The organism is Streptomyces lacrimifluminis, from assembly GCF_014646095.1.
Lineage (GTDB): Bacteria > Actinomycetota > Actinomycetes > Streptomycetales > Streptomycetaceae > Streptomyces > Streptomyces lacrimifluminis.
Window position 1 is genome coordinate 115688 of record NZ_BMMU01000016.1, and the last position, 83216, is coordinate 198903.

Sequence of the window (83216 nt, forward strand, 5' to 3'; positions counted from 1 at the left end):
GGGCCCACTCCATGAGATCTGGGGCGGACCGGCGGGCTAGAGGTACGGCCCGCCCGTACGTCCACCTGTGCGCGGGTCGTCGTCGCCCTCGTGGCCGCCGACACCCGGCGGCAGCGCGCGGCGCATCTGCTCCAGCTGGGCCCGCGCGGCCATCTGCTGGGCGAACAGGGCGGTCTGGATGCCGTGGAAGAGGCCCTCCAGCCAGCCCACCAACTGGGCCTGCGCGATCCGCAGTTCGGCGTCGCTGGGAATCGCCTCGTCCGTGAACGGCAGGGACAGGCGCTCCAGCTCGTCGACCAGCTCCGGCGCGAGACCGTCCTCCAGCTCCTTCACCGAGCTGGCGTGGATCTCCTTGAGCCGGACCCGGCTCGCCTCGTCGAGAGGGGCCGCGCGCACCTCCTCCAGCAGCTGCTTGATCATGCTGCCGATCCTCATGACCTTGGCGGGCTGCTCCACCATGTCCGTCACCGGAATCTCTCGGGAGTCGTCGTCACCGCCGCCGCCGAGAGCCATCCCGTCCTGGCCAACGACCAGGATCTGGGGGTTCTCCGGCGACCTTTCGTTCCTCGGCATCTCCATGCCGTCATTCTCTCGCACCAGGTGGCGGCCCCGGCCGGTGGGTCCGGCCCGGCTCTCCCCGTCCGGGATGCCGGACGGGCGGGCGCGTGTGAGGCTGGTCACGTCGAACCCCGGTGACGGGTGAGGCCGACCGGCGACTCCGCAGCGGGAGGAGGCCACCGACATGACTCCAAGGCTCCACACCCTGCGTACCTGCGGCATCCTGCTGGCCCTGGCGGCCCCGACGCTCGCCGCTTCCCCCCTCGGCACGACATCGCCGTACGACGGCATCTCGTACGTCGCCCGGCCCGCCCCCGACGCCTCCCGGGCCGGGAGCCCGGCGGGCGAGGGGCGGGAACGTCCCGGACGGCGGGAGTCCGCGCCGCCCGACGAGGCGGCGTCCGAGGAGGCGGCGTCCGAGGAGGCTGTACCCGCCCCCGTGCCCACCTCCGTGCCGGACGGGCCGCGGGACACCGACGCCCTGTCCGACACGATCTCCGGGCCGGTCCTGCGGATACTGCCGCTGGGCAGCGGACTGGTCCTGATCGGCAGCGGCCTCGGCCTCGCCCTCCTGGCGCTGCGACTGCGCGTACGCAGGACGTGACCGGCGGGGACGCCTCGCTACGGGACCACCAGCAGCACCTTTCCCACGTGCCCGCTCTCCTCCACGACCCGGTGGGCCGCCGCCGCGTCGCTCATCGGGAACTCGCTGTCGACGACCGGCCGGACATGACCGGCGGCGAGCAGCGGCCAGACGTGTTCGCGTACGGCGGCCACGATCGCCGTCTTCTCGGTGAGCGGGCGGGCACGCAGCGAGGTCGCGCTGATCGCGGCCCGCTTGGTGAGGAGCGCGCCGATGTTCAGCTCGGCCTTGACGCCGCCCTGCATGCCGATGATCGCGAGCCGTCCGTTGACGGCGAGGGCGCGGACGTTGCGGTCCAGGTACTTGGCGCCCATGTTGTCGAGGATGACGTCGGCGCCGGCGCCGTCGGTGGCCTGCTTCAGCTCCTCGACGAAGTCCTGCTCGCGGTAGTTGACGAGGATGTCGGCGCCCAGCTCGGCGCACCGGTCGAGCTTCTCCTTCGTCCCGGCCGTCACGGCGACCCTGGCGCCGACGGCCTTGGCGAGTTGGACGGCCATGGTGCCGATGCCGCTGGAGCCGCCGTGCACGAGCAGGGTCTCGCCGGGGCGGAGGTGGGAGATCATGAAGACGTTCGACCAGACCGTGCAGGCCACCTCGGGCAGCGCCGCTGCCGACCTCAGGTCGATGCCCTCGGGCACGGGCAGCAGCTGCCCGGCCGGAACGGCCACCTTCTGGGCGTAACCGCCGCCCGCGAGCAGCGCGCACACCTCGTCGCCGACGGACCAGCCGGACACTCCGGGCCCGATGCCGGCGATCCGGCCGGAGCACTCGAGGCCGGGGTACGGGGAGGCGCCGGGCGGCGGGTTGTAGAAGCCCTGGCGTTGCAGGAGGTCGGCACGGTTGACGGCGCCGGCCACCACCTCGACCAGTACCTCGCCCTCGCCGGGCACGGGATCGGGGACCTCGGCCCACACCAGTGCCTCGGGCCCTCCGGGTTCGGGAATCGTGATCGCATGCATGAGGGGACGCTACTCCCCGTTCCGGAGAAAACGAGGTGCGGTCCGGGCCCGGCAGAGAGACCGTGTACAGACGTGCGGCCCCCGAGCGATGAGTTTCCGGCCGGCCGCCGGTCTACCTCTGCGTCACCCCGTACACGCAAGGACTCCGGAAGGACCCGAACATGAGCCCACAGGCAGCCAGAGCGGGCAGGGCGGCCGAGGCGCCCGACCTCGCGATCGAGACCGCGGGGCTGGTGAAGACGTTCGGCGAGACCCGGGCCGTCGACGGCGTCGACCTCGCCGTACCCACCGGCACGGTCTACGGAGTGCTCGGGCCGAACGGCGCCGGCAAGACGACCACCGTGAAGATGCTGGCCACCCTGCTCAGGCCCGACGGCGGCGAGGCGCAGGTCTTCGGCCACGACGTGGTGCGCGAGGCCGACACGGTACGCGGCAGGGTGAGCCTCACCGGCCAGTACGCGTCCGTGGACGAGGACCTCACCGGCACCGAGAACCTGGTGCTGCTCGGCCGGCTCCTCGGCCACCACAAACGGACCGCCCGCGAGCGCGCCGCCCAGCTTCTGGAGGCCTTCGGGCTCGCCGACGCGGCGGGCAAACAGGTCAAGCACTACTCGGGCGGTATGCGGCGTCGTATCGACATCGCCGCGTCCATCCTCAACACCCCCGACCTGCTCTTCCTCGACGAGCCGACGACCGGCCTCGACCCGCGCAGCCGCAACCAGGTGTGGGACATCGTGCGCGCGGTGGTCGCCCAGGGCACGACCGTGCTGCTGACCACGCAGTACCTGGACGAGGCCGACCAGCTGGCGTCCCGGATCGCCGTCATCGACAGGGGCAAGGTGATCGCGGAGGGCACGAAGGGCGAGCTGAAGGCGTCCGTCGGCGCCGGGTCCGTCCATCTGCGGCTGCGTGATCCGGCCCAGCGGCCACAGGCGGAGGAGGTGCTGCGGCTGGCCCTCGACGCGACCGTGCAGCGCGAGCCCGACCCCGTGGCGCTGACGGCCCGCGTCGGATCGTCGACCGGCGACAACGCGGCCGAACAGGCGGCCCGCGCGCTCGCCGAGCTGGCCCGCCTCGGCATCACCGTCGACAACTTCTCCCTGGGCCAGCCCAGCCTGGACGAGGTGTTCCTCGCCCTCACCGGACACGACACACAAGCCGACTCCACGGCCGACACCACCGAAGGCGAGGCGGCGGCATGAGCACCGCGACCACCACCACCGAGAAGGAACTCGCCCCCGTCAGCGCCGAATCACTCGCCGCGCTGCTCATCACCAAGGACCGGCCGCCGCGCCCCAGCGCTCTCTCGGCGTCCCTCACCTTCGGCTGGCGCGCGATCCTCAAGATCAAGCACGTCCCGGAGCAGCTCTTCGACGTCACCGCGTTCCCGATCATGATGGTGCTGATGTACACGTACCTGTTCGGGGGCGCGCTGGCGGGCTCCCCGAGCGAGTACATCCAGTTCCTGCTGCCGGGCATCCTGGTGATGTCGGTCGTGATGATCACGATGTACACGGGCGTCTCGGTCAACACGGACATCGAGAAGGGTGTCTTCGACCGCTTCCGTACGCTGCCGATCTGGCGGCCTGCGGTGATGGTCGGCTATCTCCTCGGCGACGCCCTGCGCTACACCATGGCGTCCGTGGTCATGCTGACGGTCGGCATCATTCTGGGCTACCGCCCCGACGGCGGAGTGGTGGGCGTGGCCGCCGGGATCGCCCTCCTCCTGGTCTTCTCCTTCGCCTTCTCGTGGATCTGGACGATGTTCGGACTGCTGTTGCGGACGGAGAAGTCGGTGATGGGCGTCAGCATGATGGTGATCTTCCCGCTGACCTTCCTGTCGAACGTCTTCGTCGACCCGAGCACCATGCCCGGCTGGCTCCAGGCCTTCGTCAACAACAGCCCGATCACCCATGTGTCGTCGGCGGTACGGGAGCTGATGGCCGGCGAGTGGCCGACCGCCGAGATCGCCTGGTCACTGGGGTGGGCGGGCCTGCTGGTGCTGGTCTTCGGCCCGGTGACGATGCGGCTCTACAACCGCAAGTAGTCCCGGAACAGGGGTCAGTTGTCGCGGATCGGGCGGGCGTCGGGCGCCACATGTGCGCCCGGCGTCGCCCGCACGATGGTGATGAGCCGGTCGGCCACCTGAAGGTTCCCGATGGACGGATCGTCGTAACCCAGCACACGATGCCCTCGTACGACGCTCACGACCAGGTCGTCCGTCTCGCGCGGGCCCTTGCCCACCTCGGCCTTTATGACCGGCCGTTCGATGATGTCGAGCCCACTGCCCTGCTGGATCAGGTCCTCCATGACCATGCCGGCGGCAGGGCTGAGCACGGACAGCCCGAGCAGGCGGCCGGCCGCGCTCGCACTCGTGATGACGGCATCGGCGCCGGACTGCTTGAGCAGCGGCGCGTTCTCCTCCTCGCGCACGGCGGCCACGATCTTGGCGGTGCGGTTGAGCTGCCGGGCCGTCAGGGTGACGAGGACGGCCGTGTCGTCCCGCTGGGTGGCGATGATGATCTGCCGCGCCTTCTGCAGCTCGGCCCGCAGCAGCACGTCGCTGCGCGTGGCGTCGCCGACCACTCCGGCGTACCCCTCTGCGGTGGCCGCGTCCACGGCCTTGGCGCTGGGGTCGACGACCACGACCTGTTCCTTCTTCAGCCCGGTGACACAGACGGTCTGCACGGCCGACCGCCCCTTGGTCCCGAACCCGATGACAACGGTGTGGTCTCGCAAGGCCGCCCTCCAGCGGTTCTGCCGCCACTCCTCACGGGTGCGCTCCGTGAGGACTTCGAGAGTCGTGCCGACCAGGATGATCAGGAAGAGCACGCGCAGCGGTGTGATGACGAAGATGTTGGTGAACCGGGCGGCGTCGCTGACGGGCGCGATGTCGCCGTACCCGGTGGTGGAGAGGGTGACAGTGGCGTAGTAGAAGGAGTCGAGAAGGTCGACGGAACCGTCGGAGTTGTCGTTGTAGCCGTCGTGGTCGACATAGACGATGAGGGCGGTCCCGACCAGCACCAGCAGCGCCATGGCGACGCGCTTGGCGACCTGACGGAACGGCCGTTCCACCACGGTCCGGGGAAGCTTCACCCGATGGGTCACCAGATGTTCGTCCGCTTGGCGGGCGATGGCGTCATGACCCGGCAGTTTCACGTGAAACATCCTCCAATGTCACCGGGGTGGCCGCCGCTGCGATCCGAATGTTTCACGTGAAACACTCCCCGGCTTCGGTGGCCGCAGCCCAGGGCAGGTCGAGCAGCTCCAGTTCCTGACCGGCTCGCGCACCGCCCGGAGGTACGACCGCGAGGGCCTCGGCCGCCGCGATGCCGCGCAGCATGGCCGGCCCGTTGTAGTGCAGCGGCACGGCCCGGTCGCCGCGCACGACGACGGGGACGAGCCGGGTGTCGTGCGGGTGCCCGTGCACCTCGTCCTTGAGGGGCAGCGTGTACGACTCCGGCGCCGCCCGTCCCGCGAGGGTCCGCAGCAGGGGCTCGGCAAGGGTGAGCAGCCCGGAGACGGCCGCCAGCGGGTTGCCGGGCAGCCCGACGAGGTGCTGGTTCTCCTTCAGCCGGGCCAGCAGCATGGGGTGGCCGGGGCGCACCTGGACGCCGTGCACGAGCAGTTCGGCGTCGAGGCGGCGCAGCGTGGGGTGGACGTGGTCGACGGGTCCGGCGGCGGTGCCTCCGGTGGTGACGACGATCTCGGCGGGGGAGTTTTTCAGCGCCTCGTAGAGCGCGTCGGCGTCGTCCCCGAGCCTGCGTACAGCGATGACGTCGGCGCCGAGCGAGCGCAGCCAGGGCGGCAGCATCGGGCCGAGCGCATCCCGGATCAGACCGTCGTGCGGCAGCCCTTCGGTGAGCAGCTCGTCGCCCAGGACAAGGACTTCGGCCCGGGGCCGGGGGATCGCAGCGAGGGTGTCGTACCCGGCGGCTGCCGCGAGCCCGAGCACGGCCGGGGTGACGAAGGTGCCGGCCGGCAGCAGTTGGTCGCCGGAGCGGCACTCCTGGCCGCGCGGACGGATGTCCTGGCCGTGGCTCATCTCCCGGATCGGGTGCAGCCGGCCCTTGTCGTCCGTGCGGCCGTGCTCGCCGCGCAGTACGGCGGTCGTGTCGTACGGGATGCGGGCGCCCGTCGCGATCCGCACCGCGTCGCCGTCGGTGAGCGGCTCGGGCTGCGCGTGCCCGGCGAGGACACCGGCCTCGCGCACGTCCCAGGGGCCGGGGCCGGCCACCGCCCAGCCGTCCATCGCGGACGTGTCGAAGGAGGGGAGGTCGGTCAGCGCCGTGAGCGGGGCGGCGAGGACCAGGCCGAGGGCGCCGTCCAGAGGGACGGACACGGGGGGCGAGGCAGTACGGGGGACCCGGCGGGCGGCGCGCTCGGCGATGACGCGGGCCTGGGGCCACGGGGTGGCACGGGGGCGTTCGGGGGCGGGCGCAGGGGTGGGGCCCGGGCGGGTGCCGGGGCTGTCGTTGTCGGCGTCCACGTCGTAGACGCCCTCCCCGCCGGGGGCCGGTACCGCCGAGCCCGCAGAGGTCGGCCCGAGGCCCTGCCCGCCGCGGCCCGTGCCGCTGCCGTTGCCATTGCCTTCGTTCACGAGGGCGAGCGCCTCCTCGGCGCCGAGGTCGTCCAGGTCGCTGCGGGCGGTCATCCGGCGTCCGGACGGCTGTCGGTGGCCTTGCCGCCCGTACCGTCGGCGGTCGCCGCCTCGTCGGCCCAGCGCAGGGCGAGGGCGACCGCCTTGCGGGTGGCCTCGGCGACCGCCTCCGGGCCGCCCCCGGCACGGCCCGCCGCGTACCCGACGAGGAACGTCGTCAGGGGGGCGGCCGGCCTGGCCACCGAGTGCGCGGCGTCGCGGGCGAGGTCCAGGAGGAGGTCGGTGTCGACGTCCAGGTCGATGCCCAGTTCGTCCTTGGCTGCGGAAATCCATTCGTCCAACACGTGCCCATGCTCCCTGATGCGTGCTCTGGCGGCGGCGATGTCGTCCCAGGTGTCGCAGTCGAAGGACGCGACGGGGTCGGACACACGGGTGAGTTCGAGCGCGGCGGTCAGCCGGCGCAGCGGCAGGCCGGTGAGGCCGCCGTGTTCGAGAGCGAGGGCGTCCAGCTCCCGGCGCAGCGCGGACGCCCGGTACGCGGCCACGAGCGGCTGGTCCCGGCCACCGGTGTCGGTGAGGAGCGCGCCCTCGGCGCCGCTCGTCCGCAGGGTGTCGAGGAGCCGTCGTACCGTCGCCGGTCCGAGGAACGGAAGATCGGCGGAGAGTACGACGACGTGCTCGGCGCCGGTGTGCCGCAGGCCCGCGTCGAGCGCGGCGACGGGTCCCCCGCCCGGCGGGTCCTCGTGGGCCCAGGTGACGGGCCGTGCGGTGGGCCGGGAGCCTGCCACGGCCACGGTGGTGCCGGCGTCGGCGCAGGCGGCGAGCACCCGGTCGAGCAGCGCGCGCCCGCCCACCCGCACGGCGGGTTTGTCGGCGCCGCCGAGCCGCCGGGCGGCCCCGCCCGCGAGCACCACGGCGTCATAGCCGTCGGCGCCGGGGGGCCCTGAGGGCTGGGGCTCGTAGGCGGTCACCCTCCGAGTATGCGGGCCGCCGCCGATCACAGGGAACGTGCGCGCGCCACCCTGGTCACAGCGTGCGCAGCAGCACCGCCGGCTGTTCGACGCAGTCCGCCACATAACGCAGGAAACCGCCCGCCGTACCGCCGTCGCACACCCGGTGGTCGAAGGTGAACGACAGCTGGACGACCTGGCGCACGGCCAGTTCACCCTCGTGCACCCACGGCTTGGGGACGATCCGGCCGACGCCGAGCATGGCCGCCTCCGGGTGGTTGAGGATCGGTGTGGATCCGTCGACGCCGAACACGCCGTAGTTGTTCAACGTGAAGGTCCCGCCGGTGAGTTCGGCGGGCGTGAGGGTGCCGGTCCGGGCCGCCTCGGTCAGCCGCGCGATCTCCGCGCTCAGCGCCTCGGCGTTCCTGGTGTGCGCGTCCCGTACGACGGGGACGACGAGCCCGCGTTCGGTCTGTGCGGCGAAGCCGAGGTGGACGCGGTCGAGCCGGACGATCTCCCTGGCCTCCAGGTCGACCGTGGAGTTCAGCTCGGGGTACCGGGCGAGAGCGGCGGCGCAGATACGGGCGAAGAGGGCGAGGAGGGAGATCTTCGGGCCACCGCCCCCGTTCATCAGCACGCGCGTGTGCATCAGTTCCGTCGCGTCGGCGTCCACCCAGCAGGTCGCGTCCGGGATCTCGCGTCGGCTGCGGGAGAGCTTGTCGGCGACGGCACCGCGGATGCCCTTGAGGGGGACGCGCGTGCCCTCGGCCGGGGCGGCGGTGGCGGGCGCGGCAGACTCCGGAGCCGCGGTCGGGGCCGGGGGCCCGGGTCGCGTGGCACCGGCGCGCAGAGCGAGCTCGACGTCGGCGCGCAGGATCAGTCCGTCGGGCCCGGAGCCCGCCAACTCCCGCAGATCCAGGCCGTTCTCCCGGGCGAGCCTGCGCACGAGCGGCGAGATGACCGGTACGGGGCCGTCGACGCGGGCCGGGGTGGGGGCGGGGGCCTGGACGCCGCCCGTGCCCTTGAGAGCTTTCGGAGCGGCGGGAGCCGCCTGTTCCCGCCGTACCCTCCGTCGCCGGGCGGGCGCCTCCGACGTGCCGTATCCCACGAGCACGTTCCCGGAGCCCTCGGCCGCGTCACCGGCGGGGTCGGGGTGGGCCGGTGTCCCGACGGCCACCGTCACCAGGGGAGACCCGACGGGGAGTTCGGTGCCCTCCTCGCCGAAGCGGGCGGTGACGACACCGCCGTAGGGACACGGCACGTCGACCATCGCCTTGGCCGTCTCGACCTCGACCACCGGCTGGTCGACGGCGACGACCTCGCCGACCTCGACCAGCCAGCGCACGATCAACGCCTCGGTGAGCCCCTCGCCGAGGTCGGGGAGCCTGAACTCCAGTACCTGTGCCATCAGCGTTCCGCCTCCCACTGCAGCCGTCCCACGGCGTCCAGCACACGGTCGACACCGGGCAGGTGGTGCCGCTCCAGCATCGGCGGCGGATACGGGATGTCGAACCCGGCGACGCGCAGGACCGGCGCCTCCAGATGGTGGAAGCAGCGTTCCATGACACGGGCCGCGATCTCCCCGCCGGGGCCGCCGAAACCGCCCGACTCGTGCACGACGAGGGCCCGCCCGGTCCGCCGTACCGAGGCGCACACCGTCTCGTCGTCGAACGGGACCAGGGAACGCAGGTCGACGACCTCCAGGTCCCAGCCCTCCGCCTCCGCCGCCTCCAGGCAGACGGGCAGCGACGGCCCGTACGTGATGAGCGTGGCGCTGCGGCCCGGGCGCCGTACCACCGCGCGTCCGATCGGTTCAACGGCCGACGGCTCGTCCGGGTTCCAGGAGTCCTTCGACCAGTACAGGCGCTTGGGCTCCAGGAAGACCACCGGGTCGTCGGAGGCGATGGCGGCCCGCAACAGGCCGTACGCGTCGGCGACCGTGGCGGGTGTGACGACGTGGAGTCCCGGGGTCGCCATGTAGTACGCCTCGGAGGAGTCGCTGTGGTGTTCGACGCCGCCGATACCGCCCCCGTAGGGCACCCGGACGGTGATCGGCAGGGGCATGGCCCCGCGCGTGCGGTTGCGCATCCGGGAGACGTGCGAGATCAGCTGCTCGAACGCGGGATAGGCGAACGCGTCGAACTGCATCTCCACGACCGGGCGCAGCCCGTACATGGCCATGCCGACGGCCGCCCCGAGGATGCCCGCCTCGGCCAGCGGGGTGTCCGTGCAGCGGTCCTCGCCGAACTCCTTGGCGAGCCCGTCGGTGACCCGGAAGACCCCGCCGAGGGTGCCGACGTCCTCACCCATGACGTGCACGGTGGGGTCGGCGGCCATGGCGTCGCGCATCGCGCGCGTGAGGGCCTGCGCCATGGTGGCGGGCTTGAGGGCGACGGTGGTCATCAGTGCGTCCCCTCCGCCTCGGCCTCGAGCTCGGCCCGCAACTGGGCCCGCTGCTCGCGCAGTTGGGGGGTGGGCTCGGCGTACACCTGGGCGAACAGGTCCATCGGGTCGAGCTCCGGGTCCTGGTTCATACGGGCACGCAGGTCGGCGGCGAGCGTCTCGGCGTCCTCGCGCGCGGCCCTGATGCCGTCCTCGTCGAGCAGCCCGCGCGCGGTGAGCTCCTTCTCCAGGAGGTCGATCGGGTCGTGCTCGCGCCAGGCGGTGACCTCGGCGTCGGTGCGGTAGCGCTTGTCGTCGTCGGCGTTGGTGTGCGCCTCCACGCGGTAGGTCACCGCCTCGACGAGCGTGGGACCACCGCCCGCGCGCGCGTGGCGTACGGCTTCGCTCAGCACGTCGTACATGGCGACCGCGTCGTTGCCGTCGACCAGGCGGCCCGGCATCCCGTAGCCGACGGCCTTGTGGGCCAGCGACGGGGCGGCGGTCTGCTTGGCGAGGGGCACGGAGATCGCGAAGCCGTTGTTCTGGACCAGGAAGACGACCGGCGCCTGCCACACGGCGGCGAAGTTCAGCGCCTCGTGGAAGTCGCCCTCGCTGGTGCCGCCGTCGCCGACCATGGCCAGCGCGACCACGTCGTCGCCCTTGAGGCGGGCGGCGTGCGCGAGCCCCACGGCGTGCGGCAGCTGCGTCGCGAGCGGGGTGCACAGGGGCGCCACCCGGTGCTCACGCGGGTTGTACCCGGTGTGCCAGTCGCCGCGCAGCAGCGTCAGTGCCTGTACGGGGTCCACGCCGCGGGCGACCACGGCGAGCGTGTCCCGGTAGCTGGGGAAGAGCCAGTCGCGGTCCTCCAGGACGAGCGCGGCGGCCACCTCGCAGGCCTCCTGGCCGACGCTGGAGGGGTACACGGCGAGCCGGCCCTGCTTGGTGAGCGCGGTGGCCTGCGCGTTGTACCTGCGCCCGCGCACCAGCTGCGCGTACAGCCGGCGCAGCAGCCCGGGGTCCGCCTGCGCCGCCGCCTCGGTGCCGAGGACGCGGTACGGAGCCGCGTCGGGCAGCAGCGGCGCGGGGTCGGTACGGGGTTGCCAGGCGGGCGGCGGCGTGGGCCGGTATGCGCCCCGCTGCTCCATGACCGTCATGACGGCACCTCCTCGTGGGAGACGGCTCCGGGCGCGCCACGGATGTGACTCGCCTCACCTACCGATTGTTCGGTCGCCGGCGCATTTTGGCTACAGGCACCGCCAGGCTGTGGACAAACGGTTCTCCACAGCCTGAGATGGACGCAGTACGTCCATGGCAGGGAGGCGGGGGGACATGGCACCTGAACAAATGGCCGAACGGGCGGAAGGCGGCACCCCGCCGCCCCCTCGTCCGCTGGACGCCATTGATCAGGCCATCCTGCAGATGCTCCAGGCGGACGGCCGCGCCTCGATCCGTTCCGTGGCCGAACGTGTGCACGTTTCGCGGGCCAACGCCTACGCGCGCATCAACCGACTCATCGAGGACGGCGTGATCCGCGGCTTCGGCGCCCGCGTGGACCACGAACGCGCCGGACAGGGCACCTCGGCGTACATCACCCTGAAGATCGTCCAGAACTCCTGGCGCACGGTCCGCGAGCAGTTGAGGCAGCTGCCGGGCGCCGACCACATCGCCCTGGTGGGAGGTGACTTCGACGTGCTCCTGCTGGTCCACACCCCCGACAACAAGGCGCTGCGGGAGCTGGTCCTGATGCGTCTCCAGGCGATCCCGGAGGTGCTCAGCACGCGCACCCTGCTGGTGTTCGAGGAGGAGGACCTGGGTCCGGAGGCCTGAGCCACCGTTCCTTGGCCTGAGCGGGAGGGCGCGCGCTCAGTCCCAGCGCCCCGAAGGGTCTTGGGCGAGCCGGTCCCCGGCGGGCACGGATCCGGGGACCGGCTCGACACACGCCCTGTTCACGGTCCGGGCCGGAGGCCGCCCTTGAACGCAGCAGCCCTGCGTGAACTGGCGTGGCCGGCGTCCCGGTCGCACGGCCTGTCGGCCCGACCGGGCCGGGACGCAGCAAGCCCGCAAACGGACGAGCACCCGATCGAGCCGATTCGGCCCGTGCGCACTCGCTGTCGAGCGGCTGCCGATCCCCGGAGTCACCCCCGGGTCGTCCACGCCGGGGCGCTCACTCCGGGTTGCGCAGCCCTCCGAAGACCAGCCGCACCACCGCGTCGGAGACCTCACGCTCGCCCATGCCGCGTCCGTCCGGCCGGTACCACTCCACGACCGAGTTGATCATCCCGAAGACGAGCCGCGTCGCGAGCCGTACCTCCACGTCACCGCGGATGTCCCCCTCGGCGGCTGCCGCCTTGAGCAGGTCGGCGACCCGGTGGTCGAAGTCGCGGCGCCGCTCCAGGGCCCGGCGCTCGGTGTCGGTGTTGCCGCGCACCCGCAGCAGCAGCGTCACGTACGGAAGCTCGGCGATGAGCACCTCGACCATGCGCCGTACGACGTACTCCAGGCGCCCGGCGGCGGGCCCCACGCGCGCGTGCTCCTCGTCGAGGATCCCGAAGAGGCCGTCCAGCGCCCGGCTGACGGCCAGGCGCAGCAGCTCCTCCTTGCCGGTGACGTGGTGGTAGATCGACGACTTGGAGATGCCCGCGGCCCTGGAGAGGTGCTCCATGGAGGTGCCGTCGTAGCCGCGCTCGTTGAACACCTGGACGGCGACCTGGAGCAGCGTCGTCGGGGTGTACGTGTCGCGCTTGGCGGTGGTCATGGGGTGCCCTCCCGCTTGTCGGTGGCGTACGCGTGGCGGTAGAGCGCGAGGGACGGCGCGTACCGTCCGCTCGGGTCGCGCTGGTGGAGTTCGTCGAGGATCTCGTGCGCCCAGCTCCGGCCGAGCCTGCGGCTCCACTCGAAGGGCCCGAGCGGGTAGTTGACGCCGAGGCGCATCGCCGTGTCGACGTCCTCCTCGGTGGCGACGCCCTTGGCGACGGCGTCGTGCGCGAGGTCGACGATCCGGGCCACCGTACGGGCGACGATCATGCCGGGGGTGTCCCCGAGGACGCTGACGTCCTTGCCGAGCGCCTGGAAGAGGCCGACGGCCTCGGAGAGGGTCTGCGGCTGGGTGTCCTGGGAGGCGGACAGGGCGATGCGGGTGGCCCGCCGGTAGTCGAGGGCGAGGTCGAAGTAGACGACGTCACGGAACTCGACGCTGGTCTGTCCGTCGGCGAGGACCAGCTGTCCGCCGCTGGGCAGCACCAGCCGGGTGCCGTGGTCCTCCTCGTCCTCACGGACGGGAACGCCCGCCTCGCGGATCAGCGCGAGGAGGTCGGACGCGGGGCCCAGGTCACCCTCGGCGACGACGTAGGCGGGCGCCTGGGCCTTCTCCGCGGTGTGCGGTTCGGCGCGCTCGGCGTCGTCCCCGTAGTCGTACCAGCCCTGCCCGGTCTTGCGGCCGAGCCGGCCCGACTCGACGAGCCGCCGCTGGGCCAGCGAGGGCGTGAAGCGCACGTCCTGGAAGAAGGCCTGCCACACGGAGTGGGTGACGGCCTCGTTGACGTCCTGCCCGATCAGGTCGGTCAGCTCGAACGCGCCCATCCGGAACCCGCCGCACTCGCGCAGCACCGCGTCGATGGTGGCGGGGTCGGCGGACTGGGCCTCGTACGCGGCGAAGGCCTCCGCGTAGAAGGGCCGGGCGAGGCGGTTGACGATGAAGCCGGGGGTGTCGGCGCAGGCGACCGGGGTCTTGCCCCAGGCGCGGGCCATCTCGTACGCGCGCGTGGCCGACGTGACGTCGGTGGCGAACCCGGAGACGACCTCCACGAGGGGCAGCAGCGGCGCCGGGTTGAAGAAGTGCAGCCCCACGAAGCGCCCCGGGTTGCGCAGGACGCCACCGATGGCGGTGACGGACAGGGAGGAGGTGTTGGTGGCGAGCAGACAGTCCTCGTCGACCACGTCCTCCAGGTCGCGCAGCAGCTGCTGCTTCACGTCGAGCTGTTCGAGGACGGCCTCGACGACGAGGGAGCAGTCGGCGAGTTCGGCGAGGCTCCCTGCGGCGTGCAGCCGGCCCCGGGCGGCGTCCCGGTCGGCCGGCGTCATCCGGTCCTTCTCGACGAGCCGGTCGAGCCGCGCGCCGATCGCGTCGGCGGCGTCCTGGGCCCGCCCTGGCGCGGCATCGAACAGCCGTACGTGATGACCGGCGACCAGCGCGACCTGGGCGATGCCCTGTCCCATGGTGCCGGTGCCGACGACGGCCACGGGGCTGCTGAGGTCGAGTGCAGTCATGTGCGCGATCCTCCCGCACGGCGTTGTCCACAGATGCGGCGGACCCCCTTGTCCCGACCGATCGTTCGGTTACTCTAACTCTGTCGTGCCTTTTCTGCCCAGGTCATGTCCCCGTTCATGCACCGGGTCACGCCCCAGGTCATGAGCTCAACGAAGTGCTCTTGAGACGAGGAGTTGGTCCCTGATGGCCGCCGAACTCACCGCGCACCAGCTGATCGCCCAGCACCGGCCCACCCTCGACCAGGCGCTGGAAGCGATCCGCACACGCGCGTACTGGTCCCCGCACCCCGAACACCCCAAGGCGTACGGGGAGGACGGCAGCCTGGACCTGGCCGCGGGCAGGGCCGCCTTCGACGCCGTCCTGAACACCCGCCTCGACCTCGGCCAGCCCGGCACCGACGACTGGGTGGGCGGCGAGGTGTCCCCGTACGGCGTCGAGCTGGGCGTCACCTACCCGCACGCGGACGTCGACGTGCTGCTGCCCGCCATGAAGGCCGGCCTGCGCGCCTGGCGCGACGCGGGCGCGGAGGTCCGCGCGATGGTCTGCCTGGAGATCCTCAAGCGGATCAGCGGCCGGACGCACGAGTTCGCGCACGCGGTCATGCACACCAGCGGCCAGGCCTTCATGATGGCGTTCCAGGCGGGCGGCCCGCACGCCCAGGACCGCGGCCTGGAAGCGGTGGCGTACGCGTACGCGGAGCAGGTGCGCACCCCCGGCACCGCGGAGTGGAGCAAGCCCCAGGGCAAGCGCGACCCGCTGGCCCTCACGAAGGAGTTCACGCCGGTCCCGCGCGGTATCGCGCTCCTCATCGGCTGCAACACCTTCCCGACGTGGAACGGCTACCCGGGCCTGTTCGCGTCCCTCGCCACGGGCAACGCGGTCGTCGTGAAGCCCCACCCGCGCGCGGTACTGCCGCTCGCGCTGACGGTCGGTATCGCGCGCGAGGTCCTGGCGGAGACCGGTTTCGACCCGAACCTGGTGGCGCTGGCGGCCGAGCGCCCGGGCGAGGGCATCGCGAAGACCCTGGCGACCCGCCCGGAGATCCGGATCATCGACTACACGGGATCGACGTCGTTCGGCGACTGGCTGGAGGCCAACGCCCGCCAGGCGCAGGTCTACACGGAGAAGGCCGGCGTCAACACGGTGATCGTGGAGTCGACCGACAACTACCAGGGCATGCTGTCGAACCTCGCCTTCGCCCTCTCCCTGTACAGCGGCCAGATGTGCACCACCCCGCAGAACCTCCTGATCCCCCGCGACGGCATCCGTACGGAGGAGGGCCACAAGTCCTACGACGACGTCGTCACCGGCCTCGCAGCGGCCGTCGGCGGCCTCCTGGGCGACGACGCGCGCGCGAACGGGCTGCTGGGCGCGATCGTCAACCCCGATGTGAAGGCACGGCTGGAGGCGGCGGCCGGGCTCGGCGAGGTCGCCCTGGCCTCGCGGGAGGTCGTGAACCCCGACTTCCCGGACGCGGTGGTCCGTACGCCCGTCATCGTGAAGCTCGACGGCACGCGGAAATACTGGGACGGGGCGGACTCCGAGGCCGCCTACATGAGCGAGTGCTTCGGTCCGGTCTCCTTCGCCGTCGCGGTCGACTCGGCGGCGGACGCGGTGGAACTGCTGCGACGGACGATCCGGGACAAGGGCGCGATGACGGTCGGCGCGTACACGACCGACCCGGAGGTCGAACAGGCCGTCCAGGAGGCCTGCCTGGAGGAGTGCGCCCAGCTGTCGCTGAACCTGACCGGCGGGGTGTACGTCAACCAGACGGCCGCCTTCTCCGACTTCCACGGCTCGGGCGGCAACCCGGCGGCGAACGCGGCACTGTGCGACGGGGCGTTCGTGGCGAACCGCTTCCGGGTGGTGGAGGTGCGCCGCCAGGCCTAGGCACGGCCAGGCCCAGGCCCAGGCACCTCAGGCCTAGAAGGCCCGCCCGCCGGTGACGCTCCAGTGGTACAGCGTCATGGCCACGCTGGTCGCGAGGTTGTAGCTGGAGACCTGGGGGCGCATCGGGAGGGACACCAGGTGGTCGCCGCGCGCGCGTAGGTCGGGCGACAGCCCGCTGCGCTCGGAGCCGAAGGCGAGTACGGCGTCGTCCGGGATCTTCAGCGCCCGGATGTCGTCGCCCTCCGGATCGAGCGCGAACACCGGCCCGGACGGCAGCTCGGCCACCGCGAGGCGCTCCACGGCGGTCGCGAAGTGCAGCCCCGCCCCAGCGCGTACGACGGTGGGGTGCCAGGGGTCCAGGGTCCCGGTCATGACGACCCCGGTCACCCCGAAGCCGGCGGCGAGCCGGATCACCGCCCCGGCGTTGCCGAGGTTGCGCGGGTTGTCGAGGACGACGACGGGCGCGGTCCGGGGCGTACGCGCGAGCGCCTCCAGATTGGCCTCGCGGGAGGGCCGTACGGCCAGGGCAGCCACCGCGGTGGGGTGCGGGCGCGGCACGAGGGACGTGTACGTCGTGGCCGGGACCTCGGTCAGGAGGGCGTCCAGGGTGTCCCGTACGTCCGGAGCGAGTGCGGCGGCGAGATCCAGGGTCTTCCGGCGGTCGGTCGTCACGGCGACCGGGATCCGCGCGCCGAAGCGGACGGCGTGCTTGAGGGCGTGGAAGCCGTCGAGCAGGACGGAATCGCATGCGAGCCGCTGCCAGTCGCTCACCGCGTCGATTGCCGGGCCTGTCGCTGCGTCCGTCATGCCGTGAAGCCTACGTGCGGGGATTCCGCCGCCTTGTCCGCCGGGTCGCCGCCCGTCTCGCGGGCGCGCTCGTCCGGCCCGGTACCGCCGTTTCTCCGCAGGCGGGCGAGAAGGCGCGCACACACGCGCGTGGCCCGGTCGCCGAGGCGGCGCAGGAAGGAGGTCGGCAGGAACACGGCGTCCGCGGCGATCATCGCGAGGGAGAAGAAGGGCAGTCCGAGGACGACGGCGATCACGGCGTGCTCGGTCATCATCACGGCCAGCAGGATGTTCTTGACCCGCCGGTTGAAGAGCGTGAAGGGGAAGGCGACCTGCACGGCCACCGTCCCGTACGTCACCAGCAGCACCATCGTGCCGCTCGACGACATCAGGTCGGAGAGCGCGGGCCAGGGGGAGAAGTAGTCGAGGTGGAGCGGGTAGTGGACGGCGGTGCCGTCCTGCCAGCGTGAGCCCTGGATCTTGTACCAGCCGGCCGTCGCGTAGATCAGACAGGCCTCGGCCATGATCACGAAGAGGGCCGCGTTGTGCACGAGGTTGCCGACGATGTCGAGGAGCGTCCGCGCCTCGCCGCCCTGCCCACGCCGGGCCACGACCCACCCCACGCCCTGTGCCAGCCACATGCCCCAGAGGATCACCGGGACCAGCGGGTCGCCGTCGAGCTTGCCGGCCGCGATACCGCCCAGGAGGAGCACCCCGAGGACGCCCCAGAGCACGGGACCCACACGGTCGGGGGCGGGGTCGTCGTCGGGGTCCACGCGGGCGCGTGCCTTTCGGGCGCGCCGGGCGTCCAGGGACCACACCTGGCCGCAGCGCGTGAACACCAGGTAGAGGGACATCAGGTGCAGGACGTTGTCGCCGCCGTCGCCCATGAAGATGCTGCGGTTCTGGAGCGAGAGCACACCGACCATGAAGAGCACGGACAGGGTGCGGGTCCGCCAGCCGAGCAGGAGAAGGAGGCTGGCGAGCACCGCGAGCACATAGACGAGCTCGAACCAGAGCTGGCTGCCGGACCACATCAGGACCGTGAAGGCACCGTTGTCCGCGATGAGCTGTTGGGCGAGATCCCAGCTCCAGGGGCCGTCGGGGCCGTACAGCTCCTGCCGGTGCGGGAACTCGCGCAGCAGGAACAGCAGCCAGGTCGCGGAGAACCCGATGCGCACGACGGCGGTCTGGTAGGGGCCCAGGGCGGTCTCGGTGACGCGGCCGATGCCACGGGAGACCGACCGGGAGAGCGAACGGGAGGCCGCGGGAACCAGGCGGGTCATGAGCCCTCCCCCTTCGTCGCGCCGGCCGCGCCTGTCGCCTCGGCCGCCTCGTCGTCGGGGACGGGCCACCAGGACAGTACGCGGTACGTGGGCGTCTCGGACACCTGCTCCTGGCTCCACTCGGGCGGCCGGACGTTCGTACTGCGGGAGCGGACCTGGACGCGGTCGATCGTGCCGTCGGGTCCTGCCGCGCCCTCGCGGTCGAGCCGCATGAGGACGATGCGGCGCAGGTACTGCTCGGCGAGGGCACCGCGCAGGCCCGAGGGACGGTTCTCGGCGTCGTGCGAGGCGAGGAGGAAGTCCCAGGCCCGGCGCAGCTCGTTCTGCTGGGTGTGGCTGGGCATCGGATTGCCGTCGATGGCCTCGCCGTCCTGCGCGGAGAGGTCGTACCAGCCGGTCGTCCGGGCGCCGCCGTCCGCGGTACGGACATCGGCGCGGACCTCGACGGCGACGTTCTGCTGCAGCGGGTTGGGGGCGAAGAGCTTCCAGTTCTGTTCGAACTCCGGGTAGATCCAGTCGTCGATCGTCCGGGTGTGCTCCTTGGTGGCCGTGTTCGAGGGCGCGACGTGCAGAAAGACCATGCCGAGGTGGAAGCACGCGGCGACGCCGACGACCGCGACAGCGAGGGCGGCGCCCAGCTGGTAGGGGAGGGAGAGGGCGGCCAGTGCCGACCGGGGAGCCTCCTCGGGATCGGGAGTGCCCGCGGACTCGCCGGGCTCGTCGCGCCCGTGCCCGGCGTCCGGGCCTGCCTCGTACGCGTCCATTCCGCCCCGTCTCCCGATACCCGCTCCCGTCGCGCCTGCGGCGCGCGCACGGGCACGGTACTCAAGGTCACCCACACAGCACAGCCCCCCTTCGCACACCTGCACGACCACTGAGCGGCGACCGGGAGGCCGGACCCGGGGGTTGTCCACAGCCGTTGACACCCTATGGCCCACCGCCGGACCATCGACTCGACAAACCGAACGATCGGTCGCCATCACACACCCTCCGACCCTGCCCGTTCCCTTCTTCTAGAACCTGTTCTATCTTGACGCCCCGTCAGATCACCCGCCCCGGGCCGAGAGGACAGCACCATGGACTTCAGGTTCAGTGAGGAGCAGCAGGCGGCGGTCGAGGCGGCCCGGGCGGTGTTCGGCGGGGTCGCACCGGACTCAGTGCCCAGTCCGTCGCTCGTCCCGGGTGCCGTCGCGGACGACTTCGACCGGGCCCTGTGGGAGAGGCTCGCCGGCGCGGACCTGCTGAGCCTGCTGCTCGACGAGGAGTACGGCGGGGCCGGCCTCGACGCCATCGCCCTGTGCCTCGTGCTGCGCGAGTCCGCGAAGGTACTGGCCAGGGTGCCCCTGCTGGAGAGCTGCGCCGCCGCCGCGGCCGTACAGGCGTACGGGGGCGGGGAGTTGCGGGGCGAGGTCTTGCACCGGGCCGGGGCGGGCGAACTCGTGCTCACCGTCGCCGCGCACGGCCGCACCGGCCACGACCCCGCCGAACTCGCCGTGACCGCGCGCCGGGACGGCGACCTCTGGGTCCTCGACGGAGTCCAGACGGCGATCCCCTGGGCGCACAACGCCGACTTCGTCCTCGTCCCCGCGCGCACGAACGCCGACCGGACCGTCCTCGCCCTCGTCCCCCGCGTCCACGAAGGCGTCCCGCTCGACGGCGCCGCCCTCGCCGAGCAGATATCCACCGCCGGAGAGCGGCTCGGCGAACTGCGCCTGGAATCCGTGCGGCTGCCGGACCGCTACGTCCTCGAAACCGACGGCGCCTGGCCGTGGCTGCGCGATCTGCTGACCGTCGGGACCTGCGCCCTGGCGCTCGGACTGGGTACGGCGGTGCTGAGCATGACCAGCGACTACACCGGCAAGCGGGAGCAGTTCGGGCACCCGCTGGCCACCTTCCAGGCCGTCGCCGTGCAGGCCGCCGACCGGTACATCGACCTGCGCGCGATGGAGGCCACGCTGTGGCAGGCGGCATGGCGGATCGGCACGAGGGCGGGCGGTGCGCTGCCCGTCTCCGGAGATGTCGCCGTCGCCAAGATCTGGGCCTCGGAAGGGGTACGCAGGGTCGTGCAGACCGCACAGCACCTGCACGGCGGTTTCGGCGCCGACACCGACTACCCGCTGCACCGGTACCACGCCTGGGCGAAGTACCTGGAGCTGTCGCTCGGCCCCGCGGCGGCCCACGAGGAGGCCCTGGGCGACCTGCTCGCGGCACACCAACTGGGCTGAAGCAGGCAGGGGGGCCGGCACGCGACCGGCGTTCAGGCGACGAAGCCCGGCGCACCCTCGTCGGTGACGACCGGGCGGCCCGCCGCCTCCCACACCTGCATGCCGCCGTCGACGTTCACGGCGTCGATGCCCTGCTGGACCAGGTAGTTCGTCACCTGAGCCGACCGGCCACCGGAGCGGCAGATCACATTGACCCGGCCGTCCTGCGGTACCGCCTCGGTCAGCTCTCCGTAGCGGGAGACGAATTCGCTCATCGGGATGTGCAACGCCCCCTCGGCGTGCCCCGCCCGCCACTCCTCGTCCTCACGGACGTCCAGCAGGAAGTCGCCGTCCTTGAGGTCCGTGACCTCGACCGTGGGCACACCAGATCCAAAACGCATGCCCCGACGATACCCAGGTCACCGCCCGAGCAGTTCCGCCAGTTCCGCCTCGCGCTGCGCGACCTGGGCCAGGAGCTGTTCGGCGATCTCCTCCAGGAGACGGTCGGGGTCGTCCGGCGCGAGCTTCAGCATCGCTCCGATCGCGCCCTCCTCCAGCTCACTGGCGACCAGCGTGAGCAGTTCCTTGCGCTGGGAGAGCCATTCGAGGCGGGCGTAGAGCTCCTCGCTGTGGCTCGGCCGCCACTCGGCGGGCACCGGGCCGGCCGCCCACTCCTCGGCCAGCTCCCGCAGCAGCGGCTCGTCGCCCCGCCCGTAGGCGGAGTTGACCCGGGAGATGAACTCGTCGCGCCGCGCCCGCTCCTCCTCGTCCTGCGCCAGGTCCGGGTGGGCCTTGCGGACCAGTTCGCGGTAGAGCTTGCGGGCCTCGTCGCTCGGGCGGACCCGCTGCGGAGGCCGTACCGGCTGCTCGGTGAGCATCGCCGCCGCCTCCGGGAACAGACCCTCCGAGTCCATCCAGCCGTGGAACAGCTCCTCGACACCGGGCATCGGCATGACCCGCGCCCGTGCCTCGCGCGCCGCCCGCAGGTCCTCGGGATCGCCGGTGCGCGCGGCCTTCGCCTCGGCGATCTCGGCGTCCAGTTCGTCGAGACGGGCGTACATCGGGCCGAGCTTCTGGTGGTGCAGCCGGGAGAAGTTCTCGACCTCGATACGGAAGGTCTCGACCGCGATCTCGTACTCGATGAGCGCCTGCTCGGCGACCCGCACGGCCCGCTCCAGCCGCTCCTCGGGCCGAGGCCCCTCCGCCGCGCCCCCGGCACTGCCGGCCGCGCCGGACGGCGCCTGCGCGTCAGGGCGCTCCCGCGGCCCGTCGGCTTCGGGCACGGACAAGGACTGATCAGCTTCCGGGGTCGTCACCCGCCCAAGCGTAGGCCACGGCCCGTCCGCCCATCGAGGGTCACCGGAGAGAGCCCCGAAGTGACCCCCGAACCGACCCCACAGCCCTCACACGCCCGTCTCCGCGTCGATCCTCCCCGCCCGCACCGCCGCCACCAGATCCGCGTGGTCCGCCTCCGTCCGGTCGGCGTAGGCCATGGCGAACGTCGCCACCGCCTCGTCCAGCTCGTCGCTCTTGCCGCAGTAGGCGGCGATCAGACGCGGGTCGGCGCTGTGTGCGTGGGCGCGGGCCAGGAGGGCGCCCGTCATCCGGCCGTAGTCGTCGATCTGGTCGGTGGACAGGGCGGACGGGTCGACGCTGCCCTTGCGGTTGCGGAACTGCCGTACCTGGAACGGCAGCCCGTCGACCGTGGTCCAGCCGAGGAGGCTGTCGCTGACGACCTGCATGCGCTTCTGCCCGAGCACCACCCGGCGCCCCTCGTGCACCGAACCGGCCGCCTCCACCGGATCGAAACCGGCGGTGGCCAGATGCGGTACCAGCGCCGAAGGGCGGGCCTCCTTCACCTGGAGGACGAGACACTCGCCCTTGTGGTCGAGGAGCAGCACGACGTACGACCGCGCGCCCACACTGCCCGTGCCGACGATGCGGAACGCCACGTCGTGCACGGCGTGGCGGGCCAGCAGCGGAAGGCGGTCCTCCGGCAGCGTGTGCACGTACTCCTCCAGGGACGCCGCCACCACCTCGGCCTCCTCGTCCGGCACCCCCCACAGCACCGGCGGGGCGTCCACGAAGCGCCGCCCGCCGTCCTCGGTGACCGCCGTCGACCTGGCCGCGAAGCGCCCGCTGGTGTTGCCCCGCGCCTTCTCGGAGACCCGCTCCAGCGTGCCGGCCAGGTCCTGGGCGTCCGCGTGGGAGACGAGTTCCTCGTCCGCGATCGCGTTCCACGCGTCCAGCACCGAGAGCTTCGCGAGCAGCCGCATCGTACGGCGGTACGCGCCGACCGCGCCGTGCGCCGCCTTGCGGCAGATGTCCTCGTCCCCGCCCACCTCCCGGCCCGCGAGCACCAGCGAGGCCGCGAGCCGCTTGAGGTCCCACTCCCAGGGGCCGTGGACCGTCTCGTCGAAGTCGTTCAGATCCATCACCAGGCCGCCGCGCGCGTCCCCGTACAGACCGAAGTTGCCCGCGTGGGCGTCGCCGCAGATCTGGGCGCGGATCCTGGTCATCGGGGTACGGGCGAGGTCGTACGCCATCAGGCCCGCCGAACCGCGCAGGAAGGCGAACGGGGTGGCGGCCATCCTGCCCACCCTTATCGGGGTCAGCTCGGGGATGCGCCCGCGGTTGGACTCCCTGACCGCCGTCTCCGCGTCCGGCCGGGAGCCGTCCGCGCCGGTGTCGAGGGAGGCGTGCGCACCGCGCGGAACCTGCCGCCGCAGCGCCTTCCCCTCTTCCTTGGGGGAACCCTCCGCCTGCCACTGGGCGAACCCCGGCACCCGGGGAAGCTTGCGCGCCCGACTCCGCGCCCCTGTGGTCCCCGCCGACTCCGTACCGACCTCGGTCATCGCGACCGCCTCCCCCGCTCCACGCACCGCCGCCAACATCAACTGGCGACGACCGTACAGCCGCACACCGCATCAGGTCAGACCCTGTGGACAAGTCGGGCAGCCAGTGGGGCGCACTTCATAGTGAGAGAGACCTCACATCTGCACGACGCACGAGACACGACGCACAAGGACAGGAGGACAAGAGAACAACGCGAAACGGCCCTCACCGTGATCACGATGAGGGCCGTTCACCTGTTCTTGTGGGGCACCGACGGAACTCGTATGGCGGACGCCCGGGCGGACCGTGCGGTGTTCCACCGGGGCCGCCTCGTCTGCCGCACCCGGCACGAGCGGGTCTTCCCCGCAGGTCTGCCCGGTGCGCACGGCGCCGGGTGATTACCGGCCCCCGGCCTCGCTATCAGGCCGAGGGGGACCGGTCCGCGTCCTCGGTCGCGGGCGCGGACGCCTCCGGCGTACGACCGAGCTCCCGCGCCTCCTCCAGTGTGCGGGCCCGCCGCAGGGGGGAAACGGTCAGCCAGAACGAGACGACGAGGTAGGAGAACCCCACGACCCAGAGGGCCGTACCGGGGGACAGGGCGTCGGCCAGGGCACCGCCGACGATGGCGCCCAAGGGCAGCGTGCCCAGGGCGACCAGTCGGTAACTTGCGGTCACCGCACCGATCTGGTGCTCCGGCGGAATGGCCTGCCGCAGGCTCACGGCGAACACGTTGAACAGCGCCACACCAAAGCCGTTCAGCATCATGGCGACCGACGCGAGCACGGCGACGTACACGCCGACATGGTTGACGACCGGAACGAGCAGCAGGCCGAGCGCGGCCAGCACCGCCCCCAGGGCCAGCACGCCGCCGACGGCCCACCGTTTGGTGAGCCGGTTGGCGCACAGCGAACCGATCAGGGCGCCCACGCTGCCGACACCGATGATCACGCCCACGGTGGTGCCGCTCATGCCGAGCCCGCGGACGGCGAACACCAGGAAGATGGTGAGAAAGGCCTTCTCGTGCAGGTTCGACAGACCGGCCTGGACGCACAGGTCCCGGATCGGGCGTAGTGACCAGGTGTAGCGGAGCCCGGAACCGATCGCCTTCAGCGCTGACTCACGAGGTTGTTCGGGGGCCTTGACGCCCCGCAGCAGCAGACCGCTGACGACGGCACCCGCGGAGCACGCGGCGGCCACCGTCAGCGCCGACGACAACCCCAGCCTGCCGACGAGGAAGCCGGCCGCGGACGGTCCGGCGAGGGTGCTGACCGAGTACGTCGCCTGATGCAGACCGTTGGCCGCGGCGATGGAGTCCAGCGGCAGGATCCTGGGCAGCGTGGCCTGGTAGGCGACCTCGTAGAAGACGGTGGCGACACCGATGACGGCGGCGGCGCCGACAAGTTGGCCGAAGGTCAGCCCGTCGGCCGCCTGGAAGGCGCCCAGCGCAGCCAGCGCCGCGCCCTGCGCGAGGCTGGCAGTGACGAGGGTGCGGCGCGGCGGATACCGGTCGACCATGACACCGGCGATCAGCGAGAGCACCACGACAGGGACGAACTGCACGGCCGAGACGAGGCCCACGCCCGTGCCGTCGGTGTGCAGATAGGTGACCGCGATCAGGGGTAGGAGAAAACTGGTCAACTGTCCGCCGAAATGCGCCGAGGTTTCCCCCAGCCAGATGTTGCGGAAGTCCTTGTTCTCCGCAACAAGGATTCGGGTATCCCTGTCGAATATGGCCACTCCAACCCCCGGTCAAACCCTCTGTGAAAAAATCATTGCAACGCTAGCATGGGGCACTCCCGTCCGCTACCGTGAGGGGCGATGCCGCTTTTGCAGCCTATTTTCGGTAACAGGAGTCGAGGGATGTACGACCATTCTGGACTTACCCCCGAGGAAGTCGACCTGCTCCCCCGCGAAGAAGATGTCCGGATTTATTCGGAGCGCGGCTGGTATTTGTCCGAGAAGCTGCTCACTGACGATGAAGTGGACGCTCTGACGGATGCCAGCGAGCTCTATTACACAGGCCAGCGCGGCCGTGAGCTTCCCATGCGGCCAGACAGACTGGCCGACTGGACGCCTGCGGACGGTGACGTCCAGCGCAACAACGACTACATCCACTACCAGGACGAAATCATTGGGAAGATCCTGCGGAAACCCATCCTCGGGGCAGTCGCGGCCCGTTTGGCGCAGACGCATGAAATACGTGTCTTCCAGGCAACGCTGATCTACAAGCCGCCGGTCGCCCACGAGAAGTCCAACATTGTCTCCTGGCATTTCGACAAGTATTTCTGGCCGACTTGTTCGTCGGACCAGATGCTGACCGCTTTCATTCCGTTCCACGACTGCACTGAGGAGTCGGGCACGATCACCATGGTGAACGGAAGCCATCGCTGGCGGCATCGGCACGGCGCCGCACGGCCCGTCGGGGATCCGCAGGACGTGCGGCGCGAGTATCTCCTGAACGGTGACGCGGAGCGGAACGACGCCTTGGTGGAGAAGGTTCCGGTGCACATTCCCAAGGGGCACATGACCTTCCACCACTGCCACCTCTACCACGGCAGCGGCCCCAACCGCAGTCCCCGGCCCCGCCGGGCCATCTCGTTCCACCTCCAGGACGGGACGAACACCTACCGCGACCACACCCTGTCGGACAGCCGGCAGGAGCCCTACAAGCACGACTCCCTGGTCCGCAGAACCCCCGCCGGCCAACCGGACTATTCCGACCCGGAGTTCTGCCCGGTGCTGTGGCCCGTCCACACGCCCGAAGGCGAGGCATCCGTCACAGGGGAGTGACACGGTTCAAGTCCCACTCGTCGTCGCTCATGCCGCCGCCCGCCTCCTCCCGTACCGCGTCGGCGAGTGCCTGGTCCGCCACCGCGTCGCGCCGCAGCCCGGCGCCCGCGGTGGCCGGCAGCGGGACGACGGCCGCCCACAACGGGTGCAGTGAAGCCCCGCGGTGCACCTTCGCCTTCAGAGCGGAGGGCCCGAGATGGAGCGCGGTCATGCCGTGGCGTTCCATGCGGTGCAGCGGTTCGTAGTACACGACGTTGAAGTACTCGTACGCGTTCCGCGTCCGCGTGTAGTCGAAGCCGGCCACCCGGGCGTAGCAGGTGTCCCGCCAGTCGAAGCTCAGGTTGGCACCGACCAGGCGCCCCTCCTCGTCGACGCAGCGGAACACCGTGCCCAGGTCGTCCAGACAGCGTGCCTGGACGGTCAGGAACGCGTGGATCTCCGCGGGGTCGAGCGAGGCGCCGTAGCGGTCCATGGTCTGGCCGACCAGGGGCGCGAACTCGTCGACGCAGTCGGAGAGCCGGGCCGTCTCCACGCGCAGCCCGGAGCCCGCGAAGCGCCGGATCTCGTACTCGCGCTTGCGGACGTTCCGGCCGAGCAGCTGCCGGTAGGACTCGAAGGTCCCGCCGTCGTTGTGCACCACGGCCTCGGCGGCCCGCAGCTGTGCCCGTACCTCGAACCTTGCCGCGAGCAGCCGCAGACTGTCGGTGGTAACGAAGTCGAAGAGCAGCGCGTCGCAGTCCAGCGCGGCGGCCTGCTCGGCGGCACCGGCGATCAGTGCGTCGAGTGCCTCCTGTGCCGCGCCGGGATCCTTCAGCAGGAGGAACTCGTTGTGGTAGCCGGTACGGGTACCGACTCTGAGCACGGTGCGGCCCTCGGCCACGTCCGGCAGGGGCGGTGCGTTCTCGGACAGGAAGTCGTAGTAAGGCGTCGCCGCGAGGAGTTCGCCGTCGGCCTCGACCGTGAGATACCCCGGGGTGGCGAAGTCGGGCCGCTCCTGGCCGCGCAGCCAGGCGTGGCTCTGGTAGAAGCAACTGCCCGGCACAAGCGCGTCCCAGGCGGCCGGGTCGATGTCGTCGATCGACTTGAAGTGCTTCACATCAGGCATGTGCGCTTCCTCCCCTTGCTCACAGCAGCCAGTCGTCGGTGTTCAGCCCGCCCACCACGAACCGGCCGTACTCGGCGCCGAACGCCTCCGCCCCGGCGCGGTTGCGTTCGCGGACCTTCTTCTCGTCCGCCGCCAACGGCCGGTCCACTCCCACGAACACGCTGTACAGGGGATGAGGCTGGGCGCCACGCGCCAACTTGGCCTGAAAGGTGCCCAGACCGAGGTGGATCGCCCGGACGGTCCGCCCGACGCCCGACGCCACGGGGTGGTAGAAGACCAGGTTGAAATAGTCGGCCACGTTGGGCACCGAGTAGTCGAAACCGGCCACACGCGCGTAGAGCGTGTCGCCGTGCCGGTACCGCAGCGCGAAACCGACGGGGTGTTCGGCATCCTCCGCCAGCAGCAGTGTGCTGCGGTCGCCGAGGTAACGGCCCTGACGGTCGTACACGGCCGCCGCGCGCTCCTCGCCGTACTCGTGTCCGTGCCGGCGCATCAGCGCGCTGTTGAGCGGGGCGATCTCCTTGACGACCTCGGGAAGCGAGACCTCCCGGATGGTCCGTCCGCTGCGGTCGAAGTCCCTGCGCTCGCGCCGGGCCCGGGGCCGCCGGCCGGAGGGCAGCCAGGCCAGGTAGTCGTCCAGGTTCTGCCACAGGCCGACGGGCAGGACGGTCTCCACGTCGTGGTAGAGGAGTACAGCCCCGTCGTCGGCGTGGGCCTCGGCGACCTCCAGCGCCTCCGCCCGGGGCAGGTAGTAGTACCCGAGCACGCTCGCCCCGGCGGTCCCGGCGAAGTCGAGGGCCGCCGCGGTGAGCGCGCGCACCGCCGCCGAGCGCTCCGGCGCCGTCACCCCGTCCCGGCCCGGCAGTTGCCCCCGGAACTCCGACCAGCCCGCACCGATCGCCAGGGGCGTGGCCGCCAGATGTACGCGGTGTTCGTCGCTGATCAGCCCGGCGAGCAGGTCGGTGGGGGTGTAGAGCAGGTGCGGCGGGCGCATGAACGCGTACGCCTCGGCTCCGGCGACCGGCGCCCCCTGATCGTCGCGCGCAATCAAGTAGCGGGCGGTAGCTCCGAGCGGCAGTTCCTCCGTGCGTACGCCGGCGAAGCCGCTGCTGGAGTAGATCGTCCCGCCACTCACCAGAGCGTCCCATTCCACCGCCGGTAACTGGTCGACGGAGTCATACGAGGAGACGGGCATGGGGGAGCTCCAAGGAAGATGATCAGGTGGGATGTGGGCCTAAACCATACCGGGGTTCATTTCAGCAGAGACCGCACATCGCTGTCCCGCGTGTGCACGAGCAGGACGTCGGCGCCCCTGAGTTTGTCGAACAACCTTTGGTTGGCGAGCCGTTGGGAATCGCGGACCTTCACGGCGTACCAGAGGATGGACCGGGGGCCGATGACGGACCACAGTGTTTCCCTGACGCCGCCCCAGAGTCTTTCACGGCGTATCCAGCGCCGTACGGTACGGCGCAGCAGCCGCGGCCAGGTGACACGGAGCGGCGGATCCGTCCACACCACGCAGTCGGCCCGGTGGGCGAAAGCCTCGACGGACTCGGCGAACTGACCGTCAACGATCCAGCGTTCGGCCGCCAGTTCCCGCTCGACGCGGGCCAGGAACTCCGCCGTGGGCACCGGTGTCCAGGCCGGCCCCCAGAAGAGGGCGTCGAGCGTGACAGGCTCGACGCCACGCTGTTCGGCGAGGGCGCGGGCGAGGGTCGACTTGCCGCAGCCAGGACCGCCCACGATCCACACCCGGTCTGCCTCCGCGAGGCTGTTCACACGTGACACAGGCACATCCCCTCCAACCAGGCGGCCACGCCGTCCTCGTCATTGCGTGCGGTGAGGGCATCGGCAACCCCTCGTACGTCCGCGCTCGCGTTCGCCACGGCCACGCCGAGGCCGGCGGCGGCAAGCAGCCCCACGTCGTTGGACGCGTCGCCGAAGGCGACGACCTGCTGCCAGCCGACGCCGAGATCGGCGAAAATGGATGTGACCGCGGACACCTTGTCCGCCTCCGGGGCCGACACCTCCAGCAGTCCCGGTCCCGAGGAGGTCCACCGCACCGCACCCCGCACACCGAGCGTCGGCAGCCGGCCGCCGGGATCGGTGTGGACCATCAGACACAGCACGGGAGAACCGTCCGGCACGTCATCGACGTGCCGGACAGTCCCGTAACCGCTCGCCAGGATGTCGGGCCAGCCGGGACCGAGCAGCCGATCGTGCTCTCGGTCCACGGCCCAGGGGCGCTGCCCGACCACCGCGATCTCGGCCCGGACTGTGGCGGGGGTCATCGCCCGGATCCGCCGTACGTCGCCGCTGTCCAGGTCGCTGACGACGGCACCGTTGGACGACACCAGGAAGGCCCCCAGACCGGACACGGCGGACAGGACCTCGCGGGCGGACCAGTACGGGCGGGCCGTCGCGAAGACGATGTGGGTTCCCTGCGCGGCGACCGCACGCAGCGCCGCCACCGTTCGCCCGCTCAGCGTGCTGTCCGGCTGCAGCAGCGTGCCGTCGAGATCGGTGACCACGACGGCCGGGCGGCTGCCCCCACTGGTGCGAGGACAGCCGTTGAGATGCGTTCCGGTCACGGAGGTCACTTCTCCCGTGCGGGCTCACGGGGCGGCGGCATGCGGTGGGTGATCACGGCCGCGTACCGGTGGTAGTGCCACTGCTCGTAGCCCAGGTGGCTTTCGCCGCGGATGCCCAGGTCGGCGTTCTCGAACAGTTCCCAGCCGGGCCTCTTGACGATCCGGTCCATCTCCGCGGCCGTCGGGTAGTACCCGCACTGCCGCTCGTCGTCGTTGAGCCCGATCAGGTACTCGCCGAAGAAGAGTCCGCCCGGCGCGACCATGTCCATCGCGTGGTGGACGAGAGCCTCCATGGTGTGGGCCCGGTTGGGCGGCATCGACCACAGGCCGCTGCCCAGTACGAGCTGGAAGCCGCCCTCGGCGGGCAGGGTCATGTAGTCCTGCTCCACCACGGTGCACCGGTCCGCCAGGCCCTCGGCGGCGAGCCGCCCCCGCAGGCCAAGGATGTCGTGGTGCCCGTCGACGAGGTCCAACTCGCCTCCGTCGAGGAAGAGTTCGTCGCTCTCCACCCCGACGACCTCCCAGCCGGCGCGGAGCAGCGGCAGGGCGAACTTCCCGTCGGAGACGCCCAGGACACAGGCGCGCGGCCGGACCCGGCGGGCGTACTCGCCCAGTGGGATGTAGCGGGCCAGAGCGGGGAAATACGAGAAGTAGTCTCCCCAGTAACTTTTGTGATCGACGTCAAGCACATGCCCTCCCACGGCCGTTGTCGGTGCTGCTGGTCATGTCGCCGCCTCGGCTGCGCTGTTGCGGACGGTGCCCCACCGCTCAGCCGCGGACTTGTGGATGTACCAGATGTCGTCCTCGGTGAGCAGTCGGGAGACGACCTCCGGATAGGCCTCCTCGAAGTACGAGTAAGGGGGCCGGTTGTCCTTGCGTGAGTGGTAGTCCAGGCGGTCCTGGCCGTGTGCGGCGGTGATCGCCGTACCCGGGTGGTACGTGAGGATGTTGGGGCTGGCCATGACGAGCAGTTCGTCGTCGATCAGCCGACCGATCTCCTCGATCGTCTCCTCGATGGTCTCCCGGCACTCGCCGTCCAGACCGAAGAGGACCGAGCTGCCGACCCTGATGCCGTGGCCCCGGATGCTGGTGAGCGCCTCGCGCACCTTGCTCACCCAGGCTTCCGGGTTGCGGCGCAGCAGGTTCTTGCCAACGTGGGCCATCACACTCTCGGCCATGCTCTCGATGCCGATGTAGATATAGGTGCAGCCGCTGCTGCGCATCAGTTCGAGCCCGGTGCGCACCTCCTCTGCCTTGGCGCGGTTGAGCACCACGTCGACGGTGAGCTGGGCGCCCCACTCGAAGGAGCCGCCGCCCGGCAGGTCCGTGCCCTGCGCCCGCAGATCCCGGCAGAACTCGGTGATCGCCTTCCAGTTCCCGCCCCAGAACACCGGATCGTCGAAGAACGCGGCTTCCGCGCCCCAGTCCATGAGCCGACGAACCCGCCGGGCCACGTGCTCCGTCTCGCTCACCGCGAACCGCGTGGGCCGCTGGGAGACCTGGATGCTCTCCGAACAGAAGGTGCATTTGAACGGGCAGGAGTCCAGCGTCATCATGTGCGCCGTGCGACTGCCCAGGGGGTGGCTCCCGGCCTCCGCGAAGACACCGAAGCGCGCGCGGATGGAGAACGCCTCGTACGGTGAAGGGAGTTCGATGGAGCTGAGCCGCTCGCCGCGCACCGGCACCACCACCGCCTCACCGGGGCAGAAGCCGACGATCGTGCCCGAACCCCGGAGTGTCTCCTCGGCACCGGCCACCAGCGGAAGGGCGTCGAGCACCGCCGCGTTGTCGGTCGGGCCGAAGCCGGGCGGGACGGTCAGCGACACGGCCCGCAGCAGCAGGTCGAGCAGGGGTGCGCCGTCACCGGCGACCACGAAGTCGACGACTTGACCCGCGCGGCCGTCGCGGACGACCTCCACCGTGCTGCTCCAGGAGAACTCCGCCGTGCCGTCGGCGTCGCGGTACCGGATCGTCTCGTCGGCGTGCCGGCCGCCGATGACGACGACGCAGTGCGGCGCGTGCTCCTTGGCCAGCCCGGCCATATCCAGCGCGTACCGGTGCGCCGCCGACACCGCGCTGAGCAGGAGAACCTTGGGCCGCAGTGCGCGGAGCTCGGCGATGAACCGCTCCCGGGCCGCCTCGTCCCAGATGCGGGGGTCGAAGACGTGGCCGTCGGTGGTCCGGCTGTCCGCGACCAGTGTGCTCCGCGGCCCGTTCGCCGTACGTCGGTACTCCTCGTCCGGGTAGTCCCCCCAGTCGGGGCAGACGTCGTCGAGGGACGGCTCCTTCGGCAGTCTCGCGTGCAGCCGGGCCACCGAGCGCTGGATGGTCAGGGTCAGCGCCGAGTACAGGCACATCGGATCACCGGGATAGGCGACCTCGCCTCCTCTGCTGGTCGCCACCGGGACCAGTGCCGCCATGACCGGGTAGGTGAACCGGGCCCGGCCCGGGTGTGCCTCGAACATCCGGCGCCGCCTGACGACGAGTTCGGTCAGCGTCCCGCCGCCCTCGGCCGCCTCCGGACCTTTCGGCTCCAGTGGGGTACGAACCGTTGTCCTCACGTGTGATCCTCCGCCGCGATCAGATCGCGGCGATGAGGTTCGCGACGCCACCGCTCGAGGCCGGGCTGGTCACCAGCGACGTGGCGTCGCCCAGCTTGCGGTAGGCGTGCGTGGCCAGGCAGGCCCGGGCGGCGTCGGCGAACTCGGTGTTCGCCTTGTTCGCGGCGATCTCGTCCACGGCCGCGACATCGCCCGACTGCGCCGCGAGCCGCAACCGGCGCTCGAAGTCGACGAGTTCGCGCACGACCTCCCGGCCGCCGTCCGGGGTGCCGGGGAACGCGGGCAGCGACACCGCCTCCACCGGCTCCTCGACGACCTTCCGGGCCAGGTCCACCTCGTTCTCGTAGAAGTGGAAGGTGCCCGACTGGTGGATGTACGGGCCGCTCGGGACGTTCAGCAGCGACGCCGCGTACTGCTGCATCCCCATGAAGAGGAAGGCGTCGTACGGCAGGACCGTCAGCGCCTGCTGGGCCCGCATGACGGTGATCCAGGTGAGCGCGCCGTCCCGGAGGAACAGGTGGACGCCCACGGCGCACGGGTACTCCCGCGACTGGCGGAAGTTGTCCTCGGGCTGCAACACCATGGCGAACGCGCGCCGGTGGGCGGGGTCGCGCTCGATGCGGCCGACCACTTCCTCCAGCTGGTTCCCTTTGGAGGTCAGCAGCCGGTGGCCGAACGCACCGCTCAGCGTGTGCTGGTCGTCCGAGTACTCATGGGCGCCACGGCGGTAGTACGCGGGAGTGTCGACGTCGTTCCGGCCGTCCAGGGACCAGGCGAGCAGGCCGTAACAGTACGAGAGATTGACCGGAAGGTGCGGGGTGACCGCGAGACAGGAGGCCGGGTCGGCGATGCGGCTCTGATGGGCCAGGAGTTCGCGATACGGGCGGTCGTTCTGGCCGAAGCCCGACGCCTTGGAGAGCGGATCGCGCACCGAGGCGACCTCGCTGCCCTCCGCAAGAATGTCGCGTAAGCCCGCAGTGTACGAATCCGCGAAGGACTGGTGATTAGACATGCCAACGACCCCGTTCTGACGATTGATGAGAAACTCGCCACTTGCATGGAAAATGGGACAAAGCACCGCCCGAGGCGAGCCAAGTTTTGGTCAAGTAGAACGTCGAAGATCTTACTTTGTCAATTGAGTTTCGATATCCCTGACGAGGGGAACCACTTCACCGTTCGCCGGACAGGAGTGGCTGTTGACACGGGTCACTCGCACTCCGGATGATGACCGGCGGCTAATGGAGCTTGCCAACACTCGGGGAGTGGCAGTTCAAGTGACGGCACAATTTTCGTTAAATCCATGGCACTTATCTCCGCAATGGCGCATCGGGATCGGCGCGGCAATCGTCGCCATCACCTACGCGGGGCTGATCTCAGCCAGACCCGATTCCGTACACGGCGGCGTGGGCGGTCCGGCCGCCCTGCTCGCCCTGTGCGGATACACCCTCGGGGCGATGCTGATCGTCTCCGGTGCCGTGGCGGGGCTGCCGACGACGACCGTGGCCCTGCTGCCAGTGGCGATCACCATCAACATCGTGATGGGAAAGATCGTCTACTTCAGCGGCCTGCCGCTCCAGCTCGACTCGATCGGCACCGTGCTCGTGGGCGTGCTCGCCGGACCCGCCGCGGGCGCCGCCACCGGGGCTCTGGCCAGCATCGTCGTCGGGATGACCATCACGCCCGGGGCGCTGCCCTATGCGGTGACCGCCGCCTTGATCGGCTTCATCGCGGGCACCCTGGCCCGGGCCGGCTGGTTCCGGCGCGTGCCGACCGCCCTGCTCGCGGGGGGTGTGATCGGCGTGTTCGCCGGCGTGGTCTCCGCCCCCATCACGGCCTTCGTCTTCGGCAACGCCGGCGGCACGGTGGGACAGTCAGCCGTCATCGCGACGTTTCAGGCCTACGGAAACAGCATGCTGAAGGCCGCCAGCCTGCAGGGAATTATCGCGGATCCCCTGGACAAGGCACTGACCGTGGCCCTGGCCCTGACCCTGCTGGCGGGCCTGCCCTCCGGCTACGTGCACCGATTCCCCTTTGTCCAGCGGTATCGCGTGCTGGCGGTCCACCGCCTCGTGCCGAGAGGGACGTGACCTCATGGACATATCCCCGCGCTCGGCCGACGACTCCCCCGTGCACCGACTGAATCCGCTCACCAAGCTGGTCTTCGCGGTCACCGTCACCGTGTCCGCATTCGCCCTCACCATGACCTGGTGGCCGTTGCTGCTCTTCTGCACGGCGGTGCTTCCCATGGTAATTGCTTCGGGAACCCTGCGTAAATTCTTCCCCGTGCTCCTCGCCTTGTGGGTTCCGATCGCTCTCACAGTTTACCTGATTCAGGGCTTCTTCTATCCGGAAACAAGTCGCGTGGTGGCTGAAATCGGCCCCCTGGAGTTGAAATACGAGGGGCTGGTTTTCGCCACCCAGACCGCCCTGCGAATCATGGTGCTCATGGGCGGATTCTTCCTCCTTCTCCTCACCACACACCCCGGCGCGCTCATGAGCGCGATGACTCAGCGCGGCATGTCGCCGAAGACGGTCTACGTCGTCTCGGCCGCCCTGCAGATCGCGCCCGCCCTCGCCGGCCGGGCCCAGGGCATCCTGCACGCCCAGCAGGCGCGTGGGCTACCGGTCAAGGGGCTGCGCGGCCGGATCCGGGCCCTGGTCCCCATGGCCGGGCCGTTGATCCTCGGTGCCCTCACGGATGTGGGGGACCGTGCGGTGGCCATGGAGACCCGGGGCTTCGGCACCAGCCGGCGTCCCACGTTCCTGACCGAGGTGTCGGACACCTCGGCGCAGCGGGTTGCCCGGACCGTCATGGGACTGTGCGCGCTCACCGCCGTCGTCGCCAACGTACTCGGAGTGCTCCGGTGATCGAATTCAGGGACTTCTCCCTCACCTATCCGACCGGTTCCCGGCCCGCCCTGCGGGAGATCGACCTCGTCGTGCCGCGTGGCCAGTTCTGTGCCGTGGTCGGTGCCGAGGGAGCGGGCAAGACCACACTCGCGGGAGTGATCAGCGGAGTCGTCCCGCACATGACTGGCGGCGCGTCCAAGGGTTCGGCGCGAGTCTGCGGACGGCTGCTGACGGAGACTCCGCCGTCCGAACTCGTCGGCGAGGTCGGCCTGGTCATGCAGAATCCGTTCAGCCAGTTGTCGGGAGCGCGGTTCTCGCTGCGCGAGGAACTCGCCTTCGGTTTGGAGAACCTCGGCGTCGGCCGGGCCGAGATGATCCGGCGGGTCGAGCGGGTCATGGCCGACCTGAGGCTCACTGCTCTGGCCGACCTCTCCCCGTACGAACTCTCCGGCGGGCAGCAACAACTTCTCGCCATCGGATCGGCGTTGGTGATGAGGCCAGCGGTCATGGTGCTCGACGAGCCGACCTCGCAGCTCGACGCGGTGGGGACCGGCGTGGTGTTCGACGCGCTGGAGACCCTGCGGGCGCAGGGCGTGACCGTCGTCCTGTTCGAGCACCGGATGGAACGGCTGGCCCGGTGCGTGGACCGCGTCCTGGTCCTGGACGAGGGGCGGACAGCCGCCGACGGGCCACCGGCCGACGTCCTCACCGACCCCCGGCTCGCAGACTGGGGGGTGGCCCCGCTGCGCTACACGACGGCCGCACGCCGCGCCGTCGGGCGCGGCCTGTGGGAGGAGGACCGTCCACTGCCCGTGACACTGGAGGCGGCCGCCGACGGGTTCGCCGCCGCGCTGAAGAGCGCGCGAACCACCGGAGGCCTGTGATGGTGCTGCGCATCGACTCCCTGGTCCATCGCTACCCGAACGGAACGACCGCACTCGCGAACGTCTCGCTGACCGTCGAGGCCGGCGAACGCGTGGCGGTCGTGGGCCCCAACGGGGCGGGCAAGAGCACCCTGGCCCGGCACCTGATCGGCATCGCCCGCCCCACGTCGGGGACGGTCGAGGTGAACGGCCGCGACGCCGCGGAGCTCGGGATCGCCGATCTGGCCCGCAGCGTGGGCTTCGTCTTCCAGAACCCGGACAACCAACTGCACGCCGCCACGGTGGCCCGGGAAGTCGGCTTCGGACCCCGGAACCTCGGGTTTTCGGCCGACCGCCGGACCGCCCTCACGGAGTGGGCACTGCGGGTCACCGGCCTGACCGGGGAGACGGACAGCCACCCCCGCCATCTGTCGTTCAGCGAGCGCAAACGGGTCGCCCTCGCCTCGGTCCTCGCGATGGACACCCCGATCATCGTCCTGGACGAGCCCACCACCGGTCAGGACCACCGCTCCGTCGCCCTGCTCGAAGAACTCCTCGGGGACCTGCACAAGCGGGGGAAGACGATCATCGCCATCACCCACGACACGGACTTCTGCGCGGAGAACTTCGACCGGGTCGTCGTCCTCGCCGAAGGTTACGTGCGGTGGGACGGGCCCGTGGAGCGCTGGCTGGAGGGAGCCGAGGATCCGTCCGAGTCCGCCTTCGAGCAGCCCCAGATGACCCGACTCGGCCAACGACTCGGCTGGCGGACCCCCGTGGTCACGCTCGACAGCTTCCTCGACCAGCTGACCGACCACGCCGAGACCGGCGTCTGCCCCCGTCGCCCCGCCCCCTGAAAACCTGAGTTCCCTTCGTGGCGGAGGTCCTGACGGCCGGGGATGTTGGTCGTCATGGCGGAGAAGCGTCGCAAGTTCACGGCGGAGTCCCGTGAGGGGGCGGTGCGCATCGTGACGGAGACCGGGAAACCGGTCCCGGAGGCCGCGAAGGACCTGGGGATCAGGGCGACGACCCTGGCGAGCTGGGTCGGTGCGAGAAGGCCCAGTTGGCGGAGAAGGACGCGTTGATCGCCGGCTGACGGCGGAGAACGCGGCGTTGAAGAAGGACAACACGCTATGGGTGGTCAAGTGGGGGGTGTGGACTGGCGGTTCCGGGCAATCGTGTCCGCGTGCGCCATGTCCGGCTACGGTAATTACCTCAACCTGATCGCGCTGAGCCTGTTCTCCTACGACGTGACGGGTACCGCGTTCGGTGTCGGCGCGGTCATGGCGTTACGGCTGTTCTCCGGTTTCCTGGCCGGGCTCGCCGCGGGGGCGCTGTCGGCCAGGGTCGCCCGGCGGACCATGATGATCTCCGCGGACGTTGCCCAGGCCGCCGCCATGATCGTGCTGGCACTGTGCGTCTCGCGGGTGCCACTGTGGCTGCTCGCCTGCGCGGTCGTGGTCCTGGGCGCGGGTAACACGTTTTTCACCGTTGCACTGCGCAGCGCGGTCCCGGTCATGGTCGGCCAGGATGCCCGCTCCCATGCCAACGGGTTGCTGGTCACGGCACGATCTTTCGCCACAGTGCTCGGCTTCGCCTCGGCGGCGCCGGTCATCGGGCTGGGAGGCTATACCGCCGCCTTCGCCGTCAATGCGGCGAGCTTCGCGGTATCCGCCACAGCGCTGCTGGTCCTGCGCCCGCGCACGGACGAGGCGGGAGCCGGCGACTCCGAGGAAGACGCGGAGCCCGACGGTCGGAGCAGCGCCGGGCCGCTGCTCCCCAGGTCGTGCCGTATCCGGGTACGGGACGCGATGGCAGGCGTGTCGACACTTCTCCTTGGCATGATCCTACTCAGGGGCACAGACGCTTTGGCCTCCGCTTCGCACAATGTGGCCTTGCCCGTGGTCGCGCACACCACTGCTCCGTCCGGCCCGGCGGTGTTCATGGCCCAGTTCTGGGTGGCGTGGGCGATAGGTACGCTCCTCGCCCACCAGGTGCTCAAACGCAGGCGGGACGCGGCACCGTGGGGCGAGCGCGCGTTCGCGGTCGGGACCTGCTTGATGTCGCTCTCCTTTGTGATCGCATTCGCGGGACTGCCCACTCCGGCACTGATTGTGGCGGCTGCCTCGGCGGGATTCGCCGACGGCTGGACCGAGATCATCTACACCTCGCGCCTGCAGGCGGCCCCCGACCGGCAGCGCAGCCGGCTGTTCGGATGGTCCGCCACGGCGGAGCAGTCCGGGTTCGCGCTGGGAACGGTGGCGGCGGCCGCGGCTCTCGAGGTACTGCCAGCCCTGGCCGTCGTAACTGCCTTCCACAGCGCGGCGGTGTTCGCAGCCCTGTTTCTGCTGTTTGTCATCGCCACCCGCGGCGGCACGGCTGCGCCTTCGTCGTCCACCAGTGAAGAAGGCGGATCCACCAGTGAAGAAGACGGAGAGGACACACATGGAACGCGTACGGGGGCAAGGCCTCTGCCGAGGGCCTGAGCCGGAGTACACCGAGGACGATCCGCGCAGTGCCGTCCAGGCGCTGCTGCGCGCTGCGGGTACCGGCTCTGACGCGGCGGTCGTCACCATCGCCCCGGACGGTTCCGCGACCGAGCTGCCGTATCCCGAACTGCTGGCCCGGGCTCGCCGGATGCTCACCGGGCTGCGGGAGCGCGGGCTGCGCGCCGGTGACGTGCTGGTGCTGTGCGGACTGCCGCTGGACGAGTTCTTCCCCGCCTTCTGGGCCGGAGTGCTCGGTGGTGCCCGGCCCATGGCCATCGCGGAGCACGCCGCCGAGGGCTCTGGGGCGCTGGAACGCCTGCTGCACGCCTGTACGTTGTTGGACCGACCACTGGTGCTCAGTGATGCGGCCGGGGCGGCGGCTCTGGCTCGGACGGCTCCGCAGCTGCGGGTCGCGGTTGCGCAGGACTGCCTGGCTGCCCTGCCTGCGGACGATCACACTGAGCCGACCGCATCCGACGTCGCGCTGCTGATGCTGTCCTCCGGCAGCACCGGTGTCCCCAAAGCCGCGCAGCTGACGCACGGCGGACTGGCGGACTTTGCCGCGAGCAGCCGACGCGTCCTGGACGTTGGCCCGGACGACACCATGGTGAACTGGCTGCCGGTCGACCACAGCGGCGCTTTCCTGCTGTACCACCTGCTCGCCGTCTTCGCGGGATGCACCAACGTCCACGCACCGACCGATCTGGTCCTGGCCGAACCGCTGCGCTGGCTCGACCTCCTCGACGAGTACGGGGCACAGCACAGCTGGGCGCCGACCTTCGCCTACCAGCTCGTCGCGGACGCGCTTGCGGAGCGGGCGGCGGGCGGCTGGGACCTCGGCCGTGTCAAAACCCTGCTCTGCGGGGGCGAACAGATCGTGCTGCCGGTGCTGCGTCGTTTCCTCGACGCGACGGCCGCGTACGGGATCCGGGAAGGGCACATTGTTCCGGCGTGGGGCATGGCCGAGACGGTCACGGCCGTCACCTTTGGCCGGCTCGACCGGCCTGGCACCGTGCACCGCCTGCTCAAGAGCAGCCTGAGCGGCGACCTGATGCGGGCCGACGAACAGACACCCGAGCGCGACTGCGCCACCTTCGTCGCGGCGGGCTCGCCCGCGCACGGGGTCACCCTGCGCATCGTGGACGACCGCGGCGATCCGGCGCCCGAAGGTCGGATCGGTCGGCTTCAAGTGCACTCGCCCGCCCGTCTGACCCCCGGTTACGTGAACAACCCGGCGGCGGACGCGGGGGCCTTCCCCGGCGGACGTGACTGGCTGGACACCGGTGATCTGGCCTTTCTGGATGCGGGCCAGGTCGTGATCACTGGCCGCCGCAAAGATCTGATCATCATCAACGGGCACAACATCTACTGCCACGAGATCGAGGAAGCCGCCACCACCGCCGTCGCCGGCATCCGGCCGGGGGAGGTCGCCGCCTGCGGCGTTCCGCACCCGGACAGTGGCACGGAGGAGTTGGCAGTGTTCTTCGTGAGCCGCGGTGCCCACGACGACGCGCGCATCACACGGGAAGTGAAGGCGGCGCTGTTCTCCCGGCTCCGCCTCACCGCCGCCCATGTCCTGCCCGTCCCGCACGGCGAGTTCCCGAGGACGCCCGCGGGAAAGGTGCGCCGTACCGAACTCAGGGACCGCCTGATCGGCGGCGGGTTTCGGACGGCCACCACCCCGCGCGTCGCAGCGGACCCCGCCGAGTTGACGCAGGTGGTGCAAGAGGAGATAGCAGCCCTGCTAGGGCGCCGAGTGGAGGCGCATGCGCCGTTCTACGAACAGGGCCTGACGTCCGTGCTCCTCGTACGCCTGCGGGCGCGCCTTGAGTCGCGGTTCGCAAAGACGATCACGCAGACCGCGTTCTTCGAACATCCCACGGCCGCCGCGCTCGCCGCGCATGTGGCCGAAGCCGCCGGGGTGCCGCCGGTACCCGCCTACGCCAGTGCCGAGTCCGCCGACGCCTCCGAAAACATAGCCGCCCACCGCATCGCTGTCGTCGGACTCTCCGTGCGCTTCCCGGGCGCCGAAACGGTGGAACGGTTCTGGGCCAACCTTCGGGACGGTGTGGACAGCATCCGTGTCTTCGACGAGGAAGAGCTCGCGGCAGCCGGGCTGTCCCTGGAGCAGCGTCGCGCACCCGACCTGGTGCCTGTCGCCGGAGTCCTCGACGGCGTCGACGAATTCGACGCGGACTTCTTCGGGATGAGCCCCAAGGAGGCCGGGCTCACGCACCCCGCGCACCGGCTGTTCCTGGAGTGCTGCCACGAGGCGCTTGAGGGCGGCGGTTACGCTGCGGCTGAACCGGGCACCAGCATCGGGGTGTTCGCGGGTTCGGGCATGAACCTCTACGACCACCAGCAACCTTCGGCAGTCGGTGCCCCGTACGACGGGAGCGACCCCGCCGCCGGCATGCAGGCCGCCGTCGGGCAACAGCCGGACTTCCTCGCCTCCCGAGTCGCCTACCGGCTCGGGCTCACCGGCCCCGCCATCGGCGTGCAGACGGCCTGCTCCACCTCGCTGGTCGCCGTGCATCTCGCGATCCAGTCCTTGTTGAGCGGTGAGTCGGACCTGGCGCTTGCGGGCGCCGCCGCTGTGCACCTCCCCCAGGAGACGGGTTACCGCAGTCACCCTGGCTCCATCCTGTCACCCACCGGACGCTGCCGGGCCTTCGACGCGGACGCCGACGGGACCGTCGGCGGCAACGGCGTGGCCGCCGTCCTGCTGAAGCGACTCGACCGCGCACTGGCCGACGGTGACACCGTGCACGCGGTGATTCTGGGCTCCGCGGTCAACAACGACGGTGCGGAAAAGGTGGGCTTCAGCGCTCCCGGCGTCACGGGTCAGGTCGAGGTCGTACGCCAGGCCCTGCGCAGGGCGGCTGTCCCCGCGGACACGATCTCGTACGTGGAAGCGCACGGGACCGGCACCAGGCTCGGCGATCCGATCGAGCTCGAAGCACTGAGCCGGGCCCTTGGCGAAGCCACACCCAGCACCGCCTTCTGCACCGTTGGATCAGTGAAGCCGAACATCGGGCACCTCGACAGCTGTGCCGGAATGGCCGGGCTGATCAAGACGGTCCTCATGCTGCGGCACCGCACGCTGGTGCCGACGCTACATCTGACCCGCCCCAACCCCGAACTTGCTCTGGCGAACGGTCCGTTGGTGCTGGGCACCGAGCTGCGGCCGTGGCCGTCGCCGCACGGTGTGCCACGGCGGGCCGGGGTCAGCGCTCTCGGGGTCGGCGGCACCAACGCCCATGTGGTGCTGGAGGAGCCCCCGTCGCCGACAGCGCCCCTGGCCGCTGAGACTGACTTGCCCGTACTCGTTCCGGTGTCGGCCCGCGACGCGCAGGCTCTGGGCGAATTGACCGAACAGCTCAGGGACCGGCTGCGACAGCGGCCGGAACTCGCGGCCAGGGACATCGCGGCCTCCATGGCACTCGGCAGGCCACACCGCCCGACGCGGACCGCGGCTGTCGGCCGCACGGCCGAGGAACTCGCCCACGCCCTGCAAGGGCAGTCGGTACCGTCCGGTCCGCTCGGGCCGCTCGCGTTCGCCTTCTCCGGACAGGGCAGCGCCCGCCCCGGCATGGCGAGCGGTCTCTACGCCGCGTATTCCGCGGCCCGGCGCGCGCTCGACCGGTGCGAGGAGATCTATGCCGACGAGTTCGGCGGCACCCTGCTCCCGCTCCTGCTGGATGAGTCGGACCAGTCCGCCGAAGTCGACGTGTGGTCCACCGAGACGGCCCAGGCCGCCCTCTTCGCGCACCAGTCGGCGCTGGCCGAGGTGTGGGGCACCGCCGGCATCCGCCCCGCACTGCTGCTCGGGCACAGTGTCGGCGAGTACGCGGCCCTGTATGCGGGCGGCGCCCTGACCCTCGAAGAGGGGCTGCGGCTCACCGCATGGCGCGGCAGGTTGATGCACACCCTCTGCCCGCCCGGCGGCATGCTGGCGGTCCGCGCCGACACGGCGGTCGCGCAGCGCATCGCACAGGCCGCTGGAGCCGAACTGGCCGCGGTCAACGGTCCGCACGCCCAGGTGCTCTCAGGCTCACCGCAGGTCGTCGAGAAGACGACGCGCCTCCTCGACCAGGAAGGACTGCAGTGGCGGGCGCTCGCCGTCGACCGGGCGTTCCACTCCGCCGCGGTAGAGCCGGCGCTGCGCGACTTCCGTTTGCACGCGGAGCGCGTGACGTACGAGCCGCTGCGCGTCCCATTGGTCACCGCGGCCGACGGCGAGCTGCGTCCGATGGGATGGACCGTCGACGCGGACTACCTCTGCCGACAGGCGCGGCAGCCGGTCCGCTTCGATCTGGCCATGGCAGCCGCAGCGGAGCACGGGTGCGAGGACTTCGTGGAGATCGGTTCCCGGGACGCTCTCGCCGGCCTCGGCAGGCACTGCTTCCCTGGGAGCCGCTGGGTGAGCGGGCAGGGCCAGGGCACGCGAGCCGACCAGGTGAGCGGGCTCCTGACGGCGCTGGGATCGCTGTACCGCAGAGGCGCCGAGCTGGACTGGCGTGCGATCACAGAAGACGGAGGCAGGGTGCCGTTGCCGGGGCATCCCCTGCGGCGGCGCGAGGTGGCACCCCGGCCCGTCCTGCCGACGCAGGCTCCCGGGCGCCCCCGGCAACCACCGGCCACCCCCGCGGAGCCTGCCGCGCCAAGCGAACTACTTGATCTGGTACGGGAGCTGACGGCCGACAAACTCGGCAGCGAGGCGGGGGACGTCGCACCCGACAGCTCGTTCTTCGAGCTGGGCGCGGACTCCCTCTCCCTGATGGGCATGACGGCGGAGCTGGAGCGCCGGTACGGCGTACGCATACCCATCAGGGAGCTGTTCTCCTCGGCCGACACCCCGCGCAAGCTTGCCGAACGCCTGGCGTCACTGCGGGGCGGCGCGACCGAAGCCCCATCGGCGGAGTCGTACGAGGAGACGGAGGTGACCGTCTCCGCACAGCGGCGTCTTCGGGAACCGGCGCCGGTTCCCGAAGACGCCGGTGAGCACCACGACCTGTTCGCTCAGCAGCTGAAACTGGCGGAGCAACTCGTCGATCAGGTGACCGGGGTGATCTCCCGGCAGCTTGACGTGCTCGCGTCCGCTTCGTCCGCCGCTGCAGTCGCTCCGGCCCTGGCACGGCGGACCTCAGCCGCCGTACCCGTACCCGTACCGCCGAAGGCCAAGCCGGAGCCTGAACCAGCTCCTGCGGTACGCCATCCAGCGGCCCTTGCGCCCGGATGCGACTTCAGCCTGTATTTCTTCGGCGACTACCCCGAGGACGCCGAACACGACAAGTACACGCTGATCATGGATGCCGCGGATTTCGCCGACCAACACGGTTTCCACGCCCTGTGGTTCCCGGAGAGGCACTTCAACTCCTTCGGCGCGCTCTTCCCCAACCCCTCCGTGCTCGCCGCCGCGCTCGCAGCCAGGACAAGCCGTATCCGGCTGCACGCGGGTTCCGTGGTACTGCCTCTGCACCATCCGATCCGGGTCGCGGAAGAGTGGTCGATGGTCGACAACATCTCCGGCGGACGGGCGGGTCTGTGCTTCGCGAGTGGCTGGCACGCCACCGACTTCGCGCTCGCTCCAGAGCACTTCGGCCGGCACCGCGAGGTGATGTACGAGCAGCTGGCCACCGTACGGCAGCTCTGGTCGGGGCAGCCGGTCACGGTGACCGCGGGCGACGGCAAACCTGCCGAGATCCGGCTGCATCCCCGCCCTGTGCAGGAACAGCCCCCCATGTACGTGGCTGTGGTGGGCAACCCGGACAGCTACCGTCAGGCTGCCGCCCACGACCTGGGTGTGGTCACCAACCTGATGACGCAGACCGTCGAACAGCTGGCGGAGAACATCGCCCTGTACCGGCGCACGCGCGCCGAGCACGGACTCGATCCCGCAGCGGGCAGAGTCGTGGTGCTGGTGCACACCTATCTCGGCGACAACGCCGAGCGGGCGCGGGCCGAGGCGTACCGGCCGTTCGTGTCCTACCTGCGCTCCTCGCTGTCGCTCTTCGACCAGGTCACCAACAGCCTTGGCTTCGAGGTCGACCTGGACAACACCTCCGAGGACGACGTGGAGTTCCTGCTCGGGCGCGCCTACGAACGCTACTGCGACTCCCGCGCGCTGATCGGCGACGAGCACACGGCCGCCGAGACGGTGCGTCGGCTGGTGGACGCCGGAGCGGACGAGATCGCCTGTTTCGTGGACTTCGGCGTGCCGAAGGAGAAGGTCCTGGCGGCCCTGCCCGCTCTCGACCGGGTTCGGCGTCGTGAGCAGCCCAGGGCGCGGCAGCGAGCGGCACTTGTGCCGAAGCGGCTGCCTCTGTCGCCGGCCCAGCGCCGCATCTGGTTCCTGGAGCGACTCCACCCCGGTACCAGCATGTACCACGAGCCCAAGGCGATCCGGCTGGACGGCCCACTGAACGTGCCCGCGCTGCAATGGGCACTGCAACAGGTCGCGGACCGGCATCCGGCGCTGCGTACCGTGTTCCCGGACGCCGACGGCATTCCGTACCAGGAAATCCGTCCCCGGGCGCGCCTCGACTGTCCGGTCGACGACCACAGCGGGGTATCGGAGGAGAAGGCGCTGCGCGGCGTTCTGGAGACCGAGGGACGCCGGATCTTCGACCTGGGCACCGGTCCGCTGGTCTCGGCCCGGCTGCTGCGCCTGTCGGAGGAGCGACACCTCCTCTTCCTGCTGGCCCATCACATCGTCTTCGATTCGTCTTCCACAGCGGTGCTGACCCGCGACCTTGCGGCCTTTTACCGCTCCTGGCCGCACGGCGATACCGAACTGCCACCCCTGACCGGCGGGCACGCGCCAGGTGAGCCCGATCCCGCGGAGATCGCCGCGTCCCTCGACTTCTGGCGGCGCCAGCTCAGCGGTGCCCCGGAACTCTCGCTGCCCACGGACCGGCCACGCCCGCCGGTCAGGTCGGGGGCCGGGGCGAGCCTCACCCACGCGCTGGACGCCGAACTCGTCGGCAGGATACGGGCGTTCGCCGCCGGACATCGAGCCACGGTCTTCATGACGCTGACCGGAGCCATCGCGGCGGTGCTCGGCCGCTTCAGCGGACAGGAGGACGTGGTACTCGGCACCGCGGTCGCCGCCCGGCCCTCCGACGCAGAGCACCACGTCGGCCTGTTCCTCGACACCGTGGCCATGCGCCTGGACCTCTCCGGCGACCCTGACTTCCCGACACTGCTGCACCGGGTGCGGGAGAGCAGCACGTCGGCATACGAACACCGCGCCGTCCCCTTCGACGAGTTGGTCGGCACGCTGAACCCGCGCCGCGACCCGAGCCGCAATCCGCTCTTCCAGGTGTTGGTGGAGTACGAGAACGAGAGCGAGGTGGAGTTCGACCCGCCCCGGTTGACGGCCGCACTGCTGGACATGCCGAGCGAACGCGCCCCCTTCGACCTCAGCGTGTATCTCACTCACCACCGTGACGGTGTGCGGTTCATGGTCGAGTACGACACGGCCCTGTTCGACGAGAGCACGGTGCGCCGCTTCGTGGACTACGTCGAGCAGACGCTGCGCCGTGCCCTCGACGCTCCCGGCGCGCCGTTGCGCGAACTGACCACGGTCACCGATACCGACCGGACGGCCCTGGTACGGCTGGGACACCGGAACGCACCACTGCCCGACGCCGAGGACACCCTGCACGGGCTCTTCGAACAGCAGGCGCGACGCACGCCGGACGCCGTCGCGCTGGTGAGCGGTGAAGCGAGGCTCAGTTACGGGGAGTTGGGCACGCGCGCGGTAAGGCTCGCCCGGCAACTGCGCACCAGGGGTGCGAAGCGCGGAGAGCGCGTGGCAGTGCTGCTGCCCCGCGGGACGCAGCTGATCACCGCGCTGCTGGGGGTACTCAAGAGCGGCGCCGCGTATCTGCCCCTGGACCCGTCCGTGCCCACCCCGCGACTCGCCGCCCTCCTCGACGACGGCGGACCCGTGCTGCTGCTGACATCCGATGACCTCCTCACCCGGCATCCGGACCTCGCCGCCCGGCGGCCTGTACACCTGGTGGACGATGCGGGTGACTTGGACGAAGCGGACGACGTCCTGGACGACGGAGCGCGGTCGGAGGACCCGGCGTACTGCATCTACACCTCGGGCTCGACCGGCCGTCCCAAGGGCGTCGTCGTGCCCCACCGCGGACCGGTCAACCTCGTCCGCGGGCATGTGGCACGGCATCCCGCGCTGCGCACCCTGCAGTGGACCTCGCCCGCGTTCGACGTCAGCGTGCAGGAGATCTTCACCACGCTGGCCTCCGGAGCCGCGCTCGTGCTGATCGACGACGAGGTACGACACGATCCGGCGGCCGTCGCGGAGGAGGTCCGCAGCCACGACGTGCAGCGGATTTTCATGCCCTGTACGCCGCTGAAGTACCTGATCGGGACCGGCCCCGAACTGCCCTCCCTGCGCGAACTGTTCTCGGCGGGCGAGGCACTGCAGCTCACCGACGCGTTCCGTCGTTTCCTCGCCGCGCACCCGCAGTGCGCCCTGTACAACCAGTACGGTCCCACGGAGACCTCCGTCATCGTCACCTCGCACCGCGTGGACCCCGGTGGCGAGGAGTGGCCGCCGATCGGTACCCCGGTGCCGGGGGCGCGGATTCTGCTGCGGGACGGCGCCGGGCGTGAGGTGCCGGTGGGCGCGGTCGGCGAGATCCATGTGGGCGGTGCTCCGGTCGCACACGGCTATCACGCGCGGCCCGCGGAGACCGCCGGGGCCTTCCTCGACGACGCTGCCGGATCGGTGCTGTACCGGACGGGTGACCTCGGACGCTGGCGCACGGACGGTTCCCTCCAGTACTGCGGCCGAGCCGACGACCAGGTCAAGATCCGCGGCCACCGGGTCGAACCCACCGAGGTCCTCAGGGCGCTGACCGCGCTTCCCGGCGTTCGCGACGCGGCTGTCGTGCCCCGCCGCGACCGGCACGGTGAAACAGAGGTCGTTGCCTACGTGGTCCCCGCGGCACTGTCGGATGACCTCCGTCAACTGCGCACCGCGCTCGTCGCGGAACTTCCGGACCACATGGTGCCTCGCCGCTGGGTGCGCCTGGAACGGCTCCCGGTCAACGCGTCCGGCAAGCTGGACCGCAGCCGGCTGCCCGAACCGGAGCCCGTGCTGGACAATCTGACCATGGAGGCGGACGCGGAGCCCGCCACCCGGCTGGAGAAGTCCCTGCACGAGCTGTGGTGCGACGAATTCGGTTCGCCCCAGGTGCCGGTGACCCGGTCCTTCTTCGAACTCGGCGGCCACTCCCTGAGCGCCATCAGGCTGCTGAACCGGATGGCGGACTCCCTGAACGTCCAGGTGTCCATGGCCGACTTCTTCCGGGATCCGACCATCCGGGGCGTCGCGGCACGCTGGGAACGGTCCGCGCCCAAGGCGTCCGCACCCGCCAGCGCCGCGGGTGAGGTGGTGGACACGGTGCCGATGACCTCCACTCTTCGCCGACTGTGGCACCGGCATCACGAGCACACCGATCCCGGCGTCTACAACATCGCCCACCGCATCGACCTGCGCGGCGACTTGGACCACGGAGTCCTGACGCGTGCCCTGGAAGACCTGGTGCGACGCCACGACGCTCTGCGCAGCAGGGCCGTACGGCGCGACGGCCAGTACGTCGTCGAGGTGCTGGGGGACGTCCCCGTGGACCTGACAGTCACCGATCTCACCGAACACACCACGGACGCCGCGCTCGTCGATCGGTGGTGTCTGGACCACGCGTCCCTCGCGTTCTCGATGGACCGCGCGCCGCTGTTCCGCTTCCGGCTGGCACGGTTCGGCCCCGATCGCTGGGTGCTGGTGACCGTGTTCCACCACGCGATCTGCGACGGCTGGTCGATGGGCATCGTCTGGCATGAACTGCAGGAGCTCTACAACTCCCGGCGCGGCGGCACCGACGCCCCGCTGGCTCCACCCGCAGTGCAGTTCACGGACTGCGCACGAGCGGAACACCGGCTGGACGGCACGCGCAGGGCGGAACTCGAGAAGTTCTGGCGCACCGAACTCGACGGTGCACCACTGCGTTTGGAGCTTCCCTACGATCGGCCGCGGCCTGAGTCATTGTCCGGCCGGGGCGCCCTGCACACCTGGGTCATCGACGGAGACACGCCCGGTCGGGTCGCGGACACCGCGGCCAGCCTGGGGACGACCCCGTACACCGTGCTGGCCGCGGCGTTTGCCACCTGGGCGGCCGGACTGTGCGGCCGGCCTGACGATGTGGTGCTGGCCGCGTCCAGCGCGAACCGCACCCGGCGCGAACGGTCGGACGTGGTCGGGCTGCTGGGTGACGCCGTCCTGCTGCGCGCCCGGCTCAGCGAGGCCGAGACATTCGCCGATCTCGTGAAGCAGCTGGGCTCGACCCTCTTCACCGTGCTCGACCACCAGGAACTACCACTGAGCGAGGTGACGGAGCTCGTTTCGCCCGGGACCGCCGACTCACTGTTCCCCACCGTCCTGTTCACCGTGGTCACCACACCACTGCCGGCCCTGGACCTGCGGTCGGCATCGGCCACGGTGCGCGGCCTTCCCACGTCGGGCGTAGCACGGAACGAGCTCTATGTGGTCCTGTCTCCTGGGGACGACCGCATCACCGTCACCTTCGAGTACTCTACGGACCTGTTTGCGCGCACGACCGTCGAGGAGTGGGGCAGGGCATTCACCCGGCTCCTGGAGGACAGCACGAAGGAGCCGGAGCGTCGGCTACGGAGCCTGCCTCGAGACACCCCTTGAAAGCTCAAACAGTCGTCGGTTCAGGATGCCGCGGCAGCATCACTGCCGCCGCACCCCCAGGAACCAGAAGTTATCTATCGGCTGCCTGCCGCGCGACACCCTTGAGAGCCGTTTGCCTGGAAGGACAACGGCGAAGACCCCGGCCCCGACCCCGTACGCAAGGCCCTTCTACGAACGCCCCGCAGACGCCGACACCCGCCGCACCCGCCGCCCCAAGACCAAGCCACTGGGCACCTGGACCCCCAAGGGCTACGTCACCCAGCCCTGAGACCTTCCTCACAGGCCACCAGTAGCCCGAGGAAGGGAAACCAGCCCGCGGCAGAGCAACCGAAGATCCTCGTGCTCCAAAAATGGACCGCCGACGGCCCCAGGCCGTCGGCGGTCCACGTGTTTCTGACCACACACAGCGAAACGGTCGGCATCGTGACCACGATGCCGACCGTTTCGTCGTTGCTACCAGAGCACTTTCGTCGGTGCTCCCTTGTGCGCGAGGGGGGAGTTGAACCCCCACGCCCTTTCGGGCACTGGAACCTGAATCCAGCGCGTCTGCCTATTCCGCCACCCGCGCATTGGGTGTGTCCTCGGGCCTTGCTCCCTGCGGGGCTGGGGCCTTCCGACATCGAGAAGATTAGCACGCTGGAGGTGGTGGGTTCACATCCCTTTCCCTCCGCCCCCGGACCCGCCCCGAGCCTCCCCGACCGAGCCGGACCGGCCGCGACTACGTCTCAACACGAGCCGGTTCACGTATCAACCTCGTACCGGTCCAGCCCATCTCCCAAGGAGGCGGGCAAGGTGCACAGTCAGGTGCGGGACACTGGTTTGGCGCCGCCTCTACGATCTGGGTACGGCTGAAGGAGTTCGAAGGGGAGCTTCACAGGGAACTCCGTCAGGCGTCGACACCCGTCGACCGGCCTGACAGGGGGAACCAGCCGATTTCCCGGCGCGTGGATACGATCAGTAAGCAGTACCGAGCACGACAGGCAAGGCACGCAAGGCTCAGACAAGAGCAGCAACCTGGAGGAGGTGCCCCATGGGAGTCCTGAAGAAGTTCGAGCAGCGTCTCGAAGGTCTGGTCAACGGCACCTTCGCCAAAGTGTTCAAGTCCGAGGTCCAGCCCGTGGAGATCGCGGGTGCGCTGCAGCGCGAGTGCGACAACAACGCGACCATCTGGAACCGCGACCGGACCGTCGTACCCAACGACTTCATCGTCGAGCTGAGCACGCCGGACTTCGACCGCCTCAGCCCCTACTCCGGACAGCTCGGCGACGAGCTCGCCGGGATGGTGCGGGACTACGCCAAGCAGCAGCGATACACCTTCATGGGCAACGTCAAGGTGCATCTGGAGAAGGCCGACGACCTGGACACCGGTCTGTACCGGGTGCGCAGCCGTACGCTCGCCTCCTCCACCAACCAGCAGGCCCCCGGTGGTCCCGGTCCTGGCGCCGCCGCTCCCGCGGTGTCGCCGATGGGCCGTCCCGCCGCGGGCGGTTACGGCTATCCGCCCGCCGCCCCGGCACCCCCGATGCCGGCCGCACCGCCGCCCGGCGGACGCCCCGGCGCCGCCCCGGCGGGTCCGCCCATGGGGCAGCGGCCGACCGCGGGCGCGGGCCGGATGCGGTGCTGGGTCGAGATCAACGGCGCCCGCCACCAGATCTCCGGCCCGACCCTGGTACTGGGCCGCAGCACCGAGGCCGACGTGCGGATCGACGACCCCGGCGTCTCGCGCCGGCACTGTGAGATCCGGCCAGGAACGCCCCCGACGATCCAGGATCTCGGGTCCACCAACGGCATCGTGGTGGACGGGACACACACCACCCGCGCTACGCTCCGCGACGGCTCGCGGATCGTCGTGGGCAGTACCACCATCATTTACCGGCAAGCCGAAGGGTGAAGCGGGGGCAATGTCAGAGCTGACCCTCACGGTCATGCGGCTGGGTTTCCTGGCCGTACTGTGGCTGTTCGTGATCGTGGCCGTGCAGGTCATCCGCAGCGATCTGTTCGGTACGCGCGTCACACAGCGCGGGTCGAGGCGTGACAGCGGCCGCCAGCAGCAGGCCGCTGCCCGACAGGCCGCCGCGCCACCGCAGCAACGCCAGCAGCAGCCGTCCGGCGGCGGCAGGCAGCGGCGGGGCGCACCCAGCAAACTCGTCGTCTCCGAGGGCACCCTGACGGGCACCACCGTCGCCCTCCAGGGGCAGACGGTCACGCTCGGCCGGGCCCACGACTCGACCATCGTGCTGGACGACGACTACGCCTCCAGCAGGCATGCCAGGATCTACCCGGACCGGGACGGCCAGTGGATCGTCGAGGACCTCGGGTCCACCAACGGCACCTATCTCGACCGGACCCGATTGACGACTCCCACACCGATTCCGCTGGGCGCGCCGATCCGCATCGGCAAGACCGTCATCGAGCTGCGGAAGTAGTGCTACATCATGAATGAGCGCGAGCGGAGCGAGCACGCAGCGGCGGTCCACGCGAAGGGCCCCGGCGCGCTCACGACCGGAGGGTGGGCACCGTGCGGATGTACCCGGAGCCGACAGGCGAGGTGCGCATGAGTCTGTCACTGCGCTTCGCCGCCGGATCGCACAAAGGCATGATCCGCGAGGGCAACGAGGACTCCGGCTACGCCGGTCCCCGCCTCCTCGCGATCGCCGACGGCATGGGCGGCCAGGCCGCCGGTGAGGTCGCCTCCTCCGAGGTGATCTCCACCATCGTCGCCCTCGACGACGACGTCCCCGGCTCCGACATCCTCACCTCGCTCGGCACCGCCGTACAGCGGGCCAACGACCAGCTGCGGATGATGGTCGAGGAGGACCCCCAGCTGGAGGGCATGGGCACCACGCTCACCGCCCTCCTGTGGACGGGCCAGCGCCTCGGCCTCGTCCACGTGGGCGACTCGCGTGCCTACCTCCTCCGGGACGGCGTCCTCACCCAGATCACGCAGGACCACACCTGGGTGCAGCGCCTCGTCGACGAGGGACGCATCACCGAGGAAGAGGCCACCACCCACCCGCAGCGCTCGCTCCTCATGCGCGCGCTGGGCAGCGGCGACCACGTCGAACCCGACCTCTCCATCCGTGAGGTCCGGGCCGGCGACCGGTACCTGATCTGCTCCGACGGGCTGAGCGGGGTCGTGTCCCACCAGACCATGGAGGACACCCTCGCCAGCTACCAGGGCCCCCAGGAAACCGTGCAGCAGCTCATCGAGCTGGCGCTGCGCGGCGGCGGCCCCGACAACATCACCGTGATCGTCGCCGACGTCCTGGACCTCGACACCGGGGACACCCTCGCCGGGCAGCTGTCCGACGTACCCGTCGTGGTCGGCGCGGTCGCCGAGAACCAGCACAACCTGCACGACGGCGGCGCCATGCAGACACCCGCCGGACGCGCCTCCGGGCTCGGCCGGCAGCGGCCCGCACACGGTGGCGGTGGCGGCGAGTTCGGCCCGCCCGGCTCCGGCGACACCACCGGCTACATCCAGACCGGCGGCTTCGACGGCTACACCGACGAGGACTTCGTCAAACCCAGCGCCGGCCGCAGGTGGTTCAAGAGAACCCTCTACATCACGCTCGCCCTCGCCGTCATCGGCGGCGGCCTGTACGGCGGCTACCGCTGGACCCAGACCCAGTACTACGTCGGCGCCAGTGACGAGCACGTCGCGCTGTACCGGGGCATCAGCCAGGACCTCGCCTGGGTGTCGCTCTCGAAGGTCCAGAAGGACCACCCCGAGATCGAACTCAAATACCTGCCCTCGTACCAGCAGAAGCAGGTCAGGGCCACCATCGCGGAGGGCGGCCTCAAGGACGCCCAGTCGAAGATCTCCGAACTGGCCACCCAGGCCTCCGCCTGCAAGAAGCAGGAGGCACGGCGCGCGGCCGACAACGCGAACAACGCCAAGACCGGCGAGGGCGAGGCCGGAGGCACCACGGGAACCACCCGTACCGCCGCCGCGTCCAAGGCAACGCCGAGCCCGACGCCGTCCGGATCGGCGTCCCCGTCCACAACCGCACCCACTCCCACACCCGGCCCCAGCCTCTCCGAGGAAGAGCAGAAGCTGGTCTCGCTGTGCGGTAAGCAGTAGGCAAGCCGTGAGGGGCCTCTTCATACGATGAGCAGTACAACGAACACCTCGCAACACCACACGTCCACGATCGGCGCGATCGGCACCCCGAGCCGGCGCAACACCGAACTGGCCCTGCTGGTGTTCTCCGTCGTCATCCCGGTCTTCGCCTACGTCAACGTGGGCCTGGCCATCGACGACAAGGTCCCGACCGGCCTCCTCAGCTACGGCCTCGGCCTCGGCCTGATCGCCGGCGTCGGCCACGTCGTCGTACGCAAGTTCGCCCCGTACGCCGACCCACTGCTGCTGCCGCTGGCCACGCTGCTCAACGGCGTCGGCCTGGTCGTCATCTGGCGGCTGGACCAGTCCAAGCGGCTCCAGCTGCGGAGCACGTTCGTCGAGGCGGCACCCCGCCAACTCCTGTACTCCGCACTGGGTGTCGCCCTGTTCGTGGCGGTGCTGGTCCTCCTCAAGGACCACCGCATCCTGCAGCGCTACACCTACATCTCCATGGCCGGCGCGATCGTCCTGCTGGTCCTGCCGCTCGTCCCCGGCCTCGGTGTCGACATCTTCGGCGCCAGGATCTGGATCAAGATCCCCGGCCTGGGCACCGTCCAGCCCGGCGAGTTCGCGAAGATCGCCCTCGCGATCTTCTTCGCCGGCTACCTGATGGTGAAGCGCGACGCGCTCGCCCTCGCCAGCCGCCGATTCATGGGCCTGTACCTGCCGCGTGGCCGCGACCTCGGTCCGATCATCGTCGTCTGGATCATCTCGATCCTCATCCTGGTGTTCGAGACCGACCTCGGTACGTCGCTGCTGTTCTTCGGAATGTTCATCATCATGCTGTACGTCGCCACAGAGCGGACCAGCTGGATCGTCTTCGGTCTGCTGATGTCGGCAGCGGGCGCGGTCGGCGTCGCCAGCTTCGAGACGCACGTCCAGCAGCGCGTCGAGGCATGGCTCGACCCGATGAACGAATACCTGCTCAGCCAGAAGGGCGTCCCCGGCCACACCGAGCAGTCCATGCAGGCCCTGTGGGCCTTCGGCTCCGGCGGCACCCTCGGCACCGGCCTCGGCCAGGGCAACTCCGACCTCATCGGCTTCGCCGCCAACTCCGACTTCATCCTCGCCACCTTCGGCGAGGAACTCGGCCTGGCCGGAGTCATGGCGATCCTGCTCCTCTACGGGCTGATCGTGGAACGCGGCGTACGCACCGCCCTCGCCGCCCGCGACCCCTTCGGCAAGCTGCTGGCCATCGGCCTGTCCGGCGCCTTCGCCCTCCAGGTCTTCGTCGTCGCCGGCGGCGTCATGGGCCTGATCCCGCTGACCGGTATGACGATGCCCTTCCTGGCGTACGGCGGTTCCTCCGTCATCGCCAACTGGGCCCTCATCGGCATCCTGCTCAGAATCAGCGACACCGCACGCCGTCCCGCCCCGGCCCCCGCGCCCAACCCCGACGCCGAGATGACCCAGGTGGTCCGACCGTGAACAAGCCCCTGCGCCGGATCGCCATCTTCTGCGGACTCCTCGTGTTCGCCCTGCTCGTCCGCGACAACTGGCTCCAGTACGTCCGGGCCGACGATCTCAAGGACGACCCGCTCAACCGCCGCGTCGCCATCGAGCGGTACGCCACGCCCCGCGGCGACATCATCGTCGACGGCAAGTCGATCACCGGCTCCTCCACGTCCAACAGCAGCGACTTCGAGTACAAGCGCACCTACAAGGACGGCCCCATGTGGGCGCCCGTCACGGGCTACGCCTCGCAGGCGTTCGGCGCGACGCAGCTGGAGTCCATCGACGACGGCATCCTCACCGGCAACGACGACCGGCTCTTCTTCCGCAACACCCTCGACATGATCACGGGCAAGAAGAAGCAGGGCGGCAACGTCGTCACCACCCTCAACGCCGCCGCCCAGAAAGCCGCGTACGACGGTCTCAAGGGCCGCGGCAAGGGAGCGGTGGCCGCCATCGACCCGTCGACCGGCGCGATCCTGGCCCTGGCTTCCTTCCCCTCGTACGACCCCTCGGTCTTCGCGGGGAACTCGCAGGCGGACGCGGAAGCCTGGCAGAAGCTCCAGAAGAAGGCCAACCCCGACGAGCCCATGCTCAACCGGGCCCTGCGCGACATCTACCCGCCCGGCTCCACCTTCAAGGTCGTGACGGCGGCGGCGGCTCTCGAAAGCGGCCTGTACACGGACGCCGACGAGAAGACGGACTCACCGCTCCCCTACACCCTGCCGGACACCACGACCGAGCTGAAGAACGAGGGGACCATCCCCTGCAAGAACGCGACCATGCGCGTCGCTCTCCAGTGGTCCTGCAACACCGTCTTCGGCAAGATGGGCGTCGACGTCGGCAAGGACAAGATGCTCGAAGAGGCCAAGAAGTTCGGCTTCAACTCCGAGCAGTTCGTCCCGGTCCGTTCCAGCGCCTCCAACTTCCCCGAGAAGATGGACAAGCCGCAGACCGCGCTCAGCTCGATCGGCCAGTTCGAGACCGCGACGACCCCGCTGCAGATGGCCATGGTCGCCTCCGCGATCGCCAACGACGGCAAGCTGATGAAGCCGTACATGGTCGACAAGCTCCAGGCCCCCAACCTCGACGTGCTCGAACAGACCGAGCCCGAGGAGATGAGCCAGCCGCTGTCCTCGAAGAACGCCCAGACCCTCCAGTCGATGATGGAGACGGTCGTCAAGGACGGCACCGGCAAGAAGGCCCAGATCAGCGGCGTCACCGTCGGCGGCAAGACCGGCACCGCTCAGCACGGCGTCGACAACAGCGAGAAGCCGTACGCCTGGTTCATCTCCTACGCCAAGCTCGCCGACGGCAGCTCACCGGTCGCCGTGGCGGTCGTGGTCCAGGACGAGGAGGCCATCCGCGACAACATCTCCGGCGGCGGTCTGGCCGCGCCCATCGCCAAGAGCGTGATGGAGGCGGTCATCAACAGCAAGCAGTGAGCCCCGTCACGTCCCCTTCACATCGGTGCACGTTGCGATACCGGTCCGGTATCGGCTGACGGGCTTGGCCAGGTCACACAAATGAACCCGGGTACCGTAGGCCCGGACGGCACACCGCCGGACCACACACAGGTGCGGTCGGGACCGACGGAGAGGGCTGGTAGGAAGCATGGAAGAGCCGCGTCGCCTCGGCGGCCGGTACGAGCTGGGTCACGTGCTCGGCCGTGGTGGCATGGCGGAGGTATACCTCGCGCATGACACCCGCCTGGGCCGCACCGTGGCAGTGAAGACGTTGCGCGCCGACCTCGCGCGCGACCCTTCCTTCCAGGCCCGGTTCCGCCGGGAGGCCCAGTCGGCCGCCTCGCTCAACCACCCCGCGATCGTCGCCGTGTACGACACCGGCGAGGACTACATCGACGGGACGTCCATCCCGTACATCGTCATGGAGTACGTGGACGGCTCCACCCTCCGCGAGCTCCTCCACTCGGGCCGCAAGCTGCTGCCCGAGCGGACACTGGAGATGACCATCGGGATCCTCCAGGCGTTGGAGTACTCCCACAGAAGCGGCATCGTCCACCGCGACATCAAACCGGCCAACGTGATGCTCACGCGCAACGGCCAGGTCAAGGTCATGGACTTCGGCATCGCCCGTGCGATGGGCGACTCCGGCATGACGATGACGCAGACGTCCGCGGTCATAGGAACAGCCCAGTACCTCTCGCCGGAACAGGCGAAGGGCGAACAGGTCGACGCACGAAGCGACCTGTACTCCTCCGGCTGCCTCCTCTACGAACTGCTGACGGTCCGCCCGCCGTTCATCGGGGACTCCCCGGTCGCGGTCGCGTACCAGCACGTCCGGGAGGAACCGCAGCCCCCGTCGGTGTTCGACCCCGAGATCACGCCCGAGATGGACGCCATCGTCCTGAAGGCCCTGGTCAAGGACCCTGACTACCGCTACCAGTCCGCCGACGAGATGCGCGCCGACATCGAGGCCTGCCTCGACGGCCAGCCCGTCGCCGCCGCGCACGCCATGAGCTCGGTCGGCTACGGCGGCTACGGCTACCCCGACGACCAGGCCACCACCGCCCTGCGTTCCGACGCCGGCGCGACCACCATGCTCCCCCCGATGAGCCCGGACGACGGCGGCTTCGGCTACGACGACCGCTCCCGACGCCGCCAGCCGAAGAAGTCGAACACCTCGACGATCCTGCTGGCCGTGGCGGGCGCGCTGGTGCTGATCGGCGCGATCCTGATCGGCAAGTGGGTGTTCGACGGGCAGGCTGTGAACGACAGCGCCATCACGAACCCCAACTTCGTCAGCCAGACCAAGGCCGACGCGGAGAAGGCGGCCGTGAACGTCGAACTGAAGCTGACGTTCACGGAGAAGGCCTGCGAGGACGAGCCCAAGGGCAACATCTGCGATCAGACTCCGGATGCCGGCGTTGACGTGAAGAAGGGCGACACCATCGCGCTGGTGTTGTCCACCGGGGCGCCGAAGGTGGTCGTGCCGAGCGTGCTCGGTGACAATGTCGACGCAGCGACGAAGAAGCTTGAGGGCGACGAGTACCAACTCGACGTCAAGACGGTGACCAAGGAATCTCCCGAGAACCCGGGGACCGTCCTGGAACAGTCCCTGAAGTTCGGCGCCGAGGTGGAGAAGGGTACGACGATCACCCTCACCGTCGCCAAGGAGGAGGAGAAGTCGACGGTCCCTGACGTCATCGGCCAGGACTGCGACACCGCCAAGCAGCAGATGCAGGCCAACGGCCTCGTCGGCGAGTGCACGGAGATCCCGACCGACGACGACAACCAGAACGGCAAGGTCATCGCGACCGCGCCCTCGGCCAACACCGAGGCCGACCCTGGGTCGAAGGTGTCCATCCAGATCGGCAAGAAGGCCGAGGAGCAGAAGGTCAAGGTCCCGAACGTCGTCGGACAGACCGTGGGACAGGCCAAGCAGACCCTCCAGGCGGCCGGCTTCACCAATATCCAGTTCAGCCAGGGCAGCGACCAGAGCGACACCGCGTTCGTCACCGGCCAGGACCCGGGCCAGGGCACCGAGGTGGACGACCCGGGGAGCACCCAGATCACGCTCCAGAGCGTCGGCTTCGGCAACGGCAACAACGGCGGAAACAACGGCGACAACGGCGACAACGACAACGGCGGCATCTTCGGCTGACGCCGCTTGTCACCTGAGCGAGCCCCGGCACCTGCGAAAGGCGCCGGGGCTCACTCATACCCGTGTACGAAATCCGACCAGAACGTCATATGCCTGGACTCGTTGGACGGGTGAGGAAAACCCGACGAGTTGAGGAGAAACAGAACGTGATCAACGAAACGGCTCTGCTGGAGTCGAAGGCGCTCCGCGACAGTGCGCTGGACCGGACGGACGTGCTCGACAGGGTGAAGGCGCTGTCACTGCTGCCGGACGGGATGCATGTGACGACAGCGATGGTGGCAGCGTACTTCGAGGTCGCAGAGCGGGCCGTCAATCGAATGGCGCAACGGCACCGGGACGAGCCGACGGCCAACGGCCTGCGGATCCTCCGCGGCGAAGACCTCGCGCAATTTAAGGGAGACACGTTGTCTCTCTATCCAGAGAGTCATCCACAACCTCGCTCCAGCCTGGCCCTTTGGTCCCGCCGAGCCGTGCTCAACGCGGCAATGCTCTTGCGGGACAGCGAGGTGGCCCGTCAGGTACGTGTGTACCTCCTGGACCTGGAGTCCCTGACACGCACCCAGCCTGTGGACAACCCTGTCCAGAAGGACGAGGCTTCCCTCGACGACCGCATCGACCAGCGCATCACCCACATCCTCGGCAAGACCGTCGTCCCCATGTTCAACGCCCTGATCGAAACATCGGGCGAGCACCGCAAGGAACTGATCGCCCTGCGCGCCGGAGTCCAGCGCGTCGAACGACGGCTCCACCAGCACCACGCACGGCTGCAGCGGCTCGAAGGGACACGGGACGACCGGCCCGCCATCGGAGTCATGGCCGCCATGGACGCCATGAACGGCCGCACGTTCGAGCACCACGTCGCCAAACTGCTGCGCCGCGACGGCTGTACGAACGTCGTCGTACAGGGCGGTCACGGAGACCGGGGCGTCGACATCATCGCGCTCACAGCCGACGGACGACGCCTCGTCGTCCAGTGCAAGCGGTTCGCGCCCTACCTCAACATCACCAGCCCCGACGTCCAGAAGTTCGTCGGCTCGGCCAAGGTGCTGCACAGCGCGGAAGTCGCGCTCTACGTGGCAACCTGCCCCTTCACTCCAGAGGCGCTGAACATCGCGTCCGCAGCCGGGATCACCGCCGTACACCGCGGGGTACTTGAAGGGTGGGGCGCCGGGGAACCGCTGAAGGTCCTGGAGTAGACACGACGTGACACAAGGGGCCCGGAGCCGCAAGTCAAAGTTGCGGCTCCGGGCCTCCGTCATGCTAAAGGACAGCCCTCCTTTCAGAAGGGCTGTCACCTCACCGCAACTCCTTCGGCACCGTCCGCTCCGCATCGACCTTCTCCACCCGCACCAGCTCCCCCCACACGATGTACCGGTACTCCGACGTGAACACCGGCGTGCAGGTCGTCAGCGTGATGTAGCGGCCGGGCTTCTTCTTGCCCGACTCCTTCGGGATCGCGGACAGGACCTGGACGTTGTACTTCGAGGTCTCCGGAAGGGTGTCGTAGACCTTGTAGACGTACCAGTCGTTCTTCGTCTCGAAGACGATCGGGTCGCCCTTCTTCAGCTTGTCGATGTTGTGGAACTTGGCGCCGTGGCCGTCCCGGTGGGCCGCGAGTGTGAAGTTGCCCTGCTTGGCCTGGGGGAGCGCCGACTTGATCGGGTCCACGTAGTAGCCGGCGACACCGTTGTTCAGGACCTTCGACGACGTGCCCTTCTTGACCAGGACCTCGCCGTTCCTCATCGCCGGGACGTGCAGGAAGCCGATGCCGTCCTTGGTGTCGAACGCGGCGGGGCCCGTGTCCGAGCCGGCCCAGTGGTCGCGTACCTCGTCGCCCTGTTTGTTCGCCTCGCGGTCCGCGACGACGTTCGTCCACCAGAGCGAGTACGCGACGAACAGGCCGAGCACCAGGCCCGCCGTGATGAGGAGTTCACCGAAAAGGCTCACCGCGGTGGCCAGTTTGCCGACCGGCCCCCGCGGGCGGACCTGCGACGGGGAAACCGGGGCGTCTGCGGTCTGCTCGTCGTGGTCCGTCGTCGCTGCCACTCTTCATCCGCCCTAACTGCTACTGCACGAGCCCGCCACCGTCACCGCTACTGCAGCAACGCATCCGGCTTGCCCTTGCTGCGCGGCCGTTCCTCGACCATCTTGCCCCACACGATCATCCGGTACTTGCTCGTGAACTCCGGCGTGCATGTCGTGAGGGTGATGTAGCGGCCGGGCTTGGTGAAACCCGAGCCGTTCGGAATCGGGTCCAGCACGCTCGTGTTGCTCGGCGGCGTGACCGGCAGGATCGCTTCCATCTTGTAGACGTAGTACTTGTCCTGCGTCTCCACGACGATCGCGTCGCCCTTCTTCAACCGGTTGATGTACCGGAACGGCTCGCCGTGCGTGTTGCGGTGCCCCGCGAGCCCGAAGTTGCCGGTCGCCGCGGACGGCATCGCCGTGTTGAGGCCGCCCTCCGCGTAGTGGCCGACCATGCCCCGGTCCAGCACCCTCTTCTTGTCGATGCCCTCCGCGATCGGCACCACCACGTCCAGCTTGGGGATGTCCAGGATGGCGAAGCCCTGACCGGGCTCGAACACCCCCGGCTCACGCTTCCCGCTCGCCCAGTCGTCCTGGAGGCTGCTCGCCTCGTTCCCGGCCTGCGCGTGCGCCCGTACGTTCGTCCACCACAGCTGGTAGGTCACGAACAGCAGCATCAGTACGCCGGTGGTGATGAACACCTCACCGACCGCCCGGCTCGCCATCACCGCCATGCCCGGCTTCTGCGCCCGCGCCGCCTGCCGCGCCGCGACCCGTGAGAGGGGCGCCCCCTCCGCCGCCGTCTCGGCGGCCACACCCTCGGACGCCTCCTGCGGGCCCTCAGAGCGCCCGTGGCGGGCCTTGGCGGCCTTCCGGCGCGCTGCGCGACCACCGGCCGCCGAAGGGCTCCCAGAGGCGCCTGCGGACCCTGAGGCGCCCGGGGACGCCGACATCGAGCCCCCGTCACCTATTCGCGGGGCCTCGGGACGCAGATCGGCAGGCAGATCCGCCAGCCGCAGCGCCACCGTCTCCTGGTCGACGGGCGGGAAACCCACCGAAGGAACCGAAGGAACCACGGGAGGAACGGGGGCAGGGGGCGCGGCAGGCGTCACCGGAGAAGCCTCGGCGGGCGCGTGGGGCCCCTGCTCCTCGTACACCCCCACCTGCCAGTCCTGCGCGTACCCCCGCGAGTCGTACCCCGACTCGGGTCCGGGGTCCCGGTGCTCCGTCGCCCCGCGCTCGGCCGAGGCGTCGTAGGGCCGCGCATGACTGCGCCTGCTCCGCCGACTCCGCGCGCGGGCCGGCGGCGCGGGAGGATCGTTCCGCTGCCCCGGCAACGGGTCGCTCAGCGGGTCCGCCAGGCCGTCCACCGCCGCCTCGAACGCGCCCGGCGCCTCGTACGGCTGCTGCTGCCCGTACGAGGTTCCCTGGTCGCCGGTGTCTCCGCCGTACGCGGAGCCGGACTCGCGCTCGGGGCGCACGGCGGTCACGCCGAGGCCCTGCCCACCACCGGGGCGAGCCCCGCCGACCTCGCCACAGCACCCCGGTCACCGCACTCCACCAACCAGTTGGCCAGCATCAGGTGACCGTGCTCCGTCAGCACCGACTCGGGGTGGAACTGCACCCCCTCGACCGGGAGCTCCCGGTGCCTGAGGCCCATGACGATGCCGTCGTGCGTACGGGCGGTCACTTCGAGCTCGGCCGGCACCGTGTCCGGCTCCGCCGCCAGGGAGTGGTAGCGGGTCGCCGTGAAGGGGCTCGGCAGACCCGCGAAGACACCCCGCCCCCCGTGTTCCACAAGAGACGTCTTGCCGTGCAGCAGCTCGGGCGCACGGTCCACCACACCGCCGTACGCCACCTGCATCGACTGCATGCCCAGACAGACACCGAACACCGGCACCCCGGTGGCCGCGCAGTGGCGGACCATCTCGATGCAGACGCCGGCCTCCTCGGGCGTACCCGGGCCCGGCGACAGCAGCACCCCGTCGAAGCCGTCCTGCGCGTGCGCCGTCGACACCTCGTCGTTGCGCAGCACCTCGCACTCGGCGCCCAGCTGGTACAGGTACTGGACCAGGTTGAAGACGAAGCTGTCGTAGTTGTCGACGACGAGAATCCGTGCGCTCACTGGTCGTTCACCGTCACATCGTTGAAGGGGAGGAGAGGTTCGGCCCACGGGAAGACGTACTGGAAGAGCACGTAGACAACCGCCAGCGCCAGCACGAGGGAGAACAACGCCTTCACCCACGCGTTCCCCGGCAGATGCCGCCAGATCCAGCCGTACATGCCGTCCCTTCCGTCGCCCACGGCACCCGACTCGCGGCACCGGACTCACGCCGTACCTCACCAGATTAACGGCGCAGCGCCGCAGGTTTCCCGGCCTCCACAGGCTGTGTGGAATCCAGGTGCGCCCAGACGATCAGCCGATGACTGTGTCCCCACTCCGGATCGCACGTGGTCAGCGTGAGATAGCGACCCGAACGCGTGTACCCGCTCTTACGTGGCACAGGATCGATCACCTCAATGTCCGTGGGCACGGTTTTGTAGGGGCCTTTGTCGATCCGGTACGTGAACCACGTCGTCCCGTCCGTCAGCACCACCGCGTCCCCCCGGCGCAGCCTCGGGAAGTCCTTGAACGGATCGCCGTACGTACGCCGGTGACCGGCGACCGAGAAGTTGCCCTTCTGGCCGAGCCGCGCGGTGGTGGCGTAGTGGCCGAGGCCCTTCTTCAGGGTGTTCGTCCTCGTGCCTTCGAGCACGGGCTTGTTCCACGTGAAACCGAGCCGCGGGATGTACATGATCGCGAAGGGCTTGCCCGAGGTGTAGGGCCCCGGAGGCCTGGGGCCGGTCGAGTTCGGGGTGCTCCCGGGGTTGGGCGTCGTCTGCGCCGGCGCCTGCGTACCCGTGTCCTTCGACCACTGTTCCCGCAACAGGTGGATCTGGTCGTCCATGACGGTGTCGGCCTTCACGCCCGTCCAGAACAGCACGTACACGACGAAGAGCACGATCACCGTGCCCACCGTGACGCACAGTTCGCTGACCGTCCTGATGATCACGCGCCCCGACACAGGCCCCCCAGCGGTGAGCTACCGGCTGCTGCAGCTGCTGTTCCAGCTACTCCACAGGCTTCGCGTAGTGCAGGTCCACTGTGCCCGAGTAGCCGGGCAGAGTCACCGTCCCGTCCTCGTCGACCTGCCAGCCGAGCCCGTAGACGTTGACGTACACCATGTAGTTCTGGATCGCCTTGGACGCCGTGAGCGCGCTCCTCAGCTTCTCCGGGTCGCCGATCGCCGTGATCTTGTACGGGGGTGAGTAGACGCGACCCTGGAGGATCAGGGTGTTGCCCACACAGCGGACCGCGCTGGTGGAGATCAGGCGCTGGTCCATGACCTTGATGCCCTTGGCCCCGCCCTGCCACAGGGCGTTCACCACGGCCTGCAGATCCTGCTGGTGGATGACCAGATAGTCGGGCTGCGGCTCGGGATAGCCGGGGAGCTTCGCGGTCGCGTTCGGCGGAGCGTCGTCGAGGGTGACCGTGAGCGCCTCGCCCTTGACCTTCTGGGTGCCCGCTGCCTTCTCCAGCGCCGCCAGCTTGGCGTCCTCGGCCTCGGTGCTGCCGTCGTCGCGTTCGGCGAGTGCCTCGACGTCGTCGCGCAGGGCCGCGAGGGACTCGTCGAGCCGGCCGTTCTTGTGACTGCGGTCCTGGATGAGGTCCGAGAGCTTCAGCAGGGAGGCGTCCGTGCGGATGTTGGTGCCCTTGGCCGTGTCGAAGCTCGTGAAGAAAATCAGCCCCGCGAGGGCGAAGACCCCCACGGTGAGCACCCGCACCGGGCGGAATCGGCGGTTACGGGCGGGACTGGCACCCGTCCCGGGAGAGTCGGCAGAATTGCTCAACGTACCCTTATCTCCTTCGGCGCCGCGGAAGCACTACGCTAACGGACGCCCGGGGGAGCACTAAGTGTCCCCTTGTACGCTGCCCCGGAGCCCCACCCAGTTCCCTGCGCGGCCACGCAGCGCATCGACAGGAGAGACCCTCGTGCCGAAGTCACGTATCCGCAAGAAGGCCGACTACACGCCGCCGCCCGCCAAGCAGGCGACGGCCATCAAACTGAACAGCCGCAGCTGGGTCGCCCCGGTCATGCTGGCCATGTTCCTCATCGGCCTGGCCTGGATCGTTCTGTTCTACGTGACCGACGGCACGCTGCCGATCGACTCACTGGACAACTGGAACATCGTGGTGGGCTTCGGCTTCATCGCCGCCGGATTCGGTGTCTCCACTCAGTGGAAGTAGGGCTCTGCCCAGGGCCTTCCACTGAGTTATCCACAGCCAGGCAACTATTTCCACACCCCGCCTGGGGAAAAGACGACGATCTGTGGATAACTCATCGAGTGTTGACGCCGGTACGACTGACAGACCGGTAATCGCAAGCTTGTTCGCCCCCTGCCTGACCTGGGAAAACTCCGGTCGGTGACAGGGGGCACAGCTGTTCCCGCACACTGTGCACAGGTAGCGCCACGGACTGTGGACAACAGGCACTCAGTGACAGGTGGGACGAGCTGGACGAACCGCTAGAGGAGCTGGCCCGTGCGGATCAGGGTCATGACGACCACCGCGACCAGGACCACTCCACAGACGCCGTACTGGACCAGGGACCGGCGCTCACGCGGGGCGTGGACCATGGCGTAGCCGATGACGACACCGGCGACCAGACCGCCGATGTGGGCCTGCCAGGCGATGTTGCTCATCCCGAAGGTGAAGATGAGGTTGATCACCAGCAGCGCGAGGATCGGCCGCATGTCGTAGTTGAGGCGGCGCATCAGGACGGCGGTCGCGCCGAACAGGCCGAAGATGGCACCCGAGGCGCCGAGCGAGGGCTGGTTCGGAGCCTCGATCAGATACGTCAGCGCACTCCCTGCGAGGCCGGCGACCACATACAGCGCGAGGTAGCGGGCACGGCCGAGGGCGGCTTCCAGGGGGCCGCCGATCCACCACAGGCTGAGCATGTTGAAGATGATGTGCATGAGGCTGCCGTGCAGGAACATCGACGTCAGCAGCCGGTACCACTGCCCCTCCGCGACACCCTCCACCGAGCCGAGGCCCTGGTAGTAGGCGCTGCCGATGAGTTCGAAGCGTTGCGTGAAGTTGTCGCCGATCGACAGCTGGAGCACGTAGGCGGCGACGTTGAGGCCGATGAGGATCTTGGTGAGGAGCCGGGGGTCGGCCGTGATGGTGCCGCCGGCGAGGGTGCGGGGGGTGGTGGCGCCCGGCGCGTGTCCCGTGCCGGAGCCGTTGCGCACGCAGTCCGGGCACTGGAAGCCGACGGAGGCGCTGACCATGCACTCGGGGCAGATCGGGCGTTCGCAGCGGGTGCAGCGGATGCCTGTCTCGCGGTCCGGGTGGCGGTAACAGGTGGGCGGGCTCTGGGCGTCCTGTGGTCCCGGCGGGCTGCCTGGCGCCTGATCCATGGGGTCCCCCAAATCCGTCGAGCCGTCGATGCGTCGTCTGGGCAATGCACCGCCCCGCTCATCCTTACGGATGGGCGGGGCGTTTGGTTCCCTGCGTGTTCCCTGTGGGGGTCGGTTGTCCCCGGGGAAAAGAGCCGGTGGGAAGGGCTCTCGGGTCTCAGCCCTCGCGGGTCTCGACGACGACCGACTCGATGACGACGTCGTTGACCGGGCGGTCGGTGCGCGGGTTGGTCGACGCCGTCGCGATGGCGTCCACGATCTTCTGGCTGGCCGCGTCGGTGACCTCGCCGAAGATGCTGTGCTTGCGGGTCAGCCAGTCCGTCGGAGAGACGGTGATGAAGAACTGCGAGCCGTTGGTGCCCGGTCCGGCGTTGGCCATGGCCAGCAGGTACGGCTTGTCGAAGCGGAGGTCCGGGTGGAACTCGTCCTCGAACTGGTAGCCGGGACCGCCGGTACCGTTGCCGAGCGGGTCGCCGCCCTGAATCATGAAACCGCTGATCACCCGGTGGAAGACCGTGCCGTCGTAGAGCTTGTCCTTGGACTTCTCACCCGTCGCCGGGTTGGTCCACTCACGCTCACCGGTGGCGAGCTCGACAAAGTTCCTGACCGTCTTGGGCGCGTGGTTCGGCAGGAGCCGGACTTCGATGTCGCCTTGGTTGGTCTTCAGGGTGGCGTAAAGCTGCTCAGCCACGATCTGCCTTCCGTTGTCCTCTTGTGACCCTCAGATCCTCGCACGGTCCGCGCCGTGCGTCGCCCGGCACCCTCTTCCGAGCGGGAATCCGGCAGTTTCGCTTGCGCTCCGCCGCTCCGGAGAAAACCGGCCGAGTAGGCACGGGACAGGGGCGCGGGACGGGGATCCGTGGCATTGTCGACGACAAGCTCCCGATGCCCTGTATTCATCTCTATTGCATGTGATCGTCATCCGTTGCCCCATGTGATCTGTTCGGTGCCGGCAGCCCCGTGTGATCGGCCGTTCATGACCCGGATGCACGCCCTCACATGCCTCACGGCGTATTGCCGGGCATGATCCGTAAAAGGGTGGAGAGTCGATAACCGTACGCCACCGACGAGGAGGATCCCGTGACCCGCATTGAAAGCGTGCGCGCCGCTACCGGCTCGGCGAAGGACAGCGTCCTGCACGCCGCGGACGTGGTGGCGCCTTACGCCGACACAGCCAAGGACAGGGCCACTCAGTACGCACACGAGGCACGCGTACGGCTTGCGCCCAAGGTGTCCCAGGCTGCGGAACAGGCTCGTGTCCAGTACGGCGCGCATCTCGCGCCGCGGCTGGAGCAGGCCCGTACGCATGTGCCGCCGAAGGTCGACCATGCCGCCCATGAAGCCGCCGTCCGTACCGCCAAGGCCGCCCGCCAGGCCGCCGACTACACCGCGCCGCGCGTGGAGCGCGCGGTCGCGGCGGCCGGACCCGTACGAGAGGAGGCCGCCGCGCGCGGTGCCGCTGCACTGGCCGCGCTGCGCGGCCAGATCACACCGCAGGAGATCAGGAAGCTGGCCCGCAAGCATCAGCGGCGGGCCCGGACCGGCCGGCTCGCCAAGAGGCTGGCCGTGGTGGGCATCCTGGCCGGCGGCGCCTATGCCGCGTGGAAGTGGTGGGACAAGCAGGCCAACCCCGACTGGCTGGTCGAGCCGCCCGCCGCGACCGAGGTTCCGGAGACGGGCCGTCTGACGTCCGTGGACGGCACTGGCCAGTCGGTCCTGGATCCCGAGGTCCAGGTGAAGGAAGCCGAGTCAGAGGCTGCAAAGGACGACGAGAACCACCGCTGACGGTTCACAGGTGGTGTCGTTCGTGAGATCGCTGTGGGGCGGGAGGCTTTCAGGCTTCCCGCCCCACAGCGATGTTTCACGTGAAACGCCACGGGACGCTGTTTCACGTGAAACATCGGCGGCGGTGATCTTTCAACGGGATCCCCTCGTCAGGAGACCGCCGAGACGGCCGAGACGGCCAGTCGCGTGCGCGCCGTCGGAAAGCCGATGCCCTTCAGGGCCGGTGCCCGGCGGATGTCACGCTGGACCGGCTTGTTCCGGCCGACGGCGAAGACGAACAGGCGCAGGACCAGGAAGCGGCCCATCCCGGCGAGTCCGGAGGCGCTGAGGTAGACGATCTGCTCGGTCAGCATGCCCGGCGAGGGCTGGAGCAGATGCAGGGAGACCATCGCGACGCAGGTGACGCCATAGGCCGCGGTCGCCGAGCCCGCTGCCTGCCAGTGCTGACGCCATCCTGCGCGCCCGCCGGCGCCGAAGGTGAAGCGGGCGTGGAGTTCGGTGCACAGGATGGTCGAGGCGACCGTGATCAGCGCGTTGGCCAGCGCCCAGGGCATCGTCGCGGCGAGCAGCGCCACCGCGCCACTGGAGAGCAGTCCGACGCCACCACCGCACAGGACGAACCGCGCGAAGGAGGCGAGCGGCCCGGGAGCGGCGGTGGTTGTCACGGCCGGCCCGGACGCCTCGGCGCGCAGCCTCGCGCCCATCGTCCTGGGCTTCGACGGGAGCAGCGACTTCACGACGGTTTCCTTACGGGCGGTGGGCTGTGGACCTCTGGGGATCACGGGGATCAACCGGGTTCAACGATGCCGTGGCGCGCTAAAGGAAACGATGACGCGTACTCCCCGACCGGGGGTGTGGCTGGCCCCACCATCGGGGCCCAGGAAGCACTACCGGGCGGGGTAGCGGCCGTCCGTGCCGAGGGCTGCAACACCTCTCGCTCCGCATGGGCAGAGAGGCCGGGGAGACCGGCTGACAGCTTCTACATGATCGTAGAAGCAGTAGCGGAAACGACGCGACGCACCAAGGAGTTCTCATGGCCCTGTGGGACCGCATCAAGGAATCCGCATCGACGATGCAGACCCAACTGGAGGCGAAGAAGAACGACTTGAAGAGCGGCGCGTTCAGGGACGCCAGCATGGCGATGTGCGCGCTGGTCGCCGCGGCCGACGGCACGATCGACCCGGCGGAACGGCAGCGCGTGGCCCAGCTCATCGCCACGAACGAGGTCCTGCAGAACTTCCCCGCCGACGATCTGCGCCGCCGGTTCGACGAGAACATCGGCAAGCTGACGGCCGACTTCGCCTTCGGCAAGGTGAGCGTGCTCCAGGAGGTCGCCAAGGCCAAGAAGAAGCCCGCCGAGGCCCGTGCCGTCATCCAGATCGGCATCGTCATCGGCGGCGCGGACGGCGACTTCGACAAGACCGAACAGGCCGTCGTACGGGAGGCCTGCTTCGCCCTCGACCTGCCGCCCCACGAGTTCGACCTCTGAGCCACCTCTGACACGACCGACAGATGCACCCGGCCCGGCCACGCACCCTCCGCACCTGAGGGGGCGTGGCCGCGCGCATTTCGGCAGGGTCGACGAAAAATGCCCTCCGGACCGCGTTTTCGCAGTTCAGAGGGCATTTCGGGGGTGGAGCCTAGGGGAGTCGAACCCCTGACATCTGCCATGCAAAGACAGCGCTCTACCAACTGAGCTAAGGCCCCGAATAGAAGGCGTCCGCCCAGAACAACCAGCTACTGGTGGGCGCCGACGACCAGAGTACCGGGTCATCCCCGGTATCTCGCAAAAGGATTGGGGGTCCCCGTGGACGACCACTCTCCGTAAGATGCTCGACGTGGTTCGCTACAGCGAACCGCGGTATTTGGGGAAGCGATGGGGAGACGCAATGGATGCCGCACAGCAGGAAGCCACCGCAAGAGCGCGGGAGCTTCAGCGGAACTGGTACGGGGAGCCGCTGGGGGCGCTCTTCCGTAAGCTCATCGACGATCTTGGACTCAACCAGGCTCGTCTCGCGGGGGTACTGGGGTTGTCCGCGCCGATGCTGTCACAGCTCATGAGCGGCCAGCGGGCCAAGATCGGCAATCCGGCAGTGGTGCAGCGCGTGCAGTTGCTGCAGGATCTGGCCGGTCAGGTCGCGGACGGCAGCGTCAGCGCGGCCGAGGCGACCGAGCGGATGGACGAGATCAAGAAGTCCCAGGGGGGATCGGTGCTCAGCAACACCACGCAGTCGACGACGAGTTCGGGGGCGCCCACGGTCAAGCGGGTGGTCCGCGAGATCCAGTCGCTGCTGCGCTCGGTGTCGGCCGCCGGCGACATCATCGACGCGGCGGACACTCTCGCCCCGACCCACCCGGAACTGGCAGAGTTCCTCCGGGTGTACGGCGCGGGCCGCACATCTGACGCCGTGACGCATTACCAGTCCCACCAGAACTGAGCCGTCGGCCCGGCCGCCGACCGGGGGTTCGGCGGCCGGGCTCCGGCTCAGGGGTAGTGGGGCAGGCGCACGGGAGCAGGTTCGGACAAGCGAAGGAACACGGCCACGAGACGAACCGGAGGACGGCGACAGGCGGGTAGGGAAACCGGTTCTGGGTGAGCAGGGTGACAGCGGGCTCCGGAGTGGGGTAGGAGGAGCCGTACCACCCGCCGGTCCGGAACCGACGGAGCGGTGATCCGAAGGGGGATCGACGCAGAGCCATGGGTGAGGTCTTCGCCGGCCGGTACGAGCTGGCCGACCCGATCGGGCGCGGGGGAGTCGGCGCGGTCTGGCGCGCCTGGGACCACCGCCGCCGCCGGTACGTGGCCGCCAAGGTCCTGCAGCAGAGCGACGCCCACTCGCTGCTGCGCTTCGTCCGTGAACAGGCGCTGCGGATCGACCACCCGCATGTCCTCGCCCCGGCCAGCTGGGCCGCCGACGACGACAAGGTCCTGTTCACCATGGATCTGGTCGCCGGAGGCTCGCTCGTCCACCTGATCGCGGACTACGGCCCCCTGCCGCCCGCGTTCGTCTGCACCCTCATCGACCAGCTCCTCTCGGGCCTCGCCGCCGTGCACGCGGAAGGGGTCGTCCACCGGGACATCAAGCCCGCCAACGTGCTGCTCGAAGCGACCGGTACGGGCCGCCCCCGGCTGCGGCTGTCCGACTTCGGGATAGCGATGCGGCTGGGTGAGCCGCGGCTGACGGAGACCGACTACGTGGTGGGGACGCCCGGTTACTTCGCCCCCGAGCAGATGCTGGGCGCCGACCCGGACTTCCCTTCCGACCTGTTCGCCGTGGGCCTGGTCGCGCTCTACCTCCTGGAGGGCGCCAAGCCGGACTCCAAGGCCCTCATCGAGTACTTCGCGGCGCACGGCACGCCCGGTGCCCCCAAGGGCATACCCGAGCCGCTCTGGCAGGTCGTGGCCACGCTGCTGCAGCCGGACCCGCAGGCGCGGTTCCGCACCGCCACGGGCGCGCGCAAGGCCCTCGCCCAGGCCGCCGAACTCCTGCCCGAGCCCGGCCCCGACGACGAGCTGATCGAGATCTTCGACCAACTCGGCCCGCTCCCGAAGGGCTTCGCCGCGACCGGCCCCCTCAAACCGTCCCCCGGAGTGACCACGAGCGGCGCGCGTGCCGGCACGGCAACGGGCAGGACGGACACCGGCACCGGACGCGTCGAGCCGGACGGCACCCACACCGGCATGGATACCGGCCCAGGAGCAGCCCGCCGCTACGACCCGTACCGCGGACCGAAGTCGGGCGGCACGCCGACCGGCCCGGCGACCGGCGGCACACGCACGGGACCGGGACCCAGGCCGATGCCGGGTCCGTTGCCCGGCCCGATGCCGGATCCCGTGCCGGCACCGGGAACCGTCTCCCCGCCCTCCGGACCAGGCACGGGTCCCGTACCCGCAAGGCCGGTCAAGGACCCCACGCCCTCGAACACCGGTTTCGGCGCCGAGCAGCCCTGGCCGTCTTCCGGTGCCGCCCCGATCTGGCCCGGAGCCGACTCCGTACCGGGTGGGCCCTCGCGGCCGGACGGCACCGGCGCTTCCGAACAGGGACCGCAGGCGTCACCGGCTCCGCCGACGTACCCGGCTCACCCCGCTCAGCGCAACAGCGCCCCTGCCCAGCCGGACGCCCCGCCACCGCGCCCCCCTCATCCCCCGGCAGTGGTGCCGCCCCAGCCGTCCGCCATGTCGGACACGGGCAGCTTCCATCTGCCTCCTCCCCACGTCACCGTCCCTTCCGGACCGCCGCAGCACGGGCAGTCCCACCAACGGCCGGCGCAGCCCTCCACTCCCCCCACGGCTGTCCCGCTGCCGGCGCCGGGAGCGGCCCACGTACTCCCGCCCTTCGAAGTGCCGTCCTTCGGGACCCAGCCCTTCGAGCCCGCGCACGCGGCCTCCCTCCAGCCGCCCGCGCCCCGGACCGCCACCCAGACCCCGACCGTGACCGCGACCCCCACTCCGACGCTGCGGCAGGACACGTACGGCTCATCCTCTTCGTACGCCGCTCGGTCCCCGCAGGTCGCGCTCTCCCCGCAGGCAGTTCCGCAGCACCGCGGCCGACGCCGCCAGCGTCGCCCCGGTCCGCCCGCGAAGGTGGCGATACCGGTCCTGTTCCTCGCCCTGGCCTGCTACGCCGTGGGTTTCTGGGCCCTGTTCCGTATCTGAGCCAGGGCCTGTCGAGCGGATCAGGCCCGAGGACAGGCGCTAGGCGCGACCGGCCCGCCGCCGGGCGACCACCGTCCACAGCCCCAGCCCCAGCCCCAACAGACTCCCCGCCCCGATGCCGCTCACCGCGACCACCCGCATCGCGGCGTCGTCGCCCGCGCCGCTCGCGTCCGCCGGCTCGGCTCCCGTGCCGTCCGCCACCCCGCCGGACATCCACCCGCCGGCCGCCTCCCGGTCCTGTTCCGTGACCGCGAACGTGTCCCGGGGCACGGACTCCCCCAGATACCCGGGAGCGTCCTGCGCCGTACCGCCCACCTGCACCCGGAGCGTCAGCCCGTACGGCCCCGCGCCGAATCGTTCCGCCACCTGCTCGGCGAGATGGACGACGAGGTAGTACGAGCCGGCGAACCGCATCCCGCCCATCGGGTCGCCGACGCCGTAGCGGTTGGCGTAGGCGACGGGTGGCAGCGGATCGAGGGCACCCGAGGTCTGACTGCCGTCATAGACGAGGCCCTCGTCGTCGACGTGCCCGCGCGCGGGGTTGTAGAGGGACATGACGAGCCCGCTGCTGACGTACCCTCCGCCGCCGGTCGAACCGCCGCTGGAACTGCCCAGTTCGGCTACCGCGTGGAGCTGCTGCCCCCAGTCGACCGGCACCCGGTAGAACCGTGTCCGGCCGGGCGTGATGTCGTCCTGCCAGACTCCCTGCCCCACCGGGGTGGCCGTGGCGAAGCCCGCGCCGCCCTCGCGGCGGACGGCGTCGCCGGTGAGCGGGTCGGGGGAGGCGGAGTCCCAGGACTCGGGGGACTCGGGCGCGGTCGTCGCCACCTTGTCCACGAGGCCCGGCTCCGACACGTACGTCAGCTCCAGGTCCCAGTCGTCCGAGGCCGAGCCCGCCGAGTCGATGCGGTCCACGACGACGTAGTACGTACCTGCTCCCTGACACGCCGTCGTCTCGCCGCCGGTCGCGCGCGACGCCCAGGCGGCGACCGGATGCGGGCTGCGGGAGGCCCCGAAGCGTGTGCTGTCGTAGGAGCAGGAACGGGCGTCGGCGTCCTGCACGGCCACCTTGACGCCGTCGGAGGAGGACACCGCCGTGCCCTGCCGCGGGACTGCGGTGGCGGAGACGTACGCGTTCGAGGTGGCGTCGAGCGCGAGGCGGAAGTAGAGCCGTCCGTTGACCGGGAGGGTGCTGCGGTAGGTCCCGCCGGGCTCCAGCCCCACGGCGTCCGTGGTGCTCTCGGCCCCTTCGACGGTCTGGGCGCCCTCGGCGAAGTCGTACGTGTACGCATCCGGCGCGGCGACCGCCCTGGAACCGGCCCCCGTCCCCGCCACAGCGCACAGCAGCGCCGCCACGACCGCGCCCCGTACCGTGCGCCGCCCCATCACGCGCCACCCCTCGTCATGCATGCCCCGCCGTGCCCGTACCGTCCAGCGTTGCGGCCACAGCCGGGCACCATCTCTGCCCGGACCGTCGCCCATCCTGCCCCGCCGGCCGTCCCGGCACGCCCACAATTCGCACGAGCGCCCGAAACGCGCCACCCATAGGCACTCGATTTGCCTCAGCAATCGCTTCGTTCACGACGGCGAATCCCCCACCGTCCCCCGACGCGACCCCGGACAACACAAAACCCCGACCGCGTCGGCGGCCGGGGTCTGTTCACAGACTGCTGTCGATACTCACGAACCCGTGGGCACGGAGTCGGTCGCCTCCGTCCACAGATCCTGCTCGGCGCGATCCGCCTGGATCTGGCGGTACACGAGGAGCCCGCCGATGGCGGCCAGTGCGACCAGGAGAAGCTTCTTCACCGCGCGACCTCGTCTTTCCTTGACGTAGGGGACCTCTGGCGCCCGACTATACCCTCCGGCCGAGACCGATCGGTTATCTGCGCGGGCCCTCAACTCCCGCCCGGCACACAGCAGTAGAAGCGGATGACACCGCTCCGATCGGAGGGTGATCACATCTCCACGTACCGTGACTTTTCGTCCCGTTAGGCCCGATTTCCTTACTTCTTCTCCAGTTTTCGCCCTCATTGCACCCATCCGAGTGGTGTTCATCGGAAGATCGACGCGCCACGGGCGTCGGTCCACCACTTCGCAGCCTCCGTACACATCATGAGGAAAGTACGCAAATCGCCCAACCCGAAAGTGAGGGGCCATGGCCCAGAACAAGGTCGCGAAGCTGTGGACCGTCGTCGTCACCGCCTTCCTGGCGCTGTGCACGACGCTCGGCCTGATCACGACGACCGCCAGCGCGGCGGTAGCCGAGAGCCACCCGTCGCGCAACTGCACCGCCCCCGCGGTGGCACCCCCCACAGCCGCCTGGGCCTGGTCCTACGCCCGGTCCCTGCCCCCCACGATGAAGCAGCGCATCCGAGCCGAGGCCCACGGCTCCTCCCCGAGCTGCCGCCACCGCTCACCCGCGGACACGGACGCGGACACGGAAGCCGGCCAGGAGACCGCCGACGGCGCAGAGACGGCGGCACAGCCGCAATCCTGACCCCGCTCGCGTGACTCCCCCCGCGTGACCCTCGTGTGATCCCCCTCCCATGTAGCGGCGAACTTGCGTACAAAGCCACACGGAGAAGCACCAGGACAGACGAAAGAACCCCAACCATCACTGGTTGGGGTTCTTTTCACTGTGGGGCTAACAGGATTTGAACCTGTGGCCTCATCCTTATCAGGGATGCGCTCTAACCAACTGAGCTATAGCCCCGCCGCGCTCTGCGGTGTATGTCCCGCGCGCTGACCTCTGAAGATTAGCGCACGACGCGGCCAGTCCCAAAATCGATAGTCAGACGGCAGCCGGGCGACGTTCGAGAGCGTCCCTCACCCGCGTCTCACCTGCACTTCACCCGCACTTCACCGGCTCACTCGTCAGTTCACTCGTCCTCGGCGAGCGTCAGCTCGACGCCGCCGACGAAGCCCGCGGAGAGGTTGTAGATGAACGCGCCGAGCGTCGCCAGCGCCGTCGCGAGGACGACGTCGATGACCGCGATGACCGACGTGAACATCAGGACGTGCGGGAGCGACAGGAAGGACTGGAGGTCGAAGCCGTTCGACTCGTTCGACCCCGTGGCCTCCGAGATCGTGCCGCCGACCGTCGAGAAGACGCCCATCGCGTCCATGACCATCCACAGGACCACCGCCGCCACGATCGTGCAGATGCCCAGCGCGATCGACAGCAGGAAGCTGACCTTCATCACCGACCACGGGTCGGCCTTGGACACGCGCAGACGTGCCTTGCGTGTCCGGGGCAGGGTGCTCGCCCCCGTCCGCGGGCGCCGTACGGCCCCCGCCTGAGCCTGAACCGGTGCCTGAACCGGGCCCGCAGGGCCGGCCGGAGCCGCCGACGGGTAGGCCTGCGGCGGGTGGTAGGGCCCCGCGGGCTGCTGCGGCTGCCGCTCGCCGGGCAACGGCGACTGCTGCTGCGGCGCCGCGGCGCGCTGCGCGGCGGACTCCGCCACCGGCAGGGCACCCGGGGCACCTTGTGCTGCCGCGCCCGCGCCTGCCCCGTACTGCTGGGTCTGCGGACCTCTGGCGTCCGTCACGGTTCCCCCCTGGGATCCCTGGGATCCATGTGTGTCGGGCGAGCGCTTGCCGGTCGTACGCGGCTTGATCGCCTGCAGGTTGGTCGTGTGCGGATCTGTCGCACTGTGCGCGTCCCTCGCACCCTGCTGCGCATCGGTCGCCCGCGCGGCGGAGCCACGACCGCCGCCGTCTTTGCCCGTACCGGTCGAGGGACCGGACGAACTGCCGGACGAACCGGCGCCCGTGGCTCCGCTCACGATGACTCACTCCTCGCGCTACTCCGACGAGGACTGATCGCCCTCGTCCGTGCCGATGGTCGCGGTACCCTCGGCCGACTCGTCAACGGCGTCCTCGCCGTCGACCGCCTCGGCCTCGCTTCCCGCCTCGGCGTTTCGTGCGATGCCTACCACGGCATCGCGCTTGCCCAGGTTGATCAGTTGGACGCCCATGGTGTCACGGCCCGTCTCCCTGACCTCATTGACCCGCGTACGAATCACACCGCCCGAGAGCGTGATGGCGAGGATCTCGTCGGTCTCCTCGACCACCAGCGCACCGACGAGAGAACCGCGGTCCTCGACGATCTTGGCAGCCTTGATACCGAGGCCGCCACGACCCTGGACGCGGTACTCGTCGACGTTGGTCCGCTTCGCATACCCGCCGTCGGTAGCAGTGAACACGAACGTACCGGGTCGAACAACATTCATCGAGAGCAGCTGGTCTCCCTCACGGAAACTCATGCCCTTGACACCCGAGGTGGCCCGGCCCATCGGACGCAGTGCGTCGTCCGTCGCCGTGAACCTGATCGACTGTGCCTTCCTGCTGATCAGAAGCAGATCATCCTCTGCCGAAACGAGTTCGGCTCCGATCAGTTCGTCGTCGGAACCGTCCTCCGTCTCACGGAGGTTGATCGCGATGACACCGCCGGAACGCGGAGAATCGTAATCCTTCAGAGGCGTCTTCTTCACCAGACCGCCCTTGGTGGCCAGCACCAGATAGGGCGCCGCCTCGTAGTCGCGGATCGCGAGGATCTCCGCGATCGCCTCGTCCGGCTGGAAGGCCAGCAGGTTGGCGACGTGCTGTCCACGCGCGTCACGCCCGGCGTCCGGCAGCTCGTACGCCTTCGCGCGGTAGACCCGGCCCTTGTTGGTGAAGAACAGCAGCCAGTGGTGCGTGGTCGACACGAAGAAGTGGTCGACGATGTCGTCTTCCTTGAGCTTCGTGCCGCGTACGCCCTTGCCGCCGCGCTTCTGCGAGCGGTAGTCCTCGGTCTTGGTGCGCTTGACGTAGCCACCGCGCGAGATGGTGACGACGATGTCCTCTTCGGCGATCAGGTCCTCGATGGACATGTCGCCGTCGAACGGGACCAGCTTGGAGCGGCGGTCGTCGCCGAACTTCTCGACGATCGCGGCGAGTTCCTCGCTGATGATGCCCCGCTGACGCACGGGCGAGGCGAGGATCGCGTTGTACTCACGGATCTTCGCCTGCAGCTCGTCGTGCTCGGCGACGATCTTCTGGCGCTCCAGGGCGGCCAGGCGGCGCAGCTGCATCTCCAGGATCGCGTTGGCCTGGATCTCGTCGATCTCCAGGAGGCCCATCAGGCCCTCGCGCGCGATCTCTACGGTGTCACTGCGCCGGATCAGCGCGATGACCTCGTCGATGGCGTCCAGGGCCTTCAGCAGGCCACGCAGGATGTGCGCGCGCTCCTCGGCCTTGCGCAGCCTGAACCGCGTACGCCGGACGATGACCTCGATCTGGTGCGTCACCCAGTGCCGGATGAACGCGTCCAGGGACAGGGTCCTCGGTACGCCGTCCACCAGCGCCAGCATGTTCGCGCCGAAGTTGGTCTGCAGGTCGGTGTGCTTGTAGAGGTTGTTCAGCACGACCTTGGCGACCGCGTCCCGCTTCAGGACGATGACCAGACGCTGGCCCGTACGGGACGACGTCTCGTCGCGGACGTCCGCGATGCCGCCGATCTTGCCGTCCTTCACCAGGTCGGCGATCTTCTGCGCAAGGTTGTCCGGGTTGACCTGGTAGGGGAGTTCGGTGACCACCAGGCACTGGCGGTTCTGGATCTCCTCGACGTCGACGACCGCGCGCATCGTGATGGAGCCACGGCCGGTGCGGTACGCCTCCTCGATGCCCTTGCGGCCCACCACCAGGGCACCGCTGGGGAAGTCGGGGCCCTTGATGCGCTCGATCAGGGCGTCGAGCAGCTCCTCGTGGGAGGCCTCGGGGTTCTCCAGGTACCACTGAGCGCCGGACGCGACCTCGCGGAGGTTGTGCGGCGGGATGTTGGTCGCCATACCGACCGCGATGCCCGCCGAGCCGTTGATCAGCAGGTTCGGGAAGCGCGCCGGCAGAACCGTCGGCTCCTGGTTGCGGCCGTCGTAGTTGTCCGTGAAGTCGACCGTGTCCTCGTCGATGTCACGGACCATCTCCATGGACAGCGGCTTCAGCTTGCACTCGGTGTACCGCATGGCGGCGGCCGGGTCGTTGCCCGGGGAACCGAAGTTGCCGTTGGAGTCCACCAGCGGCATCCGCATCGACCACGGCTGCGCGAGGCGGACCAGCGCGTCGTAGATCGAGGAGTCGCCGTGCGGGTGGTAGGTGCCCATGACGTCGCCGACGACGCGGGCGCACTTGTAGAAGCCCTTCTCGGGCCGGTAGCCGCCGTCGTACATGGCGTACAGGACGCGGCGGTGAACGGGCTTGAGACCGTCCCGTACGTCGGGCAGCGCGCGCGACACGATGACGGACATCGCGTAGTCGAGGTACGAGCGCTGCATCTCGGTCTCGAGCCCGACGGGCTCGACACGCAGAGTGATCTGGCCCTCTTCGGGCGCGTTCGGACCTGTGGGGGAAAGAGGTGTCTCGTCGGTCATTGCTGGTGAAGATCCTTTCTGGTGCGGTCAGCTGAGACCGACTCAGATGTCGAGGAAGCGGACGTCCTTGGCGTTGCGCTGGATGAACGCGCGGCGCGCCTCGACGTCCTCGCCCATCAGGACCGAGAACAGGTCGTCGGCCTGCGCGGCGTCGTCGAGCGTGACCTGGCCGAGGACCCGGTGCTCCTGGTCCATCGTCGTGATGCGCAGCTCCTCGGCGTTCATCTCACCGAGGCCCTTGAAGCGCTGGACCGAGTCGTCCCGGGTGCGCTTGCCGTTCTGCCGGCCGTGCTCGATGAGCGCGTCGCGCTCGCGGTCCGAGTACGCGTACTCGAAGTCGTCCCGGCCCCACTTGATCTTGTACAGCGGAGGACGGGAGAGGAACACGTGTCCGGCCTCGACCAGCGGGCGCATGAAGCGGAACAGGAAGGTCAGCAACAGGGTGTTGATGTGCTGGCCGTCGACGTCGGCGTCCGCCATCAGGATGATCTTGTGATAGCGCAGCTTCGCGATGTCGAAGTCCTCGTGCACCCCGGTACCGAACGCGGAGATCAGCGCCTGGATCTCCTGGTTCTGCAGGATCTTGTCGATCCGCGCCTTCTCGACGTTGAGGATCTTGCCGCGGATCGGGAGGATCGCCTGGTACTGCGGGTTGCGGCCGGACTTGGCCGAACCGCCGGCGGAGTCACCCTCGACGATGAAGATCTCGCACTTGATGGGGTCGTTCGACTGGCAGTCGGACAGCTTGCCCGGCAGCGACGCCGTCTCCAGCAGACCCTTGCGGCGGGTGAGGTCACGGGCCTTGCGGGCCGCCACGCGCGCGGTGGCCGCCTGGATGCCCTTGCGGATGATGTCCGTGGCCTCGACCGGATTGCGGTCCAGCCAGTCGTTGAGGTGCTCGTAGACCGCCTTCTGTACGAAGGTCTTCGCCTCCGTGTTGCCCAGCTTGGTCTTGGTCTGGCCCTCGAACTGGGGCTCGCTGAGCTTGACCGAGATGATCGCGGTCAGACCCTCGCGGATGTCGTCACCCGTGAGGTTGTCGTCCTTCTCGCGGAGCAGCTTCTTGTCGCGCGCGTACTTGTTGATCAGCGAGGTCAGCGCGGCCCGGAAGCCCTCCTCGTGCGTACCGCCCTCGTGCGTGTGGATGATGTTGGCGAAGGAGTACACACCCTCGGTGTAACCGCTGTTCCACTGCATCGCGACCTCGAGGGACAGGCTCTTCTCCCTGTCCTCCGCCTCCAGGTCGATGACGGTCGGGTGCACCGCGTCTCCCTTACGGGAGTTGAGGTACGTCACGTAGTCGACGATGCCGCCCTCGTAGTGGTACGAGACGGTCCTGACCTCGTCCTTCTCGTCGGCACCCGCCTCGTCGGCACCGGCCGTCGCCTTCGCCACCTCGCGCTCGTCGGTGAGTTTGATCGTCAAACCCTTGTTGAGGAACGCCATCTCCTGGAAGCGCCGCGAGAGCGTCTCGAAGGAGTACTCGGTGGTCTCGAAGATGTCGGCGTCGGCCCAGAAGGTGACCGACGTGCCGGTCTCGCTCGTGGCCTCGTGCTGCGCGAGCGGAGCCGTCGGGACGCCCAGCTTGTAGTCCTGCGTCCAGCGGTGGCCGTCGGTCTTGACCTCGACGGCGACCCTGCTGGACAGGGCGTTCACGACGGAGACACCGACGCCGTGCAGACCGCCGGAGACCGCGTAGCCGCCGCCGCCGAACTTGCCGCCCGCGTGCAGCACGGTCAGCACGACCTCAAGGGCCGGTTTGCCCTCCGACGGGACGATGCCCACCGGGATGCCTCGGCCGTTGTCGATGACGCGCACGCCACCGTCGGCGAGGATCGTCACATCGATGGTGTCGGCGTGACCGGCCAGCGCCTCGTCGACGGAGTTGTCGACGACCTCCTGCACCAGGTGGTGCAGACCACGCTCACCGGTCGAACCGATGTACATGCCGGGTCGCTTGCGGACCGCGTCCAGACCCTCGAGGACGGTGATGGCGCTGGCGTCGTACGAGGCGGTGACCTCGTCGTTCATGGAGGTCGCCTCGACGTTCGCGCCGGCGTCGGTGGACGGGATGTTCTCGTTGGGGTTGCCGGAATCGGCCACGAAGCGCCCTTTCTGGCACAGCACAAGCCGAACTCCTGGGCCCCCTCTGGAGGGTGGCCGGAGCGGCTGCGGCATGTTGCGTTGGTAAGCCTTAGTCAGCGGTGCACACCATTTCCCGGTGGTCCCCTCCAATGGGGCGGGATTAGCTCCCAGTCTACCGGTAGCGCCGACAGTGATGGGGGTTTGCCGGTACCTGAGTCCGCATGTGCCGCCCTCAACCGGTCTCTCCCGAGTCCCCATATACGGAGCGGGGCTCCAAGAGGCTTGGAGAGGCACTCAGCGCTTCCGGGTGTCAACCCTTGGCTACCGGGGAGTCAGGTCGGGATTCGCACATGCGCGCACGGCCGTCGGCGGGCCCCCGCCAGGCATTTCATGTGACACAGCTCACCCTGAGTGAGTGATGGGGCTCACCCGTAGGTGTCCCCGGGACCTTTGCTCCCGGGCGCCCGCAACGGGCCGAAACGGCGGGCCGGACCCTGAGGGCCGAGCACCTTGATCAGCCGGACCCGGCCCTGCCCCAGGTCCTCGTTCAACCGTGCGACCAGCTGCGGCGCGAGCAGCCGCACGTTCGTCGCCCACGCCGTCGAGTCGCAGCGCACGGTCAGCACCCGCTCGTCCTCGTCGTACGACTCCGGCTCGCAGTGATTGGCCAGGTCCTCGCCAACGATCTGCGGCCAACGGCCCATCACCCCGCCCACCGCCGCCGGCGCCTCCCACCCGCGCTCCGTCACCAACCGGTTGATCGCCGCACCGAGCGCCATGGGGTCCCGGCCGTCACGACCCGAACCGGAACGCAGACCACCCCCGCGCCGCGCCTGCTTCTTCTGCTGGGCCGCGTCCCCACGCGCGCGTGCCGCCTCTTTCGCCGCCCTGAGTGCCACCCGCGCGAGATCCACCCCGGAGGGTTCAGGGGTCGGCTTGGGGGACTCCTCCGGGATCTGCCCGGACGCGGGCCGGTCGGCCGTCATACGCGCTCCACCACCCCGTCCGACACCGAGTACCGCGCCCCCGCCAGCACATGCGGTACGTCGTCGTCGACCGCGGCCGTCACCAGCACCTGCTCACCGGGCGCCACCAGCTCGGCCAGCCGCTCCCGGCGCCGGGTGTCCAGCTCCGCGAACACGTCGTCGAGGACGAGCACCGGCTCGTTGCCCTCGGCCCGGAGCAGGTCGTACGAGGCCAGCCGCAGCGCCAGCGCGTACGACCACGACTCCCCGTGGGACGCGTACCCCTTGGCCGGCAGCGAGCCGAGTTTGAGATGCAGGTCGTCCCGATGCGGTCCCACGAGGGTGACACCCCGCTCGATCTCCTGCTTGCGTACCTCGGCCAGGGCCCCCATCAGCTGCTCGTACAGCTCCTCACGCGCGTGTGCCTCACCCGGCGCCGACGGCTTGTACTCCAGGGCGAGCGGGCCGCCGCCGGGCGCCAGCTGCTCGTACGCCTTGTCGGCCAGCGGCTGGATCGCGGCGATCAGGTCGAGCCGCTGGGCCAGCAACTCGGCCCCCACGCGCGCGAGATGCTGGTCCCACACGTCGAGCGTCGACAGGTCCATCGTGCGACCGCCGTGCCGCCGGGCCAGCGCCGCCGACTTCAGGAGCGTGTTGCGCTGCTTGAGGACCCGGTCGTAGTCGGAACGCACGCCCGCCATGCGCGGGGAGCGCAGGGTGATCAGCTCGTCGAGGAACCGCCGCCGCTCACCCGGGTCGCCCTTCACCAGGGCCAGGTCCTCCGGCGCGAACAGCACCGTCCGTACGATCCCCAGGACGTCACGGGGTCTGACCTGCGACGACCGGTTGATGCGGGCACGGTTCGCGCGGCCGGGGTTCAGCTCCAGCTCGACCAGCTGCTGCCGCTCGCCCTGCTTGACCTGCGCCCGGATGATCGCCCGGTCGGCGCCCATACGAACCAGGGGCGCGTCCGAGGAGACCCGGTGACTGCCCAGCGTGGCGAGATAGCCGACCGCCTCCACGAGGTTGGTCTTGCCCTGACCGTTGGGGCCGACGAACGCGGTGACGCCCGGTTCGAGCGGGACCTCGACCCCGGCGTACGAGCGGAAGTCGGCCAGCGACAGATGCGTGACGTGCATGGTCGTTCGCCGACCTCCCCCGGACTTGTGGACCGCTGGGCGGCCCTGTGGACTACTTCGACTCGACCGCGTGGCCGCCGAACTGGTTGCGCAGCGCCGCGATCATCTTCATCTGCGGGGAGTCGTCCT

The 83216-nt window shown here is 69.8% G+C and carries 69 protein-coding genes and 3 tRNA genes; 29 read left to right on the forward strand and 43 right to left on the reverse strand.

All coding sequences use genetic code 11. The annotated features are described in order from the left end of the window. Positions 1 to 36: 36 nt before the first annotated feature. Positions 37 to 579, reverse strand: a complete 543-nt coding sequence (locus tag IEY89_RS23495) for a bacterial proteasome activator family protein (RefSeq protein WP_189149520.1) — start codon at positions 577 to 579, stop codon at positions 37 to 39. Positions 580 to 742: 163 nt separating this feature from the next. Between IEY89_RS23495 and IEY89_RS23500 the strand changes: the two genes are divergently transcribed. After that, positions 743 to 1162 (forward strand): hypothetical protein, encoded by a 420-nt coding sequence (locus IEY89_RS23500; protein ID WP_189149444.1) that lies wholly within the window; start codon positions 743 to 745, stop codon positions 1160 to 1162. A gap of 17 nt (positions 1163 to 1179) precedes the next feature. Here IEY89_RS23500 and IEY89_RS23505 read toward each other — a convergent pair whose 3' ends face one another. After that, complete coding sequence (locus IEY89_RS23505; protein WP_189149445.1) at positions 1180 to 2160, reverse strand: NAD(P)H-quinone oxidoreductase; 981 nt, start codon at positions 2158 to 2160, stop codon at positions 1180 to 1182. A gap of 161 nt (positions 2161 to 2321) precedes the next feature. Here IEY89_RS23505 and IEY89_RS23510 point away from each other — a divergent pair, with 161 nt between their 5' ends. Together IEY89_RS23510 and IEY89_RS23515 are read left to right on the forward strand one after the other, a co-directional pair. Then, a complete protein-coding gene (locus IEY89_RS23510; RefSeq protein ID WP_189149446.1) occupies positions 2322 to 3362 on the forward strand; it encodes an ATP-binding cassette domain-containing protein in 1041 nt (346 codons plus the stop codon). Continuing rightward, positions 3359 to 4207: an ABC transporter permease gene (locus IEY89_RS23515; RefSeq protein ID WP_189149447.1), complete on the forward strand. Its 849-nt coding sequence runs from the start codon at positions 3359 to 3361 to the stop codon at positions 4205 to 4207. Before IEY89_RS23510 ends, IEY89_RS23515 begins: the two co-directional genes overlap by 4 nt. A 14-nt stretch (positions 4208 to 4221) precedes the next feature. On the opposite strand, the gene IEY89_RS23520 is transcribed toward IEY89_RS23515, so the two are convergent. From IEY89_RS23520 to pdhA, 6 genes are read right to left on the reverse strand one after another with little or no spacing between them, the layout of a single operon-like run. Next, entirely contained in the window at positions 4222 to 5328 is a 1107-nt protein-coding gene (locus IEY89_RS23520; protein ID WP_189149448.1) for a potassium channel family protein, read from the reverse strand. A 43-nt stretch (positions 5329 to 5371) separates the two neighbouring features. Beyond that, entirely contained in the window at positions 5372 to 6814 is a 1443-nt protein-coding gene (locus IEY89_RS23525; protein ID WP_189149449.1) for a molybdopterin molybdotransferase MoeA, read from the reverse strand. After that, complete coding sequence (locus tag IEY89_RS23530; protein ID WP_189149450.1) at positions 6811 to 7731, reverse strand: NTP transferase domain-containing protein; 921 nt, start codon at positions 7729 to 7731, stop codon at positions 6811 to 6813. Before IEY89_RS23530 ends, IEY89_RS23525 begins: the two co-directional genes overlap by 4 nt. A 55-nt stretch (positions 7732 to 7786) precedes the next feature. Further along, positions 7787 to 9118, reverse strand: coding sequence for a dihydrolipoamide acetyltransferase family protein (locus IEY89_RS23535; protein WP_189149451.1), 1332 nt, complete (start codon positions 9116 to 9118; stop codon positions 7787 to 7789). After that, positions 9118 to 10113, reverse strand: a complete 996-nt coding sequence (locus tag IEY89_RS23540; protein WP_189149452.1) for an alpha-ketoacid dehydrogenase subunit beta — start codon at positions 10111 to 10113, stop codon at positions 9118 to 9120. Before IEY89_RS23540 ends, IEY89_RS23535 begins: the two co-directional genes overlap by 1 nt. Beyond that, positions 10113 to 11246, reverse strand: coding sequence for a pyruvate dehydrogenase (acetyl-transferring) E1 component subunit alpha (gene pdhA / locus IEY89_RS23545; RefSeq protein ID WP_189149453.1), 1134 nt, complete (start codon positions 11244 to 11246; stop codon positions 10113 to 10115). Before pdhA ends, IEY89_RS23540 begins: the two co-directional genes overlap by 1 nt. Before the next feature lie 175 nt (positions 11247 to 11421). Between pdhA and IEY89_RS23550 the strand changes: the two genes are divergently transcribed. Then, positions 11422 to 11919: an Lrp/AsnC family transcriptional regulator gene (locus IEY89_RS23550; protein WP_373287283.1), complete on the forward strand. Its 498-nt coding sequence runs from the start codon at positions 11422 to 11424 to the stop codon at positions 11917 to 11919. 337 nt (positions 11920 to 12256) lie between these two features. Here the strand turns inward: IEY89_RS23550 and IEY89_RS23555 are convergent, their stop codons facing one another. After that, positions 12257 to 12847 (reverse strand): TetR/AcrR family transcriptional regulator, encoded by a 591-nt coding sequence (locus IEY89_RS23555; RefSeq protein ID WP_189149454.1) that lies wholly within the window; start codon positions 12845 to 12847, stop codon positions 12257 to 12259. Then, entirely contained in the window at positions 12844 to 14358 is a 1515-nt protein-coding gene (locus IEY89_RS23560; protein ID WP_189149455.1) for a 3-hydroxyacyl-CoA dehydrogenase, read from the reverse strand. Before IEY89_RS23560 ends, IEY89_RS23555 begins: the two co-directional genes overlap by 4 nt. Before the next feature lie 184 nt (positions 14359 to 14542). Between IEY89_RS23560 and paaN the strand changes: the two genes are divergently transcribed. After that, positions 14543 to 16249, forward strand: coding sequence for a phenylacetic acid degradation protein PaaN (gene paaN, locus IEY89_RS23565; protein ID WP_189149456.1), 1707 nt, complete (start codon positions 14543 to 14545; stop codon positions 16247 to 16249). A 33-nt stretch (positions 16250 to 16282) separates the two neighbouring features. On the opposite strand, the gene IEY89_RS23570 is transcribed toward paaN, so the two are convergent. The 3 genes from IEY89_RS23570 to IEY89_RS23580 are packed head-to-tail and all read right to left on the reverse strand — an operon-like array spanning position 16283 to position 19085. Beyond that, complete coding sequence (locus IEY89_RS23570; RefSeq protein WP_189149457.1) at positions 16283 to 17056, reverse strand: TrmH family RNA methyltransferase; 774 nt, start codon at positions 17054 to 17056, stop codon at positions 16283 to 16285. Further along, a complete protein-coding gene (locus IEY89_RS23575; protein ID WP_189149458.1) occupies positions 17053 to 18321 on the reverse strand; it encodes an HTTM domain-containing protein in 1269 nt (422 codons plus the stop codon). Before IEY89_RS23575 ends, IEY89_RS23570 begins: the two co-directional genes overlap by 4 nt. Further along, the gene (locus IEY89_RS23580) at positions 18318 to 19085 is read right to left on the reverse strand and encodes a DUF5819 family protein (RefSeq protein WP_189149459.1); all 768 of its coding nucleotides are present in this window, start codon (positions 19083 to 19085) and stop codon (positions 18318 to 18320) included. Before IEY89_RS23580 ends, IEY89_RS23575 begins: the two co-directional genes overlap by 4 nt. Positions 19086 to 19397: 312 nt before the next feature. Between IEY89_RS23580 and IEY89_RS23585 the strand changes: the two genes are divergently transcribed. Continuing rightward, a complete protein-coding gene (locus IEY89_RS23585) occupies positions 19398 to 20546 on the forward strand; it encodes an acyl-CoA dehydrogenase family protein (RefSeq protein WP_189149460.1) in 1149 nt (382 codons plus the stop codon). Between the two features lie 32 nt (positions 20547 to 20578). Here IEY89_RS23585 and IEY89_RS23590 read toward each other — a convergent pair whose 3' ends face one another. The 3 genes from IEY89_RS23590 to IEY89_RS23600 form a co-directional block, all read right to left on the reverse strand. Continuing rightward, positions 20579 to 20908, reverse strand: a complete 330-nt coding sequence (locus IEY89_RS23590; protein ID WP_189149522.1) for a rhodanese-like domain-containing protein — start codon at positions 20906 to 20908, stop codon at positions 20579 to 20581. A 36-nt stretch (positions 20909 to 20944) separates the two neighbouring features. Then, positions 20945 to 21841 carry a J domain-containing protein gene (locus IEY89_RS23595; protein ID WP_189149461.1) on the reverse strand — a complete coding sequence of 299 codons (897 nt, stop codon included), beginning with the start codon at positions 21839 to 21841 and terminating at the stop codon, positions 20945 to 20947. An 87-nt stretch (positions 21842 to 21928) separates the two neighbouring features. Next, positions 21929 to 23380: a DUF2252 domain-containing protein gene (locus IEY89_RS23600; protein WP_189149462.1), complete on the reverse strand. Its 1452-nt coding sequence runs from the start codon at positions 23378 to 23380 to the stop codon at positions 21929 to 21931. A gap of 219 nt (positions 23381 to 23599) precedes the next feature. Between IEY89_RS23600 and IEY89_RS23605 the strand changes: the two genes are divergently transcribed. Further along, positions 23600 to 23758 carry a hypothetical protein gene (locus IEY89_RS23605; protein ID WP_189149463.1) on the forward strand — a complete coding sequence of 53 codons (159 nt, stop codon included), beginning with the start codon at positions 23600 to 23602 and terminating at the stop codon, positions 23756 to 23758. Positions 23759 to 23780: 22 nt separating this feature from the next. On the opposite strand, the gene IEY89_RS23610 is transcribed toward IEY89_RS23605, so the two are convergent. Continuing rightward, the gene (locus tag IEY89_RS23610; protein ID WP_189149464.1) at positions 23781 to 25097 is read right to left on the reverse strand and encodes an MFS transporter; all 1317 of its coding nucleotides are present in this window, start codon (positions 25095 to 25097) and stop codon (positions 23781 to 23783) included. Between the two features lie 123 nt (positions 25098 to 25220). On the opposite strand from IEY89_RS23610, the gene IEY89_RS23615 reads away from it, so the two are divergent. Continuing rightward, a complete protein-coding gene (locus tag IEY89_RS23615; RefSeq protein ID WP_189149465.1) occupies positions 25221 to 26150 on the forward strand; it encodes a phytanoyl-CoA dioxygenase family protein in 930 nt (309 codons plus the stop codon). On the opposite strand, the gene IEY89_RS23620 is transcribed toward IEY89_RS23615, so the two are convergent. From IEY89_RS23620 to IEY89_RS23650, 7 genes are read right to left on the reverse strand one after another with little or no spacing between them, the layout of a single operon-like run. Next, entirely contained in the window at positions 26137 to 27255 is a 1119-nt protein-coding gene (locus IEY89_RS23620) for a GNAT family N-acetyltransferase (protein ID WP_189149466.1), read from the reverse strand. The two genes, IEY89_RS23615 and IEY89_RS23620, sit on opposite strands and share 14 nt — an antisense overlap. Positions 27256 to 27274: 19 nt before the next feature. Beyond that, positions 27275 to 28450, reverse strand: a complete 1176-nt coding sequence (locus IEY89_RS23625) for a GNAT family N-acetyltransferase (RefSeq protein ID WP_189149467.1) — start codon at positions 28448 to 28450, stop codon at positions 27275 to 27277. Positions 28451 to 28506: 56 nt separating this feature from the next. After that, entirely contained in the window at positions 28507 to 29043 is a 537-nt protein-coding gene (locus IEY89_RS23630) for a P-loop NTPase family protein (protein ID WP_189149468.1), read from the reverse strand. Then, the gene (locus IEY89_RS23635; protein ID WP_189149469.1) at positions 29031 to 29846 is read right to left on the reverse strand and encodes an HAD family hydrolase; all 816 of its coding nucleotides are present in this window, start codon (positions 29844 to 29846) and stop codon (positions 29031 to 29033) included. The genes IEY89_RS23630 and IEY89_RS23635 overlap by 13 nt, the downstream gene beginning before the upstream one ends. A 5-nt stretch (positions 29847 to 29851) precedes the next feature. Beyond that, entirely contained in the window at positions 29852 to 30535 is a 684-nt protein-coding gene (locus IEY89_RS23640; RefSeq protein ID WP_189149470.1) for a class I SAM-dependent methyltransferase, read from the reverse strand. Between the two features lie 33 nt (positions 30536 to 30568). Continuing rightward, entirely contained in the window at positions 30569 to 32407 is a 1839-nt protein-coding gene (locus IEY89_RS23645; protein ID WP_189149471.1) for a B12-binding domain-containing radical SAM protein, read from the reverse strand. A 19-nt stretch (positions 32408 to 32426) separates the two neighbouring features. Then, positions 32427 to 33419, reverse strand: coding sequence for a thymidylate synthase (locus tag IEY89_RS23650; protein ID WP_189149472.1), 993 nt, complete (start codon positions 33417 to 33419; stop codon positions 32427 to 32429). Positions 33420 to 33681: 262 nt separating this feature from the next. Here IEY89_RS23650 and IEY89_RS23655 point away from each other — a divergent pair, with 262 nt between their 5' ends. The 8 genes from IEY89_RS23655 to IEY89_RS23690 all read left to right on the forward strand — a co-directional run bounded on the left by IEY89_RS23655 (position 33682) and on the right by IEY89_RS23690 (position 49624). After that, the gene (locus IEY89_RS23655) at positions 33682 to 34494 is read left to right on the forward strand and encodes a hypothetical protein (protein ID WP_229695386.1); all 813 of its coding nucleotides are present in this window, start codon (positions 33682 to 33684) and stop codon (positions 34492 to 34494) included. Between the two features lie 4 nt (positions 34495 to 34498). Further along, positions 34499 to 35275, forward strand: coding sequence for an energy-coupling factor transporter transmembrane component T family protein (locus IEY89_RS23660; protein WP_189149474.1), 777 nt, complete (start codon positions 34499 to 34501; stop codon positions 35273 to 35275). Next, positions 35272 to 36141 (forward strand): energy-coupling factor ABC transporter ATP-binding protein, encoded by an 870-nt coding sequence (locus tag IEY89_RS23665; protein ID WP_189149475.1) that lies wholly within the window; start codon positions 35272 to 35274, stop codon positions 36139 to 36141. Before IEY89_RS23660 ends, IEY89_RS23665 begins: the two co-directional genes overlap by 4 nt. Next, positions 36141 to 36977: an energy-coupling factor ABC transporter ATP-binding protein gene (locus tag IEY89_RS23670; RefSeq protein ID WP_189149476.1), complete on the forward strand. Its 837-nt coding sequence runs from the start codon at positions 36141 to 36143 to the stop codon at positions 36975 to 36977. The genes IEY89_RS23665 and IEY89_RS23670 overlap by 1 nt, the downstream gene beginning before the upstream one ends. A gap of 54 nt (positions 36978 to 37031) precedes the next feature. After that, the gene (locus IEY89_RS23675) at positions 37032 to 37205 is read left to right on the forward strand and encodes a transposase (RefSeq protein WP_229695387.1); all 174 of its coding nucleotides are present in this window, start codon (positions 37032 to 37034) and stop codon (positions 37203 to 37205) included. Positions 37206 to 37253: 48 nt separating this feature from the next. Beyond that, entirely contained in the window at positions 37254 to 38606 is a 1353-nt protein-coding gene (locus IEY89_RS23680; RefSeq protein ID WP_189149477.1) for an MFS transporter, read from the forward strand. Beyond that, positions 38566 to 49356 carry a non-ribosomal peptide synthetase/type I polyketide synthase gene (locus IEY89_RS23685; protein WP_189149478.1) on the forward strand — a complete coding sequence of 3597 codons (10791 nt, stop codon included), beginning with the start codon at positions 38566 to 38568 and terminating at the stop codon, positions 49354 to 49356. The genes IEY89_RS23680 and IEY89_RS23685 overlap by 41 nt, the downstream gene beginning before the upstream one ends. A gap of 112 nt (positions 49357 to 49468) precedes the next feature. Further along, positions 49469 to 49624, forward strand: coding sequence for a hypothetical protein (locus tag IEY89_RS23690; RefSeq protein ID WP_189149479.1), 156 nt, complete (start codon positions 49469 to 49471; stop codon positions 49622 to 49624). A gap of 216 nt (positions 49625 to 49840) precedes the next feature. Here IEY89_RS23690 and IEY89_RS23695 read toward each other — a convergent pair. Continuing rightward, a tRNA-Leu gene (locus IEY89_RS23695) sits at positions 49841 to 49924 on the reverse strand. Positions 49925 to 50386: 462 nt separating this feature from the next. Here IEY89_RS23695 and IEY89_RS23700 point away from each other — a divergent pair. The 7 genes from IEY89_RS23700 (at position 50387) to IEY89_RS23730 (ending at position 59751) form a co-directional block, all read left to right on the forward strand. Next, positions 50387 to 51247 carry an FHA domain-containing protein gene (locus tag IEY89_RS23700; protein ID WP_189149480.1) on the forward strand — a complete coding sequence of 287 codons (861 nt, stop codon included), beginning with the start codon at positions 50387 to 50389 and terminating at the stop codon, positions 51245 to 51247. Positions 51248 to 51257: 10 nt separating this feature from the next. After that, on the forward strand, positions 51258 to 51782 hold the full coding sequence (locus IEY89_RS23705; RefSeq protein ID WP_164315837.1) for an FHA domain-containing protein FhaB/FipA: 525 nt from the start codon (positions 51258 to 51260) through the stop codon (positions 51780 to 51782). A 128-nt stretch (positions 51783 to 51910) separates the two neighbouring features. Continuing rightward, complete coding sequence (locus IEY89_RS23710) at positions 51911 to 53440, forward strand: Stp1/IreP family PP2C-type Ser/Thr phosphatase (protein ID WP_189149481.1); 1530 nt, start codon at positions 51911 to 51913, stop codon at positions 53438 to 53440. Positions 53441 to 53467: 27 nt separating this feature from the next. After that, positions 53468 to 54907: an FtsW/RodA/SpoVE family cell cycle protein gene (locus IEY89_RS23715; RefSeq protein WP_189149482.1), complete on the forward strand. Its 1440-nt coding sequence runs from the start codon at positions 53468 to 53470 to the stop codon at positions 54905 to 54907. Then, the gene (locus IEY89_RS23720; RefSeq protein WP_189149483.1) at positions 54904 to 56376 is read left to right on the forward strand and encodes a peptidoglycan D,D-transpeptidase FtsI family protein; all 1473 of its coding nucleotides are present in this window, start codon (positions 54904 to 54906) and stop codon (positions 56374 to 56376) included. The genes IEY89_RS23715 and IEY89_RS23720 overlap by 4 nt, the downstream gene beginning before the upstream one ends. Positions 56377 to 56545: 169 nt before the next feature. After that, on the forward strand, positions 56546 to 58555 hold the full coding sequence (gene pknB, locus IEY89_RS23725) for a Stk1 family PASTA domain-containing Ser/Thr kinase (RefSeq protein ID WP_189149484.1): 2010 nt from the start codon (positions 56546 to 56548) through the stop codon (positions 58553 to 58555). A gap of 146 nt (positions 58556 to 58701) precedes the next feature. Continuing rightward, complete coding sequence (locus IEY89_RS23730) at positions 58702 to 59751, forward strand: restriction endonuclease (protein ID WP_189149485.1); 1050 nt, start codon at positions 58702 to 58704, stop codon at positions 59749 to 59751. Between the two features lie 100 nt (positions 59752 to 59851). Here the strand turns inward: IEY89_RS23730 and IEY89_RS23735 are convergent, their stop codons facing one another. From IEY89_RS23735 to IEY89_RS23760, 6 genes are read right to left on the reverse strand one after another with little or no spacing between them, the layout of a single operon-like run. Further along, positions 59852 to 60601, reverse strand: coding sequence for a class E sortase (locus tag IEY89_RS23735; RefSeq protein WP_189149486.1), 750 nt, complete (start codon positions 60599 to 60601; stop codon positions 59852 to 59854). A gap of 47 nt (positions 60602 to 60648) precedes the next feature. After that, positions 60649 to 62070 carry a class E sortase gene (locus IEY89_RS23740; protein ID WP_189149487.1) on the reverse strand — a complete coding sequence of 474 codons (1422 nt, stop codon included), beginning with the start codon at positions 62068 to 62070 and terminating at the stop codon, positions 60649 to 60651. Then, complete coding sequence (locus IEY89_RS23745) at positions 62067 to 62705, reverse strand: aminodeoxychorismate/anthranilate synthase component II (RefSeq protein WP_189149488.1); 639 nt, start codon at positions 62703 to 62705, stop codon at positions 62067 to 62069. Before IEY89_RS23745 ends, IEY89_RS23740 begins: the two co-directional genes overlap by 4 nt. After that, positions 62702 to 62884, reverse strand: coding sequence for a hypothetical protein (locus tag IEY89_RS23750; RefSeq protein ID WP_189149527.1), 183 nt, complete (start codon positions 62882 to 62884; stop codon positions 62702 to 62704). The genes IEY89_RS23745 and IEY89_RS23750 overlap by 4 nt, the downstream gene beginning before the upstream one ends. Positions 62885 to 62928: 44 nt before the next feature. After that, positions 62929 to 63645, reverse strand: coding sequence for a class E sortase (locus IEY89_RS23755; RefSeq protein WP_189149489.1), 717 nt, complete (start codon positions 63643 to 63645; stop codon positions 62929 to 62931). A gap of 46 nt (positions 63646 to 63691) precedes the next feature. After that, complete coding sequence (locus tag IEY89_RS23760; RefSeq protein WP_189149490.1) at positions 63692 to 64471, reverse strand: DUF881 domain-containing protein; 780 nt, start codon at positions 64469 to 64471, stop codon at positions 63692 to 63694. Positions 64472 to 64613: 142 nt separating this feature from the next. On the opposite strand from IEY89_RS23760, the gene crgA reads away from it, so the two are divergent. Continuing rightward, positions 64614 to 64868, forward strand: a complete 255-nt coding sequence (gene crgA / locus IEY89_RS23765; RefSeq protein ID WP_189149491.1) for a cell division protein CrgA — start codon at positions 64614 to 64616, stop codon at positions 64866 to 64868. Between the two features lie 278 nt (positions 64869 to 65146). Here crgA and IEY89_RS23770 read toward each other — a convergent pair whose 3' ends face one another. Together IEY89_RS23770 and IEY89_RS23775 are read right to left on the reverse strand one after the other, a co-directional pair. Further along, a complete protein-coding gene (locus IEY89_RS23770; protein ID WP_189149492.1) occupies positions 65147 to 66043 on the reverse strand; it encodes a rhomboid family intramembrane serine protease in 897 nt (298 codons plus the stop codon). Between the two features lie 157 nt (positions 66044 to 66200). After that, positions 66201 to 66734 carry a peptidylprolyl isomerase gene (locus IEY89_RS23775; RefSeq protein ID WP_189149493.1) on the reverse strand — a complete coding sequence of 178 codons (534 nt, stop codon included), beginning with the start codon at positions 66732 to 66734 and terminating at the stop codon, positions 66201 to 66203. A gap of 389 nt (positions 66735 to 67123) precedes the next feature. Between IEY89_RS23775 and IEY89_RS23780 the strand changes: the two genes are divergently transcribed. Next, on the forward strand, positions 67124 to 67828 hold the full coding sequence (locus IEY89_RS23780; RefSeq protein ID WP_189149494.1) for a DUF5324 family protein: 705 nt from the start codon (positions 67124 to 67126) through the stop codon (positions 67826 to 67828). A gap of 149 nt (positions 67829 to 67977) precedes the next feature. Here the strand turns inward: IEY89_RS23780 and IEY89_RS23785 are convergent, their stop codons facing one another. Further along, positions 67978 to 68532, reverse strand: a complete 555-nt coding sequence (locus IEY89_RS23785) for a GtrA domain-containing protein (RefSeq protein WP_189149523.1) — start codon at positions 68530 to 68532, stop codon at positions 67978 to 67980. Positions 68533 to 68861: 329 nt separating this feature from the next. On the opposite strand from IEY89_RS23785, the gene IEY89_RS23790 reads away from it, so the two are divergent. Next, positions 68862 to 69317 carry a tellurite resistance TerB family protein gene (locus IEY89_RS23790; protein ID WP_189149495.1) on the forward strand — a complete coding sequence of 152 codons (456 nt, stop codon included), beginning with the start codon at positions 68862 to 68864 and terminating at the stop codon, positions 69315 to 69317. A gap of 145 nt (positions 69318 to 69462) precedes the next feature. Here the strand turns inward: IEY89_RS23790 and IEY89_RS23795 are convergent. Continuing rightward, positions 69463 to 69535, reverse strand: a tRNA-Ala gene (locus tag IEY89_RS23795). Positions 69536 to 69717: 182 nt separating this feature from the next. On the opposite strand from IEY89_RS23795, the gene IEY89_RS23800 reads away from it, so the two are divergent. Together IEY89_RS23800 and IEY89_RS23805 are read left to right on the forward strand one after the other, a co-directional pair. Next, positions 69718 to 70266, forward strand: coding sequence for a helix-turn-helix domain-containing protein (locus IEY89_RS23800; protein WP_189149496.1), 549 nt, complete (start codon positions 69718 to 69720; stop codon positions 70264 to 70266). Between the two features lie 260 nt (positions 70267 to 70526). Continuing rightward, positions 70527 to 72485 carry a serine/threonine-protein kinase gene (locus tag IEY89_RS23805; protein ID WP_189149497.1) on the forward strand — a complete coding sequence of 653 codons (1959 nt, stop codon included), beginning with the start codon at positions 70527 to 70529 and terminating at the stop codon, positions 72483 to 72485. 39 nt (positions 72486 to 72524) lie between these two features. On the opposite strand, the gene IEY89_RS23810 is transcribed toward IEY89_RS23805, so the two are convergent. Both IEY89_RS23810 and IEY89_RS40880 read right to left on the reverse strand, forming a co-directional pair. Then, positions 72525 to 73871, reverse strand: coding sequence for a hypothetical protein (locus IEY89_RS23810; RefSeq protein WP_229695388.1), 1347 nt, complete (start codon positions 73869 to 73871; stop codon positions 72525 to 72527). 294 nt (positions 73872 to 74165) lie between these two features. Then, positions 74166 to 74294: a DLW-39 family protein gene (locus tag IEY89_RS40880; RefSeq protein ID WP_003999697.1), complete on the reverse strand. Its 129-nt coding sequence runs from the start codon at positions 74292 to 74294 to the stop codon at positions 74166 to 74168. 349 nt (positions 74295 to 74643) lie between these two features. Here IEY89_RS40880 and IEY89_RS23820 point away from each other — a divergent pair, with 349 nt between their 5' ends. Beyond that, positions 74644 to 74985, forward strand: a complete 342-nt coding sequence (locus IEY89_RS23820) for a DUF6344 domain-containing protein (protein WP_189149498.1) — start codon at positions 74644 to 74646, stop codon at positions 74983 to 74985. A 142-nt stretch (positions 74986 to 75127) separates the two neighbouring features. On the opposite strand, the gene IEY89_RS23825 is transcribed toward IEY89_RS23820, so the two are convergent. From IEY89_RS23825 to recF, 6 genes are all read right to left on the reverse strand, one after another. After that, positions 75128 to 75201 (reverse strand) — tRNA-Ile (locus tag IEY89_RS23825). A gap of 166 nt (positions 75202 to 75367) precedes the next feature. Beyond that, on the reverse strand, positions 75368 to 76273 hold the full coding sequence (locus IEY89_RS23830) for a DUF3566 domain-containing protein (protein WP_189149499.1): 906 nt from the start codon (positions 76271 to 76273) through the stop codon (positions 75368 to 75370). 18 nt (positions 76274 to 76291) lie between these two features. Then, on the reverse strand, positions 76292 to 78898 hold the full coding sequence (gene gyrA / locus IEY89_RS23835) for a DNA gyrase subunit A (protein WP_189149500.1): 2607 nt from the start codon (positions 78896 to 78898) through the stop codon (positions 76292 to 76294). A gap of 42 nt (positions 78899 to 78940) precedes the next feature. Continuing rightward, the gene (gene gyrB, locus IEY89_RS23840) at positions 78941 to 81025 is read right to left on the reverse strand and encodes a DNA topoisomerase (ATP-hydrolyzing) subunit B (protein WP_189149501.1); all 2085 of its coding nucleotides are present in this window, start codon (positions 81023 to 81025) and stop codon (positions 78941 to 78943) included. Positions 81026 to 81408: 383 nt separating this feature from the next. Continuing rightward, on the reverse strand, positions 81409 to 81969 hold the full coding sequence (locus IEY89_RS23845) for a DciA family protein (RefSeq protein ID WP_189149502.1): 561 nt from the start codon (positions 81967 to 81969) through the stop codon (positions 81409 to 81411). Next, the gene (gene recF, locus IEY89_RS23850) at positions 81966 to 83087 is read right to left on the reverse strand and encodes a DNA replication/repair protein RecF (protein WP_189149503.1); all 1122 of its coding nucleotides are present in this window, start codon (positions 83085 to 83087) and stop codon (positions 81966 to 81968) included. Before recF ends, IEY89_RS23845 begins: the two co-directional genes overlap by 4 nt. Positions 83088 to 83216 lie beyond the last annotated feature (129 nt).

What these genes read in the sequence shown, in the direction of transcription:
- IEY89_RS23700 (WP_189149480.1), top strand. Translation starts at nt 50,387, where the DNA reads ATGGGAGTCCTGAAGAAGTTCGAGCAGCGTCTCGAAGGTCTGGTCAAC.
- IEY89_RS23670 (WP_189149476.1), top strand. Translation starts at nt 36,141, where the DNA reads ATGGTGCTGCGCATCGACTCCCTGGTCCATCGCTACCCGAACGGAACG.
- IEY89_RS23685 (WP_189149478.1), top strand. Translation starts at nt 38,566, where the DNA reads ATGGAACGCGTACGGGGGCAAGGCCTCTGCCGAGGGCCTGAGCCGGAG.
- IEY89_RS23620 (WP_189149466.1), bottom strand. Translation starts at nt 27,255, where the DNA reads ATGCCTGATGTGAAGCACTTCAAGTCGATCGACGACATCGACCCGGCC.
- IEY89_RS23660 (WP_189149474.1), top strand. Translation starts at nt 34,499, where the DNA reads ATGGACATATCCCCGCGCTCGGCCGACGACTCCCCCGTGCACCGACTG.
- IEY89_RS23715 (WP_189149482.1), top strand. Translation starts at nt 53,468, where the DNA reads ATGAGCAGTACAACGAACACCTCGCAACACCACACGTCCACGATCGGC.
- IEY89_RS23525 (WP_189149449.1), bottom strand. Translation starts at nt 6,814, where the DNA reads ATGACCGCCCGCAGCGACCTGGACGACCTCGGCGCCGAGGAGGCGCTC.
- gyrA (WP_189149500.1), bottom strand. Translation starts at nt 78,898, where the DNA reads ATGACCGACGAGACACCTCTTTCCCCCACAGGTCCGAACGCGCCCGAA.
- IEY89_RS23535 (WP_189149451.1), bottom strand. Translation starts at nt 9,118, where the DNA reads ATGGCACAGGTACTGGAGTTCAGGCTCCCCGACCTCGGCGAGGGGCTC.
- IEY89_RS23625 (WP_189149467.1), bottom strand. Translation starts at nt 28,450, where the DNA reads ATGCCCGTCTCCTCGTATGACTCCGTCGACCAGTTACCGGCGGTGGAA.
- IEY89_RS23605 (WP_189149463.1), top strand. Translation starts at nt 23,600, where the DNA reads ATGAGGGCCGTTCACCTGTTCTTGTGGGGCACCGACGGAACTCGTATG.
- IEY89_RS23615 (WP_189149465.1), top strand. Translation starts at nt 25,221, where the DNA reads ATGTACGACCATTCTGGACTTACCCCCGAGGAAGTCGACCTGCTCCCC.
- IEY89_RS23790 (WP_189149495.1), top strand. Translation starts at nt 68,862, where the DNA reads ATGGCCCTGTGGGACCGCATCAAGGAATCCGCATCGACGATGCAGACC.
- IEY89_RS23555 (WP_189149454.1), bottom strand. Translation starts at nt 12,847, where the DNA reads ATGACCACCGCCAAGCGCGACACGTACACCCCGACGACGCTGCTCCAG.
- IEY89_RS23705 (WP_164315837.1), top strand. Translation starts at nt 51,258, where the DNA reads ATGTCAGAGCTGACCCTCACGGTCATGCGGCTGGGTTTCCTGGCCGTA.
- IEY89_RS23550 (WP_373287283.1), top strand. Translation starts at nt 11,422, where the DNA reads ATGGCACCTGAACAAATGGCCGAACGGGCGGAAGGCGGCACCCCGCCG.
- pknB (WP_189149484.1), top strand. Translation starts at nt 56,546, where the DNA reads ATGGAAGAGCCGCGTCGCCTCGGCGGCCGGTACGAGCTGGGTCACGTG.
- IEY89_RS23820 (WP_189149498.1), top strand. Translation starts at nt 74,644, where the DNA reads ATGGCCCAGAACAAGGTCGCGAAGCTGTGGACCGTCGTCGTCACCGCC.
- IEY89_RS23650 (WP_189149472.1), bottom strand. Translation starts at nt 33,419, where the DNA reads ATGTCTAATCACCAGTCCTTCGCGGATTCGTACACTGCGGGCTTACGC.
- IEY89_RS23805 (WP_189149497.1), top strand. Translation starts at nt 70,527, where the DNA reads ATGGGTGAGGTCTTCGCCGGCCGGTACGAGCTGGCCGACCCGATCGGG.
- IEY89_RS23505 (WP_189149445.1), bottom strand. Translation starts at nt 2,160, where the DNA reads ATGCATGCGATCACGATTCCCGAACCCGGAGGGCCCGAGGCACTGGTG.
- recF (WP_189149503.1), bottom strand. Translation starts at nt 83,087, where the DNA reads ATGCACGTCACGCATCTGTCGCTGGCCGACTTCCGCTCGTACGCCGGG.
- IEY89_RS23575 (WP_189149458.1), bottom strand. Translation starts at nt 18,321, where the DNA reads ATGACCCGCCTGGTTCCCGCGGCCTCCCGTTCGCTCTCCCGGTCGGTC.
- IEY89_RS23810 (WP_229695388.1), bottom strand. Translation starts at nt 73,871, where the DNA reads ATGGGGCGGCGCACGGTACGGGGCGCGGTCGTGGCGGCGCTGCTGTGC.
- IEY89_RS23495 (WP_189149520.1), bottom strand. Translation starts at nt 579, where the DNA reads ATGGAGATGCCGAGGAACGAAAGGTCGCCGGAGAACCCCCAGATCCTG.
- IEY89_RS23710 (WP_189149481.1), top strand. Translation starts at nt 51,911, where the DNA reads ATGAGTCTGTCACTGCGCTTCGCCGCCGGATCGCACAAAGGCATGATC.
- IEY89_RS23785 (WP_189149523.1), bottom strand. Translation starts at nt 68,532, where the DNA reads ATGGGCGCGAGGCTGCGCGCCGAGGCGTCCGGGCCGGCCGTGACAACC.
- IEY89_RS23770 (WP_189149492.1), bottom strand. Translation starts at nt 66,043, where the DNA reads ATGGATCAGGCGCCAGGCAGCCCGCCGGGACCACAGGACGCCCAGAGC.
- IEY89_RS23570 (WP_189149457.1), bottom strand. Translation starts at nt 17,056, where the DNA reads ATGACGGACGCAGCGACAGGCCCGGCAATCGACGCGGTGAGCGACTGG.
- IEY89_RS23540 (WP_189149452.1), bottom strand. Translation starts at nt 10,113, where the DNA reads ATGACCACCGTCGCCCTCAAGCCCGCCACCATGGCGCAGGCCCTCACG.
- IEY89_RS23520 (WP_189149448.1), bottom strand. Translation starts at nt 5,328, where the DNA reads ATGTTTCACGTGAAACTGCCGGGTCATGACGCCATCGCCCGCCAAGCG.
- IEY89_RS23510 (WP_189149446.1), top strand. Translation starts at nt 2,322, where the DNA reads ATGAGCCCACAGGCAGCCAGAGCGGGCAGGGCGGCCGAGGCGCCCGAC.
- IEY89_RS23600 (WP_189149462.1), bottom strand. Translation starts at nt 23,380, where the DNA reads ATGACCGAGGTCGGTACGGAGTCGGCGGGGACCACAGGGGCGCGGAGT.
- IEY89_RS23560 (WP_189149455.1), bottom strand. Translation starts at nt 14,358, where the DNA reads ATGACTGCACTCGACCTCAGCAGCCCCGTGGCCGTCGTCGGCACCGGC.
- IEY89_RS23515 (WP_189149447.1), top strand. Translation starts at nt 3,359, where the DNA reads ATGAGCACCGCGACCACCACCACCGAGAAGGAACTCGCCCCCGTCAGC.
- paaN (WP_189149456.1), top strand. Translation starts at nt 14,543, where the DNA reads ATGGCCGCCGAACTCACCGCGCACCAGCTGATCGCCCAGCACCGGCCC.
- IEY89_RS23845 (WP_189149502.1), bottom strand. Translation starts at nt 81,969, where the DNA reads ATGACGGCCGACCGGCCCGCGTCCGGGCAGATCCCGGAGGAGTCCCCC.
- IEY89_RS23680 (WP_189149477.1), top strand. Translation starts at nt 37,254, where the DNA reads ATGGGTGGTCAAGTGGGGGGTGTGGACTGGCGGTTCCGGGCAATCGTG.
- IEY89_RS23500 (WP_189149444.1), top strand. Translation starts at nt 743, where the DNA reads ATGACTCCAAGGCTCCACACCCTGCGTACCTGCGGCATCCTGCTGGCC.
- IEY89_RS23580 (WP_189149459.1), bottom strand. Translation starts at nt 19,085, where the DNA reads ATGGACGCGTACGAGGCAGGCCCGGACGCCGGGCACGGGCGCGACGAG.
- pdhA (WP_189149453.1), bottom strand. Translation starts at nt 11,246, where the DNA reads ATGACGGTCATGGAGCAGCGGGGCGCATACCGGCCCACGCCGCCGCCC.
- IEY89_RS23675 (WP_229695387.1), top strand. Translation starts at nt 37,032, where the DNA reads ATGGCGGAGAAGCGTCGCAAGTTCACGGCGGAGTCCCGTGAGGGGGCG.
- IEY89_RS23585 (WP_189149460.1), top strand. Translation starts at nt 19,398, where the DNA reads ATGGACTTCAGGTTCAGTGAGGAGCAGCAGGCGGCGGTCGAGGCGGCC.
- IEY89_RS23800 (WP_189149496.1), top strand. Translation starts at nt 69,718, where the DNA reads ATGGATGCCGCACAGCAGGAAGCCACCGCAAGAGCGCGGGAGCTTCAG.